Raw genomic sequence first — 112,936 nt, 5'->3', positions numbered from 1 at the left:
GCTCCCACCACCAGTTCGACGATCAGCGCGATGTTGCCGAGTTGGGCGGCGAACGCCTTGTTGAAGGCCTTCTCGCTGTCAGTCGTCGTCTCGTAGGGAGAATTGGCAAACATCCCGTCGATGGCGTTAGTCACACGCTCGTTCGCGGCTACCGAGGTGGTGCGCAGCGACAGCCAGCTGATCAGGTCCTTGCCGAACGAGCGCGTCTCGTTGAAATAATCGTAGCCCATCAGCATGACGTTGGTGTCGGCCTGCGGAATGCGGGCGCTGAAGCTGCCAACGATGATGAAGTCCCAGGCGTGCGAGCGATTCTTCTGGGACCAGATGTTGCTCGAAATCGGAATATGATCACCGACCTTCCAGCCCCATTTCTCCATCATGCGCGCCCCGACCAGAACGCCGGTGCGCTCGCGGATGAAGGCCGCGCGTGCCTCGGGTGAAAACACGAAGTCGCTGTCGCGAAGCTTCATCCAGTTCTCCGGATCCACCGCAAAGGCTACGAGAAAGTTCCTCGGCTCCTGATAATAGCCTCCGAACCAGCTGAAATGGGTGATCTGAGCGACGCCGTCGACGGCGGCGACGCGATTGTAGTAGGAGATCGGGAGCGGCTGGGTGAAGCTGATCTTGTTGGTGACTACCAGACGGTCCGGCGTGGCGCGGTCCTGGCCGGCGTTGAAGGCGCGTTCGAAGCTCGCCAACACGCCGAAGATCGCAAACGCGATCAGGATCGACACCATCATCAGGATCGCGCGCAATTTCCGGCGGAACAGGTTCTTGCGGATCAAGATCAGGTCATTCACGCCGCGAGCTCCTTTTCAATGAAGTGCCCCTTGTCGAGATGCAGCGATCGCTTGGCGTATTGCGCCGCCGCCGGGTCGTGGGTCACCATCACGATGGTCTTGCCGAGATCGCGGTTGAGCACTTGCAGGATCGACAGCACCTCGTCGGCGGTGGCGCGGTCGAGATCTCCGGTCGGTTCGTCGCACAACAGCAGCGCCGGATCGGAGACGATGGCACGCGCGATGGCGACGCGCTGCTGCTGCCCGCCCGACATTTCCTTGGGATAGTGCTTGACCCGATCGGCGAGCCCGACCACGCCGAGCGCCGTCTCGACCCGCTGGCGCCGCTCCTTGCGGCCGAGCCGCGTCAGCAACAGCGGCAATTCGACATTCTGCGCCGCGGTCAGCATTGGCATCAGATTGTAGAACTGGAAGATGAATCCGATATGGGATGCCCGCCAGCGCGAAAGTTCGCTCTCGGACAGGCGGTCAAGGCGTTCACCGGCGACCTCGATCCCGCCTGCGTCGGACCGATCGATGCCACCAAGCAGGTTGAGCAAGGTGGTCTTGCCAGACCCCGACGGTCCCATCACGGCGACGAAATCCCCGCGCGGAATAGCAAGGTTGAGACCATCGAAGATGGTGATCGTCTCCTTCCCCTTAGTGAACCGTTTGCACAGATCGACGATGTCGATCATCGGGTCGGTTGGCGATAACATGGGTCTTGCTCCCGCGTGTTTAGGGGGGACCGGACCGCGCCGCGGCAGGCGCGCCGTCTTCCAGGAATTTCACCTTGATCGCCATGTCCGGCAGAATGCGCGCGTCTTTCACATCCATGCCGACACGGACCTTGACGGTCGCCTTCTCGCGATTGGCGGTTGGCACGATGGCGATGACGGCGCCCGGGATGCGCCAGTCCGGATAAGCATCGAGCACGGCTTCAACGCGGGTGCCGGCATGCAAGCGGCCGATCGAGGCTTCGCTGACGTCAACCTCGATCTCGATCGAGTCCATGTCGACAATGGTACAGATGCCGGTGCGGGTGAAGCCGCCGCCGGCCGACAGCGGCGAGATCATCTCACCGGGTTGCGCGCTGCGGTCGACCACGACGCCGGCGAACGGCGCGCGGATCCGGTGCTTGCCGAGCACCTCGCCGTAGCGCTGCGCCTCGAGTCGAGCCGCCGCCAGTTGGGCCTCCGCCTGGCGGAGCTGGGCCCGCAGCACGCCGGCTCTCGCCTGCGACTTGGTCAGATCGGCCTCGGTGGCGTAATTCTTCCCCGACAGCGTCTGGGTTCGATTGAGGATTCGCTCGGCGTCGGCCAAGTCGGCGGCAATTGCGGCCATGGCCGCTTCGGAAGCCTCGGCGCGCGCCTGCGCCAGCGCGTAATCCTTGTCGGCCAAGACATCGTCGAGTCTGGCGAGAACCTGGCCTGCCTGCACCACCATGCCCTCGTCGACCAGGAGGTCGACCACCTTGCCGGTGACCTCGGCCGCGATGGTGGCCTTGCGGCGCGCCACGACGTAGCCGGACGCGATCAGGCTGCCCGTGCTGCTCGGCGCAAGCGCCACGCTCTTTTGAAGCGCGTTATCCGGCCGCGCGACCTCAGTCGCTGGCCCCTCGACGGATGGCGCCTGCGCCGACTGCAACTGACTCCCGAGCCAAAGCGCCGCGCCGCTTCCCAGCACGAGCAGGACGATTAGTATTCCGATGACCGGAAGCAGCCGTCGTTGCGGCCGTGACGAAGGCCCGGCCGGCGGGGACCGTTCGATCATGAGCGAGCGTAGCGATCGCGTCCTGTCATCCATCTCCACAGCTTGCCCGCTCCGGCGGAGTCTTTCTCGCCCGATACAGAATTCGGCTAGCCGATTTTCAACGGGATTGGCCGATTTCTGAATTTTTCGTCGTTTTCCAATGCAATGGCTGCCGACCGGGCAAGTGCGTCGCGACGGAATTCGGTCGGCGTCAGGCCGCTTTCGGCCTTGAACGCACGATTGAACGGTCCGATCGACTGGAAACCAGCGTCCATTGCGATCGTCAGGACGGCGACGTCCCGTTGACCCGGATCGGATAGCGCCGCCTTGGCCTCGTCGATGCGATAACGATTGAGAAAGGCATTGAAGTTGCGATAGCCGAGGCCCTCGTTGATGGCCTGGCGGAGCCGGTATTCCGGCAAGTCGAGCTTGGCCGCGAGTCCGCCAATGGTGAGGCCTTCCTGCCGATAGACCCGTTCGACCGTCATCAAATTGTCGAGCCGACGCAACAGCAGGGACGCTGTGGCATCGCGACCGCCATCGGCCGCTTTGATCGGAGCCGCGCGATCCGCATTTTCGGACGCAGTCGTCGCTGCCATCGCGGCGACTGCGGGGATAGCTGGCGGCGGATGGAACAGGCCCCATCCGGCCAGCGCCGCGATGGCCAGCAAGCCAACGGCGGTGGCCAAGCTGCCGGACATGCCGAAGCTCTTGGCCGAGATCGAATTCAGTTCCGGGACGGACAGCAAGACCACAATGAGCAGCGACAGAATCAGGACCGCCAGCCGCAGCCGGCGCCGGCCGGCGACGAGGTCGGTCTTCCACGTCCTGACCGTCTGCACGGCCGCGGAGAGTGACAGGATAATCGCCAGGATCGACATCGATCGAACGCCTGCCTTGGCGAACATCGGCCATGTCGTCCATGTGTAGATCACCGAGAACCAGACGCTGACGACGGCCAGCCACAGGACGCCATGCCAGCGCCGAACCACGAAATCGTCGTCGAAACTCGCACGCGCCCACAACCATACGAGCACCGGATTGGCGCCCAGGACCGGCATGATCCACCACACCGTTGCCTTCGGCACGAACGGCGCTGTCACGATCGCGTAGAGCGCGCCCGAGGCGGCCATGGCGACGCCGAGCCATTTGATCGTATCCAGCGGGCGAACACGCCCCAAGGTAACGACCATGATCATCAGGAAAAGGCCCGCAACTGCGCCGCGCAGGCCAAGGTCAAGTGCGGTGGCTTCCATGCTATCCGCGATTCGAACCACCCACCAGCGGAACACCAAAACGTTGCACGTGCTGGCGGACCATTGCCGTCGAAGAGCCGTTCGGCAACCCAAGTGCAGACGCTACAACCTAGAGGATAATCCGATGAGCGTCTGGCAGCAAACCGGCCGTGCGGGAAGAATCGGCGACCGCAACCTTCGGCGGACAAGCTTCGCTATGTGGGAGGAGAATGGCCGCGCCAAGCCTAGCTGCGACAGCAATGGTGCCCAGGGGCGGAATCGAACCACCGACACTGCGATTTTCAGTCGCATGCTCTACCAACTGAGCTACCTGGGCGTGCTCCAAAGAGGGGCCAAAGCCCATCGAGCGGGCGGTTTATAGTGGGCTCGGGGCGGCCTGTCCACCCGGCTTCGCCAAGAGGCTTCGCCGGGCGCGGCCCGGCTGTGCACAAGGTGGGGCGGACTTGCCGCGGCTCGCGCGCGGGGCGCCGAATTTCTCATTAAACGACTGATATTACTTATTTATTCTTCGCCATCCGCCTCGTCATCGCGACCGGGGATGACGTAGGAGCCCTTCAGCCAGCGGTTCAGATCGACGTCGCGGCAGCGGGAGGAGCAGAACGGGCGGGTGGCCTGCGCCTGCGGCTTGCCGCAGATCGGGCAGGTCTTGAGCGGCCCGGCGGGCTTTTTGGCGTGGTCGTCCATGATGTCGGCGGCTTACACGGGGGGTGATGGGGTTCAAGAGCCTGTCGGCGAACGGGTTCCTCGGGCGCCGGCGCATGCCTCCCGCCGGGCTGGGAAAGGCCCATTCTACTGTGCATGGGGTTGTTTTCGAGAATTTAGTTGGCGCTCACACCGCGGTGGCGTTGAGCCAGCCGAAGCGGATCGGAAAGCCCTCGCCTCCGAGCAGCGTCGTGGTCTCGTAGAGCGGCAGGCCGACCACGTTGGTGTAGGACCCCACCATCTTCACCACGAACGAGCCGGCGATGCCCTGCACGGCATAGCCGCCGGCTTTGCCGCGCCATTCGCCGGAGCCGATATAGGCCTGGATGTCGTCCTCCGAGAGGCGCTTGAAGCGGACGCGGGTCTCGACTAGGCGCTGGCGGAAGGCCTCGCGCGGCGTGATGAGGGTGATCGCGGTGTAGACGCGGTGATTGCGGCCCGACAGCAGCCGCAGGCACTGCGCGGCCTCGTCGACGAGATTGGCCTTGGGCAGGATGCGGCGGCCCACCGCCACAACCGTATCGGCGGAGAGGATGAAGGCCCCGCGCAACTCGTCGTCCAGCTGCACCGATTTGAGTGCCGCGTCGGCCTTGGCCCTTGCGAGCCGGTTGGCGCAGGCGCGCGGCAGCTCGCCCCGCTTCGGCGTCTCATCGACGTCGGCCGGCCGGAGCGCGTCCGGCTCGATGCCGGCCTGGTTGAGCAGCGACAGGCGCCGCGGCGAACCGGAGGCAAGTACGAATTTGGGGCGGCCGAGCATCAGGTGATTTGGGAGATGAAACAGGGGGTGAATTGCGCGCGGAACCTATCGGAAGGGGGCTGATTTCACAACCCGGGAACCCGGACTTTGCTGATTCGAGGGCTCCGACATGCGTGTGCCTTCAGTCTGTGACGCCGGTGTTACGGCTACCCGCTTGCCGCCCCGACCTTTGCGAACCGCCGGCGGATGCGCATCACGAGCTGGTCGCAGACCTCGCGGTAGGCGGAAAGCTTCTGGTCGCGGCTGCCTTCGATGGTGGTGGGATCCTGCGTCGGCCAGTATTCGACGTCGGCGGCCAGCGTGCGGGTCAGCTCCAGCGCCTTGTGGTGCGCTTCCGGCGAGAGCGTGATGATGAGGTCGAAATTGAGCCCCTCCCAGTCCTCCAGCTCCTCAAAAGTCTGCGGCCTGTGGGTGGAGATGTCTTGCCCCAATTCGTCCATCACCGCGACAGCGAAGGGATCGAGCTCGCCCTTCCTCGCACCGGCCGACTTGACGTAGAGGCCCTGCGGAAACATGTGCCGCAGCAGGCTCTCGGCCATCGGCGAGCGTACGCTGTTCATCGCACAGGCGAACAGCACCGATTGCGGATCGCGTGCGCGTGGGGGCGCAGCCATCCGCGTTTAACCTTTCCAGTGCAATACGGTAATGAGCGTGAACAGCCGGCGCGAGGTCTCGAAATCGACCCGCACCTTGCCCTTCAGCCGCTCCTGCAGCGTGCGCGATCCCTCGTCATGGATACCGCGGCGGCCCATGTCGATGGCCTCGATCTTGTCAGGCGTCGCGGTCCGGATCGCCTGGTAGTAGCTGTCGCAGATCATGAAATAGTCCTTCACGATCCGCCGGAACGGCGTCAGCGACAACAGATGTGCCACCACGGGCGTGCCATCCTCGCGCCGGATGTCGAACATCAGCCGGCTGCCTGTGATGCCGAGATGCAGCGTGAACGGCCCCTTGCCATCGGCGCCCTCCGGAGCGAACAGATTCTGCTCGATCAGGTCGTAGATCGCGATCGCGCGCTCATGCTCGATGTCGGGCCCGGAACGGCCGATCGAGTCCTCGTCGAGCGTGACGCCGACGATGCGGTTCTGCGAGTCGTCCTGTTCGGGCAGCTCTGTCATGACAGATTGAGGCGCAATCCAATCGAGCGCGAATGAGCGTCCAGCCCCTCCGCTTGTCCGAGCGTCATCGCGGCCGGTCCCAGTGCACGCAGCTGGTCCGGCCCGCATTTCAGGATCGAGGTGCGCTTCATGAAATCGGCGACCCCGAGGCCTGAGGAGAATCGCGCCGAGCGCGCCGTCGGCAGCACGTGGTTGGAGCCGCCGACATAATCGCCGATCGCTTCTGGCGTATGCGCGCCGAGGAAGACAGCGCCGGCATTGCGGATCTTTGCAGCGAGCGCGTCGGGGTCATCAGTCATGATCTCGAGATGTTCGGCGGCGATCGCATCGGCGAGCGGGATGGCATCCGTGAGATTCTTCACCATGATGATGGCGCCGAAATCGGCCCAGGAGGCGCCGGCGATTGCCGCACGCGGCAGCGTCTTCAGCTGCGCCTCGACGGCCTTCTCGACATCGGCGGCGAGCCGCGCCGAATCCGTTATCAATATCGACTGCGCGCTGGCATCATGCTCGGCCTGTGCCAGCAGGTCCGCAGCGATCCAGTCGGCATTGCCGGTGTCGTCGGCGATGACGAGCACCTCGGAGGGGCCGGCGATCATATCGATGCCGACCTTGCCGAACACCAGCCGCTTTGCCGCGGCGACATAGGCATTGCCGGGGCCGACGATCTTGGCCACCGGCGCGATCGTCGCGGTGCCGTGCGCGAGCGCGGCCACGGCCTGCGCGCCGCCGACGCGGTAGATCTCGCTGACGCCGCCGAGCTGGGCTGCCGCCAGCACCAGCGGGTTGAGCTTGCCGTCGGGCGATGGCACCACCATCACCAGGCGGGAGACGCCGGCAACCTTTGCGGGCACCGCATTCATCAGCACCGAGGACGGATAGGCCGCGGTGCCGCCGGGCACGTAGAGTCCGGCGGATTCGATCGCGGTGTAGCGCCAGCCGAGCTCGACACCGAGCGGATCGGTGAAGCGTTCGTCCTTCGGCAACTGCCGGCGGTGATAGATCTCGATGCGGTCGCGCGCGAGCTTCAGCGCATCCAGTGTTGCCGCATCGCAGGCCTTCACGGCCGTTTCGATCTCGGAGGCCGTGATGCGCAGGCTGGATGCATCCAGCTTGAGCCGGTCGAACTTTGCTGTGGCCTCGAGCAGGGCCGCGTCGCCGCGCCTGGCGACGTCATCGACAATGGTGCGCGCGGCGGCCTCGACGTCGGCCGAGACCTCGCGCTTGGCGGCGAGGAAGGCCGCAAATCGCTGGTCAAAATCGGCGCTGCTGCGGTCGAGACGAACGGGCATTTTGGCTTGGCTTCCGGCTGGTCTTTGGGGCGGATTGGCTCATGCGACCCCTGCTCAATGGCGCGGCGGGGAAGCTGCGTCAACCCTCGGAAGCCGCCGTTCCGGCGGAGGCTTGAGCCGGTTGGGCTGGTATACAGGCGACCTCACCCCTCCCCCTTGATCTCCAGTCCCGTTCCCAGCTCATCCGACCCGAGATCGGTCAGCTCGCATTCCAGACATTCGACGTCGAGGCGGATGGCGCCGCCATGGGCGAACAGCAGCAACGCGCTGCCGCCGGGCTCCTCGTCGCGGCCGTCCTGGGGGTGAAACTCGATGCCGACAAGATCCAACACCTTGTCCGGCGCGGCCAGATCGATGTTGCGCGACTTGCAGGCGAGCACGCGGTCGAAGCGGAGCGCAGCGACCAGCCGGCGCGGCTCAGCCTCGGCGTCCAGTGTCTGCTCCCAGTCCAGCCGGCTCATGCCGACCACCAGCCGCTTCTCGCTTTGCCGCCAGATGATGTCGGCGGACTGGACGCGGGCGTCCTGCACATGGGTCGAGATGACAGCGAGATCGTCAGCGTCGAGGGCAATCATTTTGAGCGGGGGAGACATCACCGACACTTCTCCTCGGGAACGGATACGGCCCAACGCGCACGGACGCCGAAATTTCCCCAGACCTAACGGGCCTGTGGCCTAGAGGCTATTGATATCCTCCATCTCCAGCACCTTCCGCGGGTACCCCTCGCGGGCGACATGGATCATGGCCCGGCCGATCTGCTCGGTCGAGGTGACGAGCCGCGGCGAGATCCGGCGCAGCACCGACCAGAGCGGCCAGCTCACGTCGTAGACGGCCTGCACCCAGGCGGTCTTGGAGCGGGCACCGTGCAGGGGCTGGATCGCGCCGGGCCGGAACATGTAGGCGCCCTTGAACGGCAGCTTGAGCAGATCGTTCTCGGTCTTGCCCTTGATGCGCGCCCACATCCGTGAGGCCTGCTCGGTGGAATCGGTGCCGGCCCCGGTGACGTAGACGAATGTCATCTGCGGATTGAGGCGGGCGAGCGTCGTCGCGGCGGCGAGCGTGATGTCGTAGGTGAGATGGCGATAGTGCTCTTCGTTCATGCCGATCGAGGAGACGCCGAGGCAGAAAAAGCAGGCGTCGAATCCGGTGAACTGCGCTTCGATCGCCGAATAGTTCGTGAAATCGCCGTGGATGATCTCGGTCAGCTTGGCGCTGCGCACGCCGGTCGGGCTGCGGCCGATCACGAGCACGCGGTCAATGCCGGGATCAATCAGGCACTCGCGCAAAACACCCTGCCCGACCATGCCGGTCGCGCCGAAAATGATCACTCGCATCGGAACGTCCCCAACGATGTCGCGGCTCATGCGGCGGCAGCGATCTCGTCGAAGGATACACCCGTCAACGTTGCAGAGACATCCCACAGCATGGCCGCCGCGGCAAAATCCTTCGCTTGGGACATGATCCTCGCCACGACCGGCGGTCCCTTCAATTCGTAAAACCAGTTCGGACCGTAATAACCGCCGGGCTCGGCGGCCGGCGAGGTCGCGGCGAACAGCGTCGGCAATGCACCCTCGGCCGCGGACTGGCTGATGAAGGGCTGGAGCCACCGGCTCACCCGCGACTGGAACGAGCTGGTGCCCGGCCCGTTCGGAATGAGATCGGTCCGCGCATAGCCGGGATGGGCGGCAAGGCTCATCAGACCCCAGCCGGCGGCGAGGCTGCGGCGCTGCAATTCGAGCGAAAACATCAGCATCGCCAGCTTGGACTGGCAGTATGCCCGCCAGGGGCGATAGGAATGCCGGCTCTGGAGATCGTCGAAATTGATCGCGCCGGAGCGATGCGCGAGGCTGGAGAGATTGACCACGCGGGCCGCCTTTGCGCGGCGAAGCTGCGGCAACAGGCGCGCCGTCAGCGCGTAATGGCCGAAATAATTGGTGCCGAGCTGCATCTCGAAACCATCTTCGGTCTGCTGCCGCTTCGGCAGCGCCATGACGCCGGCATTGTTGACGAGGAGGTCGAGTTGCTCGTTGCTGGCGGCGAAGCGCCTGGCAAAATCGGCGACAGACGACAGGCTGGCGAGGTCGAGATGCTCATAGGCGATCAGCGCGCCGGGAAACCGTTCGCAAATGCCCTCGATCGCCCGCAGGCCCTTTGCGTCGTTGCGCCCGGTGAGTATGACAATGGCACCGGCGCCCGCCAGCGCCATCGCCGTCTCGTAGCCGAGGCCGCCCGTCGCCCCGGTGACGACGGCGGTCTTGCCGCTGAGGGAGGGGATGTCTGCCGTCGTCCAGTCGGTCATGCCATATCTCCGTTCGGGGCTGGAAAACGCCCGCGACGGGTCTAAATGTGCACTGAGTGCAAATTTGCAAGAGGTGAAATAATTTGAAGGTTTCAAAGCCCGCCAGGAAACCCGCCAAGCCATTGTCGCCGGGAGGAAAATCCCCGGCGGCGCCCGGCCTGCGCGAGCGCAAGCAGCAGCAGACGCGCGAGCGGCTGAAGCGGGCGGCGATGGCGCTGTTCCTGGAACGCGGCTTCGAGGCCACGACCATCGACGACATCGCGACCAAGGCGGATATGTCGCGCCGCAGCTTCTTCCATTATTTCGCCTCGAAGGAGGACGTGGTCGCCGCCTGGCAGGAGGACGCCGCGGCCGCGCTGGTCGCCGAGATCCTCGCGCGGCCCGCGGACGAATCCATGCTGACGGCGGCGGAGAATGCGATCGCGGCGGCGGTCAAACGGATCGATCCGACTGAAGCGGCCGCGATGTCGCGGCTCAAGCGCGACAATCCGGCGCTGCGCGCGCGCGACCAGCTCAAATATGAAAAGCTCGAGCAGGCCCTGGCGGAAGGACTCGCCCAGCGCTCAGGCCGCAAGTCGGACCCGCTGAAGGCGCGGCTCGTCGCGATGATCTCGACCGGCGCGATGCGCGTCGGCGGCGAGAGCTGGATCGAAGGTGCGCGCGAAAAGCCGGAGGCGTTCGTGAAGCGCACCTTCGATGCGATCAGGGCGATCTTGAAGTGAGGCCCCTTACCCCTTGAAGAACGCCAGCAGGTCGGCGTTGATGGTCTCGGCGTGCGTGGTCGGCATGCCGTGGGGAAAACCCTTGTAGGTCTTCAACGTGCCGTTCTTGAGCAGCTTGGCCGACAGCGGGGCGGAATCGGCGTAAGGCACGATTTGATCGTCGTCGCCATGCATGACCAGCACGGGCACGGTGATCTTCTTGAGGTCCTCGGTGAAATCGGTCTGCGAGAACGCGACGATGCCGTCGTAGTGCGCCTTTGCGCCGCCCATCATGCCCTGACGCCACCAATTCTGGATCACCGCTTCCGACGGCTTCGCGCCGGGGCGGTTGTAGCCGTAGAACGGACCGGTGGGGAGATCGCGATAAAATTGCGTACGGCTGGCGGCGAGCTGCTTCTGGAGATCGTCGAACACGCCCTTCGGCAGGCCGCCGGGATTGGCTTCAGTCTTCACCATCAGCGGCGGCACCGCGGAGAGGATCGCGGCCTTCGCGACCCGGCTCTCGCCGTGGCGCGCGATGTAGTGCACGACTTCGCCGCCGCCGGTGGAATGGCCGACATGGATCGCGCTCTTGAGATCGAGATGCGCCGTCACGGCCGCGAGGTCGTCGGCATAATGATCCATGTCGTGACCGTCGGAGACCTGCGAGGAACGGCCGTGGCCGCGGCGGTCATGGGCGATGACGCGGTAGCCCTTCGCGGCGAAGAACAGCATCTGCGCGTCCCAATCGTCGGCCGAGAGCGGCCAGCCATGGCTGAACACGATCGGCTGACCCGCGCCCCAGTCCTTGAAGAAAATCTCGACGCCGTCTTTGGTGGTGATGGTGGGCATTGGGGACTCCTTTAGTCGAAAACGATCAGGCAAACGCCATCGGCTTGAATCGGCGCCATGCGCCGATCGTCAGTACGACGAAAAACACCAGCACGATGCCCTGCACAACCGCGAACACCGGACCGCCCGGCGGCGCCGGCGGCACAGCGGGTGCGAGCGCGGCGAGCGCCGGCACCTTCAGGAACGACTGGATCACCAGCACGAAGACGTTGAAGTAGAGCGAGATCATCGCGGTCACGATGTAAACCGGACGCCAGATGCCAGCGAGCTTCATCCCGTACAGCGCGAGGCAGGCGATCGCGAGCAGCACCAGTGAGATGATGCCGATGATGTGCGACGGCAGCAGCTCCTTGAACGGAAACAGGAAGCCCGTGGCGCTGGTTAGGATCGTGAAAAGCAGGAAGATCGCGGTGAGGCCCGGCATCGGCTTCGAAGCGAGCAGGCCGAACATGACGACGAGGCCGGCGGCGATGCCGATCAGGCTGATGATGACATGGACTAACGTAAAGGCGGGCAGGCTCAATCCAAGCAACATCTCACTCTCTCCGTTTGGAAGCATGAGATGGTATTACGGCCCTCATGGAATGGCTACATGCGCAATGTCACAGGCTCGTGCGAAGCCATGCGTCATCGTGCGAATCGACAAACGCATGGCTGAATTTTTTGCAGCGGTGTCACAATCGACGGCAGGCTTTCGACGAAAGTTGAATCGTGACTCACACTTCCTTGGTGTCGAAGATCAGGAGATCAGCACCACCGCTGGCGAATTTCGGCACGTCGCCGGCGGCCGCCTTGCCCGCTTCGCTGCCGAAGGCCTTCTGGATGTCGCCCACGCTGTCGAAGGAGAGAATGGCGACGAGATGGACTCCTGACGGTCCGGCGGGAGAGCCGACCGGTCCCTTGCTGACGGAATATTTCTTCAGGCCGGGAAGTTTCTTGGCGAGCGGGATGTGGGTCTCGGCATAATGCTTGTCGAAGGCGGCAACGTCTTTTGGCGTCTTGTAGAGCACGACGAGTTCAGCCATTTAGTCCTCCCATGTGAATCTTTATTATTCCACGCGCGATTGGCCTCGCGTCGAGGGATAGTCACGCATCACACGGCACAATGGCAAGCCAGATTCGACTTGCCGACTGCTTGTCTTCTGCTTGACTAAAGCGCCGGTTTTGCGGCGTCGCCGAGATAGCCGTGCAGGGAGGCCACGACTTGCGCGCCTTCGCCGATGGCGCCGCCGACGCGCTTGACCGAGCCGGAGCGGACGTCGCCGACGGCGTAGACGCCGGGCACGGAGGTCTCGAGCGGCGCCACCAGACGGCCCTGGTTCTGCTCGGACTGCGCGCCTGTCACGACGAAGCCACCGCGATCGAGCGTCACGCCGCAGCCGTCCAGCCAGTTGGTGGCGGGATCGGCGCCGACGAACAGAAAGAGATTCTTGATATCGGCGGAATCCTCGTCCGCAGACAGCCGGCTCTTCCAGCGGATCCGCCGCAGCAGCGAAGCCTCGTCGCCTTCGAGCGCGGAGATCTCGGTGTTGAACATCAATTCGATGTTCGGCGTCGCTTCGATGCGCTCGATGAGATAGCGCGACATGCTCGCGCCCAGGCCGCCGCCACGGATGATCATCAGCACTTTTTTGGCGTGACCCGACAGGAACACGGCCGCCTGGCCCGCCGAATTGCCGGCGCCAACCAGCGCAACTTCTTCGCCGGCACACAGCTTCGCCTCGACCGGCGAGGCCCAATACCAGACGCCGCGCCCTTCGAACTTGTCGAGGTTCGCGATGTCAGGCCGGCGATAGCGCGCGCCGCTCGCGACCACGACCGCACGCGAGCGCAAGGGATCGCTGCCGTCGAGCGTCACGGAAAACGCACCGTCCTTGCGCGTGCAGTCGAGCGACTTCGCCGTGACGGGGATCATGATATCGGCGCCGAACTTCTGGGCTTGATTGAAAGCGCGAGCAGTCAGTGCCAGGCCGGAAATGCCGGTCGGAAATCCCAGATAATTTTCGATGCGGGCGCTGGCGCCGGCCTGGCCGCCGAAGGCGCGGGTATCGAGCACCGCGACCGAAAGGCCTTCCGAGGCCGCATACACCGCGGTGGCAAGCCCGGCCGGTCCGGAGCCGACGATCGCGACATCGTAGATGCGGTCGTTGCGCGGGCCACCGATCATGCCGATCGCGCGCGCAACCTCGGTCTCGCTGGGGTTGCGCAGCACCTCGCCGCTGGCGGCGACGACCAGCGGCCAGTCTTCCGGCTTGGGCGAATAGCGCGCGATCACCTCGGCGGCGTCGCGATCGCGCTCGGGATCGAGCAGATGATGCGGCTGGCCGTTGCGGGTCAGGAACCCCTGCAAGCGGACGACACCGGCCGAATGCGAGGGCCCGATCAGCACGATTCCGCCGACGCCGGCCTGAAGCAGATTGACCCGGCGCAGGATCAGCGCGCGCATGATGCGCTCGCCGAGCTCGGCCTCGGCGACCAGCAGTGCGCGCAGGCGCTCCGGCGGCAACAGCAGCGTCTCGACCTCGCCTTCGGCGCGGCCATCGACCAGCGCCGGCCGTCCCGAGAGCTGGCTGAGCTCGGCCAAAAATTGCCCCGGCCCCTGGTCGATCAGCGGTGTGACATGACCGAGGCCATCGCGCTGGGTGATGGCGACATGGCCCTTCAGCACGACGAACATGCCCGGCCCCGGCTTGCCGGTCTCGAACAGCAACTCGCCGTCGGCATAGGCGCGAACCTCGCCGAAATGCCGCATCCGCGCGATCTCGGCGGATGTCAGGGTCGGAAAGGTCTGCTCAGGGCGCGTGAACCGCGACATCTGCGCATCACCATCGTTTCGTTGCGATTCGTCCTGCGCCGTTGCCACTTCCATGCACTCCAAAAAATTTCCAGCCGCCGGATTTCAGCCGCTGGTCTTGCCGGCGGTCCCCTCATTTAGGGAACCATCTTCATTCTGCGAGGGGTCATCGATTGCGGCGCGTTCGCGCGCCTGCACCTTCCGCCGCTTCAGGTTTTCGCGCAGCGCCGATTTCAGCCGATCGTCGCGCGATGACCTCGCCTGTCTCGTGCTCTTGTCGTTCTCGTCAGCCATCTCGGGTCCATACAGCGATCCGCGATAACATGCCCGAGGAATAAGGCAGCTCAAGAGGCCCGCACGAATCCGATCGTGCGAAACTCGAAATGGACCGAATCCGGGATGTAAGCCAACTGGCCAGTTGGCCGGGGATATCAGGACCAAAATCCATGGAAAGTCGGTCGTTTTGCGCCAAATCGGGCATTTCGGGCCTGATATCGCCCCGATTTTCTCGTTTTGACCGGCCTTGCAAGCTTGCACAGAAGGGGGGCATGTGGCAGATATCGGCCCGCTTGGTAGGCCCCTCGTGGCGGCCGATTCTTGTCCCAGCACATGCTGCCGTAGCTCAGTGGTAGAGCACTCCATTGGTAATGGAGAGGTCGACAGTTCAATCCTGTCTGGCAGCACCATTTTTCGGTTCAATCGCGCACAGATCGGCGTTCTCGCGGCCCAAAACGCCCGAGTTTTGCTCTCCTCTTTCGCCCTCCTCTGTGAAGAGGGCGCAGGGAAGACCGGGTGCCGACGGGCACCCGCGGTCCGCTGCGCGAAAGTGTAGCGCAAGGAGACCGCACAGCAGCATACAGGTGACGCCGAACACTCGGCCTTCCCTGCGCAGTGGTGTGACAGCTTATACGCGCTCTCCCCGGAGCCGAGTTCCTTCTGGCCTCCGTCACCTCGCGAATTGGCGATGCCCCGCGACCCGGTTGAGCCCCAAAGCATCTCCGCAAGGCTTGACCGTAGCAACGACGGTCAGGACCACGCGCTTTCGCCGTACGCAGCTCCTCTGCTTTGCCCCCAAGGGACTCTTCAGAGTGTTGGCGCCGTCCGTTCCGCTGGGAGCCGAGATCTCACGAGGTTCATCTCGCCCTGGTCCCGCCTACCCATGCCCGGCGCTGCCGCGTCCACCGCACCCCGGCCCACGTTCGTTGCGACGTACGAGCGCCCCTCTCCCTGGGTCGGGATGCGGAGAGAATGCCGTAATTCCGAAATTCGGTAAAGTGGAATATTTTTGCGGGAAGGGGTTGACGAGGTTTTGCGGGAGGCCGGGTGTTTTGCCCGACGGGACGAGTGGACCGCGCAGGTAAGGTTAATTCTTCCTTTCGATTGTCGGTAAAATTTTATCTATTATCGTCTGTGCCGTGGACGATGAATCGGAGGCTCCGATAGTGTTTGCGTGTTGCCTGATCGTAACTGGGATTGCGTTGTTTCTGTCCGGCATAGTTGCCTTCGGCTTTCATAGAAACTCGCTGCACTCGATGGCGTTGCTGTAGCCGCATCAGTGATGCCTGCTCGTAGGATGGGTCGAGCGGAGCGAAACCCATCCTCATTGCTCGGTGACGAACACGATGGGTTTCGCAAGTGCTCTACCCATCCTACGCACTACGCACTATCAATTGTCGTTACCCGGCTGCAGTCCGGTAAAGCGATCGTCGGCGCGGCGCAGGCGGCGGCAGAGCTCGCGATTGATGTTCTGCAGGACGATCACGTAGGCGTGGATGTCGGCCTTGTAGCAGGCATAGAGATTTTGGGCCGTCAGCTCGTACAGCACGGTCGGAGTTTCCGCGACCACCGTGGCGGAGCGGTTCTGCATTTCGATCAGTGTCATCTCGCCGAAAAAATCACCGGACTCCAGGACGGAAATCGGGATGGTGCTGCCTGCGTTCGCCCGTTTGCTCACCGCCAGCCGGCCCGACTTGACGATGAACATCGAGCGTCCCGGCTCGCCTTCCGTCACCACGGTGGCGCCGGTGTCGAAGCGGCACTCGGCCAGCATCGACATCAGCAGGTCGAGACCCCGGTCCGTAAGACCGCCGAAGAACGGCGTCGCGAGGAGGAACGCTTTCAGATCGGGGGCACTGACGATCATCGGGCGAGGATATGCCCCGCCGCCATCTGCGGCAAGCAGCGCGCACATCGGCGCTGACGAGGCTCGACATGGTTCAAGGCGTCGCAGCCCGGATGGAGCCTGAATCGCAGATGCACGAAGGGGCCTCGCAACCGTCATACGTGCGTATGAATTGAACGTTTCGTCGATCGATCGTAGATTGTCCCGGTCTCTGCTGCACTGAAGCGTGATGAAATTGAGATAAATCGTCATCGCATTTCAGATCGTTGTTTGCGCATGATGTCCCCGGAAGGCCGCTTCGCATTCTTCCGGATCATACTTTAACGGAGAGTAGCCGTGTGGAAAGCTGTCGTGGTTGCAGTCGTGACGCTCGCCTCAGCGCCGGCATTGGCGCAGGACGCGGCGAAAAAGTCGGATCCAAAGGCGGACAATTGCTTCTACACCGTCGGAACTCAGTCGATCCAGGTGCCGATCGGCGGAAGCGTCTGCCGGCGACAGCCCGCGCCTTACAACGACAAATATTCGTTGCTTCGATGCACCCCGCCGCTTGACGAGATCGACAGCGACGTCAAGCGAGGCGATTCACGCTGCGACAAATACGACGAACGGGAATAGCTCGCGGGCTACGGGCTCTCGCCGCGAAACGCCCGCTTGCGCCAGAGGTCGGCCATGAGCTTGATGGTCGCCGCGAGCACAAGCGCGCAAAGCGCCGCCTTCGAGATGGTCTCCATCGTCCCCTCGATCAGCAGGCAATGGGCCACGCTGCCTGCGACGATGACGATCGCGAGGGGAATATGGATCACGCGCCAGGTTCGTAAGCGCAGTCCCAATCGCCGGCGGAGCAGAGCCAGCAGCGCCACAGCGAAGATCGCCCACATGGCGGTCACGCCGAAGGGCGAGAACGGCGTCGGTGACGCGTAGGTCAGGGCGTCGATCATGTCGGGCGGGCTGGTGATCCAGAGGCCGGCGACATGGATCACGATCGCAAGAGCCAGCGCGCCGCCGATCCAGTGATGGGCGCGCCGTCCGCGATAGGCCGACAGGCCCGGCAGATATCCGCCTATCAGCAGCGGCTGAACCAGCACGAGACCGAGCGCGATGATGCCTGCGAAGCCGGCGAGGATGTAGACCGGACCGCGCCATGCGAGCTGCTCGCTTCCCGCAGCGAACGCAATCGGCGCGCCAATCGCAATCGCAAGGGCGACCCAGATCAGGGGCGCCCTGGCTGATCTCCACTCCGTCATTCGCAATCCGGTCAGGCCGGCTGAAGCACGAAGTGCGCCTCGAGGCTGGTTTCCTTGGCGCTCCGCATGATCGGCCGCAGGAAGACGGTTTTGAACTCGCCGCTGTCATAGGCGAGGTGGCCATGCGGCTGGCCGAAGATCGGAATGATCTGCGGCATCTCGAGCCGGAATTTTCCGTCCTTGTCGGTGAGCGTGGCGCCGTGGCTCTGCGGCTCGTGCTCCTGGCCTTCGACCGTATGCGCCCAGATCTGGATGCGTTGGCCGGCGAGCGGAGCCCCGTCGCCGGCGCGGCGCACGGTGCCGCTCATCCAGAAACCGCCCTTGCCGATCCGCTCCACGATCGCCGCGCCCTTGCGGTAATTGTTTGCCCCGCCCGACATCGTCTCGGTCGGCGCGAGGCCGTCCGCGCGGGCCGGCAACAGCAGGCCGGAGACGCCGGCTGTCAAAACGCCGGTTGCGAGGATGGAGCCGCCGGCGGCGAGGAGGCTGCGGCGGTTGAGTACGACCATGGTCATGTCGGTTCCTCCGTGCGAGCGGCAGATGCTTCGTTGATGATACAACAACGGGCAAAGGACGCCCAGTTGCGACGAAGGGCGCGACGGGTCGCAATAACGGTGTTGTGAACAGAGGTGCGAGCCAAGCGAACAGATTTGTAGGATGGGTCAAGCCAAGCGAAACCCGTCGAGGCCTTGTTCGGTGAGGAACCGTGATGGGTTTCGCAAGTGCTCTACCCATCCTACATATCATTCTTATCCCTCCACCCGGTACCCCGCATGATCCCCTTCTCCGTGCTCGACCTCGCTCCCATCCGCAGGGGTGGTGATGCGGCGCAGGCGTTCCGCAATTCGCTCGATCTCGCCCAGCATGTGGAGAAGTGGGGCTTCAAGCGGTTCTGGCTCGCCGAGCATCACAACATGACGGGCATCGCGAGCGCGGCGACATCGGTGGTGATCGGGCATATCGCGGGCGGGACCAGGACGATCCGCGTCGGCTCCGGCGGGGTCATGCTGCCGAACCACTCGCCGCTGGTGATCGCCGAGCAGTTCGGCACGCTGGAATCGCTCTATCCCGGCCGGATCGATCTCGGGCTCGGCCGTGCACCGGGCACCGACCAGCTCACCGCGCGGGCGATGCGGCGCGACCTTGCGACGGCTGCCGAGAACTTTCCGCATGACGTGCTGGAATTGCAGGCGCTGCTCGGCGATGTGCAGCCGAACCAGGCGATCCGCGCCGTGCCCGGCATGGGAACGAAGGTACCGCTCTGGATCCTCGGCTCCAGCACGTTCGGCGCACAGCTTGCGGCCATGCTGGGCCTGCCTTTCGCCTTCGCCTCGCATTTCGCGCCGCAGATGATGATGCCGGCGCTGCGCGAATATCGCGCGCGCTTCGAGCCCTCGGCGCAGCTCGACAAGCCCTATGCAATGATCGGCGTCAATGTGTTCGCGGCCGATAGCGACGCGGAGGCGCAGCGCCTGTTCTCCTCACTCCAGCAGCAATTCATCAACCTGCGCCGCGGCACGCCCGGCCCGCTGCCGCCACCGGTCGACGACATGGACGCGCTGTGGTCGCCGGCGGAGAAGGCGATGGTTGGCCAGTCGCTGTCCGTCTCCGCGGTCGGCTCGCCCGCTGTGGTCGAGGCGAAGCTGAAGACTGTGATCGCCGAGACCGGCGCGGACGAGCTGATGACCACGGGCCAGATCTACGACCACGCCGCACGGCTGCGCTCGTTCGAGATCGCGGCCGAAGTGCGCGACAGGCTGGCGAAGCAGCCGGTGGCGTGAGCGCAGTGCGGCCTCGGGCGGGATAAGGTCAGGCTGAATAGCGCGACGACAAAGGTGCGCTCCCTCCCCCGCTTGCGGGGGAGGGTTGGGGAGAGGGTGTATCCGCAATGGGACAATCTCCTAGAGGAAGGAGCCCTCACCCCGACCCTCTCCCGCAAGCGGGAGAGGGAGCAGAGCGGCGACGACGACCTGATGGCCCCTCGACTCCGCGCGGATTGCCAGCAACACACGGCTGTCCTACAGTTCCATATAAGGAAGGGTGGCACTTCGCCGAGCTCTCAACCTGATGCGGGGCCGTGGATGGACGAGTTTCGCCGTCGCGCGTTCGAGTTCGTGGAGAAAGTGCAGAAGCTTCCCGACGCCGCCAGCGTTCTTGACGCGATGGGCGGCGTGCTCGGGCAGCACGGCTTTGATTATTTCTGTTGCTCCTATCTTGCGCCTACGGCGACCGAACGGCCGCGCGCGGCCGTCCTCGCCGAACGGCTGCCGGCCGGCTTTCTGGATATGTACTCCGAGGAGCAGTTTCTGTACGCCGATCCGGCGCTGCGCTACTGCAACGTGACGGTCCAGCCGTTCCGATGGTTCAAGGAGGCGCCGTACGATCCGAAGCGGGAGCCGCGCACGGCCGAGCTCGTGCGGCGCGTCCGCGACTTCGGCATGGTGGATGGCTTCATGATCCCGGTCGCCTCGCCTGCGCGCCGCCTGGGTCAGGTCTTTTTCGGAGGCGCCGCGATCAAACTTCCGGATGGGCAGTTACCCGCGCTCCATCTCATGGCGCTTTATGGCTTCGATCGCTCGGTGAGGCTGGGCGGCGCGCCCCAGGTGCCCCAGCTTGCACTATCGATACGCGAACGCGAGGTGCTGACGCTGGCCGCCATCGGACGCTCCACGGAGCAGATCGCTGATCGCCTGCACATCACGGCGCGCACGGTGAAGGCTCACATCAGGAGCAGCTGCGACAAGCTTGGCGCAGTGACCCGCACGCAGGCCGTGATGATCGCCGTGCGCGACCGGATCATCTCGCCATAAGCTATCCCGTCATTCCGGGGCGCGTCAGCGCGCCCCCGGAAATTCCAACAGCAATGAGCGCGGCAAGAATCAATCCGCAAACCCGAACAGCTTCGCCGGATTGTGCACCAGGATCTTCTCCAGCTCGGCCTGGTCCGGCGCGTAGCGGTACATCAGCTCGAGCAAATCGGCGTCGTTCGGCGGCTGCTTGACCGAAACCGGGTGCGGCCAGTCGCTGGCCCAGACGCAGCGGTCGATTGCGGCCTCGATATAGGCGCGCGCGATCGGGATCACGTCGTCGTAGGGAGCACCGGCCTTCGAGGTCTTCTCGCCGAGCGACAGCATCACCCAGAAATTGCCCTTGGCCAGCAGCTCCAGCATCTTGCGCAGGTTCGGATCGTTCTTGCCGGCTTCCGGATCGGGGCGCGCCATGTGGTCGATCAGCACGGGCACGTCGAGGTTTTCGTACTTGGCGACGCTGGAGACGATGCCGTCCTTCTCCGGCTGGATTTTGACGTACCAGCCGAGCTCGCGAATCCTTGCGATCGCACGCGCAAAGTCCTGGTCCGACAGCACCGCGCCGAGCTCCTGACGGAAACTGAAGCGCGCGCCGCGCACACCGGCATCATGCAATTTCGCGAGATAAGAATCGTTCGCCTCCGCGAACACCAGCGCGTTGGCGCAACCGCGATAGTTCGGACCCATCGCGGCGAGGCCGTCGAGCACGACGGAATGATCGGCGCCGTAGGTCGTGGTCTGCACGATGATGCCGCGCTCGATGCCGAGCGTCTTGTGGACGCGCAGCGCCGCTTCCCAGGTCGCGGTCGGCATCCGATAGGCCGCCCCCGGACGCTCGGGATATTTGTCGATCGGACCCAGCACATGAAATTGGCTGTCGACGGTTTTGGGCGGCGGCGCCTTGATCGGGCGGCGCGGATTGGGATCGAACGGCAGATAGGTCGGCATGCAAAGTGCTCCTTCAGTCGATCATTGCGGTGAAGTCGCACTGCACCAGCGCGCCACCGTCCATGTTGTCCATCGGCAGCGCGTGGCGCGCTGGGCGCGAATGCTCGTCCGGAAACATTTTGAGCCACTCGACATTCACCGGCCCGCGTTGCGTGCGGTCCTTCAACCACACCGTCATCTTGATGATGTCGTCCGTGGTGCCGCCGGCGGCCTCAACGGTCGCCTTCATATGGGCGAACATGTTGGCGCATTGGGCATCGAGGCTCTCGGGCATCACGCCGGCACCATCGCGGCCGAGGATGACGCCTGACATCACGAGATTGCCGATACGGCAGGCGTTCGGAATCGGGTTGGCGTGCTTGAAGCCGCCGATATGGATGCTCTTGCGCCGCGTTTGGCCCGTCATGGTGCGCTCCCTCTTTTGTGTTGGTTTCAGACGAACTGGCAGGACACCGAGCCGAACGCGCCATAGTCGGCATGGAACGTATCGCCGCGGCGGATGTCGACGGGCCGCGTGAACGATCCAGCCAGCACCACCTCGCCAGCCTTAAGATGTTCGTCATGCGGCGCGAGGCGGTTGGCGAGCCAGGCGATGCCGTTGGCAGGATGATTGAGCACGCCCGCAGCAAGGCCGGTCTCCTCGACCTCGCCGTTGCGGAACAGCAGTGCGCCGATCCAGCGCATATCGGCATCCATCGGGCGGAACGGCCGGCCGCCAAGCACCAGCGCAGCATTTGCCGCGTTGTCCGAGATCGTGTCCATGACCTTTCGCGCTTTGCCGGTCTCGGGATCGACCCGATGCATCCGCGTCTCCAGGATCTCCAGCGCCGGGGTAACGTAGTCGGTGGCGTTGAGCACGTCGAAGATGGTGCAATCCGGCCCACGCAGCGGCGCCTTCAGCACGAAGGCGAGCTCGACCTCGATCCGCGGCGCATAGAAACGGTCGAACGGAATCGGCGTGGCGTCGGCATAGAACATGTCGGCGAACAGCACGCCGTAATCGGGCTCGGAGATGCCGACCGCGTTCTGCATCGCCTTCGAGGTCAGGCCGATCTTGTGGCCCTTGATGATGCGGCCGCGGCCGAGCTGGAGCTTGGTCCAGGCGCGTTGGACCGCGTAGGCATCCTCGATGCTAAAATCGGGATAGTCCTTCGTGAACATCGTGATCAGCGACTTGGTGCGCTCCGCCTCATCCAGCCGCGCGGCAAGGCGTTCGATCGTGGCGGCATCCAGCATGGTCTATTGCTCCGCGGCGACGGTGTTGCGCAGCACGCCGATGCGGCTGGACTCGACCTCGACGACGTCGCCGACTTTCAGCCAGCGCGGCGGATCGAAGCGCACGCCCGCCCCCGTTGGCGTGCCCGTGACGATCATGTCGCCGGGCTTCAGCGTGGCGAAGGTCGAGAGATAGGAGATCAGATAATCGAACGGGAACATCAGCCGCTCGGTGGTGTCCTGCTGCCGCACCTCGCCGTTGACGCGCGTGGTGATGTCGTGAGGACCGCGCGGGTCGAGCTCGTCAGCCGTGACGATCCAGGGCCCGATGCTACCGGAGCGATCAAAATTCTTGCCCTGCGTCACGTTGAACTTGCCGTGGCGCAGCCAGTCTCGGACCGTGCCCTCGTTGCACAGCGTCATGCCGAAAATGTGCGACCACGCCTTTTCGCGCGGAATGTGGCGGCCGCCCTGCCCGATCACGATGACGAGCTCGCCTTCATAGTCGAGCTGCTCAGATACGTGAGGCTTCTCGAGCGTTTGGCCGGAGCCCGTCATCGACGACATGCTGCGCACGAACAAGCTGGGATATTTGGGCAGATCGGAATTGTCTTTATATTCGGCGTTGCGCTCGGCGTAGTTGACGCCGATGCACCAGAGCTTTTCCGGCGCCAGCACCGGCGGCAGCAGGACCAGCTCGTCCAGCGCGTAGTCAGGCTTTTGTCCGGCGACCGCTTCCTGCGCCTCGGCGAGCGCGTTGGCCGCGATCAGCGCCTTGACGTCAGAATAGTCACGACCGATCCGTTTGGTCAGATCGACGACACCGCCGTCAACGGCGGCACCATAGAGCGGCTCTCCGTCCAGGAGATAGCTTACGAGTCGCATGATCGTTCTCCAAGTGTCTGGCGGCGCGAGGCGAGGCTGCGCGCTCAGTCTTTCGATTTGGGAGTCTGGAACACGGTGTTCAGCGTCACGATCTCGCCAAGCGTGGCGTAACGCGGACCGCCGATGCGCGCGATCGGGTCGAGCGCCTTGGTCTCCACCTTGCCGTCGTTCACTAGGCCGTCGCGCAAATGAAACATCACGACTTCGCCGACGATCAGCCGGCTGCGGGCGTCACCGAATTCGAGGCACTGGCGGAAGCGGCATTCCATCGCAACGGGTGCCGCCGCCAAGCGCCGTACCTTGATGCGCTCGCAGGGCAACGTCTCCAGCCCGAGATGCTCGACCTCGCTGATTTCAGGCGGATGCTCGACCGAGCTGTCGTGCACCGCCTTCATCAGCGGGGTATCGGCGATGTGGATCACATATTCCTCGGTATCGAGGATGTTGTGCGCGGTGTCCTTGTAGTCCGCGCCCTTGCGGCCGACGCTGATGGCGAGCATCGGCGGCTTCTGCGAGACGAAGGTGAAGGCGCTGAAGGGGGCGAGGTTGAGCACGCCGCTACGCGACAGGCTCGTCACCCAGGCGATCGGGCGCGGCACCACGATGCCGGTCATCAGGCGGTAGATGCGCTCCGCGCCGAGCTCGGTGGGGTCGATCTGCATCGATCATTCAGCCTTGATGTTGGCCTTGCGCACGACCGGAATCCACTTGGCGTCCTCGCGCTCGAGATAGGCCTTGAACTCGTCCGGCGTCATCGGCGTGGCTTCGCCGCCGAGCTTCTCGAACTTGTCGACCACGGCGGGGTCCTTCAGGATCGCGACCAGCGTCTCGTGCAGCTTGTCGATAACAGGCGCCGGCGTGCCCGCGGGCGCGAACAGGCCGGTAAAGGTCTGGCCGTCAAAATCCTTGTAGCCGAGCTCGGCAAAGGTCGGCACGTCAGGCAACGACTTCAGGCGATGCGGGCTGGTGACGGCGAGCGCGCGGAACAGGCCGGCCTTGATGTGCTGCAGGCTGACCGTGAGCTGGTCGAATGCGAACTGCACCTGGCCGCCGAGCAGGTCGTTGATCGCGGGCGCGTTGCCGCGGTAGTGCGCGGTGACCCATTGCAGGCCGAGATTCTCCTGCATCAGCTCGCTGAGCAAATGGTTGGTGGTGCCGGGGCCGGGCGAGGCCATCGTCAGCTTGCCGGGATCGCGCTTGGCGAGCTCCACGAATTCCTTGAACGTGTTCGCCTGCACGGAGGGATGCACCTCGAGCACCAGCGGCGTCATCGAGATGGTCGTAATGGGAAGGAAATCCTTCTTCCAATTATAGGCGTCGCGCTTGTTGATCTCGGTCGCGAACAGCACCGGGCCGTTGGCACCGACGAACAGCGTGTAGCCGTCGGGCGCCGATTTCGCGAAGGCTTCGCCCGCGATCATGCCGCCGGCGCCGGCTTTGTTCTCGATGATGAAGGGCTGGCCGAGCTTTTCCTGGAGCTTGTCGGCGACGATGCGCGCGGCGCTGTCGACATTGCCGCCGGCCGGATACGGCACGATCAGCTTGACGCTGCGCGCCGGCCATTGCTGGGCTGATGCGGGCCCCGCCAGCATCGCAGTGACAGCGGCTATGGCAATCGCGATTAATCTCATGTTAACCTCCCGGCGGCGCTTCCAATTCACTTCGAACGCCCTGACGTTGCGCATGGCGCTCGAATCGCCGCGCAATCTCCAGATGCGCGCTTTACCTGTCGAGTGAATTGTGGCGTTCTTGTCCATATTATGGACAGGCGACTTTCACCGAAATCCGCTCGCGACGCAATGGAACCGCGACAGGGCGCGCAGGCGATCCGGCGCGCGCTCGCGGTGCTGCGCATTCTTGCCGCAGGCCGCGAGGACGGTGTGCCATTGGCCGAGGTCGTGCGCGCGACCGGCCTCACCCGCCCGACCGTGCATCGCATCGTCCATGTGCTGATCGAGGAAGGCATCGTCGAGCGGCACAACAAAACCGGCCGTTATGCGATCGGCAACCAGGTGCCGGAGCTCGCGCTTGCGCGTCCCCGACCTTCGCGGTTGCTGGTCGCCGCCAATCCGTCGCTGCGGCGTGCGTCAGCCGAGATCGGAGACACCCTGTTCCTGACGGCGCGGACCGGCAACGACACGCTGTGCGTCGATCGCAGGATCGGCATCTATCCGATCCAGGTGCTGTCGATCGAGGTCGGCGCACGCCGGCCGCTCGGTGTCTCCAGCGCCGGCGTCGCCATCCTCGCCGCGATGCCCGCGCCGGACGCGCGAAAAATCGTCGCAGCCAATGAGAAGCGGTTCGCCGCCTACCAGACCGACGCCGCGACGGTGCTCGGCCAGGTCACCGCGGCGCGGAAGCGGGGATATAATATGAGAGAGATCGGCCTCGTGCAGGGCACGAAATCGATCTCGACCTGGATCAAGACGCCGGATGGGCAGCCGGCCGCGGCCATGACCGTCTCCGCCGTTCGGACGAGGCTAGGCCCCCGCCGCGAGCAGGAGGTTGCGGAGATTTTGCTGCGCGAGGCCCGCACCATCGAGCAGGCGATCGGCGGCTAGCTGCGCGGCATCACGCGGCGCTGTCAATGGGCTGACTTCGCCCTCTGTTTTATGGCACAACGGCCGCCTCGCCGACCGACCAACGAGGCCAAGCATGCCCGCGCCAAAACCGCCTGCCTTCGAGACCCTAAGCCTGCATGCGGGCCAGCATCCGGATCCCGCGACCGGCGCCCGCGCGGTGCCGATCTACCAGACCACGTCCTACGTGTTCCAGGATTCCGATCACGCCGCCGCGCTGTTCAATCTGGAACGCGCCGGCCACATCTATACGCGCATCTCCAACCCGACCACCGGCGTGCTGGAGGAACGGCTCGCGGCGCTGGAAGGCGGCGTCGGCGCGATCTGCACCGCGAGCGGCATGGCCGCGCTGCATCTGGCGATCGCGACGCTGCTCAACGCCGGCGACCACATCGTGGCGTCGAGCTCGCTTTACGGCGGCACCATCAATCTGCTGGCGCACACACTGCCGCGCTTCGGCATCACCACGACCTTCGTCAAGCCGCGCGATCTCGACGCGTTCCGCGCAGCCATCAAGCCGAACACGAAGCTCGTGATCGGCGAGACCATCGGCAATCCCGGCCTCGAAGTGCTCGACATCCCGAAGGTCGCGGCGATCGCACATGACGCCAAGATTCCGCTGCTGATCGACAACACCTTTGCGACGCCCTATCTCAGCCGTCCGATCGAGCTTGGCGCCGACATCGTCATGCATTCAGCGACCAAATGGATCGGCGGCCACGGCATCGCGATCGGCGGCGCCATCGTCGACGGCGGCCGCTTCGACTGGCGCGACTCCGACAAGTTCGGGGTGCTGACCGAGCCCTATGGCGGCTATCACGGCATCGTCTTCGACGAGCAGTTCGGCACCGCCGCCTTCATCATGCGCGCGCGCACCGAAGGCCTGCGCGATTTCGGCGCCTGTCTGTCGCCGACCAACGCGTTCCAGCTGTTGCAGGGCGTGGAGACGCTGGGCGTCCGCATGGACCGCCACATGCAGAACACGCACCTCGTGCTGGAGGCGCTGAAGTCCAACAAGGCGGTGGATTGGGTGCTGCATCCCTCGCTTGAGGACCACACGGACTATCAGCTGGCAAAACAGTTGCTGCCGCGTGGCGCCGGCTCGATCGTCTCCTTCGGCATCAAGGGCGGGCGACCCGCAGGCCGCAAGTTCATCGAGTCCCTGCGCATGATCAGCCATCTCGCCAATGTCGGCGACGCCAAGACGCTGGTAATCCACCCCGCTTCCACCACGCATCAGCAGATGGATGCCGCTCAGCTCAAGGCCGCCGGCATCGGCGAGGAACTGGTGCGGCTCTCGGTCGGCATCGAGACGGCGTCGGACATCATCGACGATCTCTCCCAAGCGCTGCGCATCTCGCAGAAGGTCTGACGCCATGAAGCTTTCCGTCAACGGCACTGATGTGTTTGTCGCGACCGGCGGCCGTGAGTTCGACAAGTCCCTGCCCACGGCCGTCTTCCTCCATGGCGCCGGCTTCGATCGTTCGACCTGGGCGCTGCACACGCGCTGGTTTGCGCATCACGGCTTTGGCGTGCTGGCGCCTGATTTGCCCGGCCACGGCCGCTCGGCCGGGCCTTCACTCGGCAGCATCGCAGAGATGGCTGACTGGACCGCGACGCTGCTGGAAGCGGCCGGCGTGGCGAAGGCACATCTGATCGGCCATTCCATGGGATCGCTGATCTCGCTGGAGACGGCCGCACGACACCCCGACAAGGTCTCCGCGCTGAGCCTGATCGGCACCGCCGCAACCATGACCGTCGGCCCGGATCTGCTGAAGGCAGCCGAAGCCAACGAGCAGGACGCAAACGACATGGTGTCGATCTGGGGCCTCGGCTTCAACGCCGAGCTCGGCGGCAGCCTCGCGCCGGGGCTGTGGATGCATGGCGGCGCGCAAGCCGTGCTTCAAGCTTGCGAGCCGGGCGTGCTGTTCCGGGATCTGTCCGCCTGCAACGCTTACGCGAATGCGCTGAGTGCTGCTGCGACCGTCAAGGTGCCTGTCACCCTCATCCTCGGCGAGCGCGACATGATGACACCGGCAAAGGCGGGCAAGGCGCTTGCGGCGGCGATCCCGCACGCAAAGACCGTCGTCGTGCCGGGCGCGGGCCACATGATCATGGCCGAACGCCCGGACGAGTTGCTTGCGGCGCTGAAGGGGTGAGCCGCTTCAGGACCCCGGCGTCCACTTCCAGATGATGTCGGAGACGCTGACCGGTTTGGGGATGAGACCGAGCTTGGCGAAGCGGTCGGCAACGGCCTGCTGGGTCTTGATCACCTCGGCGTCGAGCGGCACCACGCTGTAGCTCGACCGATTCACGAAGCGGCGGACAGCTTCGATGTCCACACCGGTCGCCTCGGACTGCGCCTTCGCGACCTCCTCGTGGTGCGAGTTCGCCCACACGCCTTCGGAGGCGAAGGTCGTGTTGAGCTTTGCGACCAACGAAGGATACTTTTCGACGAAATCCGTGTTGGCGATGTAATAGGCGTTCGGCTTGTGTACGTCCTTGTCGAAGACGAGAACGCGTGCGTTCTCCTTCAGTTCGGCCAACGCCAGATACGGGTCCCAAATCGACCAGGCATCGACCGACCCTTTCACGAAGGCCGCAGTCGCGTCGGCCGGTGCCAGCGGCGCCGGCGTGATGTCGGACCAGGACAGGCCGGCCTTCTCGAGCGCCGCGACGAGGAGATTGTGCGCACTCGATCCCTTGCCGAAGGCAACGCGCTTGCCCTTGAGGTCTGCGAGCGCGTGAATCGGCGAGTCCTTCGGCACGACGATCGCCTGGGTGTTGCCCTCCGATTTCACCGCCGCGACGTATTTGATCTTTGCGCCGCCGGCCTGCGCGAAGATCGGCGGGGAATCGCCGACATATCCGAAATCGACACTGCCGACATTGATGGCCTCCAGCAACGGCGGGCCGAACTGGAAGTCGATCCACTTGATCTCGATGCCGAGCGGCTTGAAGGCATTTTCGAGCGTCTGGCGTTGGCGCACCGCCGGGAAGAAGCCGCCCTTCTGCGTGCCGATGCGGATCTCCGCCGGCTTGTCCTCGGCATAAGCGGGCACGGCAAGGGCCGTCGCCAGCAGAAGCGTCGTTGCGAGCACGTGACGTCTAGTGATCATATCGTGGTCCTCCGGTTTCAGTTGGCGAAGACTTGGGAATTTGCGCGCCGGCCCTTCCCGGAGAGCAGGGCGCGTGCGGCGCGCTCGGCCTCGCGCGCCGTGCGGAACTGGCGGCCTTCGAGGCTGTCGAACAGACGCTCCGAGGAGAAAAAGCGAAAGCCGCGCTCATCCCTTGTGACGATGCCGGCGGCGCGGTCCTGGATTTCGATGATGTAGGCGTTGGACTGGGCTTGGGACATGACTGCTCGTTCGCCGAAGTGTCGGCGTTCCTGTCGTGGGATTTGTGGTGCGGGAGGTTGCTAGGACGCGATCAGCAACAACAACAGGCGCCGGTGGCCGCCGAGAAACAGCGCCGCGTCATGCACGCATGCATGTCGCTCGGGTTACGCTGGTGATCGGTTCTCATATTGCGGCTTCAAGCTCAAGGAGCAGTTTCGTGGCCTGCGAATATCGGGCGAAAGGCGCGTTCGGTCAATGAAATGGCTATCCATATTTGGGAGCGACGCACTGGGGCGTTTCTCCCGCCGCAAGCACTGACAGTCGGATTCATCTCGCGATGAGTTCAACACGGGCGTGCGGGCGGCATGATAGGCTTCCAGCAGCCACAAAGCAGGCAAACCGGGAGGTCGAGACATGGCGGATGATCTGAAAGGGCGCACGGCGCTCGTCACCGGCGGCTCGCGCGGGATTGGTGCTGCCGTCTGTCGCGCGTTGGCCGGAGCAGGCGCAGCCGTAGCGATCAACTGCCGCGAGCAGATCGGACAGGCCGAGCAGCTCGCGGGCGAGATCGTCAAGCAGGGCGGTCGTGCCATCGTCGTCGCCGCCGACGTCTCGCAGCGGGAGGCCGTGGCTGATATGGTGGAGCGCGTCACGGCCGGGCTCGGCCCCATCGATATCCTCGTCAACAATGCCGGCATCGCGATCACGCGCGGCATCGACGACCTCACCGAAGACGATTTCGACCGCACCATGCTGGTCAATCTGAAATCCGTGTTCCTGTGCACGCAGGCGGCGCTACCGTCGATGCGGTCAAGGAAATGGGGCCGGATCGTCAACATCTCCTCGGGTGCCGCGCGCGGGGCCGGATCGATCGGGCCGCACTACAATGCGTCGAAGGCCGGCATGGAGGGCCTGACGCGCGGCTATGCGGCGCGGCTGGTGAAGGAGGGCATCACCGTCAATGCCGTGGCGCCGTCGCTGATCGAGACCGACATGATGAGCGGCCAGCCGCAACTCATCAGCCGCATCCCGCTCGGCCGCTTCGGCACGGCGGACGAGGTGGCGAAAGCGGTGATGCTGCTGGTCGACAATGCCTACATGACCGGGCAGACGGTCGCGCTGAGCGGCGGGATGGCGTTTAATTAGAGGGCGTGAGGCCCTCTTACCTCGCCCCGCTTGCGGGGAGAGGTCGACGCGCTCGTAGAGCGCGACGGGTGAGGGGGTACAGGTCCCACGGCGATCTCAAATGTCGAGAGAGGCCCCTCTCCCCGCCCTCTCCGCGCAAGTGCGGGGCGAGGGAGACGAGAGAGCGGACGCTCACCACATCGTCGCTGCTGCCCGCTCCGGCCAGGCGCGATCATACTCCGCGCCACCGACCTTGTTCTCGCTCATCTCGGCGAGGATCTGGCCGGGCGTCGGCAAGGTCTTGGGATCGATCCGCTTGTCGGGATTCCAGAGGTCGGAGCGGACGATGGCGCGGGCGCACTGGAAGTAGATCTCTTCGACGTTCATCACCATGACACTGCGCGGCGCCTTGCCTTCGACCTGGAACGAAGCCAGCAGCTCTGGATCGACCGAGAGATGCGCGCGGCCGTTGGCCCGCACCGCATTGCCGGAACCGGGGATCAAAAACATCAGCGACACCCTGGGATCGCGCACGATGTTGCGCAAGGAATCGACCCGGTTGTTGCCGCGACGGTCCGGCAGCATCAGCGTGTTGGGATCGTGGATGCGGACGAAGCCGGGGAGATCGCCGCGCGGCGAGCAATCGATGCCCTCGGGCCCGATGGTGGCTAACGCGGCGAACGGCGCCTTCTCGATGAAGATGCGATAGAGCGGCGTGACGTGGTCGGCGACTTTCACGGTCGAGGCGTCGTTGGTGACGCCGTAGATGGCTTCGAGCTGCTCGACCGTTTCAATCACCGACATTCCGTTCTCCTTGTTGCGCCGGCTAGACTCTTGTCTTGACGCGTTTTCTTGACGCGAACCGGTATCCACTTCGCTTGAAAACGCTCTATTCGTGCCAGCCTTCGTTCCTGATCACACGCAGGAGGTGGCGACCGTGATAGTCCGCGCTGCCCGCGTTGAGGATGGTGACATCGGCGCTCGCCGACGCGTCGTTGACGCTGCGTGTGAGGCGATCGGCGATATTGCCGTCGCTGTGCCGGGCGCGAGCGGCCAGCCGCTGCGCCAGCACGTCGGGCGGCGCCGTGATCGCGACCACCACGACGTTGGCATAGGCCTGGCGCAGCGCGCCGATCACCGTGCGCGAGACATTGGCGACGACCGCGCGCCCGGCGCGGATATCGTCGTTGATCTCGAGCGGTAGCGCGTAGGAATGTCCGTGCGCCTCCCAATGCACGGCGAAATCGCCGTGCTCGCACGCGTGGCGGAAGTCATCGGGACGCATCGCAATATTATCCTCGTCCGCAGAGGACTCGCGCGTCACGACGCGGCGCGGGAAGACGATGTCGTTGTCGTCAATGCAAGCCGCCTGCGCGAGCCGCAACAGCGTGTCCTTGCCGGCACCGCTCGGACCGACCACGAGCACGAGCCGCCCGGGTCCGATCCCGCCTGCCTCGCCCTCGGCCATGGTCGCGGTCTCGCTCATGCGACGCGGTTTCCTTCACGCCAGACGCTGCGAACCACGGGAACACTGCCCGCCACGTGCACGCGGATCAGATCGGCACGCTTGCCGGTCGCGACCTCGCCGCGGTCGGTGAGGCCAACCGCCTCGGCCGGCGCCTTGGTCACGGTGCGAACCGCGGCCGGAAGGCTGATCGCGGGCACATGCTCGGGCAATTGCAGCGCGGCCATCAGGAGGCTCGACGGAATGTAGTCCGACGACAGGATGTCGAGCAGGCCCTCACGGGCGAGATCGACGGCGGCGATGTTGCCCGAGTGCGAGCCGCCGCGCACGACGTTCGGCGCGCCCATCAGGATGCCGATGCCGGCCTGGTGCAGGCCGCGCGCGGCTTCCAGCGTGGTCGGAAACTCCGCCACCGAAACGCCGTCGCGCAGGGCGTCCGCCACGTTCTCCTCGGTGGTGTCGTCGTGGCTGGCGAGCGGAATCCTGTACTGATGCGCCAGTGACACGATCTCGCGCATGTTGGCCGCAGCATAAAGCCTCTGATACTCGAAGCGCTTCGCGAACAGCTCGTCGAGCTCGGCATCGGTCTTGCCGCCGCCCTTGCCGCGGTAATAATCGCGCAGCTTGACCTCGTCGCGGAACTGCCGCTGGCCGGGCGTATGGTCCATCAGCGACATCAGCTTGACGTCGGGACGGTCGATCAGTTCCTTGGCCTCCTCGACAACGCTCGGCATCGGGATTTCGCAGCGCAAATGCAGGAAGTGATCGGCGCGCAGCAGGCTGGCATCGCGTGCGGTGGTGATCGCGGCGGCGAGCGTGCCGGCACGACCATCGACTTCCTCGGCGCCGTCATCGCGCCAGACCCGAAGCGAATCGAACACAGTGGTAATGCCTGAGGTCGCGAGCTGACCGTCATAGGAGATGACGGCCGCGACCGGATTCCAGAACACTTTTGGACGTGGCACGTAATGCGCTTCGAGATGGTCGGTGTGCAGCTCGATCAGGCCGGGCATGATGAGGTCGCCGCCGGTATCCTCCGCGCCGGCGGGTGCCCTGCCCTCGCCGATCTCGGCGATGCGTCCATCGGCAAGAGCGAGCCAGCCCTGCTCGATCACCCGGTCCGCCAGCACGATCCTGGCGTTGGCGATCACGGATTCCTTCGGCTTGGCGTTCATGTCCCTCTTCCTTCAGGCGGCGGCGGCAAAGCTGGTGACGTCGACGATGCGATCGGCAATCAAATGGCGGATTTCGTCGTCATGGACAATGGCGACCATGGCGACGCCCCGGCGTTTCTTCTCGGCGACCAGCGCGACCACGACGGCACGGTTGGCGGCATCGAGCGAGGCGGTCGGCTCGTCCAGCAGCAGGATCGGCAGATCCGAGATGAAGCCGCGCGCGATGTTGACGCGCTGCTGCTCGCCGCCGGAGAAGGTCGCGGGCGGAAGCTGCCAGAGCCGCTCGGGGATGTTGAGGCGATGCAGCAGCTCGCCGGCACGCGCCTGTGCATCGGCGCGGGCCATGCCGTTGACGATCAGCGGCTCGGCAACGACGTCGATGGTCGCAACGCGCGGCACCGCGCGCAGGAACTGGCTGACATAGCCAATGGTCGCGCGGCGCACATTGAGGACCTGCCGCGGCTCGGCGGTGGCGAGATCGATCAGCGTGTCGCGATGGCGAATGCCGATGCGGCCGGAATCGCAGCGGTAATTGCCAAAAATCATCTTCAGGATCGACGATTTTCCGGCGCCTGATGGCCCCGACAGCACGACGCATTCGCCCGGGTTGACGTGGAAGGTGACGCCGCTGACGACAGGCAATTCGATGCCGCCTTGCAGATGCATCGTAAAGGTCTTCTTGGCGTCGGTGATGTCGATCATGGCAGTCATTGGAGAACTCATGCCGGCAGAATCGAGGAAACGAGGAGCTGGGTATAAGGTTCGCGCGGATCGTCGAGCACCTGGTCGGTGAGACCAGTCTCGATGACGCGGCCGCCCTTCATCACCATCACGCGGTGCGACAACAGCCGCGCGACCGCGAGGTCGTGGGTGACGATGACGACGGCCAGGTTCAGCTCGGCAACGAGGCTGCGCAGGAGGTCGAGCAGGCGCGCCTGCACGGAGACATCGAGACCGCCGGTCGGCTCGTCCATGAACACCAGCCGCGGCTCGGTGACGAGGTTGCGCGCGATCTGGAGGCGCTGGCGCATGCCGCCGGAATAGCTGCGTGGCGCGTCGTCGATGCGGGCTGTGTCGATCTCGACGCGGCCAAGCCAGTCGGACGCGGTCTCGCGAATGCGACCGTAGTGATTCCAGCCCACCGCCATCAGCCGCTCGCCGACATTGGCGCCGGCCGACACCGCCATGCGCAGGCCCTGAGCGGGATCCTGATGCACAAAGCCCCAGTCGGTGCGGAACAGGAAGCGCCGCTCGGCCTCGCCCAGCGTGGCAAGATCGCGGGTGACGCCATCACGCATGCGATACGACACATGTCCGCCACTCGCCGCGAGCTGGCCGGACAGGAGCTGGAGCAGCGTCGACTTGCCCGAGCCGGATTCGCCGACGATCGCCAGCACTTCGCCGGGATGGAGCGAGAACGACACATCGCGGCACGCGGCGATGCGGCCGTAGGATTTGCTGAGGGAAGTTGCGACCAGCAGCGGCTGGTCGTTTTCAAGCGCATCAGCCATGAGAGCCCGCCTTCTCCTTGTACGGCGCGGCGCTGAGGCTGCCGTGATGGCCGGCGGCCTGGCGGCCCTCGCAATAATCGGTGTCGGAGCAGACGAACATCCGTCCGCCCTTGTCGTCGGTGACGATCTCGTCGAGATAGGAGTCTTCGGCGGCGCACAGCGCGCAAGGCGCGTTGAAACGATACGGCTCGAAGGGATGATCCTCGAAATCGAGCGATACTACCTTCGTGTAGGGCGGGATCGCATAGATGCGCTTCTCGCGGCCAGCGCCGAACAGTTGGAGCGCAGGACTGTTGTCCATCTTGGGATTGTCGAATTTCGGCGTCGGCGACGGGTCCATCACGTAGCGCGCATTCACCTTGACCGGATAGGCATAGGCGGTCGCGATGTGGCCGAAACGGGCGATGTCCTCGTAGAGCTTGACATGCATCAGGCCGTATTCGGCGAGCGCATGCATGCGCCGCGTTTCGGTCTCGCGCGGCTCGAGAAAGCGCAGCGGTTCCGGAATCGGCACCTGATAGACCAGCACCTGATTCGCGTGCAGCGACGTCTCGGGAATGCGGTGACGGGTCTGGATCACCGTCGCGTCTTCCGTCGCGGTCGTCGTGGCAACACCGGCGGTCTTGGCGAAGAATTTGCGGATCGAGATCGCGTTGGTGGTGTCGTCAGAACCCTGGTCGATCACCTTGAGCACGTCCTGCGGCCCGAGGATCGCGGCCGTGACCTGCACGCCGCCGGTACCCCAGCCATAGGGCATCGGCATTTCACGGCTGGCAAACGGCACCTGATAGCCCGGGATCGCGATCGCCTTCAGGATCGCGCGGCGGATCATCCGCTTGGTCTGTTCGTCGAGATAGGCGAAATTGTAGGCGGGCGCGTTCATTCCGCGGCCTCCTTCATGGCATCGGGTGCATTGGCGTCGGCGAATTCCTTGCGCAGCTTGCGGAGCAGGCCGAGCTCGGACTGGAAGTCGACATAGTGCGGCAGCTTCAGATGCTCGACGAAGCCCGTGGCCTGGACGTTGTCCGAATGCGACATCACGAATTCTTCATCTTGCGCCGGGGCGAGTGCCTCTTCGCCGAGTTCGCGGGCGCGCAGCGCGCGATCGACCAGCGCCATCGACATGGTCTTGCGCTCGCTCTGGCCGAAGGCGAGGCCGTAGCCGCGGGTGAAGCACGGCGCTTCGGTCGCGGAGCCCTTGAACTGGTTGACCATCTGGCACTCGGTCAGCTCGATCGAGCCGAGCGGCACGGCGAAGCCGACGTCCTCGGCGAAGAATTCCACCTCGACCTCACCAAAGCGAATCTCGCCGACGAAGGGGTGATTGCGGCCATAGCCGCGCTGGGTGGAGTAGCCCATCGCGAGGAGAAAGCCCTCGTCACCGCGCGCGAGGTTTTGCAGGCGCAGGTCGCGGTCGGCCGGGAAGTTCAGCGGCTCGCGGGTGAGATCGCCGACGCTGGCGCCATCTTCGGCTTGCGGCGAGGATTCGATCAGCCCGTCGCGCCCCAAAATGTCGGTGACGCGCGGCGTTGGCGCCGTCGAGGCTTCCGCTGTTGCCGGCGCCTCCGGCACAAAACCCTGGCCAAGCGAGGGATCGAGCAGGCGATGCGTGTAATCGAAGGTCGGCCCAAGGATCTGACCGCCCGGAATGTCCTTGAAGGTCGCGGACACCCGCCGCTGCACCCGCATGGCACCGGTGTTCACGGGCTCGCTCGTGCCAAAGCGCGGCAGGGTGGCGCGGAAGGCGCGGACCAGGAAGATCGCCTCGATCAGGTCGCCGCGCGCCTGCTTGATGGCGAGTGCCGCGAGCTCGCGGTCATAGAGCGAGCCTTCGCTCATGACGCGATCGACGGCGAGGCCGAGCTGTTCCGATATCTGGTCGAGGGAGACTTCCGCAACGCTTTGATCGCCGCGCCGCGCATTGGCGAGCAGGCGATGGGCGTTCTCGATGGCGCGTTCGCCGCCTTTGACTGCGACATACATGCTTCAGCTTCCCTTGCTCTCGACGCGCGTGGTGCGGGGGATCGCGACCACGGCATCATCGGCGACCAGCACCAGATCGATGCCGCGTGGAAACAGCGTCTCGTTGATGCGCAGGCGCTCGAACAAGTCGAAAGGCTTGATCGATGCCTGAAGCATCGTGACACCGTCGATGCCGGGGCCGCGCAGCTCGAAGCTGCGTCCCGTGTCCAGGCTGTCGACCTGAATGATCACCGTGGTTGAGCGATCCGGATATTCGTTGGTACCGAGCGCGAAACGCTCGAGCGAGGGAAGCGCCGCGCCGTCGCTGATCAGCGCGAAGCTCGCGATCGAGGCATCCTGCACCACCGGCGCGCCGGTGTGGAATTTCAGCCATTTTGTCACGTCGGAACTTTCCGACATCCGCGCATCTAGCCAGAGCGGCGTGTCGTGGTCGAACAGCGTCAGCGCGATCGCGGCGGTGCCGCGCATCATGCGACCTGCCGTTCCCGCCATCGGCACGATGCGCTGGACCGAGCCTGGTCGCGCCATGGCGTCCATCACCGAGCGAAAGGTCGATTGCGCCGACAGCACCTTATCGACGAACCCCGGCGGCAGTTCCGCAATCGTGGTCATGATCTCACCCCTCACCGCGCACCATGGTGTAGAAATCAACCTTCGTGGCAGCGGTCTCTTCCGCCACCTGCTTACGCCTGACCATAAGCTGCTCGCGCAACGGCGCGATGATGTCCCGCTCGACGGTCGCGCCGAAATCCTTGGACTGCACCAATGCGTCGCACAGCGCGATCAGCCGCGCCTTTTCGCCGTCACGTCCGAGCGTGTAGCCGAAGCCGACCTCGCCGCTCGCAAGCCGGATCGCGGCTCGCGATACCGTTGCTTCGCCGAGATTGAACGGCGCGCCGTCGCCGCCGACCCGGCCGCGCAGCATGACGAGGCCGCTTTCCGGTTCGCGCAGATCCTGATGGGCCGGAACGGCCAAGTTGCGGAGGCGAGCGGCGATCTCGCCCGCCTCCGCATGCGCCAGCACGGCCATCGCGGCCTTGCGCTGGGCTTGCTGAATGTTTTGCTGCGTCACCTGATCCACCGAACTTGTTTGCCGAACTTGCCGAATCCAAGTTGTCTATGATACTAGACAACTTCATACGGAAGCGCCATGACTGTTTCGTGACAAGGCTGTGATTTCTGGGCTAGGCTGGCCGGCGACATGAGCATGCAGGACACCGCCTCTTCCGGCGTCGCGTTATGGCGCCTCGTTGCCGACGGCATCGAGCGCGGCATTGCCGACGGCCGCTTTGCGGCAGGCGACAAATTGCCGGGCGAGGTGGAGATCGCCGAAACCTATCGGGTGAACCGCCACACCGTGCGGCGCGCGCTGGCGGCGCTTGCCGAGCGCGGCATCGTGCGCGCGGAGCGCGGCAGCGGAACCTATGTCGAGGCGCAACGCCTCGCCTATCCGCTGCGCTCACGCACGCGCTTCTCCGAGATCGTCGGCGCCGACGGCCGCGAACCGCATGGACGCTTGATCGAGACGTCCGAAGACGTCGCAACGCGCGAGCTCGCGCGGGAACTGGGATTAAAGGCCGGCGCGCCGCTGGTGCGGATCGAGGCGATACGGCTCGCCGACCGCACGCCGATCTGTGTCTCCACCACGTGGCTGTCGGCGGAGCTGTTTCCGGGTGCCGGCGAAGTGTTCGCCGCGACACGCTCGATGACGAAATTGCTCGAACATTACGGCGTGCGCGACTATCGCCGCGGCGCAACCCGGATCACCGCCGGCATCGTGGATGCGACCGATGCCGCGCGGCTCGATCTGCCGCTGGGCCGACCGATCCTGGTGGTCGATGCGACCGACCACGATCTCGACGGCAAGCCGCTGGTGACGAAGCATTCGCGGTTTGCGGCGGAGCGGGTGGAGTTTCTGGTGGAGTCGTAGGGTGGGCTGCCTCTTCTCCCTCGCCCCGTTCTTACGGGGGGCGCGACGAGCTTCGCTCGCGCTGAGAGGGTTGGGGCGAGGGGCTGTATCCGCGATCACGGTGAGAGACGGACTCGCGGAGAGTCCTCACCCGGAATTTGCAGCGCAAATTCCGGCCTCTCCCCGCAAGCGGGGAGAGGCGAAGAACTCAGGCCACCGCCCGTCGCCCAATGATCGCAAAGCGCAGCTTGCCCGAGATGAAATCGATCGCGGCGACCGCGACCAAAATCATCAGGATCAGGAACGACACTTTCTGCCATTCCAGCACGCGGATCTGCTCGGCGAGCTGGAGGCCGATGCCGCCGGCGCCGACGATGCCGATGATGGTGGCCGAGCGGGTGTTGGATTCGATGAAATAGAGCACCTGGCCTGCGATCACGGGGAGAACCTGCGGCAACAGGCCGAACCGGATCTCGTGCAGTGGGCTGCCACCGGAGGCGCGGATGCCTTCGACCTGCTTCTGGTCGGCGCCTTCGATCGCCTCGGAGAACAATTTTCCGAACGCACCGAAATCCGACACGGCGATCGCGAGCACGCCGGCGAACGGGCCGAGCCCGACCACGTTGATCCACACCAGCGCCCAGATCAGCGTGTCGACGCCGCGGATCGAATCGAGAAAGCGGCGGACCGGGAAACGCAGGATATTCGACGGCACGATGTTGCGCGCGGCCAGCAGGCTCACCGGGAGTGCGAACAGCGCCGCCAGCGTGGTGCCGAGCAGCGCGATCGAGAGCGTCTCGCCCAGCGCCTTCAGATAGATCGGCAGCGAGGAGCCGGGATCCGGCGGGATCATCATCAGGCTGATCCAGCCGAGCTGGCTGAGACCGTTGAAGAACCGCGACGGCGAGAAATCGAGATCGACGAGGCCGTAGACCAGAACCGCGAGCGCTGCGACGATCATCGCCGGCATGGCGAGCCGCGCCAAGGCCGGCCGATCGAACACATCAGGGTAACGCGCACGAAGCTCTCGCGTGTCGACCTCCTGCGGGCTCGTCACGTCCGTGCCTCCTTGCCGAACAGACGGCCGCGCAGCCAGCCGGTGCTGATGTCGATGATGAAGACCGTGACGATGATGGTGAGCAGGATGGCGCTGACGTCCGAGTAATAGAACTTGCGAATGGCGACGACGAGCTCCTGGCCGATGCCGCCGGCGCCGACGAAGCCCATCACGGAGGCTTCGCGGACGTTGATCTCGAAGCGCAGCAGCGCATAGCTGGCATAGCCCGCGGTCACCTGCGGCACGATGGCGAAGCGCATGCAGGAGAGCCAGCTCGCGCCGGTCGAGCGGATGCCTTCGACCGGTTTCATGTCGGCATTCTCGACGATCTCCGAGAACAGCTTTCCGAGCGCGCCGGTGGAGTGGATCGCAATCGCGAGCACGCCCGCCATCGGCCCGAGACCGAAGGCGATCACGAAGATCAAGGCGAAGACGATGCCGGGGACAGTGCGGGCGAATTCGAGCAAACGCCGCACGACGAAGCGCAGCCAGGGCGAGGGCGAGGTGTTTTCAGCCGCGAAGAAGTTCAGGCACAACGCGAAGGTCGCGCCGATCAGCGTACCGACATAGGAGATCAGCAGTGTCTCGCCCAGCATCCTCAACCATTTGCGCAAGCCCCAGAACCATTCGCCGATATCGGTCCAGACGCGCTGGCCGCTGTCGAGCGTGAGGATGCGGTCGAAATAGCTGACGAAGTTGCCGAAATAGGTGAAGAGCGTGCGCAGGTTTACTTCCGCGCCGAAGCCGGCGAGAGCCAGCGCGGCGGCGAACACCACGACTCCGAGCAGGAGGCGCAACCGCCGGCGCGAGACCGCTTGGCGATAGGCGGCGTTGAGCACGGCGAGTTGCTGCTCGGGAAGGATCGAAACCGCGAGGGTCATCTGGTCAGGGAGAGTGGCCGGTCAAAAGAGAAAGAGCCGGGTCCATCGACCCGGCTCCAGTTGCATCGCCCTGAGATCAGGACGCCTTCTTCTTACGCAATGCGTCGACGAACTTGATCAGATCGATCGTGCCATCCCAGTCCTTGGTGGTGGCGGGATGAAAGCCCTTCTTCTGGCCGTCCTGGAGGCGATCGAAGGCCACCTTGTCCTTGGTGGGAGCATCGAAGAACGCCTTCGTGATCGCCGCCTTGGCGTCGTCCGGCAGGTCGGAGTTATAGGCATAGGGGCCGTTGATGATCGACGCCGACTTGTGGATGATGCGGAAATCGTCCTTCTTCATCGGCGAGCCGTCGGCATTCTTCAGCATGCCCTTGGTCAGCATCTGCGCCAGCGTCGAATCGTCGTCGCTGGTCCACTGGTTGGCGGCAACGTCGACCGTGCCCTGCGCCAGCGCCAGCATCGCGTTCTCATGGCTGCCGGCGAAGACGACCTTGCCGAAATAGCTGTCGGCGTCGGCGATGCCCATCTTGTCGAGCTCGAAGCGCGGCACGTTGTTGCCGGAGGTCGAATTCGGGTCGACGAGGCCGAGGTTCTTGCCCTTGAGGTCATCGATCTTCTTGTAGGCGCTACTCGCCTTGACGAAGAACACCGAGTAGTAGCCGGTCGAGCCGTCGGCATTGATGTCGTTGGCGAAGGCGTCGGTCTTGACGCCGGTCAGGCGGGCGCGCGCGAACGAGGCCGAGCCGTAGCTGGCGATATGGATGTTGCCGGCGCGCTGGCCTTCGATCACAGCGGCGTAGTCGTTGGCGATGCGCAGGGTGACCTTCACGCCCAATTCCTTGGAGAGATAGCTCATGAACGGCGCCCAGCGCTCGGTGACGCCGGAGGCGTTCTCGGCCGGAACGACCGCGAAGGTCAGTTCGGGATATTTGGCTTTCCAGTCTTCGGCGGAAGCCGACGAGGCGAAAGCGAGCGCGGCGGCGCCGGCAAGAACTAATCTGCGAGTGATCATGATACCCTCTATCATCGGTTGGGATCGGTTGACGCGAAACTTATCAGCAGGACGTGACGGCCTTGTGCCGCTCAGGCCACTGCGGCAGTGCCAAGAGCCGGAACGCCCTCGGGCGCCGGTGCAGATGCACCGCCCATGACATCGGCGGCTTCGAGATCGTAAAGTTCGCGCGCGACATGGTCGGTGAGCTCCGACGGCACGCCGTCGAACACTACGCGACCCTGCGCCATGCCGATCAGCCGGTCGCAATAGGAACGCGCCAGATCGAGCGAATGCAGATTGCACAGCACGGTGATGCCAAAGTGCTTGTTGATGCGCAGCAGCGCGTCCATCACGATCTTGGTGTTGCGCGGATCGAGCGAGGCGATCGGCTCGTCGGCGAGGATGATGTCGGGCTGCTGCACCAGTGCGCGGGCGATCGCGACGCGCTGCTGCTGGCCGCCGGAGAGCTGGTCGGCGCGCTGGGCGGCGAGCGAGGCGATATCGAACTGCTCGAGCGCGGACATCGCCAGCGCCTTGTCGTGCTCCGGCCAGGTCTGCGTGAGCGAGCGCCAGGCCGGCATCGTCGCAAGACGCCCCATCAGGACGTTGGTGAGAACATCGAGCCGGCCGACCAGGTTGAACTGCTGAAAGATCATCGCCGAGCGCGCGCGCCATTGCCGCAATTCCTTGCCGCGCAGCGCGGTGACGTCGAGGCCGTCGAACAGGATGCGGCCCTGCGTCGGCGTCGCCAGGCGATTGATCATGCGCAGCATGGTCGACTTGCCGGCGCCGGAGCGCCCGATCACACCGACGAAGCCGCCGGGGGAGATTTGAAACGAAGCGTCGTCCACCGCGGCTTTAGCGCCGAAGCGGCACGTCAGACCTTCAACCACCAGCATGCAGGGCTCCAGAGTAGCTGGGACCCACCGCTATCGCCGGCACTTGACACTTGTGTGACACTCGCGCTGCGGTGCGGCGATGCAACACAGCTCATCCCCTGTCATCGCTGCGTCATGACATTGTCATCAAGCCACTCGAAGAGGAACGCCTGCCCTCGAAAAACGGATGTGACATGGCCGGTAAAGCGCTCTCGGTTCAACCGACCATCGATGCTTCCGCGAAGCTCCACGAGACCAGGCTCGGCGCCTACACCGAGGTCGGCGCGCGTACAATCCTGACTGAAGTCACGATGGGCGATTACTCCTATGTCGTGAACGATTCGCAGATCACCTACACCACCATCGGGAAATTCTGCTCGATCGCTGCGATGACGCGCATCAATCCCGGCAACCATCCGATGCATCGCGCGACGCAGGCGCATTTCACCTATCGTTCGAGCGCCTACTTCCCGGGCGAGAGCGACGACACCGAGTTCTTCGACTGGCGGCGCCAGCATCATGTCCATATCGGCCATGACGTCTGGATCGGCCATGGCGCGATCGTGCTGCCTGGCCGCAATATCGGCACCGGCGCCGTGATCGCAGCCGGCGCCATCGTCACCAAGGACGTGCCCGCCTACTGCATCGTTGCCGGCAATCCGGCGCGGATCGTGCGGCGGCGGTTCTCGGAAGAGGTGGCCGGACGGCTTGCACGGCTCGCCTGGTGGGACTGGGATCACGACAAATTGCGTGCAGCCCTGCCCGATTTCCGCAAGCTCGGGATTGAAGATTTTCTCGCGACATATGAAGCACGAGCAAGCTCCTCAACCAGCAAACGAAGCGCGGTCGCGTGACAGACATATTCATCGAGGGCGGCCGGGCCCTGATCGGCACCGAATTCGTCGAAACTTCGCTTTCCGTGGCCGGAACGGATATTGCGCAGGTTGACGCCTCTCGCGGCAGGGCGCGGCTCGCCATCGATGCGCGCAATCTTCTGGTGTTGCCCGGAATCGTCGATCTGCATGGCGACGCCTTCGAGCGGCAGATGATGCCGCGCGCCGGCGTCGACTTTCCGATCGACGTCGCGCTCGCCGACAGCGACCGCCAGGCGATCAGCAACGGCATCACCACGGTGTTTCACGCCACGACCTGCTCATGGGAGCCGGGGCTGCGCAGCGCCGACAATGCCCGCGGCCTGATGGAGGCGATCGAGCGGCAGCGTCCGCAATTCGCCGCCGACACCCGTTTCCACCTACGGCACGAGACCTACAATCTCGAGGCCGAGGCCGAGATGAGCCAGTGGCTGGCTGAGGGCCGCGTCGACCTGTTTGCCTTCAACGACCACATGGACGGCGTCGTTGCCGACATCTCCAATCCGCGCAAGCGCAACCGCATGGTGGAGCGCACCGGACTGTCGAGCGAGGATTTTGACCGGCTGGTCGGACACATCGTGTCTCGCGCGGCAGATGTGCCGGCCTCCGTGTCGCGGCTCGCCGCGGTCGCCCGTTCCGCCGAAGTGCGGATGCTCTCGCATGACGATGCGACGCCGGCGATGCGCGCGGACTATCGGGCCATGGGCGCGCTGATCGCGGAGTTTCCGATCAACGAAGAGACGGCGCGGGCGGCAGCAAGCCATGGCGATGCCATCGTCTACGGCGCGCCGAACGTCGTGCGCGGCGGCAGCCACACCGGCTGGACCAAGGCATCCGACATGATCGCCAAGGGCCTCTGCTCGGTGCTGGCGTCGGACTATTATTATCCCGCGCAACTGCTCGCCGCGTTCCGCCTCGCCGCCGATGGCGTGCTGCCGCTGGCGAAGGCCTGGGATCTGGTTTCCGCCGGGCCGGCGCTCGCGACCGGCCTTACCGATCGCGGTGTGCTCGCGGCAGGACGCCGCGCGGACATTCTGCTGGTCGACGATACCGCACCGCTGCGGCCGCGCGTGGTTGCCGTGATATCAGGCGGAAAGCTCGTGCATCTCACCGATGCGACGCGGCTGCTCCCCGCTGCGACAGTGCCGCGCGAGGCTGTCGTTGCGACCTAAACCGGCTATGCTCGGACGATGACAGGTTTTTCCCGCTACGCGATCTATTTTGCCGCAGGCAGCCACAGCGCCCTCTCCCGCTTCGGCGCCGAGCTGCTCGGCTACGATGCCTATACCGGCGACGAGCTGCCCTTTCCGCAGGACGCGCTGCACGTCGCTGCGGACTGGCGCGACATCACGGCCGATCCCCGCAAATACGGCTTTCACGGCACACTGAAGGCGCCGATGACGCTCACGCCCGGCAAGACAGAAGCGGAGCTGATCGCGGCCTGCGCGGAGTTTTCGGCCAAAGCGCGTCCCGTCCCGGTGATCCGCCCGATCGTCGATGCCATCAGCGGCTTCATTGCCGTCATTCCGGCCGAGCCCGTCGATGCGCTTCGAGAGCTCGCCGCCGATTGCGTGCGGGATTTCGATGCATTCCGTGCGGGCCTGACGACGGAGGATCGGGCTCGGCGTAGACCTGAGAAACTGAGCGAGCGGCAGCGCGACTATCTCGACCGCTGGGGATACCCGTATGTGATGGAAGAATTCCGTTTCCACATGACGCTGACGGGACGGCTGGATGCGGAGCGGCGCGGGCCGATCCTAGCCATGCTTCGGGACAGGTTTGCCGGGCTGAAGCGCGATGCCCTGGCGATCGATCGCATCACGCTGTTCAGGCAGGATGATACCAAGGCGAGATTCCGCATCATCGGCGAGTGGCCGTTGGCGAGATAGCCGGCCATATCCGCAGGCGTAGTTGCGCGCCGGCTCACTTCGTCAGCAGCGCATATGCCCCGGTCCAGTCGTCCGGCGGCGGATTGATCTGGAAATCCTTGATCCGCGCTTCGTAAAGCCTGAACAACTTTGCAAGCGTGTCGGCGTCTTCGCTGCGACGGCCGCGTTCGATGGCGTCGAGTGCGCCCTGCCAGTTGCGGCTGCGGTAGCAGCCGAGCATCTCGATGGTGATATTGCGCAGCCGCTGGAAGGCGCCCGAATGCATCACGTCGTCGCGGCCGGCGATGGCGTAGATCACCTCCGGCTCGGTCTTGCCCTTGACCATGATGAAGTCGAGCTCGAGGATCGCGAACTTGTCCTTGGCGGCGAGCGCGGTCCGGGATCCCACGATGATCGGAAAGCCGTATTCCTTGGACTGGCCTTCCAGGCGTGAGGCCAAATTCACACTGTCGCCCAGCACCGAATAGTTCTTCTTCAGGTCGGAGCCCATGTTGCCGACCACGCCGATACCGGTGTTGAGCCCGATGCCGACATTGAGCGGGATGTAGACGTGGCCGCCGTCGGCGGCCTCCTGCTCGCGCTCCTTGTTGACCGCGTCGATCCGCTCGAGCATCTGGATCGCAGCCTCGCAGGCGTTGACCTCATGCTCCTTGTCGTCGAGCGGCGCGTTCCAGAACGCCATGATGGCGTCGCCCATGTATTTGTCGATGTAGCCCTTCTGCTCGATGATCACGTCAGTCAACGGCGTCAGGAACCGATTCATCAGCGCGATGAGGCCCTGCGGATCGTGCTTGTAGCTCTCCGAGATCGTGGTGAAGCCGCGCACGTCGGAGAACATGATCGTCATCTCGCGCTCCTCGCCGCCGAGCACGAGCTTTTCCGGCGATTGCGCCAGTTGCTCGACCAGCACCGGCGACATGTATTGAGCGAATTGCCCGCGGATCTGCACACGCTGGCGCTGCTCGCGCACGAAGCTGGCAAAGATCAGCGTCAGATAGATCGCGGTGGTCGACAGCAGCGGATAGGTGAAATCGATCAGATAGCGGTACTGCGCATAGGAGAACCAGGACACGCCGACCAGGATGGCCGCAAACATCGCGCCCGCGAGCACCAGCCGCACGGGGCCGAGGTTCGGCGTGAAGATGATCACGAGCAGGCCGATGACCAGCGCCGCGATCAGCTCGACGCCAAACGCATAATTCGGCTGTGAGATCACCGCGCGGCTCAAGACGCTCTCCAGCACCTGGGCATGGATCTCGACACCCGGCATGGTCGAGGACACCGGCGTCGTCTTGATGTCGTTCAGCCCGACCGCCGAAGTGCCGACCAGCACCAGCTTGCCGGCGATCTTGTTCGGCGGCACCGTGTTGTCGAGCACGTCAGCCGCCGAGACGTAGATCGAGGGATCCTGACGGGCATAATGCACCCAGAGCTGGCCGTTCCTGTCGGTCGGAATCTCGACGCCTTTGAGGCGTACGGCCCGCACGCCCGCCTTGGCGGTCCGCACCAGCAGCGTCGGCGTGCCCGTGACGACACGCAATATCTCGAGGCTGAGCGAGGGCATGATGTTGCCCTGGGCACGCATGATCAGCGGCACGCGGCGGATCAGACCGTCGCGCTCGGTCTTGATCGAGAACAGGCCACGGCCGGCGGCGACCTTCTCGATGACGGGCACGTTGCGCAGCAGGCCGGGAAATTCGAACAGGAAGCGCTCGGCGCCCTCCTCCCCGACCATCGCGACGCCGGTGAAGGGCAGCGACTTGTCGATCTCCGACGAAATCGCGCTTTGCCCGGTCTCGCCCAGCACCACGTGCGAACGCTTGATCGCCTCGGCGAGGATCTGGTCGTTGGTCGGCAGCTCGCGCAGCTTGGCGCGGGTGGCATCATCCAGATAGCGCATCTGGCCCGCGACCAGATCCGGATTGAGCCGGTCGGCTTCCGAAAACACCATGTCGAAGCCGATCGCGACTGCACCGTTGCTGGTGAGGTTCTGGATCAAATCGGCGATCCGCGTGCGCGGCCACGGCCACTGGCCGAGCTTGGCGAGGCTCTTGTCGTCGATATCGACGATGGTGACCGGACGCGCCGCCTTGTGGCGCGGATCGATCAACTGGAACATGTCGAAGGTGCGCAGCCGCAATTCCTGCACCGGCGGCGGATCCCAGACGCGGATGCCGGCAAACACGACCAGCAGCGCAAGGCACATCAGCCGCGCAAAGCCGAACTTCCGCGCAAACCACCGCCGCAGGATCTTGAGACGTTTCATGGGGTTTGGATATCACGCTTTTGCCGTGAACGGCAGCGCGGATCTGGCTCGCATACGAACGCGGCCGAGCGGCGGTCAGGCATGGACGATGAAATCACTCGCCTGGACGTGGGCGACACCCTTCAGAAGGATGGTGTCCGAACCATTGATCGTGATCAGGGTGTCGGCCCCCGACGTGGTCGCGTGGTGATCCAACCAGTCTTGCGTATCGGAGGCCGTGACAACGGCCGACAGGTCGATCTTGTCCATGCCGGACGTGAAGTTCACGATCGTGTCGTGGTTCGAGTTGGCCGCGAAGACGAATTGATCCTGGTAGCCCGTGCCGAAGAACACGTCCTTGCCGGACGTGCCGGCGAGAGAGACCGTGCCCGTTTCGGTCAGGTTGAAGATCAGATTGACCGTATCGCTGGCATTATGGCTGTCGGTCACGGTGACCGCGACCTTGTCCGTTGCTGGGCCATCGCTCGGCTCGGTGTAGGTCACGGTCAAAGCGCCGGATTGCAGTGACGCGCTCGCGTTGCTGTTCGATTCGGCGACAGCTCCGACGGTGAATGTCTCGTTGGCATCGGCGTCGGTGACGGACAGGCCGCTGACCGTCACCTGGCACTGGACCTGCGTGACGTCCATCGCGCCGACGTTGATCACCGGCGTATCGTTCGCGCCGGTCACGTCCACTGTGAGCGTCGCCGTATCACTCGCGCCATGCGCATCCGTGGCCTGCACCGTAAACGTATCGGTGTAATCGCCGTCCTGTAGCGCGTTAATCGCGGCCGCATTGGGAACGTAGCTGTAGCTGCCGTCGGCGTTGACCGTCAGCGAGCCGTAGAGTCCACCAACGGTCGCCGTTGCGTGGTGATCCGCATTCAGCACCGCATAGGTCAGCGCATCGCCAGTATCGGCATCGCCGCCGACCAGCTGGCCGGTGAGATTGGAGAAGGTGTCGGCCGCGGCCGTGTCCGTGAGCTTGCCGATGTTGAGATCGGAGAGCGTCGGCGCGTCGTTGGTGCCGGACAGGTCCACGGTATATGTCGCCGTGATGGCGGCACCATGCGCATCCGTGACCTGGACCGTGAAACTATCGGAATAGGAGCCTTCCGGCAGCGCGTTGATCGACGCTGCGTCTGGCACGTAAGTATAGCTGCCGTCGGTGTTGACCGTCAGCGCACCATAATGACCCGTGACCGTTGTCACCGCGTGGTGATCTGCGTTCAGCAAGGCGTAGGCAAGCGTGTCGCCGGTGTCGGCATCGGTCCCGGTGATCTGGCCCGTGAGATCGGAGAAACTATCCGCTGCGGCCGTGTCGGCGAGATTCCCGATGCTGCCGTCGGACAAGACCGGCGCGTCGTTGGCGCCGGTCACGTTCACCGTGAACGTCGCCGTACCGGTCGCGCCATGCGCGTCCGTGGTCTGGACGGTGAAAATGTCCGTGTAGTCGCCTGCCGACAGCGCGTTGATCGCGGCCGCGTCGGGAACATAGCCGTAGGTGCCATCCTCGTTGACCGTCAGCGCGCCATAGTGACCCGCAACCGTCGTCACCGCGTGGTTCGTCGCATCCAGCACCGCGTATTTCAGAGTCGCCGTCTCGCCATGATCGGCATCGGTCCCGACCAGCGTTCCCGTGATGTCCGAGAAGCTGTCGTTCACGGCCGTATCCACCAGCGGATCCGTGCTCACCGCGGCCAGCGTCGGCGCGTCGTTCGCGCCGGTGACGGTGACGGTGACGTCGGCCGTGACGGTCTTGCCGTAATCGTCCGTCAACGTAATGGTGGAGACGATTTTCGCGGTCTGGTCCTGGCCGAGGAAATCCAGCGCGCCGTCGGCGATCGAATAGCTCCAGGTGACCGTGCCGTTGTTCAGCCCGGTCTGCGGCAGAAGCGTCAGCCCGTTCTTGAGCGCCGCGATCTCGTCGCCCGTGAGCGATGCGCTGAGATCTGTGACGTGGTCGGCGCCGAGCGAGGTCACGGCCTGGCCGGTGATCTGCGCGCCCGGCAGGTCGGTCAGGTCGATATCGGTGAAGGCGATCGCGCCGGTCGCGGGCGTTGCAGTATCGAGCGTGGCGAAGTCGCCGGTAGCGGCCGCCTGTTCGGAGACGGACCCGGTCAGCGTCGGTGCCGGTGTCGCCGTAGCGAACGCCGACGCATCATCATCCGCGTTGATCGTGATCAGCGTGTGGCCGGTGCCGTCATTGCTGCCGGCAAAATGGGCGTGGCTATAATCGGCACCGGTCAGCTTCAGGCTGATGGTTTGGCCATCGTCCCCAGTGACCGTCAGCACGCCGCCGGTCGAGGGATCGGCGTTCGCGGCATAGACCGCGCTGGTGCCGAGCCCGAATTTGATGGTCGACAGGTCGATCGTGTCGGTCGCGGACAGCTGCCCGATCGAACCGCCAAAGCTCGACGTGTCGATCTCGAGCGCGGCCCCGTCGCCGGCGAGATTGATCGTCTGCGTGACCGCGCCATCGAGCTTCAAGAGCGCGCCGGCATCGACGGTGACCGAGCCCGTGCCCGACAGCGAGCCGAACAGCGTCAGGTGCCCGTCATGAACCTCGATGGTGCCGGTATTGGTAATGGTGCCCGAAATCGACGCCGTGCCCCAGCTATCGATCACGTGCGAATTATTGATGCCCAGCCCCGCTCCCGAAATCGAGCCGCCGTGCAGATCGATGCTGCCCTTGTTGACGATCGAGGACACGTTGCCGAAGACGCTGGTGCCGGCAACGGTCCAGATGCCGGTCGCCTCGTTGCAGAACATCGCGCTGGCAACGTTGATGTTGCCGTTGATATGACCGAAGTTGTTGATCGTGACGGCGCCGCCGGTTTCGGTGATCGCATAGGTCGTCGACGTCACGGTACCGAGCCCGATCGTTCCGGCGGCGGAATTGTCGATCGTGGCCGATCCGGTCGTATTTTCCTGGATGAAGATCGCGGCATGGCCGGTCGGAGCCACGACCGAGCCGGTATTGGTGATATGGGTCGAGCCGATCGCGCCGGTCTCGTTCTGGGTGACGCTGATGCCGGCAAGGCTCGTGCTGGTGATGTGGCCGTGATTGACGATGGTGATGTCGCCGCCGCCGGTGGCGAGCGCTGCCAGACCGACCGTGCCGGTAGCGGAGCCGTCGTTGGTGACGCTGACGTCGCCGCCGCCGTGATCGAAGGCGCCGATCGCGGTGCCCGCGGTCGCGGTGATCGAAGATGTCGCGCCGGTCGTGACCGTGACGTTTCCGACGCCCCAGGTGAATGCCTCGATGCCGTAGCCAGCGTCCGCGGTGATCGCCGCATCGCTGGTGACGATGACGTCGCCATTGACCGCGCCCGAGAAGGTGGCAACGCCGCCCGGCTTGTAGCCGGCGATGATCGCACCCGGCGTGGTGCCATCATAATTCAGGGTCGAGCCCGAATGGATGGCGCCATGCGCTTCGACGGAGATCGTGCTGCCGAAGCCGTCTGCGATGTTTGTCGCATAATTGACGGCGACGATGCCCGAGCCACCGGACGCGACGCTGTCGCCGCTCGCCAAAGTGACGCTGACGTCACCGGCGTCGGTGCTGTAGGCAAGAATGCCGTAGCCGGACGTGCCCGTCACCGATGCATTGGCGCCGAGCGTCACGCTGACGTCGCCAGTGCCGCCGCCGAGCGCCTGCGCCCTGATGCCGTCGGCCACACCGACAACAGTGCCGCCGGTATCGTTCACCGTGACGTCGCCGTTTCCGTAATTGTAGGCGTGAATGCCGTAGCCGGCCGCAGCGGTGATGCTGGCGTGATTGTTGATGATCACCGAACCGTTGACGCCGGTATTGGCGCCGCTTCCGGTCACCGCACCGGTGTAGCCGGCCTCGATGCCGGCCGGCGGGTTGCCGGCCAGGTTCGGGCTGCTGCCGGAATTGATCGTGCCGTAAGCGTTGACGGTGATGGTGCTGCCGGATGCCGCGTCGAGCGAGATCGCCCGGTTGACGGCGACGATGCCGGAGCTGCCCGAGGTGATGACGCTGCCGGCTTCGGTCGTGATTGTCTGGTCTCCGGCGCCATAGCTGCGTGACCGGATGCCGTAGACGGAGCTACCCGTGATCGTGCCGCCGGCGTCGATGGTGATGTTGCCGTTGCCCTGCGTGTCGACGTCGATGCCGTATGCGCCGCCAACGACACCGCCGAGCTGGGTAATCGAGATGTTGCCGGCATTGGCGCCGTTCAAATTCTCGACGAGCACGCCGACCGAATTGGCACCGGTACCGGTCGCCTTGCCGGTGAGATTGTTGACCGTGATGCCGCCCGAGCCGGTCGCGCTGTCGCGCAGCGTGATGCCATTGCCGGCAAGGCCCTTGATGTCCTTCGTCGCCGTCAGCGAGATGCCGCCGATGCCGTTCTGGGTGACGACGAGGCCGTTGGCCGCGCCGGTCAGCGCTCCCGTCGGCGAGAGAACGATGTTGGCGGGCGTGGCAAGCAAGCCGCCCGATGCGGTGAAGTCGAGCGCGTCGCCGCTCGATGTCGTGATGTCGGCCCCGCCCGTAACGGTGAACGTGCCACCATTCGACGACTGGCCGGCGATGGTGCCGGTAAAGCTCTGGCCCGCGACCTTGTCGAGCTGGAGCGTATCGGCGCCCCCGGCGAAGGTAATGGCCTGCGCCGTCGCCCCCGCGAGCTCGAGCGTCGCGCCGTCGTCGATGATCAGCGTGCCGGTGCCGGAGAGGCCAGCGGCGAGGTTCAGCGTGCCGGCCTGGACCTCGATGGTACCGGTGTTGGTGACGCCGCCCGTAACCGTGTTGCTGCCGGAGACGCTGTAGAGATTGCCGGCATTGGTCAGGCTGCCGCCGTTGATCAAGACGTCAGTCAGATAGAGTTTTGAGTGGCCGTCGACCGTGACCACTCCGGTGCTGCTGTTGCTGACGGTGAGATTTGCCAGCTTCAGTGTGCCGTAGTTGATCGCCTTGAGATCCGCCGTGTTGGAAATGTCTTCGCCGAAGACGTCGAGCTCGGCGCCGCTCACCTGGATCAGGCCGTGATTGGTGATGGTGTGGAGAGTGGCGGGATCGATCGTCAGCGTTCCGTTGGTGACGGTGATCGATCCGGCGACGGTAATGTCTGCGTTGTCGATGGCGCTCGTGCCGGTCGATTCCAGCGTACCTGCGACGGTCATCGTGCCGCCGTTGATGGTCGCACCCTGGAGATCGAGCGTGGAGCCCGACTCGACCGACACCGTGCCATTGGTGTTGGTCACCGTCATCCCGATCAGCTTCAGGGTGCCGGCGTTGATCGCGGCCAGCGTACCGGTGTCAGTGTTGGTGACCGCCTCGCCGTTGATATCGAGCTCGGCGCCATTGGCCCGGATGGTGCCGCTGTTGGTGATGGCGGCAGCGGGACCAGTCGCCACCAGCGCCAGCAGGCCGCCGAGGGTCGCCTCGATCAGATAGCTATTCGAGATATTGACGTCGGTGACCGTCGTCGTGCCGGAAGAGGCGAGGGCACCGAAGACGGTCAGCGTGCCGCCGGTCAGGCCTGCTCCATTCAATGTCAGCTTCTTGCTGGCATCGACCTTGACGGAGCCGTGGTTGACGATCGCGGCGCCCGCGACGGTCGCATCGCCGAAGGTCAGCGTATAGCCGCTCCCGACCGTGACCGCGCCCTGGTTCAGCGTGGCGTTGCCGTCGATCTTGCTGTCGCCGGTGACGTCGATCGTGCCGCCGAGCCCGCTGCTGTAATTGTTGATGATGCCGCCTGATATCTCGGTGCCGGACAGCATCAGCGTCTGGCCATCGTCGATCTTGATGACGTGGCTGGTGTTGGTCAGGATGTCGTTGAGCAGCGTCGCGGCGCCGGCGATCTCCAGCGTACCGCTGTTGATGATCGGGCCACCCTGGATCGTGGCGCCGTCCTTGAGCTTGACGGTGTTGGCGAGCGCGATGCTCGAATTGTCCGTGATCGTCGAGCCCGACACCGTGATGCCGTCGAGCGTCAGCAGGGCGTCGGCCGTCACCGCACCCGTGCTCAGCGTTGCGCCGCCGTCGATCTTGCTGGCGCCGGTCACATGGATCGCGCCGCTGCCATTGACGGCGCCGCCCGAAATCTCCGTGCCCGACAGCGTTAGCGTCTGGCTGCCGTCGACCGTCACCGTGCCGCCATTGGTCAGGATGTCGTTGAGCAGCGTCGCGGCGCCGGCGATCTCTAGCGTGCCGCTGTTGGTGATCGGGCCGCCCTGGATCGTGGCGCCGCCCTTGAGCTTGACGGTGTTGGCGAGCGCGATGCTGGAATTATCCGTGATCGTCGAGCCCGACACCGTGATGCCGTCAAGCGTCAGCTGGGCGTCGGCCGTGACCGCGCTCGTGCTGAGCGTTGCGCCGCCGTCGATCTTGCTGGCGCCGGTGACGTGGATGGTGCCGCTGCCATTGACGGCGCCGCCCGAAATCTCCGTGGCCGACAGCGTCAGCGTCTGGCTGCCGTCGACCGTCACCGTGCCGCCATTGGTCACGATGTCGTTGAGCAGCGTCGCGGCGCCGGAGATCTCCAGCGTGCCGCTGTTGGTGATCGGGCCGCCCTGGATCTTGGCGCCGTCCTTGAGCTTGACGGTATTGGCGAGCGCGATGCTCGAATTGTCCGTGATCGTCGAGCCCGACACCGTGATGCCGTCGAGCGTCAGCAGGGCGTCGGCCGTCACCGCGCTCGTGCTCAGCGTCGCGCCGCCGTCGATCTTGCTGGCGCCGGTCACATGGATCGCGCCGCTGCCATTGACGGCGCCGCCCGAAATCTCCGTGCCCGACAGCGTCAGCGTCTGGCCGCCGTCCACCGTCACCGTGCCGCCATTGGTCACGATGTCGTTGAGCAGCGTCGCCGCGCCGGCGATCTCGAGCGTGCCGGTGTTGGTGATCGGGCCGCCCTGGATCTTGGCGCCGTCCTTGAGCTTGACGGTGTTGGCGAGCACGATGCTCGAATTGTCTGTGATGACGGTTCCGGAGACCGTGATGCCGTCAAGCGTCAACTGGGCGTCGGCAGTCACCGCGCTGACGCTGAGCGTAGCACCGCCGTCGACTTTGCTAGCGCCGGTGACGTCAATGGTGCCGGCACCCTTGATGGCGCCGCCGCTGATCGTGGCATCGTCGAGCTTCAACAGCGCAGCGCCATCGACGATGACGTTGCCGCTGGAATTATCGACCGTCGAGCCCTGATCGATAGTCAGCGCGCCGCCCGCCAGCACTTCGATGGCGCCGGCATTGGTGACGGTCTCACCGTCCAGCGCATTGCCGGTGCTGCTCACATTGAGGGTGGTGTTGTTCTTGAGGATGCCGTTGCCCAGAACCGCATTGCCGGTGAGATCGAGCTCACCGTTATTCGTGACCGTGCCGGCACCGTCGATCGTTGCGCCGTTGACGGTCAGCTTGCCGCTGGCATCGACGGTGACCGCGCCGTTGTTCGTAACGCTGGAGCCCTGATCGATGGTCAGCCAGCCATTCGCCAGCACCTTGATCGTGCCGCTGGTGGTGTTGGTGACGGTCTCGTGGGCGAACCCGACGGTGCCCTTGACGTTGACCGCGCCGGAATTGTTGAGCGTGCCATTCTCGATCAGGCTGGTGCCATCGAGCTCCAGCGTGCCCAGAATCACAACGGTCCCGCCGTCGACCGTCGCGGTATCGACGATCAGGGTCGTGCCTGCATCGGCCTTCAAAGTGCCGCCGGCATTGTGGACCGTGGCAAGCGTCTTCAGCGTGCCACCGGACAGCTCGATCGTGCCGGAATTGGTGATCGTGGTGCCCTTGGCGAAATCACCGCCACCGGCGAGCGTCAGATGGCCCGCATTGGTGAGCACGCTCGTATCCAGGATCTCGGCCTTGCCGCCGACCGACATCGTGCCGGTCGCCGCATTGGTGAAGATCGAGTCCGCGCCCATGTTGAGCGCGCCTGATATCGTCAGAGAACTCTGATTGATCACCTTTGGCGGCGGGCCGCCAAAGTCGTTCATGGTGATCGACTTGGCGTAGGCCGCCGTGTCGATCGTCACCGGATAGGATGGCGTCAGGCCATGCAGCTGATCGGTGATGACGATGACATCGTCGTTGATGGTGGGGACCGTGCCGGTTTCCCAGTTGGCCGCGTCCTTCCAGAAGCCGCCGGAGGGCGCGCCGGCCTCGTCGGTCGCGATCCACACCACTGCAGGCGCGTCGGTGCCGGTGATCGTGACGGTGATGGTCTGCTGCGAGGTCGCGCCTTGCGAGTCCGTGAGCGTCACGGTGTAGACCAGCGTCAGCACCTCACCCTTCGGAATGAAGTCGGCGAGATAGACCGGCAGATCGGCCAGCGACCAGTTGATGGTGCCGGTGCCGTCGCCGGTGCTGTCGGCGCCCGCCGCGATCGCGACCGACATCGCGCTCTGGAATGCCGCGAGCGGGCCCGGCGGCACGGTGCCGTCAGGCAGGGTCGCGCTGGTCAACGCCACCTTCACCGTATGCTTGTCGGTGAGGTCGACATCGGTGAAATTCAGCGTGCCCGTCGTCGGCACATCGCTCGTGAGTGGACCGCCCGGCACGTTCGTGCCGCCCTCGAAGGTGATGGTCGGAACGCTGGTGGTGATCACCGGTTTGTCGTTGGTGCCGGTGATCGTGATGGTGATCGTGATCGGAAAGGATTCAGGGTTGACTGCGAAATTGTTGTTGACGAGGACCGTGTAGGTCAGCGTCAGCGTCTCGCCGGCGGCGAGGAAATCGAAGACGTGGTCCGGAATCGTGTAGGTCCAGACCGCCGAGCCGTTGTTGTTGTTGGCCGCGTCGGGGGAGACGTTGATCTGGATCTGCGTCGCCGCAATGTCCTGCTTCTGCAGATCGGTGAGCGAGCCGGTGACATCCTGGTGGCCGGCGCTCTGGTAGACGTAGTTCGGCGCACCGGCGAGATTCACGCTCACGGTCGGCCGATCGCCCAAATTTTGGTCGACGAAGGTGATCCGTCCGGAGACCGTGTCGGAGTCCACGGTGTCGCCAGTCGTGTCCGCGCGCTCGGTCAGCTTGAACACCGAGGTCACATTGCCGTTGAGATCGAGGCTGCGGGAGTCGGGCGGGCCGGGAATACGGGTGCTGGTCTGCGGGGACGTGCCGGTCCCCGACGATCCCGGTTGGTTGAGGTTCGTGAAGGTCGCGGTCGCGGTGGCACCGGTGTCCGTCTTGATGAAGACAATGTTGCCGTTCTGCGTGATCGTGTCGGTGAAGTTCGTGGTCAGCTTGGTGTTGGTGTTATTGTCGGTGAACTTCAGCGTGAACACGTCGGTGATCAGCTTCTGAATGTCCGGCGACATCAGCGCATTCGAGATCGAGACGTTGCCGCCGCTGATCTGGATCATCTGGCCGGCCTGGTTGACCGTCGCGATCGGCAGCAGCGTGACCTTGTCGAACAGGATGTAGGAGCCCGTCGTGCCGTTCGGCTCGACCAGCACCTGGAAGCTCGCCTGCGGCTGCGGATCGCCGCCGCCGGCGGGAACGACGAAGTTGATCTGGCTCAGCACCGCGGTGCCGCGGATGCCCATGGTGGCAACCGGCGTGTCGACCTTCATGTCGCCATGCTTGGCGGTCTCGCCGGCAACGAAGGTGATGGTGCCCGCGACCAGGCTGAGCAGCGAGGAATTGTTCGACCCGTTGGGGTCGTAGACCATCTCGTTCAGCACCATCCGCGCGTTGGAGGACAGGCCGAACACGGTGCCGTCGATGAAGGTGATGCCGAGCGTCGAGTCGCCGCCGGTCGAGACCACGTCGCCCTTCTCGACATTGTCGCCGTTGTTCAGGATGACCGAGACGCCGTTGCGGACCGCGGTCGCACTGCCGGAGAGTTTGGTGACGTGGCCGATGACCTGGGCCGCGGCAATGCCGCCAGCAGCCTGCGCATATTGCACATGGCCCGTGAGCGCGCTGACGACGTCGCCGGTGAGGTGGGCGCCATCAGGCGAGGCGATCGCGGCGCGCTTGTCGCCCCTGAAATAATCGTGAACGACGAACTCGTGCCCGTCGTGGGACAGCACGAGGTCGAGACCTGCGCGCTTGAAGTCGGCGTTGAAGATCAGCTTCGGGTCGGGAACAACGAACGCGCCGTCAGGCACGTGACCATGCGCCTTTGCGATAATAGGCTTGGCTGTAAAGGAATCGACATGGACATCGGCGGGCGAGTGGGAACCCTGGCCGTCCAAGGAGATCGCGGCGTCAAATTTGCCAGCGTAATTCAAAACGGGCACCGGTAAAAGGGTTAAAATTTAAGTAAGTATCGACCGCCTAAGCTTGCTTAGCATTACCAAGTCCTTAGCGAAACCGTCTATTGCTTGTGTGATTTCGCATCACTTGGCTGTGGGAGCCCCCGCCGGGCGGCGCATTCACAGAAAATCGGAAGTAATTTTTCAAGTATTTTGGAGCAAAATCCAGCTTATTTTCACTCATTTCCAGTCACCCAAAGTAATCAGCTGCCGAGATCGAACAGCCGATACTTGTGTCATCTTTCCTTCGTGCTGCCCCGCAACATCCTGCGGCAAATACGGAGTTAAATCTGTGACCCAACTAACAGAACCCGTGAAATAGCGGGCTGTTAGCCATAGGCCTAGAATCGGCTCTCTCACAACTTGTGCCTGCAATTGGTTCCATTTCGCGGCGACTGGGACCCCTCCTAGCCGGCGAATCGTAAAATTTTACGCAATTTGGGTGGTCCCGTTTCAGCCTGTCCCACGGTTTTGGGACCCCTGCCGGGCGCGTTAAGCAGAACAAAACGGCCCGTCTCGCACTATCTCAGCGAAAGCAACAAAGCCCGGCACGTCGAGGTCGAGGGGACCTCGCGAAGCCGGAAGGGGATGTCAGATGGAGACGGCTGCTCGCTCGCGCGCCTGGCGCGCAATCATTGTCCTGTGCGGATTGATCCTGCTTGGGTCGGCCGCCGACCTTCGTGCCGGCACGCTGCTGTCGCCCGGCGCCGGCGTCCTCGTGCGCAAATCCGCCGAGCCGTTCGGCGTGTTCGCCTTCGCCATCTCGTCCGGCAGCCTGCAGCAGAAATGGTCGGCGTTGAAGTCCAGGCTCGACGACGACATGGTGCAGCTCGCGCTGTGCGACGGCGACCGTGACAATTGCGCTTCGCCGGCTGCGCTGAAGCTGCTCGCCATCGTCGACCAGGCCCGCAGCCGTGATGGCCGCGCGAAGCTCGGCGAAACCAACCGCGCCATCAACCTCGCCATCCGCGCCGCCAATGACGGCATCAACGACGTCTGGAGCTCGCCGCTTGCGACCTTCGCGCGCGGCGCCGGCGACTGCGAAGACTATGCCATCGCCAAGCTGGCCGCGCTGCGGCTCGCCGGCATCGCCGCTGACGACCTCCGCGTCGTCGTGGTGCGCGACGTCAGGGCCGGGGAAGATCATGCGGTCGCCGCCGCAAAGCTCGACGGCCACTGGCTGATGCTCGACAACCGCCGCATGGCGATGGTCGAGGACGACGATGCGCGGACCTACCAGCCGTTGTTCGTGCTCTATCGGTCGGCCGTGATGAAATATGTCGACGACCCCGTGCGGTTCTCGATGGTCACCGCCGATTGATCCTGTAGCCCGGATGGAGCGCAGCGAAATCCGGGCTACGTTCATTTATCACAAACCCATTTCGCCGCGCGATCCGGGACGCTAGCATGGCGCCTTCGATGCGGGGGCGACTGGAATGCGGTTCATCGTGCTGACTGTGCTTGCGCTGCTGGCGCTCCCGGCGACGCCTGCGTCCGCGCAATCCGGCCCGTCCGACCGCTCCATCGCCGACAGGCTGCCGCTGTTCGCCAAGAACAACTGCCAGCAGATCCGCGATCCCGGCAATCAATTGTTTTGCGGCGATGCCGAGCTTGCTGCCGCCGCCGAGAAGCTGAGCGCGGCAATCGAGGCGCGGCTCGCCCGTCTGCCCGACCGCCTGCCTGGAATCGAGGAGAACGCAATCTGGACCCGCCAGCGCAATCTCGGCTGCGGCATCGTGGGCCAGACCGCGATCCGCACTGACGACTTCGACCGGGTCAGAGCTTGCCTTCTCAAAGTCACCGAGGAGCGCACCGCGATCCTGCGCGATCCGGATTTCGACTGTCTGGCGGCCAACACCGCGGCGGGCGCGGTGATCTGCGCGGACCCATCGCTGGCGCTGGCGGAAACCGAGCTCAACGGCCAGGTGCTCGGCCTGATCGGCAAGCTCGACCCCACCGCGGGACGCTTTGCCTTCGCCGAATACGGAAGGTGGACGCGAGAGCGCGATCGCAAATGCAATCTCGTCGGCAAGGAGAACGTGCCGCTTCAGGAGCTCGAATCCGCGGAAGATTGTCTCGGCGACTATCTGAAACACAAGACCGGCGAGATCGCCGCCGCCAAAGGCGATCCGAAGAAAGTGTTCGGCCGGCAAGTCGCGGCCCGCATCCCCGACACCGACGCCGTCGACTTCTGCGCCGCGCGGATTCACGCCGCCAACTCCTGCGGCAATTTCCTGCGCATCAACCGCGTCTACGCGCTCGACAGCCAGATGACCGACCAGGAGGCGCAGGTCACAGGCGAGATCGAGATGGTCGTGCTGGCGCCGTTCACCACCTGCAGCAAGGTCGCGTCGAACTGCACCGGCACCTGCTGGGACCCGAGGACCGGGCTTCCGCAGCCAGGCACGGCCGGCAAGGAGCGATCCGGAGAAGCCTTCAACGTCACGCGCCGGTTGAGGATCCAGCGGACGTTTGCGTTCGTCAAAGCTGCCGACGGCTGGCGCTGCCGGGAGGACGAACTGGCGCCAGTGAATTCGGGCACGGCGGGGGGCGGGTCGTAGCTTTCTTACCCTCCCCTGGAGGGGCCTCCAGGGGAGGGTGAGCGAGATCAGAACATCAGATTGTCCTTCACCAGAACCCAGCGGCCGCCCTTGACCTGCTGCACCTGGGTGATGGTGTTGGCGAGGTGGTCGGACTTGGAGAACTTCGTCGCGGGCGAGTTGAAGATGTCGAGGAATTTCTCGCCCGATTCGAGCGAGTCCAGCATCTTCTCGCCGGTCAGATTCTTGCCCGCCTTGTCTGCGTAGAACGCAAACGTCATCACTGCGTTGTAGCCGATGATCGCCTGCGTGTTGGCGTCAGTGCCAAACATCTTCTTGTAGTTGATGAGCCAGTCGTGAACCTTGCCCTTGGCGGTGTCCTCATAGGGAATCTCGAAGCCCGACGCGGCATAGAGACCTTCGACCGCCTCCTTGCCGAGCGCCGGCACTTCCAGCACGTTGGTCGGGGTGGCGCCGAGGAAGGTGACGTCCCAGCCGAGCTTCCTCGCCTCCGTCATCGCGCCGATGGTCTCGCGGATCACGGTGCCGAGCACGACGAGATCGCAGCCGTCGGACTTCATCTTGGCGATCTGCGCGCTGAAATCCGAGGCGCCGCGCTTGTAGCTCGTCACCGAGGCCGGCTGCAGCTTCATCGCTGTCAGTTGCTGGTTGAAGCCGTCGAGCACGTTCTTTCCGTACTCGTCGTCCTGATGCATGATGCAGGGCTTCCCAAAATTCTTCCCCTCCACCATGTATTTCAGCGCCGCGCGCGTGCTCTCGACATAGGGCAGCAAATTGTTGAACTTCAGCCGCTCCTGCGGCTTGGCCGGGTCGAACTTGAAGGTGAACTCGGCGGCCGTCAGCGGAAACAACTGGAGCACGCCCGCATCGAACAGAATGTCCTGTGCGGCAAGCACCGTCGGCGAGCCCATCGGGCCGATCATCGCGAAGATCTTGTCGCGCTCGACCATCTTCTGCGAGGCCAGCACGGCCTTCTTCGGATCGTAGCCGTTGTCTTCCAGGACCATCTTGATCTTGCGGCCCTGGATGCCGCCGGCGGCGTTGATCTCCTCGACCGCCATCTTCATGCCGTTGGAGACCGGCACGCCCCAAACCTTGATCGGGCCGGACAGATCCTGATGCGTACCGATGACGATCTCGGAGGCCGAGATGCCTTCATTGGTGACCTTGGTTTGCGCCACGGCCGGCAGACAGGTGAGCGCAAGGGTGCTCACACAGGCACTCACAGCAAGGCCGAACGCTTTCAACGATCTCGACATTGACGTCTCCTCTCCTTGGGGCCCGTATGGTGCGAAGGCCGGGGCCATTAATCCTTCGCTGTCTTCAAACGAGATTTGTTCAAGCCACCGCCCGCGCGCGATACATCGCGTCTATTTCGGCGGCATAACGCTTGTTCACGAAGCCACGCTTCAGCTTCATGGTCGGCGTCAGCTCCTCGTCCTCCGGGGTGAGCTGCCGTTCGATCAGATAGAATTTCTTGATGGTCTCGACGCGGGCGAAACTGGCGTTGACCCCTTCGATCTCGCGCCAGATCAGGTCCTGGATCTCCGTCGCGCGGCACAGGCTGGCATAATTGGTGAAGGGGATGTCGTGGTCCTGGGCGAATTTCTCGACATTCTCCTGGTCGATCATGACGAGGCAGGTGAGATACGGGCGCTTGTCGCCGATCACGACGGCATCGGAAATGTAGGGCGAGAATTTGAGCTGGTTCTCGATCTCGGACGGCGTGATGTTCTTGCCGCCGGAGGTGATGATGATGTCCTTCATCCGGTCGGTGATGCGGACGAAGCCTTCATTATCGATGGTGCCGACATCGCCGGTGTGCAGCCAGCCGCGCGGATCGACGGCCTCCGCGGTCTTCTCCGGCTGGTTCAGATAGCCCATGAACAGGAAGTCGCCCTTGATCAAAATCTCGCCGTCAGGCGACAGCGCGACCTCGCCCCAGGACACGGCGGTGCCGACCGAGCCGAGCTTGATCCGCTCCGCCGGCATCATGGTGGCGACCCCGCAATTCTCGGTCTGGCCGTAGAGCTCGTGCATGTCGATGCCGAGCGCGAGATACCAGCGGATCAGTTCCGGTGCGATCGGCGCCGCGCCGGTGAAGGCGATGCGGCAACGGTCGAGCCCGATCATGCGGCGGATGTTGCGGAATGCGAGTCGGTAGGCGATGCCGTTGGCGAGGCGCAACGACAACGGCGGCGTCTTGCCCTCGATCCGGCAATCGACCATGCGGTAGCCGATGCCGATGGCGCCGCGGTAGACCCATTGCTGGAACGGCGTCGCGTCCTTCAGTGCGATGGTGATGGCGGAATAGAACTTTTCCCAGATGCGGGGCACCGCGAGGAAAATGGTCGGCTGCACCTCGCGCAAATTGTCCGGCACCGTCTCCGGGCTTTCGGCAAAATTCATCACCGAGCCGAGCGCAACCGAGATGTAATAGCCGCCGATGCGCTCGGCAACGTGGCAGAGCGGCAGGAAGATCAGCCGGTCTTCGTCCTCCTGCGCCGGGATGAAATCATTGGCGTGCCGCATCTGGTGCGTGACGCTGCGATTGGCGTGCATCGCGCCCTTGGGCGGGCCCGTCGTGCCCGAAGTGTAGACGAGCACCGCCAGATCGCTTGCGCTGCGGCTATTGATCATCTCCTGCCACAGGGCCTCGTGGCCGACGATGTGGTTGCGGCCGAGCGTGCGAAATTCGTCGAGCGACATCACCATGTCATCAACGAGGCCGCTGAGGCCTTCCATGTCGAACACGATGATCTTTTGCAGCGAAGGACAGCGGCTGCGGCAGGCGAGGATCTTGTCGAGCTGCTCCTCGTCCTCCGCGAAGATCACTTTCGTCCGGGAATCGTTGACGAGATATTCGACCTGGGACGAGGAATCGGTCGGATAGATTCCGGAGGAGACGCCGCCGGCGCACAAGATGCCCATATCGGCAAAAACCCATTCGGGCACGGCGTTGGCGATGATGGAGGCGACATCGCCGGACATGAAGCCGATGGCGCGAAGTGCGTAGGCGATCTCTTTCGAAATCTCCAGCCATTCGCGCCAGCTGGTCGGCTGCCAGATGCCAAACTTCTTCTCGCGGATCGCCGGCCTGTCGCCCCGCGTCTCCACGGCGCGCAGAAAGCTCCTCGCGATCGTGTCAGCGACTGTCAGCACCGCCGGTCTGGCCATGCGCATTCCCTCCCTGTCGCTTTCGCCTCCGCTGCCTGCCTTGCCGGCGGTCTATGTCTTGCGGACGGACCCTTCCATTTTACGCCAGTTCGTCTTCAACGCCACGTCTTCTTCTTTTTCCAGCGCCGCTCGCCTCGCGCACCCTGTTCCTTGGCGCCAAGGTAGAACTCCTGGATGTCCTGGGAATGCATCAAGCGGTCGCAGGTGTCGTTCATGACGATCCGGCCGATCTCGAGCACATAGCCGTAATGCGCGGTCTCCAGCGCCACCTTGGCATTCTGCTCAACCAGCAGGATCGACATGCCCTGCTCCTCGTTGACGCGGCGGATGATCGTGAAGATCTCCTTCACGAGGATCGGCGACAGGCCGAGCGAGGGCTCGTCGAGCAGCAGCAGCGTGGGCCGGTTCATCAGCGCACGTCCGATCGCGAGCATCTGCTGCTCGCCGCCCGACAGCTGGCCGGCCGGCTGGTTGATGCGCTCCTTCAGTCGCGGGAAGTAGCCATAGACGCGCTCCAGATCCTCCGCGACGCCATCACGGTCCTTGCGTGGATAGGCGCCCATCATCAGGTTCTCGCGTACCGAGAGGAACGGAAATACTTCGCGCCCCTCCGGCACATGGCTGAGGCCGAGCCGCACGATGCGGTCGGCCTCCATGCGCTGGATCGGCTTGCCCATGAACTCTATAGCGCCCTTCTGCGGATCGAGAATGCCCGAGATGGTCTTCAGCACCGTGGTCTTGCCGGCGCCGTTGGCGCCCAGCAGCGTGACGATGCGGCCACGCGGCACCTCCAGCGAGATACCGCGGATCGCCATGATCGGCCCGTAATAGCTCTCGATGTTGGAGAGTTTTAAGATGACATCGGGCGTCACGGTCGCATCCATCGCTTACGCTCCCAGATACGCGGCGACGACGTCGGGGTGCTGCTGCACCTCGGCCGGCGAGCCCATCGCAAGGACGCGGCCGTAATTCAGCGCGATGACACGGTCGGAGACGCGGTTGACCAGCGACATGTCGTGCTCGACCATCAGCACGGTGACGCCGAGCTCGCTCTTCATGTCGCGGATCCAGAACGACATGTCGTCGGTCTCCTCGACGTTCAGCCCGGAAGACGGCTCGTCGAGCAGGATCAGTTTTGGTTCCGAGCAGAGCGCCCGCGCCAGCTCGATCACCTTGCGCACGCCATAAGGCAGGCCCGAGATCAGCTTGTCGCGGTAGGGCTCGAGATCGAGGAACTCGATGACCTGCTCGACCCGGCGGCGATGCACTTTCTCGTTGGCACGCACGCTTGGCAGGAACAGAAGCTCCTGCCAAAGCTGCGTGGTCGAATGCCGGTGGCGGCCGACCAGGAGATTCGAGAGCACGGTGGCATTCTCGAACAGCTCGATGTTCTGGAAGGTGCGGGCGATGCCCAACCGCGCGATGTCGTAGGGTGGCTCTTCCGTGATGTCCTGGTCCTCGAAGAAGATCCGGCCTGCGGTCGGCCGGTAGATCCGCGAGATCAAATTGAAGATCGAGCTCTTGCCGGCGCCGTTCGGCCCGATGATCGAGAGAATCTCGCCCCGCTCCACCGCAAACGACACCGCATCGACGGCCTTGAGGCCTCCGAAATGCAGCGAGATATTCTCGGCGCGGAAATAACTCATCGGTTGCGCTCCGACTTCACGTAGATCTTCTGCCGCTTGAAGGTGGCGCGCTTGTAGAGCGGGAACAGCTGGAAGAAGAGCTTGATCTTCAGCCAGCGGCCGTAGAGCCCGAGCGGTTCGAACAGCACGAACAAGACGATGATGATGCCGTAGATCGCGCCCTTCAGGCCGTTGAGCGAGGCGAAGGCCGCGACCTTGGACTGCACGTTCCCGGCACTCTGCGCGCCCGCGCCGAAGGTTGCGGCAAGGCCTGCGATGATGCCGGGCATGTCGTCCTTCAAATACGTCAGGAATGGGTCGATCATCACGATGAAGATCGCGCCCAGCACGGCGCCGTGCAGGCTGAAGGTGCCGCCGATCAGGATCACGATGATGAACTCGATCGAGAGCTGAAGCGTGAACATCTCCGGCGAGATGAAGGAGAGCTTGTGGGCGAACAAGACGCCGGCAAAGCCGGTGATCGCCGCCGAGATCGCAAAGGATTTGACCTTGTAGAGCGCGACGTTGATGCCCATGCTGCGTGCCGCGGTCTCGCTGTCGCGGATCGCGACGAAGGCGCGCCCCGTCGGCGAGCGCAGCAGATTGAGCGTGCCGACGATGGTCAGCACCAGCACGGCCAGACAGAGGAAATAGAAGGTCGGGCTGTCGCGCGAGACCGTGACGCCGAGCAGCGACATCGCCTTGACCCGCATGCCCTCGTTGCCGTTGGTGACGCTCTCCCAGCGCGCCAGGATCTCCTCGACGATGAAGGCGAAGGAGATGGTGGCGATGACGAGATAGATCCCCTGCAGCCGCAGCGCCGGAAAGCCGACCAACGCGCCGATCAGCCCGGTCAGGGCCCCAGCGGCGAGGAAATAGACCGGGAACGGGACGTTGTATTTCTGCAAATACGCCGCCGTGTATGCACCGATCGCGAGAAACGCCGCGTGCCCGAGCGAGGCCTGACCGGTGAAGCCCGTCAGGATCAGCAGCGCGACGCCGACGGTCGCGTAGATGCAGACGAAGACGAGCTGGCTCATCAGATAGCTGGACAGCACGTAAGGCGCGATCAGCAACACAGCCAGCAGGAGGCCATAGGAGACCACGTAACCGGAATGCGGAAACAGCCTGATGTCGTCCTCGTAGTCGGTCTTGAACAGGAAGCGCATGGCGTTCAGACCTTCTTGCGGACGTGAAGGCCGAACAGGCCTTCGGGCTTGAGCAAGAGCACGGCGAGCAGCACGATGTAGGGCGCGACGTCCTTCCAGCCCTCGGCAAGATAGAATCCGGCCATGCTCTCGATGACTCCGATCAGGACGCCGCCGACCACCGCGCCGGGGATCGAGCCGAAGCCGCCGAGCACGGCAGCAGGAAACGCCTTGAGGCCGAGCACGAGGCCGACATTGGAGTGGATGAAGGTGATCGGTGCCAGCAGCACGCCGGCGCAGGTCGCGACCGCCGCGCTGATCGCCCAGACGATCGACACCACGCGCTTGACCGGGATGCCCATGTAATAGGCCGCCAGCATGTTCTCGGAACTGGCGCGCATTGCGGTGCCGAGCGTGGTCTTGTTGAAGAACAGCCAGAGCAGCGCGCAAAGGATGACCGTCGCCGCGATCACCGAGAGCTTGTCATGGGCGAGCACCAGCGACCCGATCCGCAGCACGCCTTGGCTGAACGGCGTGTCGATCTTGAAATCGTCGGTGCCCCAGACCATGCCGGCGACCGAGCGCAGGAAATAGCCGAGGCCGATCGTCGCCATGATGATGGAGAATTGGGGATAGCCGAGGATCGGCCGTACCACCACGCGCTCCGCCAGCATGCCGAACAGCGCCATCGCGGCTACCGCACCGGCAAAGCCGATCCAGTAGTTCAGGCCCATCATGCCGATGAAGGTGAAGGCGAAGAAGCCGCCCAGCATCATCAGATCGCCCTGGGCGAAATTGACGACCTCGGTGGCCTTGTAGACGAGCACGAAGCCGAGCGCGATCAGGCCGTAGACGCAGCCGAGCGCAACACCGCTGACCAGCTGCTGAACGAAATCCAGCATCGCCGCGCTTCCTCCCGATGCAATCAGCGGTTCTTCGCCCGCAATGTCGCATCTTGTGTCCAGCCGCTACGCAGTCATTCCGCTGCGTTAGCGCCATTCGTCCCGGCGCCAATTCAGCCTGAACCGCCAAGCGCTGTCAACAAACGGTGACTTGCCTTTAGTCGAAACCGGATGGCGAATTTGTAGGCCGTAGATTCACGGTGCCGAAACATCTTAGGGTCATGGTCGCGAGCGATGCAAAACCGGATGGTGTGGCCGTCATGAAGCCGAACAACTCGGCGCTGGAAGTCCTGGGGTTAACGAAGCGTTTTGACCGGCTGGCGGTCGATAGCCTCGATCTCACCATTCACGCCGGCGAATTCTATGCGCTGGTCGGCCCCAACGGTGCCGGCAAGACCACCACTTTGCGCATGGTTGCAGGGCTGCTCCGCCCCGATGCCGGCGCGGTCTCGATCTTCGGTATCGATGCACTACAGAATCCCGTTGCCGCCAAGCAGGTGATGGCGTGGGTCTCCGACGAGCCCATGATCTATGACAAGCTGACACCGCTTGAGTACCTCGAATTCGTCGCCGGGCTCTGGGGCATCGCGCCGTCGGTCTCGGAGCCGGTCGCACAGGAATTGTTGAGCTCGCTCGGGCTCGAGCCGCACCGGCACGAACGCTGCGAGGGATTTTCCAAGGGCATGCGCCAGAAGGTCGCGCTGGCCGGCGCACTGGTGCACGATCCTCGCCTCATCATCCTCGACGAACCGCTGACCGGGCTCGACGCCGTTTCCGCCCGCCATGTGAAGGGGCTGCTGAGCGAACGCGTTCAGGCCGGCTGCACCATCATCATGACCACGCATATTCTCGAGGTCGCCGAACGCATGGCCGACCGCATCGGCGTGATCGCCTCGGGCCGCCTCGTGGCCGAAGGCACGCTCACCGAGCTGCGCCAGCAGAATGGCCATGCCGACACCAGTCTCGAGGATCTCTTCATCGCGCTGGTGACGCTCCAGGAAGCCGCATGAGCTCGGCGACCGCGCTCTCATGGTTTGCGCGCCACGAGCTTCGACTCGCCTGGCGCGAATGGTTCGCCATGATGACCGGCGAGCGGCGCAAGCGGGCACGTGCCGCCATGATCGGCCTGCTGTTCTTCGCAGCGCTGTTGCATGTTCCCGCCTGGGCGGTGATCGGCCGCTTCGCCGATCTGCAACTGCCGCTCGACAAATCCTCGCTGATCGTGATCTCGGCGACGATCTTTCTCGCCTGGACGCTGATGCTGTCGCAGGCGATCGAATCGGTGACGCGGGTATTTTACGCCCGCGCCGATCTCGACCTCATCATGTCCTCGCCCGCGACGCTGGCCAATCTGTTCTCGGTCCGCATCGCTGCGATCGCGCTCACCGTCACGGTGATGGCGCTGCTGTTCTCGACGCCCTTCATCGACGTGCTGGTGCTTGGCGGCGGGCCGCGCTGGCTCGCCGCGTTCGGCGTCGTCGTCGCCATGGGGCTCTCGGCCGCAGCGATCGCGATCGCAGTCACCATCCTGCTGTTCCGCCTGATTGGCCCGGCGCGGACGCGCTTCGTCGCCCAGATCCTCGCCGCGATCATCGGCGCCGGCTTCGTGATCGCGCTCCAGGTCGCTGCGATCATGTCCTACGGGACGCTGTCGCGCTTCACCATCCTGACCTCGGGCGTCTTTGCCGAGTATGCCCCCGACATCGACAGCATCTGGTGGTGGCCGGCGCGGGCGACGATGGGCGACAGCGAGGCGTTGCTGCTGCTTCTGGCGCTGGGGCTGGTGCTGCTCGGCAGCGTCATGGCGATCTTCTCCGGCCGCTTTGCCGACACCGCGATCGATGCCGCCGCCTACGGCAAGTCCGGCAGCAAGCGGGCGAAGGAGCGCCCGTTCCGCGGCGGATCGCGCCAGCAGGCGCTGCGGCGCAAAGAATTCATGTTGCTGTGGCGCGATCCATGGCTGATCTCGCAGACCCTGATGCAGCTGCTCTATCTGGTGCCACCGGCGCTGCTGCTCTGGCGCAGCTTTGCCGACAGTTCGGCGGCGCTGACGCTGATCACGCCCGTCATCGTGATGGCCGCGGGACAGCTCGCGGGCGGGCTCGCCTGGCTGACGATCTCGGGCGAGGACGCGCCAGATCTGGTCGCGACCGCGCCGCTGACGCCCTCCGGGGTCATCCGCGCCAAGATCGAAGTGGTGCTGATCGCGATCGCCGCCATCTTCTGCCCGCTGATCGCGGCGCTCGCTTTCGCCTCGCCGTATCAAGCCGCGGTGAGCGCCGGTGCCGTTGTCATCAGCGCGGCCTCCGCGACCGCGATCCAGCTCTGGTTCCGGGTCCAGGCCCGGCGCAGCCAATTTCGCCGCCGCCAGACCTCGTCGCGGCTTGCGACCTTCGCCGAAGCTTTCTCTTCGATCGGCTGGGCAGCCAGTGCCGCGCTGCTGCTCGCCCTGCCCATCGCCGGTCTCATCAGCGGCCTGATCACCGCGAGCCTCGTTGCCATCACCTGGAAGTTCAGCCCAAGGCACGAATAATGAAGGCGGGCGTGAGAGGCTCGTGCTCTGGAGCCTTGGAGGTCAGGCGTCGAAAGCCGGTTGCACGCTGCGCACCGTGCCGACCTTCCGCCGATCCATCAGGCGCCTGACCCAGTTGCGGCCGGGCTCTTCGACCAAACGATAGGTGGCGACCGACAGCAGGAGGGTCAGCAGCAGCATCGCAATTTGCAGGAGATCACCAAGCCAGAGCGATCCATTCACGGAGATCACTTTCGTCGGTTCATGGCCGGAGCTCAGCGCGTAGGAAACAAACAACTCCGTGTGCCAGAGGCGCTCGACGACCATCAGGATCGCCCGCACCACGGCCCTGACGAGCGGATGCAGCATGTAGATCGAATAGGTCAGCGTTCCGATGGCGAGCATGAATGGCATCGTCAGCCGACGGCTGACCGCGCCAGCCTCACGCGCGAACACCAAAACCACAAGCGTGAACACCAGTGGCGAGGCCACTTGCAGAGTAACGCTGTTTCCGGCGACCGAAACATAACCCACGACGAACATGAAGCTCGCGGCCTCGAGCCATGTCTCGACGGACGGCACCAGCGGTGCGCGCAGCACCGGGAAGCGCTCCCGCAAATCGAAGCAGACGATGCCGAGCGCGAAACCATAAAGGCAGCGGACGAGGCCATAGTCGTAAGTCGCGTTCATCCCGTCCGGGCTGACGGTGGCGAGCACGACAGGCCCGGCGATGATCGGGATCAGCCACGGCCAGACCGCCGGCCCGATCCTGCTGGCGACCGAGGCGAAGATCACATAGGCGGCGAATTCGGCGCTGATGCTCCAACTCGCGAAATTCAGCCAGTTCTGCGGGTTAACGCCGAGTCCCTGGAGGAGAAGAACGTTGGTGACGATGGCCTGCAGGAGGTTCGGGCCGACGCCGTCCTTCGCTGCGTCGATAGGAATGAACAGCAGCAACGTCACAAGATGCAGCGGATAGATCCGCCCAAGCCGCAGGAGGAGGAAGCGGCCCGAGCCGAAGCCCTCAGCGAGACGCGAACGATAATTCGACGCGATGACAAAGCCGCTCAACACGAAGAAGAAATCGACGAACAAATAGGCATTTCTGGTGAGCGGCAGGAAGGACAGATGGCTGATCACGTCGAAGTGAAACAGCGCAACCATGCAGGCGCAGATGCCGCGCCAACTGTCGAGCGCATGATATCGGGTGATTTTTTCAGCCGAGTCCATCGAAAACGCGTAGGCAGAAAGCACCGCTGTCACAAGCATCGGTTGAATCTATGCTTAATGTCGCATGCGGTGTGTGGCAGGCGTTCGCGGCACCACGCCCGTGCTCCTCCACATGATTGACCAACGAGGACTTGAAAATCTAAGGTTGAAGTCCATACGCGGACACAGCCAACGGGTTTCGGACATTATCGTCCCTTTTTCAGACATCCCTCCCCCAGCATCAGGACTCGAACTTGACAGGTTCCCCACAGACGATCGCGACCCTCCAAACCTATATGGCGAATTTGATCGCCACCCTGCAGGCCAGAACAGGAAATCTGAAGATCAACCTGGTCACCGATCCCGAGTTCGGAGCCGATCCCACCAACACAGCCGACAGCACCGCGGCCTTTGCCGCCGCCCTCGCCGGTCCCGCCGTGGCGGTCATTCCGCCCGGCACCTACAAGATCAACAATCTGGTCGTTCCGAGCGGCGCCTGTATGATCGGCTATTCCGCCTTTGGCTATGGCAACTCTTACGGCGTCAGCACCAAGACGATCCTCGTCGCATTGAACAGTTCGACCGTCCGAGTGTTGAACGTCGACGGCGCCTCGAACGTCATGCTCGCGGGCTTTCAAATTGACTGCGACTACGCCCTGAACAACGTGCAGAACACGAGTTGCGACGGCGTCTCGGCCGGCTCCAATGTGTTGAACATGCGTGACGTCACCGTGCGAATGGGGCGGTACGGACTGGGCGGCGCGGTGGCGACGGGCACGAACAGGGCCATTGGAGGCGCGTGCTACCTGAACAACTGCGAGTTCTTCGGCTGCGTCACCGGCATCGGCGATCTCGTCGATTCGTGGCTGACGAACTGCTACATGAGCTACTGCACCAAGGGCGCCGTCTTCACAGGGCTGTCCGGCTCAATCACCATGGTCGGCTGCCGCGTCGAATGGAACACCACCAACGGCATCGAGATCGGCAATGCTTCCGATATCGTCCTGTCCAGCACAACGTTCGATCGCAACTATGTTTCGGGACTGTATCTGAATGGCACCTACATGGCGTCCATCGCCGGATGCCATTTCAAGCGCAACGGCAGGAACCTCGACAGCAATTCGTGTCATATCCGCTTCAACTCGGCCGGCTCCATCACCATCGCGGGATGCATCTCGCGCCACGGCAAGGACGACGACAATACCGGCAACGACTCGCCGGCTGTGTGGGCGCGCGAAAGCGGCACCAGCGGCAGCATCAGCTTCGTTGGCAACGACCTCTCCGGCACGACCGCTCCCATGCCGATGATGCTTGCCAACACGTGGTCCGGTAATCTTCCGACAAGTTACGCGTTTTCGAACAATGCCGGCCTGCTGATGGACGAGCGGTCGATCGGGCGCCCGGTGGTTCAGAGCGGCTTTCCATATCAGGACCTGCAGAGCATCAACCTGGCCGCAAGCACGACCGGGAACATCCAGTTCGTGCACGACGCGGTGCCGGCCTTTAGCGGGACGTCGCATAAGTTGCGTGTGACTGCGCGAAATCAGAGCACGGGGGCAATGTATTCGGCGGAATTCAACTACTTGATCCAGCGGGAAGGAGGCGCTCCAACCATCACGCCATCAGCGGCGTTTGGGATCATTGGCACCAGCGGCTACATCGGCTTCGGCTCCGGTACGCTGCAGCTCGGCTGGACCAGCATCGCTTCCGATGTCTCGACCTATGCGTTGAGCATCCAGAACACCAGCGCCGCGATCCACTACATCACCGCCCAACTCGTTTGAGCTGGCCTCTCGCGCGGGATTTCCGGCACTGGACGTTGGCCCCGCGGCGGGAATGAAGGTGCGACACTGACGCGCTGTTGATCGCTGGCGGTTGGCCACGCGGCACGTTGCACGCTAGACTTCCCTCTGAAGTCATCGGGGGCGAATCCATGCAACGACTGGTTTCGGCGGCTATGGCGCTGCTCGGCGCATTCCTCTCGCCCGCCCTCGCGCAGCAGCCCCAGCGCAGCGAATGCCTGGCGATGGCCAATGCCGCGCCGCGCGCCATGCCGGTCGCCTTCCGGCAGGCCGCGGCGGCCGCCGAGGTCGAGATCACCTATGCCGGCCATTCCACCTATTTCATCGACACCCCCGGGGGCCTGCGCATCGCGACCGACTATAGCGGCGCCTACCAGGTGGGCCGGCTGCCAGACGTCGTCACCATGAACCGGGCCCACGGCACGCACTACTCCTTGTTTCCCGACAAGCGCATTCCCCACGTGCTGCATGGCTGGGGCGAGGACGGCAAGCCGGCCATCGTGTCGGAGCGCATCGGCGATACCTTCATCCGCAACGTCACGACCGACATCCGCCGCTATTTCGGCGACGATTCCGGCACCGACATGATCCGCGACGGCAATTCGATCTTCATCTTCGAGGTCGCGGGCCTCTGCATCGGCCATCTCGGCCACCTCCACCACAAGCTCGACGACAGCCATTTCGCCCAGATCGGGCGGCTCGACATCGTCATGGTGCCGATCGACGGCACCTACACCATGTCGCTCGACGGCGTCTCCGAGATCACCAAGCGGCTGCGCGCTTCGGTGGTGCTGCCGATGCATCGCTTCGCCACTCCGCTCGACGAGTTCATGCGGCTCATTGGCCAGCAGTTCGAGATCGACCGGCGCGGCGAGCGCTCGTTCCGGATGTCGCGGGACGCGTTGCCGACGAAACCGACGGTGATCATCCTCGACGGCGTCTGACGCGCAATTTTCTCCAAGTCGGCCATCGCTCGGCCGTGCTGATCTCCTCGCAACAGGAGACCGCCATGACCGACTTTGCGAGATTGTTGCATGCCGATGGACCGAACCCCGAGCACGCCGCGGCGCTTCAGCTCTACGGCCGTTTCGTTGGTGATTGGGATGCCGAGATCACCGCCCACGGCCCCGATGGAGCAAAACACACCGCACCCGGCGAGATCCATTTCGACTGGGTGCTGGAGGGCCGCGCCGTTCAGGACGTCTGGATCATCCCCCGCCCCGCAGGTGGCCCAGCCTTTCCGATCGCCGGCAATTGGTACGGCACGACGCTGCGGGTCTACGACCCCTCCATATCCGCGTGGCGGATTTCCTGGTTCGATCCCGGTCGCAGCGTGTTCCGCCAACAGATCGGCCGCCCGCGCGGCGAAGACATCGTGCAGGAGGGCACGACCGAGGCGGGCGACCTGACGCGCTGGAGTTTTACGGAAATGACAGCGGATTCCTTCCACTGGCTCGGCGAGGTCAAGCCTGCCACCGCAGCCGATTGGCGGCTTATGGTCGATGTGAGGGCAAAGCAGCGGAAGGGCTAACGACGGCGCCGGGTGCGGTTGCGCAACGCGCGCTGCTGCGTGCGAGAATGAGGTGCTAGGCTCCCTCCATAAAAATACAAAGGGGAGCGAACGCCGATGGCTGCAAGCGGTCTGCCTGCGAACACGAGCGGGCTATTCGTCGAGCCGCGCGAGGACTGGCTCGCGCTGCATCAGGAGGAGATCATCGATCCCTTGCGACCGATCGTCGATCCCCATCACCATCTCTGGAATCGCGGGCACCGCTACCTGATCGAGGAGATGGCGGCGGATATCGGCTCCGGCCACAACATCATCGCCACCGTCTATGTCGACTGCCGCTCGATGTATCGCGCGCATGGGCCTGAGGCATTCCGGCCGGTCGGCGAGGTCGAGTTCGCCAACGGCGTCGCGGCGATGAGCGCGAGCGGCGGTTACGGCAAGGCCGCGATCTGCGCCGGCATCGTCAGCCACGCCAATCTGCTGCTGGGCGATGCGGCGAAGCCAGTGCTTGAAGCCGAGATCGTGGCTGGCAACGGCCGCTTCCGCGGCATCCGGCATTCCTCGGCCTGGGACCAGGACCCCGCCGTCGCCGGCATGTATGCGAACCGGCCGAAGGGATTGTTGCAAGACTCGACCTTCCGCAAGGGCTTTGCCTGCCTCGCACCGCTGAACCTCAGCTTCGATGCCTGGCTTTTCCATCCGCAGATCGGCGAGCTGACCGAGCTCGCGCGCACCTTCCCCGACACCAAAATCGTGCTCGACCATTGCGGCGGCCCAGCCGGCGTTGGACGCTTTGCCGGACGACGCGAAGAGGTGTTTCCACAATGGCGCGCCTCGATCCAGGAGATCGCGACGTGCGAGAACGTGGTGGTGAAGCTCGGCGGGCTCGCGATGTGCCTGCTCGGCTATGACTTCCACCTGCGCGAGAGGCCTCCGTCTTCCGCGGAGCTTGCCGCGGCGTGGCGGCCCTATGTCGAGACCTGCATCGAGGCGTTCGGCCCGGAGCGCGCGATGTTCGAGAGCAATTTCCCACCGGACAAGGGCCAGTGCAGCTACCAGGTGATCTTCAACGCCTTCAAGCGCATTGCGGCGCCCCTGAGCGAGACCGAGAAGACGGCGCTGTTCTCGCAGACCGCGACCGAATTCTACCGGCTCGATCTGCCGTCCTGACAAGAAGAGGGGCCGGGATGTTGATCCCGACCCCTCTTCGTCGTGGCCGCTGGGAAGCGTCCTTGAAACCTGGAAATGACTAGCCGGTGCCCAACAGCGAAGCCGGACGGCGCTCGCCGGCGGGGACGAACATCTTCTTGAGCTTGTTGACGACGCGGATCAGGAAACCGATCATCACGGGATTGGTCTTGCGGCAGAAGGCGATCTTCTTGACGTGGCCCTCGACATGCCATTTGGCATGCGCGCCGTCGCGGAAGAAGATGACGTCGCCGGGGCCGTAGCGCTTCGGCGGCATGCCGTCGCTTTCGAGCACGATCGATCCTTCCATGATCATGATCGTCTCGTCGATGTCGTAGTACCAGTTGAAGCGGCCTTCGGTGCACTGCCAGATGATGGTCGACGCGGTGCCGTCGGAGCTGGTGGACAGGATGTGCGAACGCGACACCGGGTTGCCCTCGATGATCCAGGACGGCTCGATCGGCCGCAGCTCGAGGTCCACGTTGCAACTACCGATTTCAATTAATGCGCGCGACATCTGCTTCCCCAGGGGATATAATATGATTGGCCGGGTCTCGGCCCGGATTGTCTCGAAACATGTTGGAACGCTAGTAGCCGGTTTTTAATTCTTTCTTACGCAGACCCCGAAAATCAGCCGCAAGTTGCAGATGCGAAGCGGTTAACGCCGAGATTTCCCTGCAAATTCGTGCACGTGAACCTGTTTTTTCCGGGGTGCGACAAAGTGCGCGAAAGTGACCGTCGAAGGAGCCCGACCGATGCCCCTCACCCCAGAGGTTCTGACAGCCCAAGGCGAGGTCGTCGCCTGGCTCGGCAGCCTCGATGTCACCTTCGCGCCGGACGAGGAGCCCTGGTTCACCATCGATGGCGTCGACAGCCCCCGGCAGATCGGCAGTGACGGCTCCGGCGGCGCCTTCGTGCTGCTGCCGTCGCGGAATGTGCTCTACGCCTCATCGGAGGGACGCGCCGGGATTATCGCGGAGAGTTTCGAGGCGTTCGTCCAGCTCGTCGTCGCCCACCCCTACTGGCTCGACATCCTCAAATTCTCCGCCGGCGGCGATCTCCAGGAGATGCGGCGCGCGGCGGATGCGCTGGAGTCGACACTCGACGACGAGGACGACATCAACGAGGCTCGCGAGGAAATCCGTGGCAGACTCGACCTTCCCGAGCCAGACGACCCGGTCGGTGCGCTCTACGACGCTGTGGCTGCTTCCGACGCTATCGTCCGGGCTACCGACGGCAGCCCGTTCACGACGTTGTTCAACCGCTTCAGCATCGACAACAACCCGGTGCTGCGCAACGCGGCGGCGCGGGAAGCAGGTTCAAGTTTGCGCATGATCTAACCCGAAAACCGGTTCCCACTTTTCGGGATCATGGGCGCTACTTCGCCCACTCGCCCTTGCGGAACACCGGCACCTTGCTGCCGTCGGCCATGATGCCATCGATGTCGGTCTCGGCCGAGCCGATCATCCAGTCGATATGGATCAGGCTCTGGTTGCCGCCTTGTGCCGCGATCTGCTGCGGGGTGAGTTGCGCGCCGTTGACGAAGCATTTCGAGTAGCACTGGCCGAGCGCAATGTGCGAGGCCGCATTCTCGTCGAACAGCGTGTTGTAGAACAGCAGCCCGCTCTGCGAGATCGGCGAGGAATGCGGCACCAGCGCCACTTCGCCGAGACGCCGCGCGCCCTCGTCGGTGTCGAGTACCTTGTTCAGCACCTCCGCACCGCGCGAGGCTTTTGCGTCGACGATCTTGCCGTCCTCGAAGCGCACCGCGATGTTGTCGATCAGCGTGCCCTGGTAGGACAGCGGCTTCGAGCTCACGACATGGCCGTAGACCCGCCGGCAATGCGGCGTGGTGAAGACTTCTTCGGTCGGGATGTTGGCGTTGCAGCTGATGCCATTCTTGGAGACCGAGGCGCCGCCTTCCCATTCGTGGCCGTCAGCAAGCCCGATGGTGAGGTCGGTGCCCGGTCCCGAGTACTGGAGCGCGCGGAATTGCTGGCCGTTGAGCCAGTTGGTGCGCTCGCGCAGCACGGCATTGTGGCTCGCCCAATTGGCCATCGCGTCGTCGCGGTCGACGCGGGACGCCGCGAAGATCGCGTCCGCGAGCTTGCCGATGGCAACGTCTTCCGGATCGTTCGGGAAGACCTGCTTCGCCCAGGACGGGCTGGGATACGCGATGATGTTCCAGTTGATGTCGAAATTGACGATCTTTTCCAGCGCCGGCTGATAGGCCATGGAATTGGCCTTGCTGGCGCGCGCCACCTTGGACGGATCTTCGCCCGACAGCAGCATGGGATTGTCACCGACGATGGCAAGCCGCGCGGTGTTGTCCGAGAACGCCTTCGCCATGCCCTCGTAGAGCCAGTTGGCGGCGCGATCGAAACTGCTGTCGTGGCCGTGGCGGTAGCGCGCCAGCGTCATCTCTTCGTCGGAGAGGATCGGCGTCACGATGCCGGCGCCGGCCTTGTAGGCATGCGCTGCGATTCGCCGCACCAGCGGCAGTGCGATCGCGGGCGCCGTCAGAAGAAGGTCCTGTCCCGGCCGCAAGCCCAGTCCCACCTTCACCGCCACCTCGGCCAACCGGTCGAGTTTGGTGGGATCGATGGGAGTGGCGGTGATGCGTTGATCGGTCATGCCGGGTCCTCTGCCGAAAGTCTCTCGTTCAATCTAAGTCTAGCATCGCAAGACACAAGTATGCGAGCGTCTTGGCCCCTACGAAAGACTGGAGCTTGCGAAAGATACGCGGTTTCACGCAGCTTGGTTTTCAACGCGTTGCCGATTTCAGCACCCGGTCGACCATGGCGGGAGCAAGGCCGAGGTAATTTTTCGGTGAGGTCAGCGCCTCGATTGTGGCGCGGTCAATGCGGCTGGATATCCTGGGATCGGCGGACAGCGCATCGGCAAGGCTGATTCCCTTGTCGTTGGCCTGGCGGCAGGCGTCATAGACCACGTCATGTGCCTCCTGCCGCCCGATTTGCGGCGCCAGCCCCATCATGACCGCTTCGGCCACGATCAGGCCGCGGCTGAGGGCGAGATTGTCGTTCATCTTCGCCTCGTCCACGATGAGCCCGGCAAGCGCGAACTTGGCCTGGTGCAGCGCGCCGGCAGCCAGCACGAAGCTTTCCGGGATCGCCATCCATTCGGCGTGCCAGGGCCCGGTGGCGCGCTCGAAATCCTGCACCATGGCATCCAGCATCAGCCCGGCGTGCTGACGCACCGCCTTGGACGCCGCGAGCATCAGTTCCGAGGAGATCGGGTTGCGCTTCTGCGGCATGGTCGAGGAGGCGCCGCGGCCCTTGACGAAGGGCTCGTAGACCTCAGCGAACTCGGTCGAGGCCATGATCATGATGTCGAGCGCGATCTTGCCGAGCGAGCCGGTGACGAGTGCGAGGAAGTTGACCGCTTCGGCGAAGCCGTCGCGCGCGACATGCCAGGTCGAGGCGGGAACGCCGAGCTTCAGCTCGGCACAAAGCGCCTCCTGCACCTCAAAACCCTTGTCGCCGAGCGAGGCCAGCGTGCCCGCCGCACCCGCGAACTGCCCGACCAGCACGCGCGGCTTCAATTGCGCGAGGCGCTCCGCGTGGCGGTCGAACATCGCGAGCCAGATCGCGGTCTTGTAGCCGAAGGTCACCGGCAGCGCCTGCTGGAGATGGGTGCGCCCCGCCATCGGCGTGTCGCGATGGCGTTTGGAAAGGTCTGCGAGGATTTTTCGTAAGTCGGCGATGTCGCGCTCGACGATCCCGAGCGCAGCGCGCAATTGCAGCACCACGGCAGTGTCCATGATATCCTGCGTGGTCGCACCCCAATGCACGTAGCGGCCGGCCTCGCCGCACTGCTTCACCATCTGATGCACCAAAGGGAGGATCGGATAGCCGACGATGTCGGTCTCCTGCCGCAGCAGATCGAAATCGAGCGCGGCGACGTCGGTCCGCGCCGCGATCTGGTCGGCGGCCTCCTTGGGGATCACGCCGCATCTCGCCTCCGCCTTCGCCAGTGCCACCTCGACCTCGGCATAGCGGCCGACCAGCGCGACGTCGGAAAACACCTCGCGCATCCCGGGTGTGCCGAAGGCGTCGCGGAACAGCATGGAATCGAGCACGGTGGTCGAGGCGTGGAAAGCGGGCATGGGCGTTTCTTCGTGGTTTGTGTTTTGTGTGGAGGGCAGCTTACGCAGGTGCGAGTGTTCGGCAATGGACATTCACGGTTCGTCGCATGTTGAAAAGCCGTACATGATCGCGCCGCCGCGGGTCAGACTGCCAACTCCGTCATCCTGAGGTGCGAAGCGCGCGATGCGAAGCAGCGCACGCGGAGCCTCGAAGGATGAACGGCCGGGATGCAGCCGGGCCGTCGCCCTTCGAGGCCTCCGCTGCGCTCCGGCACCTCAGGGTGACGGTCATGGATGACGCGATTTGCGACATCAGGCTCGGAAGAGCCCTGCGGCAATCTGACCAGACGCGCCACATTCTAATTCAGGTTGTATCTCCCCTCGCAAACAGCATGGCTGCCATCACGCGATCGTGGTGAACCGGGCTGGCCGCTCGACGGACACACAGACTTCGAGTCGAAATCCATTTTGATTTCTTGATTGCCTGATGTCTCCGTGAGGTCTGAGTTTTCGACGTGCAGTTCATGTTCCGGGACCACCTTCTCGATACCGACCGGCGCGAGCTGAGCCGCGAGCAGGTTCCCGTGGCCGTGGAGCCGCAGGTGTTCGATCTGGTCGTCCATCTCATGGAAAACCGCGACCGGGTGGTCAGCAAGGACGAGCTGATCGACAAGATCTGGCACGGTCGCAGCGTCTCCGAATCCACCCTGACCAGCCGGATCAACGCGGCGCGCAAGGCGATCGGCGACAACGGCGCGAACCAGGCCTTGATCCGCACCATCGCGCGAAAAGGCTTTCGCTTCGTCGGCGATGTCGAGACCAAGCTCGCCGCGATCGCGCCGGAGCCGAACCGCGGGACGCAGACGATGCTCGCGCTGCCCGACAGGCCCGCGATCGCCGTGCTGCCCTTCACCAATATGAGCGGCGACCGCGAGCAGGATTATTTCTCCGACGGCATCAGCGAGGACATCATCACCGCGCTGTCGAAGCTGCGCTGGTTCTTCGTCGTCGCCCGCAACTCCTCCTTCATCTACAAGGGCCGCGCGGTGCACATCCACGAGGTCGCGCGCGAGCTCGGCGTGCGCTATGTCCTCGAAGGCAGCGTGCGGCGCAGCGGCGACCGCGTGCGCATTTCGGCCCAGCTCAACGACGTCTCGACCGGCAGCCATCTCTGGGCCGAGCGGTACGACCGCGAGCTGGCCGACATCTTTGCCGTGCAGGACGAGATCACCGAGGCGATCGTCGCCGCGATCGAGCCGCAGCTCTACGCCGCCGAGAGCTTTCGCGCCCAGCAGAAGCCGCCCGGCAGCCTTGACGCCTGGGACCTCGTGATGCGCGCGCTGTCGCATTACTGGCGCATCACGCGTGAGGACAATGCAGCCGCTCAAAGGCTATTGGAACAGGCGACGACGATCGACCCCGCCTATGGCAAGGCGCTCGGCCTGCTCGCGACCAGCCATATTTTCGGCGCCCATATGGGCTGGGCCGACATGGCTGCGACCGTGCCGGTCGCCGAACGCGCGGCACTTGCGGCGGTGGAGGCTGATCGCGAGGACGCCTGGGCCCATCACGGCCTCGCCTATACTTATTTATTCCGCCGCCGCTTCGACGATTCGCTGGCGGAGTTCGAGCTGACCTTGAGGCTCAATCCGAATTTTGCGATGGCGCACGCCTTCCACGGCGTGACGCTGTGCTACGCAGGCAGATGGCAGGACGGCGATGCCGCCGCCCGCCATGCGTTGCGGCTGAGCCCGCGCGATCCGCTCGCGGCGATCTATTGCGGGGTGGCGGCGTACGCGCAATTCATCGGCCGCAATTACGAGGCCTCGATCCAGCTGGCGCGGGAATCGATGCGGCAACGCGCCGATTTCGTCGGCGCCCACCGCGTGCTGACCGCTGCCGCCGGCATGTCGGGAGATGCTCAGCTCGCGGCATCCGCCCTGCATGGCCTGCACCGCACCCAGCCCGGCCTCTCGCTCGCCTGGCTCACGCGCGAGCTGCCGATGCTGCGGGCCGAGGATCGCGAGCATTATCTGGAGGGATTTCGGCGCGCGGGGATGAGGTAGGGACTTCTCCCTCGCCCCGCTTGCGGGGAGAGGGTCGGGGTGAGGGGGAGTCTCCGCGAGGACGGCGACAGTGAGACTCGTGGTGAGTCCCCCTCACCCGGATTGCATCTTCGATGCAATCCGGCCTCTCCCCGCAAGCGGGGAGAGGCGAAGAAGAATCACTCCTGCATCATCTCGCCGCTGCCGCCGAACTCGGCGGGAAAGTCCTTCAGCTTGGGAAGGCCGTCGCGCATCGGCAGCACCGTCTCGGAATAGTTGACGTGGACGCCGGGCGTGAAGGCGAGCGTGGGAATCGTGGCAGTGAAGACGTCGATCAGATCGAGCGGCGGGTGGCTGGTCATGAGATGGCCGCCGCACTTCTTGCAATATTTGCGCTGGCTGAGCGGCGTCTTCACAAAAGTCTCGACGTTCTGGGCGCCTTCGATGATGCGCACCGCTTCGGGCTTCCATAAGCTGAAGGCGTTCACCGGTCCGCCAGACCACGAGCGGCACGAGCGGCAGTGGCAATAGCCCATCGCCGCCGGCTCGCCGGTGACCTCGATCGTGACCGCGCCACAGAAGCAATTTCCGACGTGTTTCATTTAGTCGTCTCCGTTGATGAAGGTTAAATTGCTCTCCCCGCTCCTGTGTTCGCCGATAACTCGGCAAACGCGGATGCGGGGTCGCGACGAGCTTCGCTCGCGCCGATAGCGTCGATGGCTGGAGTCCGGCAAGATCAACTACGCGTCCCGGTTCCGCCGCGCGTCCTCCTTTCGGCGGACGCGGCGGCTAGACGCACGAACTAAACTGACCGGCGCCAGGGAATAAGCATCGAAACCCGTTGTTTGTACTGCCGGTATTCGTCGCCGAAGAGATCGACGAGGTCGCGCTCCTCCAGCGCGATGCCGACGAAGATGTAGAGCGTGGTTACGGCCGCGAACAACAGATGTCCTGCCGTCATGACCGGCGCCGCCCAGAACGCGATGATGAAGCCGAGATAGATGGGATGACGAACGAACTTGTAAAGCAGCGGCGTCTTGAAGCGCACCGGCGCAGCTTCCTTGCCGACCAGATTGTTGGTCACCTGATGCAGGCCGAACAATTCGAAGTGATTGATCATGTAGGTCGAGGTGAACACCAGCACCCAGCCTGCGAGCGACAGCGTGACCAGTGTCACGGCGAGATCCGGATTTCCGACATCCCATACGACTGACGGCAGCGGACGCCACTGCCAGAACAGGAGCAACAATGACAGACTCGCGAACAACACGTAGGTCGAACGCTCGACCGGCTTGGGGACGAATTGCGTCCACCACGCCTTGAAGCGCTGCCGCGCCATCACGCTGTGCTGGACGGCGAACAGCGCCATCAGGAGCAGATTGATGATGACGGCTTCGGCCGTCGGCGTGTCGGTTCCAGTGTCGATGGTCTTCGGCACCACCAGCCCCATGACGAAGCCGATGGCGTAGAGAATGGTGACGAAAAACACGAGATATGCCGCAATTCCGTACAGAAAGGCGATGAACTTGAAAACCTTGGAGCCCGAAACGTCGGGGCCCATGGAATCAACCTGATGATCAATTTGGGTCATAAACAGCTCCGTTGTGCCAAAACGCCGGCACTTCATTCGTCGCTGCACCATGCCGCATCGGACGTCCCCTGACTTTCGCGGACGGTTGATTTTCGCCTGAGACGACTTTGATTTTTGCTTGAGACGACAGAAACGTGCGATTTCTCTTTGAAAACAACGTGCTCGACGGCGACCTGCGGGAGCTGACCTGCGGCGGCGCAGCCGTGCCGCTCCAGCCGCAGGTGTTCGACCTGTTGATCTACCTCGTCGCGCAGCGCGCCCGTGTGGTCAGCAAGGATGACCTGATCAGCCAGATCTGGAGCGACCGCATCGTCTCGGATTCCGCGCTGAACAGCCGGATCAACGCCGCACGAAAAGCACTCGGCGATGACGGCGCGACGCAGCGGCTGATCAAGACCATCCCGCGCAAGGGCTTTCGTTTCGTCGGCGACGTCCGGGAAGATGTGGCAACGCCACTTCCGCCGGCGGAACCCGGCCCTGCCTTGGCGCGCGCGGTGACGGACCGCCCGGCGATCGCCGTGCTCGCCTTCGAGAACATGAGCGGCGATCCTGCGCAGGAATATTTCGGCGACGGGATCAGCGAGGACATCCTCACAGCGCTGTCGAAGCAGCGCTGGTTCATGGTGATCGCCCGCAACTCGTCCTTCACCTACAAGGGACGCGCGGTCCACATCAGGCAGATCGCCGAGGAACTCGGCGTCCGCTACATCGTCGAAGGCAGCGTGCGCAAGGCGGACAATCGCGTGCGCATCACCGCGCAGCTCAACGACGCGACCACCGGCAGCCATCTCTGGGCCGAGCGCTACGACCGCGAACTGATCGACGTCTTCGCCGTGCAGGACGACATCACCAACGCGATCGTCGCTGCGATCGAGCCGCAGATCCATGCCGCGGAGAATTTTCGCGCCGACCGCAAGCCGCCGGCGAGCCTGGATGCCTGGGACCTCTTGATGCGCGCGCTGTCGCATTACTGGCGGGTGACGCGGCAGGATCACGAGGCCGCGCAGGCCTTGCTCGAACGCGCCATCGCCATCGATTCGAATTACGGCCAGGCACTGTCGGTGCTCGCGGCGAGCCACATGTTCGGCGTGCATCTCGGCTGGGCGGAGCTTGCCACGACGGCGCCGATCGCGGAGGCCGCAGCGCTCGCCGCGGTGCGCCACGACCACGAGGATGCCTGGGCGCACGCAGCCCTCGGCAGCGTCTTCTTCTCGACGCGCAGGCTGTCCGACGCGCTGTCCGAGTTCGAGCAGGCGCTCGCGCTCAATCCGAACTTCTCGCTGGCGCAGGGCTATTACGCGCTCGCGCTGTCCTACGCCGGACGCTCACGGGAATCGTTCGATGCGGCACAGAGGGCGATCCGGCTCTCGCCGCGCGATCCGTCGCTGGCGATCTATTATGGCATCGCCGGCTATGCGCGCTTCACCGAGCGGCACTATGACGAGGCGATCACGCTGGCGCGCGAGGCGATCCGCCACCGCGGCGACCTCACCGGCGCCTATCGCGTGCTCGCGGTGTCCGCCGGCATGACCGGCGACGGCCCGCTTTCCGAGATGGCGCTGGGCGAGCTCCGCCGCACCCAGCCCAACATCTCGCTGCATTGGATCGCGACGCAACTGCCATGGGCCAGTGACGCCGATCGCGAGCACTATCTGGAGGGATTCCGCCGGGCCGGGTTGGAGTGAGGCGTTCCTTCTGCCACCAGCGCGCAACGGCTTCCACGTCGTGAGAATACCCGCTACTTCGCTTTGGCCTGGATCGGCTTCGGCGCCGGCACGGCCGCCCATTCCTTGTCGGCGCGGGGGCCGTTGAGATCGCCGGTGAGGCCGACGAGCTGGCCGGGCTGCACGTCAAGGGTCTGCTGCCAGGTCTGGGTCTGGCACAGGAATTTGATCAGGCAGCCCTTGAGCTTGAGGCGGTCGGCGGAGTCGCGCCAGATCGAGACCGAGTAGAACTTGCCATCCTCGGCATTGTAGATGTCGCCGGCAAACCGTCCCTCGGGCGTTGCCTGCAAGCCCATGATCAGCTGGTGGCCGAGCAACGTGCGAGCACGCTTGTCGGCGTCAGGGTTTTCCTTGTCGCGATAGGGCTGGCCGCGCTTGTCGGTCGGCTCCTTCATCCAGACGATGAAACCGCAGATGCGGCCGCGCGACGGACCGCAACGCTCGAGCCGGATGCGCGCGCGGCCGTCCTCGACCAGCCATGTGCCGCTCGGATCGGTCGGCGCGATAGCACCGGCGCGGCCGCCCAAAACCATCATCACGACGGTGATCGCGACGCGCAGCACGAAGCGAAGCAGAGTGTTCATCAGCGGCACCTTTGGTTGGATGGGTTGCGGCGTCAGTTCAATTGCGCCATCAGCGCGTCGGCGCCCTTGTCGAGGCCGGCCGTGGAGGCCGCGAGCGCGCCGGCGGTCGCCTTGATGTCGTAGGCGCCAGGGTATTGCTTGGTGACGTAGGCCGCGAGGAGGCGTGCAGTCGTGGCGTCGAAGATCTCGACGCCGTAGACGACCGAGCCGGTCAACGTCCCCTCGCCGTCGCGCGCGGCCTGCACGCCGTTGTAAACCGCGCCGGCCATGTCGAAGCGCGAGAGCGTACCGAGCACCGGCGTATTGGTGACGGCGCCGGTGAGCGTCAGTCGGATCCGCAGCGTGTTCGGCCCGCGCTCGCGCACCAGCGCGAAGCGGCCACGCAGCCGGTCGGCGAAGCAGTTCTGCATGTAGGCGGCGAGCGTCGCCTTGTCCTTGTCGGACAAGTCGGCGAACTGGTGATCCCTCCCGCGATAGACCACGACGGGATCGAGGATCACTTTGTTATACGCGCGCCAGTCGACTTGCGTGGAGTAACGGTAGGGCACGCGGCCGGAGGCGTCCGACTTGTCCGGGGCCATGTAGGCCGAGGAGGCCATCTCCGAATAGAGCACGGGCGCGACCGAGGCACAGCCGGCGATGGCCGCACATAGCACCAGCGTTCCCAGACCGCGCAGCGCGATCGAGCGATCCATTCCAGACTCCTCTTGTGGCTTTCGGGAGAGGCCAGCCTTTAAAGATGCGGTGGGACCGCAGCCGCGTGCAGGGACCAGACGCGGCTGCGGCGCGCACCATCGCCGGCCCGGGGCGTCGTCCGGGGCCATATCAGAAGCCTCGGGCCGTCTCAGTGCCTCCATTTATAAAACCGACTAGTTGGTTTGTAAATAGCCAGATTGAGGCCCTGACACATTTGGCCGCAGGCGCGGCTTTGGGCAGTGACAGGCAGGAATTCGTTAACGATGAATCAGGCGCGCTTGCGCGGGGTGGCGGCCTTTGCCGCCGGTGCGGCGCCGGATTTGGCGGTGCGGGCCTTGGTCGTGAGTGACTTGGCCGGCTTTTCGAGCGGCCGCCACTGATCGTCATCGAGCAGGCGCGCGAACAGCCGCTGGTGCTCGTCCTTGCTCAGCGGCGACATGCCGAACAGCGAGCTCAACAACAGTCCCCGCGCCGCTGCCCAGCGCAATAGCGCGAGTTCGGGATCGTCGGCTTCCGCCTTGATCGCCTCCACCCGCTTCATCTCGCGCTCGCGCGGCAGCACCATCAGGCCGGGATTCTCGACCATGGCCGCAACAAGCGCCAGCGCGGCGGAATTCGGCGACGTCGCCGCTTCCTGGACGGTGGCAAGCTGCGTCGCCAGGTTGGGATGGGCCGAGGTCTCACTGACCTTCGCCATATAGCGGGTCGAGAATTCCTCGAAATGATCCATCTGCCGCTCCAGCAGCGCCTTCAGCACCGCTTCTTTGGTGCGGAACTGGTGCATCACGCCACCCTTGCTCAGCCCGCTCTCGCGCGCGATCGCATCGAGTGTCAGACGGCCGGGCCCGTCGCGCGCGATGATCGCAATGGCTGCTTCCAGCGCAGCGTTGCGGGACCGTTCGGAGCGGCTGGCATTGTCCATGGCGGACTTGTCTCCGTGACAGGTCAATGAATCAAGTGAAAACAGGACGCGCTGTACATTTTTTGTGCGAACACTGTCGAGACTTTCATCTTGCGGCGCCGAATGGGACTGTGTGAGCCTCGATATCGGATGGGGACTGGGATGGGCCGGCCGTAGCTTTGCGCGCCATGACGTGCGAAGCGTTTTCGGCTGGTCTCGCTTGAGAAAGATACGACATGCCAAAACGAGTGTTGCTTGGTCTCCTCCTGGCTTGCGGCCTCACGGCCTCGGCACTGGCGCAAGAGCCGAAAATGGGGGGCGTGATCAACGCCGTGATCCAGCCCGAGCCGCCCGGCCTGATGCTCGCGCAGATCCAGAATGGTCCGACCCAGATGGTGTCGGGCAACATCTTCGAGGGCCTGCTGCGCTACAGCCCCAAGCTCGAGCCGCTTCCGGAGCTCGCCGAGAGCTGGAGCGCCAGCGAGGACGCCAAGACCTACACTTTCAAGCTCCGGAAGGGCGTCACCTGGCATGACGGCAAGCCCTTCACCTCCGCGGACGTGCTGTTCTCGATCGAGATGCTGAAGCAGACCCACGCGCGTGCACGTAACAACCTCGCGCAGGTCGACAAGGTCGAGGCGCCCGACGACTACACCGTGGTGTTCACGCTGAAGCAGCCGTTCGGTCCGTTCCTCGGCATCTTCGAGGTCGGCTCGATGCCGATGGTGCCGAAGCATCTCTATGAAGGCACCGACTGGAAGACCAACGCTTACAACAACGCGCCTATCGGCACCGGCCCCTTCATGTTCAAGGAGTGGCAGAAGGGCTCATTCATCCGGCTGGTCAAGAACCCGAACTACTACGAGAAGGGCAAGCCCTATATCGACGAGATCTACTGGCAGATCATCCCCGACGCCGCCGCCCGCTCGGTGGCGTATGAGACCGGCAAGGTCGACGTGCTGCCCGGCGGCTCGGTCGAGAATTTTGACGTGCCGCGCCTGTCCAAGCTGAAGGACACCTGTGTCACCGGCGCCGGCTGGGAGTTCTTCTCGCCGCTGGCCTGGCTGTGGCTGAACAACCGCCAGGGCCCGCTCGCCGACAAGCGGGTTCGGCAGGCCATCATGTATGCGATCGACCGCGACTTCGCCAAGGACGTGATCTGGAACGGGCTCGGCAAGGTCGCGACCGGCCCGTCCGCCTCGACCATCAAGTACTACACGTCAGACGTGCCGAAATATCCGTACGATCCGGCCAAGGCCAAGGCGCTGCTGAAGGAAGCCGGCTACAAGGGCGAGAAGATCCGCCTGCTGCCTCTAGCCTATGGCGAGACCTGGCAGCGCTGGGGTGAGGCCGTGAAGCAGAACCTCCAGGACGTCGGCATGAACATCGAGACCATCGCCACCGACGTTGCCGGCGGCAACCAGAAGATCGGCGACTGGGACTACGACATCGCCTTCACCTATCTCTATCAGTACGGCGACCCGGCCCTGGGTGTGGGGCGCAACTACGTCTCCAGCGCGATCGCCAAGGGTCAGGTGTTCAACAACGTCGAGGGCTACTCGAACCCGGAGATCGACAAGCTCTTTGCCGACGGCGCGGTCGCCACGCCGGATTCGAAGCGCAAGGAAATCTACGAGAAGGCGCAAAAAATCCTGGTCGAGGACGTGCCGGTGGCCTGGATGCTCGAGCTGCAATTCCCGACCATCATGCGCTGCAAGGTCAAGAACCTGATCACCACGGGGATCGGGGTCAATGACGGCTTCAAGGACGCATGGCTCGACAAGTGAGTTTCTTACCTCTCCCCGCTTGCGGGGAGAGGTCGAATGTGCGCGCAGCGCATATTCGGGTGAGGGGGTACCGGTCCATCGGCATTCTCGTGCGTGGAGAGAGGCCCCTCACCCCAACCCTCTCCCCGCAAGAGCGGGGCGAGGGAGTGCACCGCCCCAATGGCCAAAGGTCGCGTCAACCTATATGAACCTCTAATAAGATGCTCTCCTTCGTTGCCCAGCGTGTCGTGAAGGGCGTGATCGTCCTGCTCGCGATCGTCGTCCTCAATTTCTTCCTGATCCGGCTTGCGCCCGGCGATCCCGCGGTCGTGATGGCGGGCGAAGCCGGGGCCAGTGACCAGGTCTTCGTCAAGCAGCTCCGGGAAAAGTTCGGCCTCGACAAGCCGCTGCCCGAGCAGCTCTTCATCTACGTCAAGGGCGTCGTCGCCCTCGACCTCGGCTTCTCCTTCCGCCAGCAGGCGCCGGTCGCAAAGCTGATCGGCGAGCGACTACCGGCGACATTGCTGCTGACGCTGACGGCGTTCGCGATCTCGCTGATGCTCGGCGTTCTCTTCGGCACCTTCGCCGCGCGCTTTGCCGGAACCTTCCTCGACACCGCCATCACCGTGTTCGCGCTGATCTTCTACGCCATGCCGATCTTCTGGGTGGCACTGATGGGCATCCTGCTGTTCTCGGTCACCATGGATTGGCTGCCGAGCTTCGGCTACGAGACGGTCGGCGCCAATCTCACCGGATTTGCCCACGCGGTCGACGTCGCAAAGCACCTGATCATGCCGGCAATGACGCTCGGCCTGTTCTTCATGGCGACCTACACCCGCATGACGCGCGCCTCGATGCTGGAGGTGAAGCGGCTCGACTTCGTCAAGACCGCGCGCGCCAAGGGTCTCTCCGACGCCGTGATCCAGCGCCGCCACGTGTTGCGCAACGCGCTGCTTCCCGTGGTGACGCTCGCCGGCGTGCATGCCGGCACGCTGATCGGCGGCGCCGTCATCACCGAGACCGTGTTCGCCTGGCCCGGCATCGGGCGCCTGATGTACGACGCGCTTCTGCAGCGCGACTACAATCTGCTGCTCGGCGTCTTCGTGACCTGCTCGATCATGGTCCTGATCTTCAACCTCATCACCGACCTCGTTTACCGCCTGGTCGATCCGCGCATCGAATTCGCGTCATGAAACAGTTCTGGAAATCGATGTTGCGCAGCCCGAGCGGCGTCATCGGGCTCATCATCCTGGTCCTCGCGATCTCGGTTGCGGTGTTCGGCCCGATGCTGTTCCCGAACTCACCCTGGCGCATGGTGCAGCGGCCGTTCCTGCCGCCGTTCACGCTCTCGACCGTGCCGCTCGGCACCGACGCGCTCGGCCGCGACGTGTTCGCCGGCATGATCTTTGGTGCCCGCGTCTCGCTGCTGGTCGGCCTCGTCTCGACGCTGGTCGCGCTGGTCGTCGGCGTTCCCATCGGCGCCATGGCCGGCTATTTCGGCGGCAAGACTGACGATGCCCTGATGCGCTTCACGGAATTTTTCCAGACCATCCCGAGCTTCGCGCTCGCGATCGTGCTGGTCGCGATCCTGCAGCCCTCGATCTATTCGATCGTGGCCTCGATCGCGGTGGTGAGCTGGCCGCCGGTCGCCCGCCTCGTCCGCGGCGAAGTGCTGTCCCTGCGCACGCGCGAATATGTCCAGGCCGCCGTGGTCACGGGCCAGAGCAACACCTGGATCATCCTGCGCGAGATCCTGCCCAATGCACTGTCGCCGGTGATCGTGCTGGCTTCGCTGATGGTGGCGACCGCGATTCTGCTGGAATCCTCGCTGGCGTTCCTCGGCCTCGGCGATCCCAATCTGATCTCCTGGGGCTACATGGTCGGCGCCGGCCGCACGGTGATCCGCCAGGCCTGGTGGATCACCGTGTTTCCCGGCGTCGCGATCCTGATCTCGGTGCTCGGGCTGAACCTGATCGGCGAAGGCCTCAACGACGCGCTCAATCCGCGCCTGTCCCGGGAGGGGCGCTGATGATGACCGCCCCGCCCGCCGTCTCCATCAAGAATCTGCGGATCGCGCTGCCTAAGGGAGCCGAGCGTCCTTTCGCCGTCGACGGCGTCTCGCTCGATCTTCGGCCTGGCAAGATCGTCTGCGTCGTCGGCGAGTCCGGTTCCGGCAAGTCGATGTGCGCGCATGCGCTGATGGGACTTTTGCCCGACACGGTCGACGTCGCGTCTGGCGAGATCATGTTTGAAGGCCGCGACCTGCTCAAGCTCGACGACGATGGTTGGCGCGATCTGCGCGGACGCAGGCTCGCGATGATCTTTCAGGAGCCGATGACCGCGCTCAATCCGTTGATGCGGATCGGCGACCAGATGGCGGAGATGTTCGAGGCGCACGGCCTGCTCACGCCACGGGAGCGCCGCGCGAAGGCGCTGTCGCTGGCGCGCGAGGTCGGCCTGCCCGACCCCGAGCGCATCGTGCGCGCCTATCCGCACCAGCTCTCCGGCGGCCAGCGCCAGCGCATCATGATCGCGATGGCGCTCGCGCTCGAGCCGGCGGTGCTGGTCGCGGACGAGCCGACCACCGCGCTCGACGTCACCACGCAGGCGCAGATACTGAAACTGATCCGCAACCTCCAGCGCAATCGCAACATGGCGGTGATGTTCATCACCCATGATTTCGGCGTGGTCGCCGATATCGCCGACCAGGTCGTGGTGCTCCGCCATGGCAAGGTCGTCGAGGAAGGCCCCTCTGCTGCCGTCTTCAATACGCCGCAGCACGACTACACCAAGGCGCTGCTCGCCGCCGTGCCGTCGATGAACCCGCCAGTGCGCGACCCACTCGACGACCAGGCGAGGGCCGTCGAGGTGATCGGGCTGGACAAGACCTACGTCACCTCAGGCGGCTGGTTTCGCGAGGACCGCCGCGTCGATGCCGCGCGCGAGGTCAATTTCAACATCCTCAAGGGCGAGACGCTCGGCCTCGTCGGCGAATCCGGCTCCGGCAAGTCGTCGGTGGCACGCCTGGTGATGCGGCTGATCGAAGCCGACCGCGGCACGGTGCGGATCGGCGAGACCGATCTCACCTCGCTGTCGGGCAAGGCCCTGCGCGCCGAGCGCCACCGCATCCAGATGATCTTTCAGGATCCGTTCGCCTCGCTCAATCCGCGCCGCAAGGTCGGCCACATCATTGCTGACGGCCCGATCGCGGCTGGCACCGACTCCAAGATCGCATTCGATCGAGCCCGCGATCTCCTCAAGATGGTCGGTCTCGATGCCGGCGCACTCGAACGCTATCCGCACGAATTCTCCGGCGGGCAGCGCCAGCGCATCGGTATCGCGCGCGCGCTCGCGCTCGAGCCGGAGATCATCGTCGCCGACGAAGCCGTCTCTGCGCTCGACGTCTCCGTGCAGGCGCAGGTGCTGCGACTGCTCGAAGATCTCAAGGCGCGGCTGGGGTTGTCGATGCTGTTCATCACCCACGATCTGCGCGTCGCAGCCCAAATCTGCGACCGCATCGCGGTGATGCAGCGCGGCGCCATCGTCGAGCTGAAGCCGACCGCGCAGCTGTTCGCCGCACCGGAGCACGCCTATACGCGCGAGCTGCTTGCGGCGGTCCCGGGGCGCAAGGAACGCGCGCCGGCGGCGTGAGGCAGCGATCGCGGTTACTACTTGGCCGGCGGGTTGGTGTTGTTCCAGTTGGGGACTGAGTTGGTCACGCCGACGGAGGGCTGAGTGGAGGTTCCGATCGACGGCGCCGTCACCGTCCCGACGGTCTGCCCGGAACTTCCGACCGTGCCTTGCTGTACCGGGGCTCCTGGCGTGCTGTGCGTGCTGGTTTGCGCGCCCGTTCTCGACGTCTGCGCGCTCGCAGCGAATGGCGCCGCCGCCAATCCGAGAGCGACAAGTGCAGCAATGGAGCGTCTTGTTGTTGTCATGGCTCATCCTTTCGGGCGCGATCCTCAGTTGCTTCGGCCGTTCGCTTTTCGAACCGTGCACACTGAGCAATTTGACAACGCCACGCGTGCGAAAATGTGCCGCAGCAAGGCCACCTTGCCTGTCTCAACACTCCGTTACGCTGCCCGGACGAGCTGCTCGCGGGCGTCCCGGCATGCAAGGAGTGCACGTTGACCGCATCAGGGACGGCGCATCTGCTCCGGTATTCCGTTCCGTCTCGGCAACGGCGCAGTCACGGGCTTTTTATCCCTCGTGACCGTCTTCGCAGCTGAAAAACAGAGGCCGACACCCCACCTCCGCTTTGAATGATTTCCATCATCTGATGATGGGTTCAACGATCCATTGGAGGCCGATATGGGCCAGGTTATTCAGTTTGTCTCGAAATCGGAGCGCGAGCGTCTTCGCCTCATTCAGGAAGCGCGCGCGATCTATGACAGCATTTTCCCGTCTGATCCGGCCGGCGAGCAGCAGGACAAGGCGGCGATCGGTCGCGCGGCCGGCGGCGATGCAGGAAATCTGGCGTGATCAAAATCATCGCAGTGCTCTGCAGCCTCGCCTCACCGGCGAATTGCCACGAGCAGATCGTCACCACGTCGGACTTTGCTGACGTCTCGATGCAGTCCTGCATGATGGGCGCGCCGCAGCTCGCCGAATGGATGAACCAGCATCCGGCCGAACGGCTGGCAGGATGGCGCTGCGTGCTCGGCCAACAGACCGGCCGGGGCGCCTGAGGCCAGAGGCCCGCTGATCCGAGCGGCACGGTCGGTTGATGCGTGACGAGCACGCATCGCCAACCCAGGATGGCGGCGCATGCTCGGCATGAAGGTGACGCCGGATGGAGGTCGCCAGCCTCGTTCTTCCCGTATTCGCGATCATCGTCATCGATTGGCGTGCCGGCGAGCGCAGCCATCTCTCGCGCGCATCACCGATGCGAAAGGCTGGCTGGTTGCGCCTGCGACGACGATCTGCCTGGTGTTCGGAATCGAGAAGGGCAGCACGAAACACTGACGGCTGGCGCGACCGCGCCTCACCGCGGGTTGGTATTGCTCCAGGTCGGGACCGAATTGGTCACGCCGACCGACGGCCAATTGTACGTTCCGATCGAGGGCGCCGTGACCGTCCCGACCGTCTGCCCGGACGAGCCGTAAGAGGCCCTAGGCTGCGCGGCCAGCGATCCGGCAGCGCCATAGGTCGGGGCGACCACACTTGTGTTGTAATAATGCCTGCTCGAGCGGTGCTTCTTCGCTTCAGCCGCGAACGGCGCAGCAAGCAATCCGGCAGTGATGAGTGCGCCAATGGCGAGTTTGAAGGTTGTCATTGCTGATCCCTTAGCTAGCGGCTCCCATTGTGCCATTTGTTGCTTGATCGGCAGATTTCCATAGGCCTCCTGTTCATAACTCCGTGCACATTCGAAAGTGCCGCACTTGAAGCGCCGCACCTCGGGCGTGCGCTGGCCGCCTTCGGATGGACCCGAATCAGCGCTAGTGCATTGCCATCGGTGACCTCCCTGGACGCAAGCAGCATGACCGGCCCCGAACTGAAGCAGCTCCGCAACGACCTCTCCGATGCTCTCGCGCGGAAGCTCACCGCGGCCGACATGGCGAGGCTCTGCGGCTTGCCGGAGAAGGGCGGCGCCGACACCATCCGGCGCTGGGAGGTGAGCGGTCCGACGCCGTCGGCAACCGAGGTGCTGCGCGTACTCGCGATGGCGAGCGAACGCTATCCGATCATGGAGAAGTTCGACATCTTCGATCGTCACGACGTGCGCGAGGAAGACCGACCTGCAAAGCGCGCGGCCTTCCGCGAGCAGATGCGCGACGAAGCGCGACGCCGTCTTGGTTAACGAGATGCGCGCGCAAGTTACCTGAGGCGGATGCGATTAAGTCTTCCTTCACCACTTCTTAAGCCGCCATTAAGCACGAAAATCATTTGCAGCCCAATAAGTTAGGTTGGCTGCTGCTGTGCCACGGATGTGACAGCATTTTCGTCAAAAGCGAGCTATCTGCAAAACCAACGCGGCGCGGAGAGCGCCTGCCGGGGACCTTAAGTGTTGGAGTTCAAGACCATGAAGAAGATTCTGTTTGCAACCGTTGCCCTGCTCGCGATGGGCGCAGCCGCGCCGGCGATCGGTGCCGATCTCGGCAACCGCAATTACTACAAGGCGCCCGCGCCGGCCTACGCCGCGCCGATCTACAACTGGACCGGTTTCTACATCGGTGCGCATCTCGGCGGCGCGTTCTCCAGCGACAACAATTTCAGCGGCCTCTCCACCGGCAACAACGGCAACGGCCGTTTCCTCGGCGGCGTGCAGGCCGGTGCGGACTGGCAGTTCAACCCGAACTTCCTGGTCGGCGTCGAAGGCCAGTATTCCTGGCTCTCCGGCAACGTCGGCGCAGTGTTTCCGGGCGGCATCGCCTACACCAACGACCAGCGTGGCCTCGGCTCGATCACCGGCCGCGTCGGCTACACCTGGGGTCCGGGCCTGCTCTACGTAAAGGGCGGCTACGCCTATTCTGACAACAACGAGAAGGTGACTGTCGGCGGCGTGCCGACCGCCTTCGTCATCACTGGCGATCACCGTAACGGCTACACCGTCGGCGCCGGCCTCGAATACATGTTCGCCCCGAACTGGTCGGCCAAGGCCGAGTACCAGTACTACAATTTCGGCGACGCGCACTTCACCGGCGGTCCGCTGGCGGGCACGGGCAACTTCACCACCGATGACCATACCATCAAGGCGGGCGTCAACTACCGCTTCAACTGGGCCAACTCGACGGTCGCGCGCTACTGATCGCGCCTCCACATTCTCTTTCGCCATCAAGGGCCGGCACCTCTGCCGGCCCTTGCTTTTTTCGCTCTGCGGAACTGGCCAAGCAATTGTGCAACTTGCGATTTTTTAACCCGCCGCAAGGATACTCCGCCGCGAAAACATAAAGATCATGGGTGGGGGAATTTCAATGGCGATCCGTCTCGGTGGCCTTCTTGGCCGTGTCCTTGGCCGTTTCAAGCCTCGCTTCAAGATGCCGAAATGGGGCGTGCGCGGCAGCCTGTTCGCCGCCTTCGCATTGATCGCGGGCATGGGCCTCGTGATCGCTGCCGGCGCCGGCTTCGTGTTCAACCACCTCGGCGCGACCATGATGGATCTGAGCGGGCGCGACATTCCGCGCCTCTCCGCCAGCCTTCAGCTCGCCTCTCAGAGCGCAACACTCGCAGCGCAGGGCCCGGGCCTGCTCGCTTCGCCCTCCGAAGAGGCGCTGAACGAACGCACCAAGAGCGTGAAGGACATCCAGCAGCTCGCTATGGCCAAGCTCGGCGAGATCATCGAGCTCGGCGCCGACAAGCAGATCGCGACCGCGCTGCGCGACACCGCCAAGAGCATCGACGAAGCGACCCAGAGCCTGGTCTCGGCGGCACGCGAGCGGCTCGAAACCGGCGCGCTGCACGACAAGCAATATGAAGCGCTGCGCAAGGCCCAGCTCGTCTTTGTCGGCGCCGCGAGCCCCGCGATGCTGGATGCGCAGACGCGCCTGAATGCAATCCTCGGCACCGCGGACGTTTCCGCCGATGATGCCAACGAAGCTGCCCGTACCGTCGCCCAGATCTCGATGGTCTCCGCCAACGGCAATCTGATGGCCGCCGACATGATGGCGGCGCTCTCGGCCAACAACAGCGATACGCTGGAGGTGATCGAGAAGGAATTCAAGGCAACGCGCGACCGCGTCAAGTCGAATCTCGAGGACCTGCCGAAGGCTTCCTCGATGCAGGCGATGCGCGACGCCGTGCAAAAGCTGTTCGCCTTCGGCGAGGGCAAGACCGGCGTGTTCAAGATCCGCCAGAAGGAGCTCGACGCCATCGATTACGGCCAGACCATCCTGGACGAGACCCGCAAGCTCAATGTCGGCCTCGGCATCAGCGTGCAGCAGCTCGTCGACGGCGTGCAGAAGGAGACCAACGCGTCGACCTTCCAGGCGCGCCAGGAGATTTCGCTTGCGACGACCGCGACGCTGGCGCTCGGCGCGCTGATGCTGGTCGGGTCGGCGCTGTTCGTGTGGCTCTATGTCGGCCGCAACATCCTGCGCCGGATCGGCGCACTTCAGCAGTCGATGCAGCTGCTGGCGAACGGCGACCTCGATACCGAGATCTACCGCTCCAAGAACCATAATGACGAGATCTCGGTGATGGCGAACACGCTGCAGGTATTCCGCGAGAGCATGATCGAGACCCGTGCCATGTCGAGCGAGCAGGACAAGGACCGCGCCGCCAAGGCCGAGCGTGCCGCGCGCATGGCGTCGAAGATTGCCGAGTTCGAGGGCACGGTGCGCAATGCGCTCGACAATCTCGCGCAGTCGGCCAATTCGATGCAGTCGACCGCGCAGAGCATGTCGACCACCGCCGACCAGTCCAACGCGCTGGTGAACGCGGTCGCCTCCGCAGCCGAGGAGACCTCGGTCAACGTGCAAACCGTGTCATCAGGCACCGAGCAGCTGTCGTCATCGATCGAGGAGATCAGCAAGCAGGTCGTCACTTCGGCCGCGATCGCCAGGAAGGCGGTCGATGAGGCCGGCGCCACCGACACCACGGTGCAGAGCCTTGCCGACAGCGCGAGCCGTATCAGCGTCGTGGTCGATTTGATCCAGACGATTGCGTCGCAAACCAACCTGCTCGCGCTCAACGCCACCATCGAGGCAGCGCGTGCGGGCGAGGCCGGCCGAGGTTTTGCGGTGGTCGCCTCCGAGGTGAAGAGCCTCGCGAGCCAGACCGCGAAAGCAACGGAGGAGATCCGCACCCAGATCGCCAGCATGCAGTCGGTCACGACGTCTGCAGTCGGTGCCATCCAGGGCATCGGCCGCATCATCGGCGAGATCAACGACGTCACCACCACGATCGCCGCCGCGGTCGAGGAACAGGGTGCCGCCACCCGCGAGATCGCCCGCAACATCCAGCACGCCGCAGGCGGCACCAGCGAGGTCTCCAGCAACATCGTCGGCGTCTCCACGGCCTCAGCCGAAGCCGGCGCTGCGGCGAACGAGGTGCTCGGCGCCTCCGACGCGCTGCGCCGCGAGGCCGACATGCTGCGCGGGGAGATCGACGCATTCCTCAACAACATGCGGGCGGCGTAAGGACGCCGTGCCGGGCTACGGAAAAAACACCCCGGTATGACGGCCATGCGGAGACCACGGCCCATCCTTTTTCGGCTGGCGCGTCGCGGCCTGTGGGTTTAAGCCGGTAGCATGAACGCAAAAACCGACACCGTGCAGTCTTCCGCCGAGGCGCTGCGCTATCCCTGGGACCAGCATCCCGGCCCCGAAGAGGTCGTCGAGGTGCGCCCCGGCGTGTTGTGGGCGCGGCTGAAACTGCCGTTCCGCCTCAACCATGTGAACATCTACCTGCTCGCCGATGGCGACGGCTATGCGATGGTCGATGCCGGCTTCGGCAATGAGGAGACGATCGAGGCCTGGACAAAACTGTTCGAGGGGCCGCTGAAAGGCGTCCACATCACGCGCCTGATCGTCACGCATTCGCACCCCGACCATGTCGGTCTCGCAGGGTGGATCGTCGAGCGGTTCAACTGCCCGCTGGTGATGTCGCAGGTCGAATATCTGCAATCGGTCTATCATCAGAACCGCGGCACTGAGGAGCGTCGCAACGCGCAGCGGCTGTTCTTCCGCCGCCACGGCATGGACGAGTCGCTCACCGAAAAACTGCTCGGCCGCGGCCAGGATTATCTCAAGCAGGTGTCGGTGCTGCCGCCGTCCTACCACCGCATCTCGCATGGCGACGAGGTCGTGATCGGCCCGCGCCGCTTCAAGGTGATCACCGGCGGCGGCCACGCGCTCGACCAGGTGATGCTGTATTGCGCCGACGACAAGCTGTTCCTCTCCGCCGACCAGGTGCTGAGCAAGATCTCGCCGAATGTCAGCGTGTGGGCGGTCGAGCCCGACCAGAACTCGCTCGGCGAATATCTGGCCTCGCTCGCGAGCCTCACCACCACCCTGCCCTATGATTTGCTGGTGCTGCCCGGCCACGGCGTGCCGTTCTACGGGCTCAAGACCCGCATCAAGCAGCTCGCCGATCACCACGAGGAACGCTGCCGCCTGATCGCGGAAGCCTGCCGCGAGGAGCCGCAGACCTCGCGCGCGCTGGTGCCTGTCGTGTTCAACAAGCACGTGCTCGACGAGCACCAGATGGGTTTCGCCGCCGGCGAACTCGTCGCCCACGTCAACTACATGATCGTCGAGGGCCGCCTGAGGGCCGAAACCAAGGACGGCGTGCTGCAATTCAGGACGACGTGAGCCTTGTCTTCGCCTCGCCCCGCTTGCGGGCGCAGGCCGACACGGCCCCTCAGCAGATGCTGCAGAGCAACATCGTACCTCGCGCGAACTTGACCAGGATCAAGTTTCAATTCGCACGATAGGGCATTTTGCCCAAATGCCCCGCAGGTCCAAATGTGGGATAGCGCATAGACATTAGAGCTGGAAAAGCTCTAAGAAGATGCGGCCCTTTGGTCAGTTCCGTTGCAGGTTTGACGATGGATTACAGCCAGTTTTTCAATTCCGCCCTCGATCGTCTCCATACCGAGCGGCGCTATCGCGTGTTCGCGGATCTCGAACGCATCGCCGGCCGGTTCCCGCATGCGCTCTGGCACTCGCCCAAGGGCAAGCGCGACGTCGTGATCTGGTGCTCCAACGATTATCTCGGCATGGGCCAGCACCCGAAAGTGGTCGGCGCCATGGTCGAGACCGCAACCCGCGTCGGCACCGGCGCAGGCGGCACCCGCAACATCGCCGGCACGCATCATCCGCTGGTGCAGCTCGAGGCCGAGCTCGCTGATCTCCACGGCAAGGAAGCCTCGCTGCTGTTCACCTCGGGCTATGTCTCGAACCAGACCGGCATCGCGACCATCGCAAAGCTCATTCCGAACTGCCTGATCCTGTCGGACGAGCTCAACCACAATTCGATGATCGAGGGCATCCGCCAGTCCGGTTGCGAGCGGCAAGTGTTCCGCCATAACGATCTCGCCGACCTCGAAGCGCTGTTGAAGGCGGCCGGTCCAAACCGGCCCAAGCTGATCGCCTGCGAGAGCCTCTATTCCATGGACGGCGACGTCGCGCCGCTCGCCAAGATCTGCGATCTCGCCGAGAAGTACGGCGCGATGACCTATGTCGACGAGGTCCACGCCGTCGGCATGTACGGCCCGCGCGGCGGCGGCATTGCAGAGCGTGACGGCGTCATGCATCGCATCGACATTCTCGAAGGCACGCTGGCGAAAGCGTTCGGCTGCCTCGGCGGCTACATCGCCGCCAACGGCCAGATCATCGACGCCGTGCGCTCCTACGCGCCGGGCTTCATCTTCACCACCGCGCTGCCGCCGGCGATCTGCTCGGCCGCGACCGCCGCGATCAAGCACCTGAAGACCTCGAGCTGGGAGCGCGAGCGCCACCAGGACCGCGCCGCCCGGGTCAAGGCGATCCTCAACGCCGCCGGGCTCCCGGTGATGTCGAGCGACACCCATATCGTGCCGCTGTTCATCGGCGATGCCGAGAAGTGCAAGCAGGCCTCCGACCTCCTGCTGGAACAGCACGGCATCTACATCCAGCCGATCAACTACCCGACGGTCGCCAAAGGCACCGAGCGCCTGCGCATCACGCCCTCGCCCTATCACGACGACGGCCTGATCGATCAACTCGCCGAAGCGCTGTTGCAGGTGTGGGACCGTCTCGGCCTGCCGCTGCGCGAGAAGTCGCTGGCGGCGGAATAGGGCTTTCGTCTCTTCGCGCAAGCGGGGCGAGGGAGAGCGGGCAGCTTGCCCGGCACCTTAACGACATCCCCAGTTCCCGCCCTTAGCTCGGCATTTCGCTGTCGCGTCCACCCGCCCAACGCGCTAGATTTGCCAGGAAAATGAGACCGGGCGCCGCCGGCGCCCAGGGAGAAGCGCGCTCGCAATGCTACACGACTGGGGCGTGATCGCCGCCGCCTTCGGCTATATCGGCTTCCTGTTCCTGGTGGCGAGCCATGGCGACCGCCGCTCGCAGGCCAAGGCCGGACGCGCGTCCGGGCTGATCTATCCGCTCTCGCTGGCGATCTACTGCACCTCCTGGACCTTCTTCGGCTCGGTCGGCTTTGCGACCCGCACCTCGACCGACTTCCTCGCGATCTATGTCGGCCCGATCCTGATGATCGGGCTCGGCGCCGGTGTGCTCCGCCGCGTGATCCAGCTCGCCAAGGCCCACAACATCACCTCGATCGCCGACTTCATCGGCGCGCGCTACGGCAAGAGCCAGGCGGTGGCGGCCACCGTGGCGCTGATCGCAATCATCGGCTCGGTGCCCTACATCGCGCTCCAACTGAAAGCCGTTGCCTCCTCGCTCGCAACCATCCTGAGCGAGGACCAGGCGTTCTCCCATATCCCGATCCTCGGCGACATGGCGCTGATGGTCACGGTGGCGATGGCGGCCTTCGCCGTGCTGTTCGGCACAAGGCAGACCGACGCCACCGAGCATCAGCACGGATTGATGCTGGCAGTTGCGACCGAATCCATCATCAAGCTGATCGCCTTCCTCGCCGCCGGCATCTTCGTCACCTTCTGGATGTTCTCGCCGCATGAATTGATCGAGCGCGCGATGAAGACGCCGGAGGCGGTCCGCGCCATCAACTATTCGCCGTCGATCGGCAATTTCCTCACCATGACGTTGCTGTCGCTGTGCGCGATCATGCTGCTGCCGCGCCAGTTCCACGTCAGCGTGGTCGAAAACTCCAGCGATGCCGAGGTCGGCCGCGCGCGCTGGCTGTTTCCGCTCTATCTCGTCGCCATCAATGTGTTCGTGATCCCGATCGCGCTCGCCGGTCTCGTCAGCTTCCCGTTCGGCGCCGCCGATCCAGACATGTACGTGCTGGCACTGCCCATGGAGGGCGGCGCGGATCTGCTCAGCGTCGCCGTCTTCGTCGGCGGCCTGTCGGCGGCGACTGCCATGGTGATCGTCGAATGCGTCGCGCTCTCGATCATGGTCTCGAACGATCTCGTGGTGCCACTGGTGCTGCAACGGCGGCCGGAGGGACGCACCGGCGGCGCCGATTTCAGCGACTTCCTGCTGCGTTCGCGCCGGCTTGCGATCTTCGCCATCATGGTGATGGCCTATTTCTACTACCGCGCACTCGGCAACACCCAGCTTGCGGCAATCGGCCTGCTCTCCTTTGCGGCGATCGCACAGCTCGCGCCGAGCTTCTTCGGCGGGCTGTTGTGGCGGCGAGCGACCGCGCGCGGTGCGATCGGCGGCATGCTGGTCGGCTTCGCGGTGTGGCTCTACACGCTGTTCATTCCGAGCTTCATGGATTCCTCGACGGCGGGCATCCTGCTGCTCCAGCACGGTCCGTTCGGGATCGAAGCGCTGCGGCCGCAAGCGCTGTTCGGCGCCGATTTGCCGCCGCTGATGCATGGCGTGGTCTGGTCGCTGTCGCTCAACATCCTCACCTATGTGCTGCTGTCGCTGGCCCGGCAGCCATCGTCCATCGAGCTCGTGCAGGCCGATCTGTTCGTGCCCAACACACTGGCGCCGATCTCCCCGAGCTTCCGCCGCTGGCGCACCACCGTCACGGTGCAGGACATCCAGACCACCGTCGCACAATATCTCGGGCCCGATCGCGCCCGTCATTCGTTCGAGGCCTTCTCGGCGCGGCGCAATGTACGGCTCGAGTCCGCCGCGCCCGCTGATTTCGAGCTGTTGCAGCATGCCGAGCACCTGATCGCCTCCTCGATCGGCGCTGCATCCTCGCGCCTCGTGATGTCGCTGCTGCTGCGCAAGCGGACCGTGTCGGCGAAAGCCGCGCTAAAGCTGCTCGACGATTCCCATGCCGCGCTGCATTTCAACCGCGAGATCCTCCAGACCGCGCTCAACCATGTGCGCCAGGGCATCGCGGTGTTCGACGCCGATCTGCAATTGATCTGCTCCAACCGGCAGTTCGGCGATCTCCTGAACGTGCCGCCGCATTTCATCCAGTTCGGCACGCCATTGCGTGAAATCCTGGAATTCATGGGTGTGAGCGAGCCGGACGATCCGGTCGAACGCGAAGTCATGCTGGAGCGTCGGCTCGCGGCTTACACCACCGACAGCGAGCCTTATCTCGAGCGCCTACCCGACCGCCACATGGTGATCGAGATTCTGACCAACCGCATGCCCGGCGGCGGTTTCGTCATCACCTTCACCGACGTCACGCCCAGCTTCGAGGCCGCGGAAGCGCTGGAGCGCGCCAACGCGACGCTGGAAAAACGCGTGCGCGACCGCACCGAGGAGCTGACCCGGCTGAATTCCGAACTGGCGCTGGCCAAGAGCACGGCGGAGGACGCCAGCATCTCCAAGACGCGCTTCCTTGCCGCCGCCAGCCACGACATCCTCCAGCCGCTGAACGCGGCGCGGCTCTATGTCACGAGCCTGGTCGAGCGCCAGCACAATGGCGAGGAGACGCGGCTGGTCGAGAACATCGACGAATCGCTCCAGGCGATCGAGGAGATCCTCGGCGCGTTGCTCGACATTTCACGACTCGATGCGGGCGCAATGGCGACCTCGATCTCGAGCTTCAAGATGGCCGATCTGATGCGGTCGCTGGAGATCGAGTTCGCGCCGATCGCGCGCGCCAAGGGCCTCGAGCTCGCCTTCGTGCCCTGCTCGCTGCCGGTCGAGTCCGATCGCCTGCTGCTGCGGCGCCTGCTCCAGAACCTGATCTCCAACGCGATCAAATACACCCCGCGCGGCCGCGTGCTGGTCGGCTGCCGCCGCCAGGGCCCTTCGCTCAAGATCTGCGTCTACGACACCGGTGTCGGCATCCCGCCGGTCAAGCGCGGCGAGATCTTCAAGGAGTTCCACCGTCTCGAGCAAGGCGCGCGCATTGCGCGCGGCCTCGGTCTTGGACTGTCGATCGTCGAACGGCTGGCGCGCGTGCTCAAGCACGGCATCGCCATCGACGGCAACAAAAGCGGCGGCTCGGTCTTCTCCGTGACGGTGCCGACGGCGAAGGCGATCACCCTCACCGCCGCCGTCACCAGCGCGACGCCGCTGGCGCGCACGCCGATCGCGGGCGCGCTGATCGTCTGCATCGAGAACGATGCGGCGATCCTCGACGGCATGCGCACGCTGCTGAAGGCCTGGGGAGCCGAGGTCATCGCGGTCGCCGATCCCGAAGGCGCGATCGCCGCGATCGAAGCCGCCGGCAAGCGCATCACCGGCCTACTCGTCGACTATCACCTCGACCGCGGCAACGGCATCGCCGCCATTCGCGACATCCGCCGCCGCTTCGGCGACACCATCCCGGCGATCCTGATCACCGCCGATCGCAGCCCTGCCGTGCAGGTCGCTGCACGCGACGAGAAGATCGCCGTGCTCAACAAGCCGGTGAAGCCGGCCTCGCTGCGCGCCCTGCTCGGACAGTGGCGCACGCAGCAGATGGTGGCGGCAGAATGAGACGCTGTCAGTAATCGGTCGAGACGCTGAGCGAGCGCCACCTCTCCAATTCTTCGAGACGCTGGCGATCGGTGGCTGCGATCGCGTTCACGGCGTCGCTGCCGAGCGCGATCCGCAGAGGTGGGCGATCCATGTTCGCAAGCTTCAGCATAACGGCGGCAGCCTTGGCCGGGTCGCCGGGCTGACGGCCGTCGTAATCGCGCTGCATCCTGACGGCGGCGCCGACGACGGCGTCGTACTCCGCCCGACCCTGGTCCGTTTCATGCGCGGGCTGTGCAAAGCCCGTCCGGAAGCCGCCGGGCTCGACAAGCGTCACGTGGACGCCGATCAGGACCATCTCGCGCGCCAGCGATTCCGAAAAGCCTTCGATCCCCCATTTTGCAGCCGAATAGGCGGCGCGTGCCGGTGCGCCGATCCGGCCGCCGACCGACGAGACTTGAATGATGTGCCCGCGGCGCTGTCGACGCAGCACGGGGATCGCCGCCTTGGTGACGATGATAGTGCCGATCAGATTGGCCTCGATCTGCCGCCGGAACGACTCCAGGCTCGTCTCCTCGACCGATCCGAGATCGCCGTAACCGGCGTTGTTCACGACGACATCGAGGCGGCCGAACGCCGTCACGGCGAGGTCAACAGCCGCTTGCGCAGCGGCCTCATCGGTGACGTCGAGCTTTGCGAGCCGTAGTCTTTCACCAAAACGTTCACACAGCGGCTCGAGCGACCAGAGGTCCCGGGCAGTGGCAACCACCTGATCTCCCGCTGCGAGCGCGGCTTCCGTGATGGCACGGCCAAGCCCGCGAGAGCTGCCGCTGATGAACCAGGTTTTCATGCTAGCCTCTGCAATGTCTCAAGGCGCGAGCCGGGTGAAGACGTAATCGCGGCTTTTGGCGCGGGCTTCGTGACAGCCCCAGCAGGTGCGGTGCTGGGCCTCGTCGACCGGCTTGCCGTTGATGAAGCGGCCAAAGCCCCAGCCGCCGGTGGCGGCGTATTTTTTGGAATCCTTGACCATCACCTGGACCGTGGTGGCAGCGCCGGGAACCGTCGCGGATGCGAATTCCGGTGACTGCTTCCGCTTCCAGGCACGCTTGACCAGAATCGTGCCATCCGGGAACGGAAGTTTTCCCGCCTGATAGGCGTCGATTGCGGTCTGGTTGCCGAGGACGGCGCGAAGCTCATCGAGCGGGGCTGCCTCTTCGGCCGGTGCGATCAGCTCCCACTGCTTGTAGCCCTGCGGGATCGTGACACCGAAGATCGGCGAGGCGTCCGCCGCGGCGGGCGCCTGCGCGAAAGCGATCGTGCCCAGATACGGCACGCAGGTCAGGACGACGACGAGCAGGAGCGCCGCCAGTACGATCATCGTCGTGGTGGTTGGAAATTTGGTCTTGTCGGATTTCATTGTCGTCATGGCGCTTCACCGAATTGCGATTGCATGTGAGCACCTCAGGCGCCGCCGTCGGCGTCGATGACGGCCTTGGCAAAGGCCTGCGGCGCCTCCTGCGGCAGATTGTGACCGATGCCGCCGGTGATCAGGCGGAAGTCGTACCGGCCCGAGAACTTCTTGGCATAGGCGCTCGGTTCGGGATGGGGCGCGCCGTTGGCGTCGCCTTCCATTGTGATCGTGGGGACGCTGATGACAGGCGTCGCCGCGAGCTTCTTTTCGATCTCCTCGTACTTCGCCTCGCCCTGCGCGAGCCCGAGCCGCCAGCGGTAATTGTGGATCGAGATCGCGACATGATCCTTGTTGTCCAGCGCCGCCGCGCTCCGGTTGAAGGTCGCGTCGTCGAACTTCCATTGCGGCGATGCCAACTTCCAGATCAGTTTTGCGAAATCATGCGTGTACTTCTCGTATCCGGCGCGGCCGCGCTCGGTCGCGAAATAGAACTGGTACCACCATTGCAGCTCGGCCGCCGGCGGCAGCGGCGCGCTGCCGGAGGCTTGGCTGGAGATCAGATAGCCGCTGACCGACACCAGCGCGCGGCAGCGATCCGGCCACAGCGCGGCGATGATGTCGGCGGTGCGCGCGCCCCAGTCGAAGCCGGCGACAACAGCCTTCTTGATGTCGAGCTTGTCCATCAGCGCGATGATGTCGACAGCCAGCGCGGCGGGCTCGCCGTTTCGCGGCGTCTCGCTGGAGAGAAACTGCGTCGAGCCGTAGCCGCGCAGATAAGGGATGATCACGCGATAGCCCGCCTTGGCCAGGATCGGCGCGACGTCGACGAAGGCGTGGATGTCATAGGGCCAGCCGTGCAGCAGGATCGCCACGGGGCCGTTCGACGGACCTGCCTCGGCATAGCCGACGTTGAGAACGCCGGCGTCGATCTGCTTGATCGGGCCGAAGGACGCATTCGATGCGGACGACTTCGGTGCTTCGTTTTCGGCGCGAGCGAGGCCGACGACGCCGAGACCGACGGCAACGGTTCCTGCGGCGACGCCAAAGAACTTGCGGCGATGCTGGTCGATGATCTGCTTCATGATGTTGCTACCTTGTTGATTGTGGGTTGGTGCGGGTGCGTCAGATCAGCGCGACCGTGACGTCGATGTTGCCGCGGACGGCCTTCGAATATGGGCAGGTCTGGTGCGCGTCATCGATGATGCCGCGCGCGATCTCGGGGTCGAGGCCCGGCAGGCTGACCTTGAGGCGCGCGCGAAGCGAATAAGCCCCCTCGTCGAGCACGAGATCGATTTCCGCATCGATCGCGCTTTTTCTCGGAAGCACGATTTTCCGCTTGCGGGCCGCTTTCTCCATCGCGCCTTCGAAGCAGGCCGACCAGCCGGCCGCGAACAATTGCTCGGGATTGGTGCCGATGCCTGCACCGCCCGGCGGTGACAATTTGACATCCAGGCGGCCGTCGGAGCTACGCGCTGTGCCGTCCTGTCGTCCGCCGCTGGTGTGGGTTCTGGCCGTATAGAGCAGTTGTGCCGATTGCGTCATGAAAGTCTCCTTGCCGTCACGCAACTGACTATCAGCGGCAGCCGGAAGACACCCGTTTGGACTTGTGAGATATTGTGAGCACCCGGCTTGCATCTCCTCGCGAGGCCTGCGTCCGCGGTCTGATCCCGATGCAGCAGCGGCCTTGCCGTATTGCGAGCATCTGGCTATCCGGTCCCTTCGAAAGGACCAGGATTCTGCATGACTGAATCGGCCGGCACTGCAACGGGAACCCTGTCGTTCGGACCATTTACCGTGACGCCACACGAGAGACTCGTGACGCGCGATGGCGTCGCGCTGCCGCTCGGCGCGAAAGCCTTCGACACGCTGATCGCGCTGATGTCGCGGCCGAACGAGGTCGTCGGCAAATGGGACCTGATGGCGCTGGTGTGGCCCGGCCTCACCGTCGAGGAAACCAATCTGCGCTTTCACGTCGCAGCGCTTCGTAAAGCCCTCGGCGACGGCAAGGACGGCGCCCGCTACATCACCACGCTGTCGGGGCGCGGCTATTGCTTCGTGGCGCCGATCTCGCACGTGGAGATCCCCATGGAGCGGCGCCCCGCGCCGCGGGTGGACCCACAGTTGGTGAAACTGCCGAACCGGCTGCAACGGATGGTCGGACGCGACGACGCGATCGCCGCCGCGTCGGATAGGCTCGTCACCTCGCGCTTCGTCACGATCGTCGGCCCCGGCGGCGTCGGCAAGACCGCAATTGCGGTGGCGATCGCTCACGACCTGCTCGAAACATTTTCTGACGCGGCACACTTTGTTGATCTTGCTGCTCTGAGCGATCCCGAGCTCGTGATCACGTCGATCCTGCTGATGCTGGGCCTGCCGGCGCAGACCGACGATCCGCTGCCGGCGCTGCTCGCGCATCTTCGCGACAAGCGGATGCTGCTGATCCTCGACAATTGCGAGCACGTCATCGCAGCCGCAGCACCGCTGGCGGCAGAAATCTTTCACGCCGCACCTCACGTCCATATCCTCGCCACGAGCCGCGAGGCCCTGCGCGTCGAGGGCGAGCAGGTCTATCGGCTGGCGCCGCTTGCGGTTCCGCCCGACAATCCCGGACTGACGGCGGCGACCGCACAGACCTATCCCGCGCTTCAGCTCTTCCTCGAACGCGCCTCGGCCAGCGGCGCGGAGATCGCGCTCGACGATCGCAATGCTGCGATCGTCGCGGGAATCTGCCGTCAGCTCGACGGCGTGGCGCTGGCGATCGAGCTTGCCGCCGGCCGGGTCGAAGCTTACGGCCTTGAGCAGACCGCGGCGTTGCTTGACGAGCGCCTCAATCTGCTCTGGCAGGGCCGGCGCACCGCGCCGCCACGACAGAAGACATTACAGGCGACGCTGGACTGGAGCTACGGGCTTCTGTCCGACACCGAGCGCCTCGTGCTGCGCCGACTTGCGGTCTTCGCCGGCCATTTCACCATCGATGCCGCGCTCGACATCGTGCCGGACGACCGCGTCGACCGCGCCCGCCTGTTCGACGCCATCGACAGTCTCGTCGCCAAGTCGATGGTCGCACCGCGTCCCGTCGGCGCCATGATGCGCTACCGTCTGCTCGACACGACTCGGGCCTATCTGCGCGAGATCGAGCCTGATGATGCCGCGCTTGCCGCCCGTCACGCGACCTATTACCGGCGATGGCTGGAGCAGGCCGGCACCACATGGGCGACGGTGCCGAGTGCCGACGAACGCGCGATCCATTTCTCCGCGCTCCACAATGTGCGCGCCGCCCTCGACTGGTGCTTCGGCGCGAACGGCGATCCGTGTATCGGCATTGCGCTTGCCGCTGCGGCGGCGCCGATCTTCCTCGCGATGTCGCTACTGATCGAATGCCGGCGCTGGTCGGAACGTGCGCTGCTTGCGATCGATCCATCCTCGCGCGGCAGCGTCGAGGAAATGCACATCCAGGCAGCCCTCGGACTGACCTTGATGTTCACGCGCGGCGGCAGCGAAGCGGCGCTTGCGGCGCTGCGCAGAAGCCTTGCGATCGCCGAGGCGCGGGGCGACGCGCCGAACCAGCTCCAGCTGCTCGGCCGCATGCACATCTTCCACGAGCGGATGGGACAGTTCGACGCCGCGCTCGGTTACGCGCAGCAGAGCCTCGCAGTTGCCGAGACACTTGGCGATGCCGCCTCCATCGCCCTCGCCCAATCGCTGCTGGGTGTGTCCTTGCATCTCGCCGGCGAGCATCCTGGCGCGCTGAGGATGCTGGAGGCCGCCTGGCACGGGCCGGGCACGGAGCGGATCAGCACGGTCCACGGCTTCGATCATCGCAACCGGGCCGGCATTTCGCTCGCACGCGAGCTGTGGCTGCAGGGCCGGCCCGCGGATGCGCGGCAGCTGGCGCGCCAGACGGTCACGGAAGCCGCGCAGATGGATCACCCGATCACGCTCTGCATTGCGCTGATCTGGGCGGTCTCGATCGATCTCTGGAGCGGAGACCTCGAGGCTGCGGAAGCGAACATCGATCGTTTCATCGCACATGCCGAATCGCGCTCGATGGGCCCTTACCTCGCGGTCGGCCGGGGCGTCAAAGGCGAGCTGGCGATCCGGCGCGGCGACGCCGCAGGCGGCGTCGAGACGATACGCAGCTGTCTGCGCGAGCTTCACGACGCAGGCTACGAGCTGCTCACCACGACGTTCAATATCGCGCTGGTTCACGGCTTGCTGGCGCTCGGACAGGTCGAGCAAGGCGCACGCCTGATCGACGACACGATCCGCCTCGTCGCGCAAAGCGGCGATCATCTCTACATGCCGGAGCTGCTGCGGATGAAAGGCAGCGTCCTGCTGTCGCTTCCGGCGCCCGAATCCGCGCAAGCGGAAGCCCACTTCGTGCAATCATTGGATTTGAGCCGCCGCACGGGCGCAAAGGCCTGGGAGCTGCGGGCCGCGCGCGATCTCGCGCGGTTGCTTGCCGGCCGAGGCCGGCGCGCGGAAGCCGCGCAGTTGCTTCGATTGACACGCGAAGGCTTTGCCGAGGGGGCTGAGACAGCGGATATCGAAAGCGCCGACGAATTGTTGCAGACATTGTAGGGCGCGCTCCGTCCTCCTTCGAGGCTCGTAGGATGGGTAGAGCGCAACGAAACCCATCACGGATCCATCCGCGCGGAAACATGATGGGTTTCGCAAGTGCTCTACCCATCCTACGGCCCTACGCTGCGCGCCGGGGCACGAGAGTGAATGTGGCACACCGCTCTTTCCCCATTGTCATTGCGAGCGCAGCGAAGCAATCCAGAGTCTTTCCGCGGAGGGATTCTGGATTGCTTCGTCGCATCAGCGCAAAATTGCTTCGCAATTTTGTCGCGAGCTCCTCGCAATGACGGAGCAAGGGGCGGCAGCGCAATTCTCCAACGTGTGTTTCAAATCGCAGACATGCCTTCGCAGCCTCGCGCCGCATTTCGCTGGTGGCGAAAGTGCTACCCCGTCGGGCTGCCCTGCTTCCACTGGCCGCCGGCGATCTTCGCCGCGGCGATCACGGCTTGCGTCCGGCTCTCGACGCCGAGCTTTTGCAGGATCGCCGAGACATGCGCCTTGATGGTGGCCTCGGAGACGCCGAGCTCATAGGCGATCTGCTTGTTGAGCAGCCCTTCCGACAGCATCATCAGCACCCGCACCTGCTGCGGCGTCAGCGTCACCAGGCGATCACGCAGCTTTGTCATGTCGGGGTCGGCGGCGGCCGAGAGGTCGGTGTCGGCGGGAACCCAGACGTCGCCCTCCATCACCTTGAGGATGGCGTCGCGCAAGGTCTCGACACCGAACCGCTTCGGGATGAAACCGGAGGCGCCGAAATCGAGCGAGCGGCGGATCGTGGCGCTGTCGTCGGAGGCCGAGACGATCACCACCGGGATCGCCGGATATTGCGCGCGCAGATAGATCAGGCCGGAAAAGCCTGAGATCCCGGGCATCGAGAGGTCGAGCAGGACCAGATCGACGTCGGAGGTCTGTTCCAGCAGCTTGGTCAGATCCTCGAACGATCCGGCCTCGTCGATCCTGGCCGAGGTCAGGACGCCCGCCACCGCTTGCCGCAGCGCATCGCGGAACAGGGGATGATCATCGGCAATGACGAGATGGGTCGAAGGAGCGTTCATCGTTCTCTTGCTGTCGTTCGCGACCGGCCGGCGAGTCGATGCCGCGGCGGGTCAATTCTTCCCCGAGCGGCCGTGGCATGCAAGTACACATTATCCCTTTGCGGGAAAGGGGTTAATCCGCAACCTTCGCGGCCGGCTGCCAGCGCCTGATACCGGGCCGTCAGCTGCGCGTCAGTGCGCAAAGCCGAAAGTCGTATTGGGGCCGGTTTCACGCCGATGTTACCTTGCAGTCAAGGCCTGGGTTGATCCGGCATGGCCGGATATCCGGGGCGCGAGGAAACGACATTCGGGGAGACAACTATGACAATGGCAGCGGCCGCCGGCGGCGTCGGGACGCGGGGAATGACCGGCGAGGAGAAGAAGGTCATCTTCGCATCTTCACTCGGTACTGTGTTCGAATGGTATGATTTCTATCTCTACGGATGGACCGCAGCCCAGATCGGCAAGGCGTTCTACTCGGCATTCGACGCCAACACGCAGTTCATCTTCGCGCTGCTGACCTTCTCGGCGGGCTTCCTGGTTCGCCCCCTCGGCGCGCTGGTGTTCGGCCGGGTCGGCGATCTCGTCGGCCGCAAATACACCTTCCTCGTCACCATCACCATCATGGGCATGTCGACCTTCCTGGTCGGCCTGACGCCGGGCTATCAGACGATCGGCTGGCTGGCCCCGACCATCCTCATTGGCCTGCGTCTTCTGCAAGGTCTCGCCCTCGGCGGCGAGTACGGTGGCGCGGCAACTTACGTCGCCGAGCATGCACCGCAAGGCCGTCGTGGCTTCTACACGTCGTGGATTCAGACCACCGCGACGATCGGCTTGTTCATGTCGCTGCTCGTGGTCTACATCGTCCGCAACAGCATGAGCCCTGAGGCATTCGCCGATCCGGGCCTCTCGGGCGGCTGGCGCTATCCCTATCTGCTGTCGATCGTGCTGCTCGGCATCTCGATCTGGATCCGCATGCAGCTGTCGGAATCGCCGCTGTTCCAGAAAATGAAGGACGAAGGCAAGGGCTCCAAGGCACCTCTGTCGGAATCTTTCGGCAACTGGCAGAACGGAAAATACGCGCTGATCGCCCTGCTCGGCCTCACCGCGGGTCAGGCCGTGATCTGGTACGGCGGGCAGTTCTATGCACGCGTCTTCCTCGTCAACACGCTCAAGGTTCCGGCGAACTCGGCTGACATTGCACTCATCATCGCACTCGCGATTGCGACCGTCGGCTTCCTGTTCTTTGGCTGGCTCTCGGACAAGATCGGCCGCAAGCCGATCATCCTGGCCGGCTGCTTGCTCGGCGCCCTGACCTATCATTTCGCCTTCAGCCTGCTGACGACGGCCGCCAACCCGGCGCTTGAAAAGGCACTGGCCAATGCGCCCGTGTCGGTCGTCGCCGACCCGAAGGACTGCAACGTGCTGTTCGACCCGGTCGGTGGCCGGGTGTTCACCAGTTCCTGCGACGTCGCCCGCAACGCGCTGATCGCATCGTCGGTGAACTTCAAGCTGGAGGCCGGCGCGCCCGGCAGCCTGGCCAAGGTTGTCGTTGGCAACAAGTCGTTCGACTCCGTGAACGGCGCCGGCGCCGATCCCAAGGCCTTCGCGGCCGCCCGCACCGCATTCACGAGCGCCGTGACGGCTGCGGTCGGCGAAGCAGGCTATCCGATCAAGGGCGCCGATCCGGCAGCGATCAACATGCCGCTGCTGATCCTCGTCCTGACCTACCTCGCGATCCTCGTGACCATGGTGTACGGCCCGATCGCGGCGGCCCTCGTCGAGCTGTTCCCGACGCGGATCCGCTACACCTCGATGTCG

At 64.4% G+C, this 112,936-nt stretch carries 103 protein-coding genes and 2 tRNA genes (2 of these 105 running past the window's edge); 39 read left to right on the top strand and 66 right to left on the bottom strand.

The window, feature by feature from the left end; translation table 11 throughout:
• From B5V03_RS14790 to B5V03_RS14730, 13 genes are all read right to left on the bottom strand, one after another.
• Positions 1-800 carry the 5' portion of an ABC transporter permease gene (locus B5V03_RS14790; protein ID WP_129271014.1) on the bottom strand. The gene continues 361 nt to the left of window position 1, outside the view, so 800 of the gene's 1,161 nt are visible here — the first part of the coding sequence; it begins with the start codon at positions 798-800; its stop codon lies off the left edge, out of view.
• Complete coding sequence (locus B5V03_RS14785) at positions 797-1,498, bottom strand: ABC transporter ATP-binding protein (protein ID WP_129271013.1); 702 nt, start codon at positions 1,496-1,498, stop codon at positions 797-799. Before B5V03_RS14785 ends, B5V03_RS14790 begins: the two co-directional genes overlap by 4 nt.
• A 19-nt stretch (positions 1,499-1,517) precedes the next feature.
• Positions 1,518-2,552, bottom strand: a complete 1,035-nt coding sequence (locus B5V03_RS14780; RefSeq protein ID WP_206736146.1) for an efflux RND transporter periplasmic adaptor subunit — start codon at positions 2,550-2,552, stop codon at positions 1,518-1,520.
• An 86-nt stretch (positions 2,553-2,638) separates the two neighbouring features.
• A complete protein-coding gene (locus tag B5V03_RS14775) occupies positions 2,639-3,787 on the bottom strand; it encodes a helix-turn-helix domain-containing protein (RefSeq protein WP_129271221.1) in 1,149 nt (382 codons plus the stop codon).
• A 240-nt stretch (positions 3,788-4,027) separates the two neighbouring features.
• Positions 4,028-4,103, bottom strand: a tRNA-Phe gene (locus B5V03_RS14770).
• A 185-nt stretch (positions 4,104-4,288) separates the two neighbouring features.
• Positions 4,289-4,471 carry a DNA gyrase inhibitor YacG gene (yacG, locus tag B5V03_RS14765; RefSeq protein ID WP_129271011.1) on the bottom strand — a complete coding sequence of 61 codons (183 nt, stop codon included), beginning with the start codon at positions 4,469-4,471 and terminating at the stop codon, positions 4,289-4,291.
• A gap of 145 nt (positions 4,472-4,616) precedes the next feature.
• The gene (locus tag B5V03_RS14760; RefSeq protein WP_129271010.1) at positions 4,617-5,246 is read right to left on the bottom strand and encodes a Maf-like protein; all 630 of its coding nucleotides are present in this window, start codon (positions 5,244-5,246) and stop codon (positions 4,617-4,619) included.
• A gap of 146 nt (positions 5,247-5,392) precedes the next feature.
• Entirely contained in the window at positions 5,393-5,860 is a 468-nt protein-coding gene (locus B5V03_RS14755; RefSeq protein WP_129271009.1) for a low molecular weight phosphatase family protein, read from the bottom strand.
• Between the two features lie 6 nt (positions 5,861-5,866).
• Positions 5,867-6,364, bottom strand: coding sequence for a UPF0262 family protein (locus B5V03_RS14750; RefSeq protein ID WP_129271008.1), 498 nt, complete (start codon positions 6,362-6,364; stop codon positions 5,867-5,869).
• A complete protein-coding gene (hisD, locus tag B5V03_RS14745) occupies positions 6,361-7,656 on the bottom strand; it encodes a histidinol dehydrogenase (protein ID WP_129271007.1) in 1,296 nt (431 codons plus the stop codon). Before hisD ends, B5V03_RS14750 begins: the two co-directional genes overlap by 4 nt.
• A gap of 143 nt (positions 7,657-7,799) precedes the next feature.
• The gene (locus B5V03_RS14740; protein WP_164988037.1) at positions 7,800-8,249 is read right to left on the bottom strand and encodes a DUF2948 family protein; all 450 of its coding nucleotides are present in this window, start codon (positions 8,247-8,249) and stop codon (positions 7,800-7,802) included.
• A gap of 81 nt (positions 8,250-8,330) precedes the next feature.
• A complete protein-coding gene (locus tag B5V03_RS14735; protein WP_164988004.1) occupies positions 8,331-8,990 on the bottom strand; it encodes an NAD(P)H-binding protein in 660 nt (219 codons plus the stop codon).
• 26 nt (positions 8,991-9,016) lie between these two features.
• Entirely contained in the window at positions 9,017-9,955 is a 939-nt protein-coding gene (locus tag B5V03_RS14730) for an SDR family oxidoreductase (protein ID WP_129271004.1), read from the bottom strand.
• 83 nt (positions 9,956-10,038) lie between these two features.
• On the opposite strand from B5V03_RS14730, the gene B5V03_RS14725 reads away from it, so the two are divergent.
• Entirely contained in the window at positions 10,039-10,677 is a 639-nt protein-coding gene (locus B5V03_RS14725; RefSeq protein WP_129271003.1) for a TetR/AcrR family transcriptional regulator, read from the top strand.
• A gap of 6 nt (positions 10,678-10,683) precedes the next feature.
• Here the strand turns inward: B5V03_RS14725 and B5V03_RS14720 are convergent, their stop codons facing one another.
• The 5 genes from B5V03_RS14720 to B5V03_RS14700 form a co-directional block, all read right to left on the bottom strand.
• A complete protein-coding gene (locus B5V03_RS14720; protein ID WP_129271002.1) occupies positions 10,684-11,508 on the bottom strand; it encodes an alpha/beta fold hydrolase in 825 nt (274 codons plus the stop codon).
• A gap of 25 nt (positions 11,509-11,533) precedes the next feature.
• Positions 11,534-12,043 carry a hypothetical protein gene (locus B5V03_RS14715; RefSeq protein WP_129271001.1) on the bottom strand — a complete coding sequence of 170 codons (510 nt, stop codon included), beginning with the start codon at positions 12,041-12,043 and terminating at the stop codon, positions 11,534-11,536.
• 181 nt (positions 12,044-12,224) lie between these two features.
• Positions 12,225-12,533 carry an EthD family reductase gene (locus B5V03_RS14710; protein ID WP_129271000.1) on the bottom strand — a complete coding sequence of 103 codons (309 nt, stop codon included), beginning with the start codon at positions 12,531-12,533 and terminating at the stop codon, positions 12,225-12,227.
• Positions 12,534-12,658: 125 nt separating this feature from the next.
• On the bottom strand, positions 12,659-14,377 hold the full coding sequence (locus tag B5V03_RS14705) for an FAD-dependent oxidoreductase (RefSeq protein WP_129270999.1): 1,719 nt from the start codon (positions 14,375-14,377) through the stop codon (positions 12,659-12,661).
• 30 nt (positions 14,378-14,407) lie between these two features.
• The gene (locus B5V03_RS14700; RefSeq protein ID WP_129270998.1) at positions 14,408-14,596 is read right to left on the bottom strand and encodes a hypothetical protein; all 189 of its coding nucleotides are present in this window, start codon (positions 14,594-14,596) and stop codon (positions 14,408-14,410) included.
• Positions 14,597-14,913: 317 nt separating this feature from the next.
• Here B5V03_RS14700 and B5V03_RS14695 point away from each other — a divergent pair.
• Positions 14,914-14,988 (top strand) — tRNA-Thr (locus B5V03_RS14695).
• 980 nt (positions 14,989-15,968) lie between these two features.
• Here the strand turns inward: B5V03_RS14695 and B5V03_RS14685 are convergent.
• Positions 15,969-16,445: a Crp/Fnr family transcriptional regulator gene (locus B5V03_RS14685; protein ID WP_129271220.1), complete on the bottom strand. Its 477-nt coding sequence runs from the start codon at positions 16,443-16,445 to the stop codon at positions 15,969-15,971.
• Between the two features lie 315 nt (positions 16,446-16,760).
• On the opposite strand from B5V03_RS14685, the gene B5V03_RS14680 reads away from it, so the two are divergent.
• The gene (locus B5V03_RS14680; RefSeq protein WP_129270997.1) at positions 16,761-17,039 is read left to right on the top strand and encodes a hypothetical protein; all 279 of its coding nucleotides are present in this window, start codon (positions 16,761-16,763) and stop codon (positions 17,037-17,039) included.
• Positions 17,040-17,047: 8 nt separating this feature from the next.
• Here the strand turns inward: B5V03_RS14680 and B5V03_RS14675 are convergent, their stop codons facing one another.
• Positions 17,048-17,668, bottom strand: coding sequence for a ferric reductase-like transmembrane domain-containing protein (locus B5V03_RS14675; protein WP_129270996.1), 621 nt, complete (start codon positions 17,666-17,668; stop codon positions 17,048-17,050).
• Between the two features lie 11 nt (positions 17,669-17,679).
• Positions 17,680-18,183, bottom strand: a complete 504-nt coding sequence (locus B5V03_RS14670) for a Twin-arginine translocation pathway signal (RefSeq protein ID WP_129270995.1) — start codon at positions 18,181-18,183, stop codon at positions 17,680-17,682.
• A 258-nt stretch (positions 18,184-18,441) separates the two neighbouring features.
• Here B5V03_RS14670 and B5V03_RS14665 point away from each other — a divergent pair, with 258 nt between their 5' ends.
• Together B5V03_RS14665 and B5V03_RS14660 are read left to right on the top strand one after the other, a co-directional pair.
• A complete protein-coding gene (locus B5V03_RS14665) occupies positions 18,442-19,449 on the top strand; it encodes an LLM class flavin-dependent oxidoreductase (protein WP_129270994.1) in 1,008 nt (335 codons plus the stop codon).
• Between the two features lie 300 nt (positions 19,450-19,749).
• A complete protein-coding gene (locus B5V03_RS14660) occupies positions 19,750-20,478 on the top strand; it encodes a helix-turn-helix transcriptional regulator (RefSeq protein ID WP_129270993.1) in 729 nt (242 codons plus the stop codon).
• Positions 20,479-20,547: 69 nt separating this feature from the next.
• Here the strand turns inward: B5V03_RS14660 and B5V03_RS14655 are convergent, their stop codons facing one another.
• The 6 genes from B5V03_RS14655 to B5V03_RS14630 are packed head-to-tail and all read right to left on the bottom strand — an operon-like array spanning position 20,548 to position 25,154.
• On the bottom strand, positions 20,548-21,423 hold the full coding sequence (locus B5V03_RS14655; RefSeq protein ID WP_129270992.1) for an amidohydrolase family protein: 876 nt from the start codon (positions 21,421-21,423) through the stop codon (positions 20,548-20,550).
• Between the two features lie 13 nt (positions 21,424-21,436).
• The gene (locus B5V03_RS14650) at positions 21,437-21,829 is read right to left on the bottom strand and encodes a RidA family protein (protein WP_129270991.1); all 393 of its coding nucleotides are present in this window, start codon (positions 21,827-21,829) and stop codon (positions 21,437-21,439) included.
• 26 nt (positions 21,830-21,855) lie between these two features.
• Positions 21,856-22,659 carry a 2-oxo-hept-4-ene-1,7-dioate hydratase gene (gene hpaH, locus B5V03_RS14645; RefSeq protein WP_129270990.1) on the bottom strand — a complete coding sequence of 268 codons (804 nt, stop codon included), beginning with the start codon at positions 22,657-22,659 and terminating at the stop codon, positions 21,856-21,858.
• 3 nt (positions 22,660-22,662) lie between these two features.
• Positions 22,663-23,523 carry a fumarylacetoacetate hydrolase family protein gene (locus tag B5V03_RS14640; RefSeq protein WP_129270989.1) on the bottom strand — a complete coding sequence of 287 codons (861 nt, stop codon included), beginning with the start codon at positions 23,521-23,523 and terminating at the stop codon, positions 22,663-22,665.
• 44 nt (positions 23,524-23,567) lie between these two features.
• Complete coding sequence (locus B5V03_RS14635) at positions 23,568-24,185, bottom strand: flavin reductase family protein (protein ID WP_129270988.1); 618 nt, start codon at positions 24,183-24,185, stop codon at positions 23,568-23,570.
• A gap of 3 nt (positions 24,186-24,188) precedes the next feature.
• On the bottom strand, positions 24,189-25,154 hold the full coding sequence (locus B5V03_RS14630) for a Bug family tripartite tricarboxylate transporter substrate binding protein (protein ID WP_164988003.1): 966 nt from the start codon (positions 25,152-25,154) through the stop codon (positions 24,189-24,191).
• Between the two features lie 129 nt (positions 25,155-25,283).
• On the opposite strand from B5V03_RS14630, the gene B5V03_RS14625 reads away from it, so the two are divergent.
• The 3 genes from B5V03_RS14625 to B5V03_RS14615 all read left to right on the top strand — a co-directional run bounded on the left by B5V03_RS14625 (position 25,284) and on the right by B5V03_RS14615 (position 28,261).
• The gene (locus tag B5V03_RS14625) at positions 25,284-26,084 is read left to right on the top strand and encodes an IclR family transcriptional regulator (protein ID WP_164988002.1); all 801 of its coding nucleotides are present in this window, start codon (positions 25,284-25,286) and stop codon (positions 26,082-26,084) included.
• 94 nt (positions 26,085-26,178) lie between these two features.
• Complete coding sequence (locus tag B5V03_RS14620; RefSeq protein ID WP_129270985.1) at positions 26,179-27,474, top strand: O-acetylhomoserine aminocarboxypropyltransferase; 1,296 nt, start codon at positions 26,179-26,181, stop codon at positions 27,472-27,474.
• Positions 27,475-27,478: 4 nt separating this feature from the next.
• Positions 27,479-28,261, top strand: coding sequence for an alpha/beta fold hydrolase (locus B5V03_RS14615; RefSeq protein WP_129270984.1), 783 nt, complete (start codon positions 27,479-27,481; stop codon positions 28,259-28,261).
• 6 nt (positions 28,262-28,267) lie between these two features.
• On the opposite strand, the gene B5V03_RS14610 is transcribed toward B5V03_RS14615, so the two are convergent.
• Positions 28,268-29,221 carry an aliphatic sulfonate ABC transporter substrate-binding protein gene (locus B5V03_RS14610; RefSeq protein ID WP_129270983.1) on the bottom strand — a complete coding sequence of 318 codons (954 nt, stop codon included), beginning with the start codon at positions 29,219-29,221 and terminating at the stop codon, positions 28,268-28,270.
• Positions 29,222-29,238: 17 nt separating this feature from the next.
• On the bottom strand, positions 29,239-29,460 hold the full coding sequence (locus tag B5V03_RS14605) for a hypothetical protein (RefSeq protein WP_129270982.1): 222 nt from the start codon (positions 29,458-29,460) through the stop codon (positions 29,239-29,241).
• Positions 29,461-29,854: 394 nt separating this feature from the next.
• Between B5V03_RS14605 and B5V03_RS14600 the strand changes: the two genes are divergently transcribed.
• Positions 29,855-30,586, top strand: a complete 732-nt coding sequence (locus tag B5V03_RS14600; protein ID WP_129270981.1) for an SDR family NAD(P)-dependent oxidoreductase — start codon at positions 29,855-29,857, stop codon at positions 30,584-30,586.
• Between the two features lie 171 nt (positions 30,587-30,757).
• On the opposite strand, the gene B5V03_RS14595 is transcribed toward B5V03_RS14600, so the two are convergent.
• The 9 genes from B5V03_RS14595 to phnG form a co-directional block, all read right to left on the bottom strand.
• Positions 30,758-31,369 (bottom strand): pyridoxamine 5'-phosphate oxidase family protein, encoded by a 612-nt coding sequence (locus B5V03_RS14595; RefSeq protein ID WP_129270980.1) that lies wholly within the window; start codon positions 31,367-31,369, stop codon positions 30,758-30,760.
• Between the two features lie 85 nt (positions 31,370-31,454).
• On the bottom strand, positions 31,455-32,051 hold the full coding sequence (phnN, locus tag B5V03_RS14590; RefSeq protein WP_129270979.1) for a phosphonate metabolism protein/1,5-bisphosphokinase (PRPP-forming) PhnN: 597 nt from the start codon (positions 32,049-32,051) through the stop codon (positions 31,455-31,457).
• Positions 32,048-33,205 (bottom strand): alpha-D-ribose 1-methylphosphonate 5-triphosphate diphosphatase, encoded by a 1,158-nt coding sequence (locus B5V03_RS14585; protein WP_129270978.1) that lies wholly within the window; start codon positions 33,203-33,205, stop codon positions 32,048-32,050. Before B5V03_RS14585 ends, phnN begins: the two co-directional genes overlap by 4 nt.
• Before the next feature lie 12 nt (positions 33,206-33,217).
• The gene (gene phnL / locus B5V03_RS14580; RefSeq protein ID WP_164988001.1) at positions 33,218-33,916 is read right to left on the bottom strand and encodes a phosphonate C-P lyase system protein PhnL; all 699 of its coding nucleotides are present in this window, start codon (positions 33,914-33,916) and stop codon (positions 33,218-33,220) included.
• A gap of 8 nt (positions 33,917-33,924) precedes the next feature.
• Positions 33,925-34,716, bottom strand: coding sequence for a phosphonate C-P lyase system protein PhnK (phnK, locus tag B5V03_RS14575; protein ID WP_129270976.1), 792 nt, complete (start codon positions 34,714-34,716; stop codon positions 33,925-33,927).
• A complete protein-coding gene (locus B5V03_RS14570) occupies positions 34,709-35,599 on the bottom strand; it encodes an alpha-D-ribose 1-methylphosphonate 5-phosphate C-P-lyase PhnJ (protein ID WP_129270975.1) in 891 nt (296 codons plus the stop codon). The genes phnK and B5V03_RS14570 overlap by 8 nt, the downstream gene beginning before the upstream one ends.
• Complete coding sequence (locus B5V03_RS14565) at positions 35,596-36,699, bottom strand: carbon-phosphorus lyase complex subunit PhnI (protein ID WP_129270974.1); 1,104 nt, start codon at positions 36,697-36,699, stop codon at positions 35,596-35,598. Before B5V03_RS14565 ends, B5V03_RS14570 begins: the two co-directional genes overlap by 4 nt.
• 3 nt (positions 36,700-36,702) lie before the next feature.
• Positions 36,703-37,311: a phosphonate C-P lyase system protein PhnH gene (gene phnH, locus B5V03_RS14560; RefSeq protein ID WP_164988000.1), complete on the bottom strand. Its 609-nt coding sequence runs from the start codon at positions 37,309-37,311 to the stop codon at positions 36,703-36,705.
• Between the two features lie 4 nt (positions 37,312-37,315).
• On the bottom strand, positions 37,316-37,729 hold the full coding sequence (gene phnG, locus B5V03_RS14555) for a phosphonate C-P lyase system protein PhnG (protein WP_245502218.1): 414 nt from the start codon (positions 37,727-37,729) through the stop codon (positions 37,316-37,318).
• Positions 37,730-37,900: 171 nt separating this feature from the next.
• Here phnG and phnF point away from each other — a divergent pair, with 171 nt between their 5' ends.
• Positions 37,901-38,629: a phosphonate metabolism transcriptional regulator PhnF gene (gene phnF / locus B5V03_RS14550; RefSeq protein WP_129270971.1), complete on the top strand. Its 729-nt coding sequence runs from the start codon at positions 37,901-37,903 to the stop codon at positions 38,627-38,629.
• 187 nt (positions 38,630-38,816) lie between these two features.
• Here phnF and phnE (B5V03_RS14545) read toward each other — a convergent pair whose 3' ends face one another.
• The 4 genes from phnE (B5V03_RS14545) to phnC all read right to left on the bottom strand — a co-directional run bounded on the left by phnE (B5V03_RS14545) (position 38,817) and on the right by phnC (position 42,439).
• On the bottom strand, positions 38,817-39,665 hold the full coding sequence (gene phnE / locus B5V03_RS14545; RefSeq protein WP_129270970.1) for a phosphonate ABC transporter, permease protein PhnE: 849 nt from the start codon (positions 39,663-39,665) through the stop codon (positions 38,817-38,819).
• Positions 39,662-40,546, bottom strand: a complete 885-nt coding sequence (gene phnE, locus B5V03_RS14540; RefSeq protein WP_129270969.1) for a phosphonate ABC transporter, permease protein PhnE — start codon at positions 40,544-40,546, stop codon at positions 39,662-39,664. Before phnE (B5V03_RS14540) ends, phnE (B5V03_RS14545) begins: the two co-directional genes overlap by 4 nt.
• Before the next feature lie 76 nt (positions 40,547-40,622).
• Positions 40,623-41,558, bottom strand: coding sequence for a phosphonate ABC transporter substrate-binding protein (phnD, locus tag B5V03_RS14535; protein ID WP_129270968.1), 936 nt, complete (start codon positions 41,556-41,558; stop codon positions 40,623-40,625).
• A gap of 71 nt (positions 41,559-41,629) precedes the next feature.
• The gene (gene phnC / locus B5V03_RS14530) at positions 41,630-42,439 is read right to left on the bottom strand and encodes a phosphonate ABC transporter ATP-binding protein (protein WP_129270967.1); all 810 of its coding nucleotides are present in this window, start codon (positions 42,437-42,439) and stop codon (positions 41,630-41,632) included.
• Positions 42,440-42,612: 173 nt separating this feature from the next.
• Here phnC and B5V03_RS14525 point away from each other — a divergent pair, with 173 nt between their 5' ends.
• Genes B5V03_RS14525 through B5V03_RS14515 form a run of 3 tightly spaced genes read left to right on the top strand, consistent with a single transcriptional unit; the run spans position 42,613 to position 45,179 of the window.
• On the top strand, positions 42,613-43,272 hold the full coding sequence (locus B5V03_RS14525; RefSeq protein ID WP_164987999.1) for a chloramphenicol acetyltransferase: 660 nt from the start codon (positions 42,613-42,615) through the stop codon (positions 43,270-43,272).
• The gene (locus tag B5V03_RS14520) at positions 43,269-44,462 is read left to right on the top strand and encodes an alpha-D-ribose 1-methylphosphonate 5-triphosphate diphosphatase (protein WP_129270965.1); all 1,194 of its coding nucleotides are present in this window, start codon (positions 43,269-43,271) and stop codon (positions 44,460-44,462) included. Before B5V03_RS14525 ends, B5V03_RS14520 begins: the two co-directional genes overlap by 4 nt.
• An 18-nt stretch (positions 44,463-44,480) precedes the next feature.
• Positions 44,481-45,179: a DUF1045 domain-containing protein gene (locus B5V03_RS14515; RefSeq protein ID WP_129270964.1), complete on the top strand. Its 699-nt coding sequence runs from the start codon at positions 44,481-44,483 to the stop codon at positions 45,177-45,179.
• 34 nt (positions 45,180-45,213) lie between these two features.
• On the opposite strand, the gene B5V03_RS14510 is transcribed toward B5V03_RS14515, so the two are convergent.
• Positions 45,214-47,445 (bottom strand): CHASE2 domain-containing protein, encoded by a 2,232-nt coding sequence (locus tag B5V03_RS14510; RefSeq protein ID WP_129270963.1) that lies wholly within the window; start codon positions 47,443-47,445, stop codon positions 45,214-45,216.
• 75 nt (positions 47,446-47,520) lie between these two features.
• A complete protein-coding gene (locus B5V03_RS14505; RefSeq protein ID WP_164987998.1) occupies positions 47,521-57,630 on the bottom strand; it encodes a VCBS domain-containing protein in 10,110 nt (3,369 codons plus the stop codon).
• A 619-nt stretch (positions 57,631-58,249) separates the two neighbouring features.
• Here B5V03_RS14505 and B5V03_RS14500 point away from each other — a divergent pair.
• Positions 58,250-58,975, top strand: a complete 726-nt coding sequence (locus tag B5V03_RS14500; protein WP_129270961.1) for a transglutaminase-like cysteine peptidase — start codon at positions 58,250-58,252, stop codon at positions 58,973-58,975.
• Positions 58,976-59,090: 115 nt separating this feature from the next.
• Positions 59,091-60,215 carry a DUF1311 domain-containing protein gene (locus tag B5V03_RS14495; RefSeq protein ID WP_129270960.1) on the top strand — a complete coding sequence of 375 codons (1,125 nt, stop codon included), beginning with the start codon at positions 59,091-59,093 and terminating at the stop codon, positions 60,213-60,215.
• A gap of 47 nt (positions 60,216-60,262) precedes the next feature.
• Here the strand turns inward: B5V03_RS14495 and B5V03_RS14490 are convergent, their stop codons facing one another.
• The 6 genes from B5V03_RS14490 to B5V03_RS14465 all read right to left on the bottom strand — a co-directional run bounded on the left by B5V03_RS14490 (position 60,263) and on the right by B5V03_RS14465 (position 67,067).
• Entirely contained in the window at positions 60,263-61,474 is a 1,212-nt protein-coding gene (locus B5V03_RS14490; protein WP_129270959.1) for an ABC transporter substrate-binding protein, read from the bottom strand.
• Positions 61,475-61,553: 79 nt separating this feature from the next.
• A complete protein-coding gene (locus B5V03_RS14485; protein WP_129270958.1) occupies positions 61,554-63,392 on the bottom strand; it encodes an AMP-dependent synthetase/ligase in 1,839 nt (612 codons plus the stop codon).
• Positions 63,393-63,487: 95 nt separating this feature from the next.
• Positions 63,488-64,276, bottom strand: coding sequence for an ABC transporter ATP-binding protein (locus tag B5V03_RS14480; protein ID WP_129270957.1), 789 nt, complete (start codon positions 64,274-64,276; stop codon positions 63,488-63,490).
• A 3-nt stretch (positions 64,277-64,279) separates the two neighbouring features.
• Positions 64,280-65,038: an ABC transporter ATP-binding protein gene (locus B5V03_RS14475; protein WP_129270956.1), complete on the bottom strand. Its 759-nt coding sequence runs from the start codon at positions 65,036-65,038 to the stop codon at positions 64,280-64,282.
• On the bottom strand, positions 65,035-66,186 hold the full coding sequence (locus B5V03_RS14470; protein WP_129270955.1) for a branched-chain amino acid ABC transporter permease: 1,152 nt from the start codon (positions 66,184-66,186) through the stop codon (positions 65,035-65,037). The genes B5V03_RS14475 and B5V03_RS14470 overlap by 4 nt, the downstream gene beginning before the upstream one ends.
• A 5-nt stretch (positions 66,187-66,191) precedes the next feature.
• Positions 66,192-67,067, bottom strand: a complete 876-nt coding sequence (locus tag B5V03_RS14465) for a branched-chain amino acid ABC transporter permease (protein WP_129270954.1) — start codon at positions 67,065-67,067, stop codon at positions 66,192-66,194.
• A gap of 260 nt (positions 67,068-67,327) precedes the next feature.
• On the opposite strand from B5V03_RS14465, the gene B5V03_RS14460 reads away from it, so the two are divergent.
• A complete protein-coding gene (locus B5V03_RS14460; RefSeq protein WP_164988036.1) occupies positions 67,328-68,077 on the top strand; it encodes an ABC transporter ATP-binding protein in 750 nt (249 codons plus the stop codon).
• Positions 68,074-69,600, top strand: a complete 1,527-nt coding sequence (locus B5V03_RS14455) for a permease (protein ID WP_129270953.1) — start codon at positions 68,074-68,076, stop codon at positions 69,598-69,600. The genes B5V03_RS14460 and B5V03_RS14455 overlap by 4 nt, the downstream gene beginning before the upstream one ends.
• 42 nt (positions 69,601-69,642) lie before the next feature.
• Here B5V03_RS14455 and B5V03_RS14450 read toward each other — a convergent pair whose 3' ends face one another.
• A complete protein-coding gene (locus tag B5V03_RS14450; RefSeq protein ID WP_164987997.1) occupies positions 69,643-70,809 on the bottom strand; it encodes an acyltransferase family protein in 1,167 nt (388 codons plus the stop codon).
• Positions 70,810-71,084: 275 nt separating this feature from the next.
• On the opposite strand from B5V03_RS14450, the gene B5V03_RS14445 reads away from it, so the two are divergent.
• The 4 genes from B5V03_RS14445 (at position 71,085) to B5V03_RS14430 (ending at position 75,270) form a co-directional block, all read left to right on the top strand.
• Complete coding sequence (locus tag B5V03_RS14445; RefSeq protein WP_129270951.1) at positions 71,085-72,572, top strand: right-handed parallel beta-helix repeat-containing protein; 1,488 nt, start codon at positions 71,085-71,087, stop codon at positions 72,570-72,572.
• A gap of 149 nt (positions 72,573-72,721) precedes the next feature.
• Positions 72,722-73,534, top strand: a complete 813-nt coding sequence (locus B5V03_RS14440) for an MBL fold metallo-hydrolase (RefSeq protein WP_129270950.1) — start codon at positions 72,722-72,724, stop codon at positions 73,532-73,534.
• A gap of 65 nt (positions 73,535-73,599) precedes the next feature.
• Complete coding sequence (locus B5V03_RS14435; protein WP_164987996.1) at positions 73,600-74,121, top strand: hypothetical protein; 522 nt, start codon at positions 73,600-73,602, stop codon at positions 74,119-74,121.
• Between the two features lie 96 nt (positions 74,122-74,217).
• Complete coding sequence (locus B5V03_RS14430) at positions 74,218-75,270, top strand: amidohydrolase family protein (protein ID WP_129270948.1); 1,053 nt, start codon at positions 74,218-74,220, stop codon at positions 75,268-75,270.
• Positions 75,271-75,349: 79 nt separating this feature from the next.
• Here B5V03_RS14430 and B5V03_RS14425 read toward each other — a convergent pair whose 3' ends face one another.
• Positions 75,350-75,805: a cupin domain-containing protein gene (locus tag B5V03_RS14425; RefSeq protein WP_129270947.1), complete on the bottom strand. Its 456-nt coding sequence runs from the start codon at positions 75,803-75,805 to the stop codon at positions 75,350-75,352.
• 238 nt (positions 75,806-76,043) lie between these two features.
• On the opposite strand from B5V03_RS14425, the gene B5V03_RS14420 reads away from it, so the two are divergent.
• Complete coding sequence (locus B5V03_RS14420; RefSeq protein WP_129270946.1) at positions 76,044-76,628, top strand: hypothetical protein; 585 nt, start codon at positions 76,044-76,046, stop codon at positions 76,626-76,628.
• 37 nt (positions 76,629-76,665) lie between these two features.
• Here the strand turns inward: B5V03_RS14420 and B5V03_RS14415 are convergent, their stop codons facing one another.
• Both B5V03_RS14415 and pcaB read right to left on the bottom strand, forming a co-directional pair.
• The gene (locus tag B5V03_RS14415) at positions 76,666-77,922 is read right to left on the bottom strand and encodes an aminopeptidase (RefSeq protein WP_129270945.1); all 1,257 of its coding nucleotides are present in this window, start codon (positions 77,920-77,922) and stop codon (positions 76,666-76,668) included.
• Positions 77,923-78,052: 130 nt separating this feature from the next.
• Positions 78,053-79,414: a 3-carboxy-cis,cis-muconate cycloisomerase gene (gene pcaB, locus B5V03_RS14410; protein ID WP_129270944.1), complete on the bottom strand. Its 1,362-nt coding sequence runs from the start codon at positions 79,412-79,414 to the stop codon at positions 78,053-78,055.
• Between the two features lie 494 nt (positions 79,415-79,908).
• Here pcaB and B5V03_RS14405 point away from each other — a divergent pair, with 494 nt between their 5' ends.
• A complete protein-coding gene (locus B5V03_RS14405) occupies positions 79,909-81,459 on the top strand; it encodes a winged helix-turn-helix domain-containing protein (protein WP_129270943.1) in 1,551 nt (516 codons plus the stop codon).
• Between the two features lie 158 nt (positions 81,460-81,617).
• On the opposite strand, the gene B5V03_RS14400 is transcribed toward B5V03_RS14405, so the two are convergent.
• Together B5V03_RS14400 and mddA are read right to left on the bottom strand one after the other, a co-directional pair.
• On the bottom strand, positions 81,618-82,040 hold the full coding sequence (locus B5V03_RS14400) for a GFA family protein (protein ID WP_129270942.1): 423 nt from the start codon (positions 82,038-82,040) through the stop codon (positions 81,618-81,620).
• Between the two features lie 200 nt (positions 82,041-82,240).
• Positions 82,241-83,029, bottom strand: a complete 789-nt coding sequence (mddA, locus tag B5V03_RS14395; RefSeq protein WP_129270941.1) for a methanethiol S-methyltransferase — start codon at positions 83,027-83,029, stop codon at positions 82,241-82,243.
• Positions 83,030-83,163: 134 nt separating this feature from the next.
• Here mddA and B5V03_RS14390 point away from each other — a divergent pair, with 134 nt between their 5' ends.
• Positions 83,164-84,714, top strand: coding sequence for a winged helix-turn-helix domain-containing tetratricopeptide repeat protein (locus tag B5V03_RS14390; protein WP_129270940.1), 1,551 nt, complete (start codon positions 83,164-83,166; stop codon positions 84,712-84,714).
• Between the two features lie 53 nt (positions 84,715-84,767).
• Here the strand turns inward: B5V03_RS14390 and B5V03_RS14385 are convergent, their stop codons facing one another.
• The 3 genes from B5V03_RS14385 to B5V03_RS14375 all read right to left on the bottom strand — a co-directional run bounded on the left by B5V03_RS14385 (position 84,768) and on the right by B5V03_RS14375 (position 86,955).
• Positions 84,768-85,337 carry a DUF2147 domain-containing protein gene (locus tag B5V03_RS14385; RefSeq protein ID WP_129270939.1) on the bottom strand — a complete coding sequence of 190 codons (570 nt, stop codon included), beginning with the start codon at positions 85,335-85,337 and terminating at the stop codon, positions 84,768-84,770.
• 32 nt (positions 85,338-85,369) lie between these two features.
• Positions 85,370-86,032 carry a DUF3313 domain-containing protein gene (locus B5V03_RS14380; RefSeq protein ID WP_129270938.1) on the bottom strand — a complete coding sequence of 221 codons (663 nt, stop codon included), beginning with the start codon at positions 86,030-86,032 and terminating at the stop codon, positions 85,370-85,372.
• 269 nt (positions 86,033-86,301) lie between these two features.
• On the bottom strand, positions 86,302-86,955 hold the full coding sequence (locus B5V03_RS14375; protein ID WP_129270937.1) for a TetR/AcrR family transcriptional regulator: 654 nt from the start codon (positions 86,953-86,955) through the stop codon (positions 86,302-86,304).
• Between the two features lie 215 nt (positions 86,956-87,170).
• Between B5V03_RS14375 and B5V03_RS14370 the strand changes: the two genes are divergently transcribed.
• From B5V03_RS14370 to B5V03_RS14355, 4 genes are all read left to right on the top strand, one after another.
• A complete protein-coding gene (locus B5V03_RS14370) occupies positions 87,171-88,721 on the top strand; it encodes an ABC transporter substrate-binding protein (protein WP_129270936.1) in 1,551 nt (516 codons plus the stop codon).
• A gap of 200 nt (positions 88,722-88,921) precedes the next feature.
• Complete coding sequence (locus B5V03_RS14365; RefSeq protein ID WP_129270935.1) at positions 88,922-89,893, top strand: ABC transporter permease; 972 nt, start codon at positions 88,922-88,924, stop codon at positions 89,891-89,893.
• Complete coding sequence (locus B5V03_RS14360) at positions 89,890-90,729, top strand: ABC transporter permease (RefSeq protein ID WP_129270934.1); 840 nt, start codon at positions 89,890-89,892, stop codon at positions 90,727-90,729. The genes B5V03_RS14365 and B5V03_RS14360 overlap by 4 nt, the downstream gene beginning before the upstream one ends.
• A gap of 2 nt (positions 90,730-90,731) precedes the next feature.
• Complete coding sequence (locus tag B5V03_RS14355; RefSeq protein ID WP_164988035.1) at positions 90,732-92,351, top strand: ABC transporter ATP-binding protein; 1,620 nt, start codon at positions 90,732-90,734, stop codon at positions 92,349-92,351.
• Positions 92,352-92,368: 17 nt separating this feature from the next.
• Here B5V03_RS14355 and B5V03_RS43020 read toward each other — a convergent pair whose 3' ends face one another.
• Entirely contained in the window at positions 92,369-92,638 is a 270-nt protein-coding gene (locus B5V03_RS43020; protein ID WP_129270932.1) for a hypothetical protein, read from the bottom strand.
• A gap of 361 nt (positions 92,639-92,999) precedes the next feature.
• Here B5V03_RS43020 and B5V03_RS14345 point away from each other — a divergent pair, with 361 nt between their 5' ends.
• From B5V03_RS14345 to B5V03_RS42295, 3 genes are all read left to right on the top strand, one after another.
• Positions 93,000-93,182, top strand: coding sequence for a hypothetical protein (locus tag B5V03_RS14345; RefSeq protein ID WP_129270931.1), 183 nt, complete (start codon positions 93,000-93,002; stop codon positions 93,180-93,182).
• The gene (locus tag B5V03_RS14340; protein ID WP_129270930.1) at positions 93,179-93,388 is read left to right on the top strand and encodes a hypothetical protein; all 210 of its coding nucleotides are present in this window, start codon (positions 93,179-93,181) and stop codon (positions 93,386-93,388) included. The genes B5V03_RS14345 and B5V03_RS14340 overlap by 4 nt, the downstream gene beginning before the upstream one ends.
• Positions 93,389-93,467: 79 nt before the next feature.
• Entirely contained in the window at positions 93,468-93,665 is a 198-nt protein-coding gene (locus tag B5V03_RS42295; RefSeq protein ID WP_245502217.1) for a hypothetical protein, read from the top strand.
• A gap of 19 nt (positions 93,666-93,684) precedes the next feature.
• On the opposite strand, the gene B5V03_RS14330 is transcribed toward B5V03_RS42295, so the two are convergent.
• Positions 93,685-93,975: a hypothetical protein gene (locus B5V03_RS14330; protein ID WP_129270929.1), complete on the bottom strand. Its 291-nt coding sequence runs from the start codon at positions 93,973-93,975 to the stop codon at positions 93,685-93,687.
• A 204-nt stretch (positions 93,976-94,179) separates the two neighbouring features.
• On the opposite strand from B5V03_RS14330, the gene B5V03_RS14325 reads away from it, so the two are divergent.
• From B5V03_RS14325 to B5V03_RS14300, 6 genes are all read left to right on the top strand, one after another.
• Positions 94,180-94,500 (top strand): hypothetical protein, encoded by a 321-nt coding sequence (locus tag B5V03_RS14325; RefSeq protein ID WP_129270928.1) that lies wholly within the window; start codon positions 94,180-94,182, stop codon positions 94,498-94,500.
• Between the two features lie 222 nt (positions 94,501-94,722).
• Positions 94,723-95,448, top strand: coding sequence for an outer membrane protein (locus tag B5V03_RS14320; protein ID WP_129270927.1), 726 nt, complete (start codon positions 94,723-94,725; stop codon positions 95,446-95,448).
• Between the two features lie 166 nt (positions 95,449-95,614).
• Positions 95,615-97,777, top strand: coding sequence for a methyl-accepting chemotaxis protein (locus B5V03_RS14315; protein ID WP_129270926.1), 2,163 nt, complete (start codon positions 95,615-95,617; stop codon positions 97,775-97,777).
• A 111-nt stretch (positions 97,778-97,888) separates the two neighbouring features.
• On the top strand, positions 97,889-98,950 hold the full coding sequence (locus tag B5V03_RS14310) for an MBL fold metallo-hydrolase (protein WP_129270925.1): 1,062 nt from the start codon (positions 97,889-97,891) through the stop codon (positions 98,948-98,950).
• A gap of 236 nt (positions 98,951-99,186) precedes the next feature.
• Positions 99,187-100,416: a 5-aminolevulinate synthase gene (gene hemA, locus B5V03_RS14305; RefSeq protein WP_129270924.1), complete on the top strand. Its 1,230-nt coding sequence runs from the start codon at positions 99,187-99,189 to the stop codon at positions 100,414-100,416.
• Positions 100,417-100,600: 184 nt separating this feature from the next.
• Positions 100,601-104,110, top strand: coding sequence for a PAS domain-containing hybrid sensor histidine kinase/response regulator (locus B5V03_RS14300; protein ID WP_129270923.1), 3,510 nt, complete (start codon positions 100,601-100,603; stop codon positions 104,108-104,110).
• Positions 104,111-104,117: 7 nt separating this feature from the next.
• Here the strand turns inward: B5V03_RS14300 and B5V03_RS14295 are convergent, their stop codons facing one another.
• The 4 genes from B5V03_RS14295 to B5V03_RS14280 form a co-directional block, all read right to left on the bottom strand.
• On the bottom strand, positions 104,118-104,939 hold the full coding sequence (locus B5V03_RS14295) for an SDR family NAD(P)-dependent oxidoreductase (protein ID WP_129270922.1): 822 nt from the start codon (positions 104,937-104,939) through the stop codon (positions 104,118-104,120).
• A gap of 18 nt (positions 104,940-104,957) precedes the next feature.
• Complete coding sequence (locus tag B5V03_RS14290) at positions 104,958-105,467, bottom strand: cytochrome P460 family protein (protein ID WP_164988034.1); 510 nt, start codon at positions 105,465-105,467, stop codon at positions 104,958-104,960.
• An 83-nt stretch (positions 105,468-105,550) separates the two neighbouring features.
• Entirely contained in the window at positions 105,551-106,582 is a 1,032-nt protein-coding gene (locus B5V03_RS14285) for an alpha/beta fold hydrolase (protein WP_129270921.1), read from the bottom strand.
• A 40-nt stretch (positions 106,583-106,622) separates the two neighbouring features.
• Positions 106,623-107,042, bottom strand: coding sequence for an organic hydroperoxide resistance protein (locus tag B5V03_RS14280; protein WP_129270920.1), 420 nt, complete (start codon positions 107,040-107,042; stop codon positions 106,623-106,625).
• A gap of 198 nt (positions 107,043-107,240) precedes the next feature.
• On the opposite strand from B5V03_RS14280, the gene B5V03_RS14275 reads away from it, so the two are divergent.
• Positions 107,241-110,081 (top strand): ATP-binding protein, encoded by a 2,841-nt coding sequence (locus B5V03_RS14275; RefSeq protein ID WP_129270919.1) that lies wholly within the window; start codon positions 107,241-107,243, stop codon positions 110,079-110,081.
• A gap of 383 nt (positions 110,082-110,464) precedes the next feature.
• Here the strand turns inward: B5V03_RS14275 and B5V03_RS14270 are convergent, their stop codons facing one another.
• The gene (locus B5V03_RS14270) at positions 110,465-111,136 is read right to left on the bottom strand and encodes a response regulator (protein WP_129270918.1); all 672 of its coding nucleotides are present in this window, start codon (positions 111,134-111,136) and stop codon (positions 110,465-110,467) included.
• 300 nt (positions 111,137-111,436) lie between these two features.
• Here B5V03_RS14270 and B5V03_RS14265 point away from each other — a divergent pair, with 300 nt between their 5' ends.
• Positions 111,437-112,936, top strand: partial view of an MFS transporter gene (locus B5V03_RS14265; protein WP_129270917.1) — the 5' portion only. 186 nt of this gene lie beyond the right edge of the window; the window shows 1,500 of its 1,686 coding nt (coding positions 1-1,500); its start codon is at positions 111,437-111,439; the stop codon falls past the right edge of the window.

The sequence above is a fragment of the Bradyrhizobium betae genome (genome assembly GCF_004123905.1).
GTDB classification, from domain to species: Bacteria; Pseudomonadota; Alphaproteobacteria; order Rhizobiales; family Xanthobacteraceae; genus Bradyrhizobium; species Bradyrhizobium betae_A.
Note: the sequence above shows the minus strand (reverse complement) of the source record. Positions and strands in the feature narration are given on the sequence as shown.

What these genes read in the sequence shown, in the direction of transcription:
- B5V03_RS14670 (WP_129270995.1), bottom strand. Translation starts at nt 18,183, where the DNA reads ATGACCATGGTCGTACTCAACCGCCGCAGCCTCCTCGCCGCCGGCGGC.
- B5V03_RS14675 (WP_129270996.1), bottom strand. Translation starts at nt 17,668, where the DNA reads ATGACGGAGTGGAGATCAGCCAGGGCGCCCCTGATCTGGGTCGCCCTT.
- B5V03_RS14660 (WP_129270993.1), top strand. Translation starts at nt 19,750, where the DNA reads ATGGACGAGTTTCGCCGTCGCGCGTTCGAGTTCGTGGAGAAAGTGCAG.
- hemA (WP_129270924.1), top strand. Translation starts at nt 99,187, where the DNA reads ATGGATTACAGCCAGTTTTTCAATTCCGCCCTCGATCGTCTCCATACC.
- B5V03_RS14630 (WP_164988003.1), bottom strand. Translation starts at nt 25,154, where the DNA reads ATGAGATTAATCGCGATTGCCATAGCCGCTGTCACTGCGATGCTGGCG.
- B5V03_RS14780 (WP_206736146.1), bottom strand. Translation starts at nt 2,552, where the DNA reads ATGATCGAACGGTCCCCGCCGGCCGGGCCTTCGTCACGGCCGCAACGA.
- B5V03_RS14465 (WP_129270954.1), bottom strand. Translation starts at nt 67,067, where the DNA reads ATGCTGGATTTCGTTCAGCAGCTGGTCAGCGGTGTTGCGCTCGGCTGC.
- B5V03_RS14760 (WP_129271010.1), bottom strand. Translation starts at nt 5,246, where the DNA reads ATGCTCGGCCGCCCCAAATTCGTACTTGCCTCCGGTTCGCCGCGGCGC.
- B5V03_RS14435 (WP_164987996.1), top strand. Translation starts at nt 73,600, where the DNA reads ATGACCGACTTTGCGAGATTGTTGCATGCCGATGGACCGAACCCCGAG.
- B5V03_RS14600 (WP_129270981.1), top strand. Translation starts at nt 29,855, where the DNA reads ATGGCGGATGATCTGAAAGGGCGCACGGCGCTCGTCACCGGCGGCTCG.
- B5V03_RS14700 (WP_129270998.1), bottom strand. Translation starts at nt 14,596, where the DNA reads ATGGCTGACGAGAACGACAAGAGCACGAGACAGGCGAGGTCATCGCGC.
- B5V03_RS14620 (WP_129270985.1), top strand. Translation starts at nt 26,179, where the DNA reads ATGCCCGCGCCAAAACCGCCTGCCTTCGAGACCCTAAGCCTGCATGCG.
- B5V03_RS43020 (WP_129270932.1), bottom strand. Translation starts at nt 92,638, where the DNA reads ATGACAACAACAAGACGCTCCATTGCTGCACTTGTCGCTCTCGGATTG.
- B5V03_RS14785 (WP_129271013.1), bottom strand. Translation starts at nt 1,498, where the DNA reads ATGTTATCGCCAACCGACCCGATGATCGACATCGTCGATCTGTGCAAA.
- phnH (WP_164988000.1), bottom strand. Translation starts at nt 37,311, where the DNA reads ATGACCACGATTGCGGAACTGCCGCCGGGGTTCGTCGATAAGGTGCTG.
- B5V03_RS14360 (WP_129270934.1), top strand. Translation starts at nt 89,890, where the DNA reads ATGAAACAGTTCTGGAAATCGATGTTGCGCAGCCCGAGCGGCGTCATC.
- B5V03_RS14425 (WP_129270947.1), bottom strand. Translation starts at nt 75,805, where the DNA reads ATGTCGCGCGCATTAATTGAAATCGGTAGTTGCAACGTGGACCTCGAG.
- phnG (WP_245502218.1), bottom strand. Translation starts at nt 37,729, where the DNA reads ATGGCCGTGCTGGCGCATGCGGAGGCGGGCGAGATCGCCGCTCGCCTC.
- B5V03_RS14640 (WP_129270989.1), bottom strand. Translation starts at nt 23,523, where the DNA reads ATGCGACTCGTAAGCTATCTCCTGGACGGAGAGCCGCTCTATGGTGCC.
- B5V03_RS14450 (WP_164987997.1), bottom strand. Translation starts at nt 70,809, where the DNA reads ATGGACTCGGCTGAAAAAATCACCCGATATCATGCGCTCGACAGTTGG.
- B5V03_RS14715 (WP_129271001.1), bottom strand. Translation starts at nt 12,043, where the DNA reads ATGTTGCTTGGATTGAGCCTGCCCGCCTTTACGTTAGTCCATGTCATC.
- hpaH (WP_129270990.1), bottom strand. Translation starts at nt 22,659, where the DNA reads ATGCTGGATGCCGCCACGATCGAACGCCTTGCCGCGCGGCTGGATGAG.
- B5V03_RS14270 (WP_129270918.1), bottom strand. Translation starts at nt 111,136, where the DNA reads ATGAACGCTCCTTCGACCCATCTCGTCATTGCCGATGATCATCCCCTG.
- phnK (WP_129270976.1), bottom strand. Translation starts at nt 34,716, where the DNA reads ATGGCTGATGCGCTTGAAAACGACCAGCCGCTGCTGGTCGCAACTTCC.
- B5V03_RS14740 (WP_164988037.1), bottom strand. Translation starts at nt 8,249, where the DNA reads ATGTCTCCCCCGCTCAAAATGATTGCCCTCGACGCTGACGATCTCGCT.
- B5V03_RS14295 (WP_129270922.1), bottom strand. Translation starts at nt 104,939, where the DNA reads ATGAAAACCTGGTTCATCAGCGGCAGCTCTCGCGGGCTTGGCCGTGCC.
- B5V03_RS14570 (WP_129270975.1), bottom strand. Translation starts at nt 35,599, where the DNA reads ATGAACGCGCCCGCCTACAATTTCGCCTATCTCGACGAACAGACCAAG.
- B5V03_RS14485 (WP_129270958.1), bottom strand. Translation starts at nt 63,392, where the DNA reads ATGGCCAGACCGGCGGTGCTGACAGTCGCTGACACGATCGCGAGGAGC.
- B5V03_RS14585 (WP_129270978.1), bottom strand. Translation starts at nt 33,205, where the DNA reads ATGAACGCCAAGCCGAAGGAATCCGTGATCGCCAACGCCAGGATCGTG.
- hisD (WP_129271007.1), bottom strand. Translation starts at nt 7,656, where the DNA reads ATGCCCGTTCGTCTCGACCGCAGCAGCGCCGATTTTGACCAGCGATTT.
- B5V03_RS14475 (WP_129270956.1), bottom strand. Translation starts at nt 65,038, where the DNA reads ATGAGTTATTTCCGCGCCGAGAATATCTCGCTGCATTTCGGAGGCCTC.
- B5V03_RS14415 (WP_129270945.1), bottom strand. Translation starts at nt 77,922, where the DNA reads ATGACCGATCAACGCATCACCGCCACTCCCATCGATCCCACCAAACTC.
- mddA (WP_129270941.1), bottom strand. Translation starts at nt 83,029, where the DNA reads ATGACCCAAATTGATCATCAGGTTGATTCCATGGGCCCCGACGTTTCG.
- B5V03_RS14455 (WP_129270953.1), top strand. Translation starts at nt 68,074, where the DNA reads ATGAGCTCGGCGACCGCGCTCTCATGGTTTGCGCGCCACGAGCTTCGA.
- B5V03_RS14495 (WP_129270960.1), top strand. Translation starts at nt 59,091, where the DNA reads ATGCGGTTCATCGTGCTGACTGTGCTTGCGCTGCTGGCGCTCCCGGCG.
- yacG (WP_129271011.1), bottom strand. Translation starts at nt 4,471, where the DNA reads ATGGACGACCACGCCAAAAAGCCCGCCGGGCCGCTCAAGACCTGCCCG.
- B5V03_RS14565 (WP_129270974.1), bottom strand. Translation starts at nt 36,699, where the DNA reads ATGTATGTCGCAGTCAAAGGCGGCGAACGCGCCATCGAGAACGCCCAT.
- B5V03_RS14500 (WP_129270961.1), top strand. Translation starts at nt 58,250, where the DNA reads ATGGAGACGGCTGCTCGCTCGCGCGCCTGGCGCGCAATCATTGTCCTG.
- B5V03_RS14750 (WP_129271008.1), bottom strand. Translation starts at nt 6,364, where the DNA reads ATGACAGAGCTGCCCGAACAGGACGACTCGCAGAACCGCATCGTCGGC.
- B5V03_RS14380 (WP_129270938.1), bottom strand. Translation starts at nt 86,032, where the DNA reads ATGGATCGCTCGATCGCGCTGCGCGGTCTGGGAACGCTGGTGCTATGT.
- phnF (WP_129270971.1), top strand. Translation starts at nt 37,901, where the DNA reads ATGAGCATGCAGGACACCGCCTCTTCCGGCGTCGCGTTATGGCGCCTC.
- B5V03_RS14510 (WP_129270963.1), bottom strand. Translation starts at nt 47,445, where the DNA reads ATGAAACGTCTCAAGATCCTGCGGCGGTGGTTTGCGCGGAAGTTCGGC.
- B5V03_RS14685 (WP_129271220.1), bottom strand. Translation starts at nt 16,445, where the DNA reads ATGATCGTCAGTGCCCCCGATCTGAAAGCGTTCCTCCTCGCGACGCCG.
- B5V03_RS14385 (WP_129270939.1), bottom strand. Translation starts at nt 85,337, where the DNA reads ATGAACACTCTGCTTCGCTTCGTGCTGCGCGTCGCGATCACCGTCGTG.
- B5V03_RS14650 (WP_129270991.1), bottom strand. Translation starts at nt 21,829, where the DNA reads ATGACGGGCCAAACGCGGCGCAAGAGCATCCATATCGGCGGCTTCAAG.
- phnC (WP_129270967.1), bottom strand. Translation starts at nt 42,439, where the DNA reads ATGCTGGTGGTTGAAGGTCTGACGTGCCGCTTCGGCGCTAAAGCCGCG.
- B5V03_RS14610 (WP_129270983.1), bottom strand. Translation starts at nt 29,221, where the DNA reads ATGATCACTAGACGTCACGTGCTCGCAACGACGCTTCTGCTGGCGACG.
- phnD (WP_129270968.1), bottom strand. Translation starts at nt 41,558, where the DNA reads ATGATCACTCGCAGATTAGTTCTTGCCGGCGCCGCCGCGCTCGCTTTC.
- B5V03_RS14515 (WP_129270964.1), top strand. Translation starts at nt 44,481, where the DNA reads ATGACAGGTTTTTCCCGCTACGCGATCTATTTTGCCGCAGGCAGCCAC.
- B5V03_RS14490 (WP_129270959.1), bottom strand. Translation starts at nt 61,474, where the DNA reads ATGTCGAGATCGTTGAAAGCGTTCGGCCTTGCTGTGAGTGCCTGTGTG.
- B5V03_RS14655 (WP_129270992.1), bottom strand. Translation starts at nt 21,423, where the DNA reads ATGCCGACCTATCTGCCGTTCGATCCCAATCCGCGCCGCCCGATCAAG.
- B5V03_RS14290 (WP_164988034.1), bottom strand. Translation starts at nt 105,467, where the DNA reads ATGATCGTACTGGCGGCGCTCCTGCTCGTCGTCGTCCTGACCTGCGTG.
- B5V03_RS14635 (WP_129270988.1), bottom strand. Translation starts at nt 24,185, where the DNA reads ATGCAGATCGACCCCACCGAGCTCGGCGCGGAGCGCATCTACCGCCTG.
- B5V03_RS14440 (WP_129270950.1), top strand. Translation starts at nt 72,722, where the DNA reads ATGCAACGACTGGTTTCGGCGGCTATGGCGCTGCTCGGCGCATTCCTC.
- B5V03_RS14730 (WP_129271004.1), bottom strand. Translation starts at nt 9,955, where the DNA reads ATGACCGACTGGACGACGGCAGACATCCCCTCCCTCAGCGGCAAGACC.
- phnN (WP_129270979.1), bottom strand. Translation starts at nt 32,051, where the DNA reads ATGAGCGAGACCGCGACCATGGCCGAGGGCGAGGCAGGCGGGATCGGA.
- B5V03_RS14755 (WP_129271009.1), bottom strand. Translation starts at nt 5,860, where the DNA reads ATGGCTGCGCCCCCACGCGCACGCGATCCGCAATCGGTGCTGTTCGCC.
- B5V03_RS14370 (WP_129270936.1), top strand. Translation starts at nt 87,171, where the DNA reads ATGCCAAAACGAGTGTTGCTTGGTCTCCTCCTGGCTTGCGGCCTCACG.
- pcaB (WP_129270944.1), bottom strand. Translation starts at nt 79,414, where the DNA reads ATGCCCGCTTTCCACGCCTCGACCACCGTGCTCGATTCCATGCTGTTC.
- B5V03_RS14595 (WP_129270980.1), bottom strand. Translation starts at nt 31,369, where the DNA reads ATGTCGGTGATTGAAACGGTCGAGCAGCTCGAAGCCATCTACGGCGTC.
- B5V03_RS14275 (WP_129270919.1), top strand. Translation starts at nt 107,241, where the DNA reads ATGACTGAATCGGCCGGCACTGCAACGGGAACCCTGTCGTTCGGACCA.
- B5V03_RS14615 (WP_129270984.1), top strand. Translation starts at nt 27,479, where the DNA reads ATGAAGCTTTCCGTCAACGGCACTGATGTGTTTGTCGCGACCGGCGGC.
- B5V03_RS14330 (WP_129270929.1), bottom strand. Translation starts at nt 93,975, where the DNA reads ATGACAACCTTCAAACTCGCCATTGGCGCACTCATCACTGCCGGATTG.
- B5V03_RS14320 (WP_129270927.1), top strand. Translation starts at nt 94,723, where the DNA reads ATGAAGAAGATTCTGTTTGCAACCGTTGCCCTGCTCGCGATGGGCGCA.
- B5V03_RS14460 (WP_164988036.1), top strand. Translation starts at nt 67,328, where the DNA reads ATGAAGCCGAACAACTCGGCGCTGGAAGTCCTGGGGTTAACGAAGCGT.
- B5V03_RS14325 (WP_129270928.1), top strand. Translation starts at nt 94,180, where the DNA reads ATGACCGGCCCCGAACTGAAGCAGCTCCGCAACGACCTCTCCGATGCT.
- B5V03_RS14280 (WP_129270920.1), bottom strand. Translation starts at nt 107,042, where the DNA reads ATGACGCAATCGGCACAACTGCTCTATACGGCCAGAACCCACACCAGC.
- B5V03_RS14365 (WP_129270935.1), top strand. Translation starts at nt 88,922, where the DNA reads ATGCTCTCCTTCGTTGCCCAGCGTGTCGTGAAGGGCGTGATCGTCCTG.
- B5V03_RS14605 (WP_129270982.1), bottom strand. Translation starts at nt 29,460, where the DNA reads ATGTCCCAAGCCCAGTCCAACGCCTACATCATCGAAATCCAGGACCGC.
- B5V03_RS14375 (WP_129270937.1), bottom strand. Translation starts at nt 86,955, where the DNA reads ATGGACAATGCCAGCCGCTCCGAACGGTCCCGCAACGCTGCGCTGGAA.
- B5V03_RS42295 (WP_245502217.1), top strand. Translation starts at nt 93,468, where the DNA reads ATGCTCGGCATGAAGGTGACGCCGGATGGAGGTCGCCAGCCTCGTTCT.
- B5V03_RS14445 (WP_129270951.1), top strand. Translation starts at nt 71,085, where the DNA reads ATGGCGAATTTGATCGCCACCCTGCAGGCCAGAACAGGAAATCTGAAG.
- B5V03_RS14310 (WP_129270925.1), top strand. Translation starts at nt 97,889, where the DNA reads ATGAACGCAAAAACCGACACCGTGCAGTCTTCCGCCGAGGCGCTGCGC.
- B5V03_RS14300 (WP_129270923.1), top strand. Translation starts at nt 100,601, where the DNA reads ATGCTACACGACTGGGGCGTGATCGCCGCCGCCTTCGGCTATATCGGC.
- B5V03_RS14735 (WP_164988004.1), bottom strand. Translation starts at nt 8,990, where the DNA reads ATGCGAGTGATCATTTTCGGCGCGACCGGCATGGTCGGGCAGGGTGTT.
- B5V03_RS14420 (WP_129270946.1), top strand. Translation starts at nt 76,044, where the DNA reads ATGCCCCTCACCCCAGAGGTTCTGACAGCCCAAGGCGAGGTCGTCGCC.
- B5V03_RS14720 (WP_129271002.1), bottom strand. Translation starts at nt 11,508, where the DNA reads ATGCCCACCATCACCACCAAAGACGGCGTCGAGATTTTCTTCAAGGAC.
- B5V03_RS14430 (WP_129270948.1), top strand. Translation starts at nt 74,218, where the DNA reads ATGGCTGCAAGCGGTCTGCCTGCGAACACGAGCGGGCTATTCGTCGAG.
- B5V03_RS14625 (WP_164988002.1), top strand. Translation starts at nt 25,284, where the DNA reads ATGGACAGGCGACTTTCACCGAAATCCGCTCGCGACGCAATGGAACCG.
- B5V03_RS14315 (WP_129270926.1), top strand. Translation starts at nt 95,615, where the DNA reads ATGGCGATCCGTCTCGGTGGCCTTCTTGGCCGTGTCCTTGGCCGTTTC.
- B5V03_RS14480 (WP_129270957.1), bottom strand. Translation starts at nt 64,276, where the DNA reads ATGGATGCGACCGTGACGCCCGATGTCATCTTAAAACTCTCCAACATC.
- B5V03_RS14355 (WP_164988035.1), top strand. Translation starts at nt 90,732, where the DNA reads ATGACCGCCCCGCCCGCCGTCTCCATCAAGAATCTGCGGATCGCGCTG.
- B5V03_RS14525 (WP_164987999.1), top strand. Translation starts at nt 42,613, where the DNA reads ATGGCCGGTAAAGCGCTCTCGGTTCAACCGACCATCGATGCTTCCGCG.
- B5V03_RS14285 (WP_129270921.1), bottom strand. Translation starts at nt 106,582, where the DNA reads ATGAAGCAGATCATCGACCAGCATCGCCGCAAGTTCTTTGGCGTCGCC.
- phnE (WP_129270969.1), bottom strand. Translation starts at nt 40,546, where the DNA reads ATGACCCTCGCGGTTTCGATCCTTCCCGAGCAGCAACTCGCCGTGCTC.
- B5V03_RS14470 (WP_129270955.1), bottom strand. Translation starts at nt 66,186, where the DNA reads ATGCGCTTCCTGTTCAAGACCGACTACGAGGACGACATCAGGCTGTTT.
- B5V03_RS14400 (WP_129270942.1), bottom strand. Translation starts at nt 82,040, where the DNA reads ATGAAACACGTCGGAAATTGCTTCTGTGGCGCGGTCACGATCGAGGTC.
- B5V03_RS14775 (WP_129271221.1), bottom strand. Translation starts at nt 3,787, where the DNA reads ATGGAAGCCACCGCACTTGACCTTGGCCTGCGCGGCGCAGTTGCGGGC.
- B5V03_RS14710 (WP_129271000.1), bottom strand. Translation starts at nt 12,533, where the DNA reads ATGGCTGAACTCGTCGTGCTCTACAAGACGCCAAAAGACGTTGCCGCC.
- B5V03_RS14705 (WP_129270999.1), bottom strand. Translation starts at nt 14,377, where the DNA reads ATGGAAGTGGCAACGGCGCAGGACGAATCGCAACGAAACGATGGTGAT.
- B5V03_RS14665 (WP_129270994.1), top strand. Translation starts at nt 18,442, where the DNA reads ATGATCCCCTTCTCCGTGCTCGACCTCGCTCCCATCCGCAGGGGTGGT.
- phnL (WP_164988001.1), bottom strand. Translation starts at nt 33,916, where the DNA reads ATGACTGCCATGATCGACATCACCGACGCCAAGAAGACCTTTACGATG.